Source organism: Acinetobacter shaoyimingii, from assembly GCF_011578045.1.
GTDB lineage: Bacteria > Pseudomonadota > Gammaproteobacteria > Pseudomonadales > Moraxellaceae > Acinetobacter > Acinetobacter shaoyimingii.
Window position 1 is genome coordinate 3,229,597 of record NZ_CP049801.1, and the last position, 115,343, is coordinate 3,344,939.

General features: G+C 39.3%; 99 protein-coding genes, 5 tRNA genes, 2 rRNA genes and 5 pseudogenes (2 of these 111 only partly in view). 43 read left to right on the forward strand and 68 right to left on the reverse strand.

The genetic code is table 11. The annotated features are described in order from the left end of the window. The 28 genes from rpoC to G8E00_RS14810 all read right to left on the reverse strand — a co-directional run. A protein-coding gene (gene rpoC / locus G8E00_RS14675; protein ID WP_166011304.1) for a DNA-directed RNA polymerase subunit beta' crosses the window boundary here: on the reverse strand, window positions 1–2,391 show its 5' portion. It extends 1,803 nt beyond the left edge of the window; 2,391 of the gene's 4,194 nt are visible here — the first part of the coding sequence; it begins with the start codon at window positions 2,389–2,391; the stop codon falls past the left edge of the window. Between the two features lie 145 nt (window positions 2,392–2,536). Beyond that, complete coding sequence (rpoB, locus tag G8E00_RS14680; protein WP_166011306.1) at window positions 2,537–6,625, reverse strand: DNA-directed RNA polymerase subunit beta; 4,089 nt, start codon at window positions 6,623–6,625, stop codon at window positions 2,537–2,539. Between the two features lie 305 nt (window positions 6,626–6,930). Then, entirely contained in the window at window positions 6,931–7,299 is a 369-nt protein-coding gene (gene rplL, locus G8E00_RS14685; protein WP_166225802.1) for a 50S ribosomal protein L7/L12, read from the reverse strand. 48 nt (window positions 7,300–7,347) lie between these two features. Beyond that, window positions 7,348–7,854: a 50S ribosomal protein L10 gene (rplJ, locus tag G8E00_RS14690; protein WP_166225805.1), complete on the reverse strand. Its 507-nt coding sequence runs from the start codon at window positions 7,852–7,854 to the stop codon at window positions 7,348–7,350. A 356-nt stretch (window positions 7,855–8,210) separates the two neighbouring features. Next, window positions 8,211–8,906 (reverse strand): 50S ribosomal protein L1, encoded by a 696-nt coding sequence (rplA, locus tag G8E00_RS14695; protein WP_166011310.1) that lies wholly within the window; start codon window positions 8,904–8,906, stop codon window positions 8,211–8,213. A 3-nt stretch (window positions 8,907–8,909) separates the two neighbouring features. Further along, the gene (gene rplK / locus G8E00_RS14700) at window positions 8,910–9,338 is read right to left on the reverse strand and encodes a 50S ribosomal protein L11 (RefSeq protein WP_004868049.1); all 429 of its coding nucleotides are present in this window, start codon (window positions 9,336–9,338) and stop codon (window positions 8,910–8,912) included. A 119-nt stretch (window positions 9,339–9,457) separates the two neighbouring features. Beyond that, complete coding sequence (nusG, locus tag G8E00_RS14705; protein ID WP_166011311.1) at window positions 9,458–9,991, reverse strand: transcription termination/antitermination protein NusG; 534 nt, start codon at window positions 9,989–9,991, stop codon at window positions 9,458–9,460. Window positions 9,992–9,998: 7 nt separating this feature from the next. After that, on the reverse strand, window positions 9,999–10,439 hold the full coding sequence (gene secE / locus G8E00_RS14710) for a preprotein translocase subunit SecE (RefSeq protein WP_166011313.1): 441 nt from the start codon (window positions 10,437–10,439) through the stop codon (window positions 9,999–10,001). Between the two features lie 76 nt (window positions 10,440–10,515). Then, window positions 10,516–10,591, reverse strand: a tRNA-Trp gene (locus tag G8E00_RS14715). A gap of 47 nt (window positions 10,592–10,638) precedes the next feature. Further along, window positions 10,639–11,829: an elongation factor Tu gene (gene tuf, locus G8E00_RS14720; RefSeq protein WP_166225808.1), complete on the reverse strand. Its 1,191-nt coding sequence runs from the start codon at window positions 11,827–11,829 to the stop codon at window positions 10,639–10,641. Window positions 11,830–11,978: 149 nt separating this feature from the next. Then, window positions 11,979–12,053 (reverse strand) — tRNA-Thr (locus tag G8E00_RS14725). Between the two features lie 14 nt (window positions 12,054–12,067). Further along, window positions 12,068–12,143 (reverse strand) — tRNA-Gly (locus G8E00_RS14730). A gap of 37 nt (window positions 12,144–12,180) precedes the next feature. Continuing rightward, a tRNA-Tyr gene (locus tag G8E00_RS14735) sits at window positions 12,181–12,264 on the reverse strand. A 52-nt stretch (window positions 12,265–12,316) separates the two neighbouring features. Continuing rightward, window positions 12,317–12,392, reverse strand: a tRNA-Thr gene (locus G8E00_RS14740). Between the two features lie 98 nt (window positions 12,393–12,490). Further along, the gene (gene trpE / locus G8E00_RS14745) at window positions 12,491–13,984 is read right to left on the reverse strand and encodes an anthranilate synthase component I (protein ID WP_166225811.1); all 1,494 of its coding nucleotides are present in this window, start codon (window positions 13,982–13,984) and stop codon (window positions 12,491–12,493) included. Between the two features lie 122 nt (window positions 13,985–14,106). Then, window positions 14,107–14,775: a phosphoglycolate phosphatase gene (locus tag G8E00_RS14750; protein WP_166012548.1), complete on the reverse strand. Its 669-nt coding sequence runs from the start codon at window positions 14,773–14,775 to the stop codon at window positions 14,107–14,109. Window positions 14,776–14,872: 97 nt separating this feature from the next. Beyond that, complete coding sequence (locus G8E00_RS14755) at window positions 14,873–15,586, reverse strand: FHA domain-containing protein (RefSeq protein WP_166225814.1); 714 nt, start codon at window positions 15,584–15,586, stop codon at window positions 14,873–14,875. A 67-nt stretch (window positions 15,587–15,653) separates the two neighbouring features. Further along, a complete protein-coding gene (gspD, locus tag G8E00_RS14760) occupies window positions 15,654–17,951 on the reverse strand; it encodes a type II secretion system secretin GspD (protein WP_166225817.1) in 2,298 nt (765 codons plus the stop codon). A gap of 40 nt (window positions 17,952–17,991) precedes the next feature. Beyond that, entirely contained in the window at window positions 17,992–18,843 is an 852-nt protein-coding gene (locus G8E00_RS14765) for a type II secretion system protein N (protein ID WP_166225820.1), read from the reverse strand. Beyond that, entirely contained in the window at window positions 18,843–19,586 is a 744-nt protein-coding gene (gene gspN, locus G8E00_RS14770) for a type II secretion system protein N (protein WP_166225823.1), read from the reverse strand. The genes G8E00_RS14765 and gspN overlap by 1 nt, the downstream gene beginning before the upstream one ends. Window positions 19,587–19,751: 165 nt before the next feature. Beyond that, window positions 19,752–20,075 carry an H-NS histone family protein gene (locus G8E00_RS14775; protein WP_166012553.1) on the reverse strand — a complete coding sequence of 108 codons (324 nt, stop codon included), beginning with the start codon at window positions 20,073–20,075 and terminating at the stop codon, window positions 19,752–19,754. A gap of 141 nt (window positions 20,076–20,216) precedes the next feature. After that, complete coding sequence (locus G8E00_RS14780; protein WP_166225826.1) at window positions 20,217–20,654, reverse strand: acyl-CoA thioesterase; 438 nt, start codon at window positions 20,652–20,654, stop codon at window positions 20,217–20,219. Between the two features lie 8 nt (window positions 20,655–20,662). Continuing rightward, a complete protein-coding gene (locus tag G8E00_RS14785) occupies window positions 20,663–21,856 on the reverse strand; it encodes a heme biosynthesis protein HemY (protein WP_166225829.1) in 1,194 nt (397 codons plus the stop codon). A gap of 4 nt (window positions 21,857–21,860) precedes the next feature. Continuing rightward, entirely contained in the window at window positions 21,861–22,700 is an 840-nt protein-coding gene (locus G8E00_RS14790) for a hypothetical protein (protein ID WP_166225832.1), read from the reverse strand. After that, on the reverse strand, window positions 22,697–23,479 hold the full coding sequence (locus G8E00_RS14795; protein ID WP_166225835.1) for a uroporphyrinogen-III synthase: 783 nt from the start codon (window positions 23,477–23,479) through the stop codon (window positions 22,697–22,699). Before G8E00_RS14795 ends, G8E00_RS14790 begins: the two co-directional genes overlap by 4 nt. 9 nt (window positions 23,480–23,488) lie before the next feature. Beyond that, window positions 23,489–24,409: a hydroxymethylbilane synthase gene (gene hemC, locus G8E00_RS14800; RefSeq protein WP_166226579.1), complete on the reverse strand. Its 921-nt coding sequence runs from the start codon at window positions 24,407–24,409 to the stop codon at window positions 23,489–23,491. Window positions 24,410–24,513: 104 nt separating this feature from the next. Then, complete coding sequence (locus G8E00_RS14805) at window positions 24,514–25,251, reverse strand: LytR/AlgR family response regulator transcription factor (protein ID WP_166012558.1); 738 nt, start codon at window positions 25,249–25,251, stop codon at window positions 24,514–24,516. A gap of 55 nt (window positions 25,252–25,306) precedes the next feature. Then, window positions 25,307–26,461: a sensor histidine kinase gene (locus G8E00_RS14810; RefSeq protein WP_166225838.1), complete on the reverse strand. Its 1,155-nt coding sequence runs from the start codon at window positions 26,459–26,461 to the stop codon at window positions 25,307–25,309. Here G8E00_RS14810 and argH point away from each other — a divergent pair. After that, window positions 26,452–27,882, forward strand: a complete 1,431-nt coding sequence (gene argH / locus G8E00_RS14815) for an argininosuccinate lyase (protein WP_171522903.1) — start codon at window positions 26,452–26,454, stop codon at window positions 27,880–27,882. The two genes, G8E00_RS14810 and argH, sit on opposite strands and share 10 nt — an antisense overlap. A gap of 11 nt (window positions 27,883–27,893) precedes the next feature. After that, entirely contained in the window at window positions 27,894–28,163 is a 270-nt protein-coding gene (locus tag G8E00_RS14820; protein ID WP_166225841.1) for an oxidative damage protection protein, read from the forward strand. A gap of 925 nt (window positions 28,164–29,088) precedes the next feature. On the opposite strand, the gene phoU is transcribed toward G8E00_RS14820, so the two are convergent. Next, window positions 29,089–29,817 (reverse strand): phosphate signaling complex protein PhoU, encoded by a 729-nt coding sequence (phoU, locus tag G8E00_RS14825; RefSeq protein WP_166012561.1) that lies wholly within the window; start codon window positions 29,815–29,817, stop codon window positions 29,089–29,091. Between the two features lie 112 nt (window positions 29,818–29,929). Then, the gene (abuO, locus tag G8E00_RS14830) at window positions 29,930–31,270 is read right to left on the reverse strand and encodes a multidrug efflux outer membrane protein AbuO (protein ID WP_166225844.1); all 1,341 of its coding nucleotides are present in this window, start codon (window positions 31,268–31,270) and stop codon (window positions 29,930–29,932) included. 454 nt (window positions 31,271–31,724) lie between these two features. On the opposite strand from abuO, the gene G8E00_RS14835 reads away from it, so the two are divergent. The 6 genes from G8E00_RS14835 (at window position 31,725) to G8E00_RS14860 (ending at window position 36,500) form a co-directional block, all read left to right on the forward strand. Then, window positions 31,725–32,717 carry a hypothetical protein gene (locus G8E00_RS14835; protein WP_166225847.1) on the forward strand — a complete coding sequence of 331 codons (993 nt, stop codon included), beginning with the start codon at window positions 31,725–31,727 and terminating at the stop codon, window positions 32,715–32,717. Between the two features lie 328 nt (window positions 32,718–33,045). After that, window positions 33,046–33,663, forward strand: coding sequence for an NUDIX domain-containing protein (locus G8E00_RS14840; protein ID WP_166225850.1), 618 nt, complete (start codon window positions 33,046–33,048; stop codon window positions 33,661–33,663). 11 nt (window positions 33,664–33,674) lie between these two features. Next, entirely contained in the window at window positions 33,675–34,484 is an 810-nt protein-coding gene (gene cpdA / locus G8E00_RS14845; RefSeq protein WP_166225854.1) for a 3',5'-cyclic-AMP phosphodiesterase, read from the forward strand. Window positions 34,485–34,690: 206 nt separating this feature from the next. Further along, complete coding sequence (gene dksA / locus G8E00_RS14850; protein ID WP_166012566.1) at window positions 34,691–35,218, forward strand: RNA polymerase-binding protein DksA; 528 nt, start codon at window positions 34,691–34,693, stop codon at window positions 35,216–35,218. Then, window positions 35,218–36,135: a tRNA glutamyl-Q(34) synthetase GluQRS gene (gene gluQRS, locus G8E00_RS14855; RefSeq protein ID WP_166226584.1), complete on the forward strand. Its 918-nt coding sequence runs from the start codon at window positions 35,218–35,220 to the stop codon at window positions 36,133–36,135. Before dksA ends, gluQRS begins: the two co-directional genes overlap by 1 nt. Before the next feature lie 137 nt (window positions 36,136–36,272). After that, complete coding sequence (locus G8E00_RS14860; protein WP_166225857.1) at window positions 36,273–36,500, forward strand: zinc-ribbon domain-containing protein; 228 nt, start codon at window positions 36,273–36,275, stop codon at window positions 36,498–36,500. A gap of 54 nt (window positions 36,501–36,554) precedes the next feature. Here the strand turns inward: G8E00_RS14860 and ftsW are convergent, their stop codons facing one another. Both ftsW and murD read right to left on the reverse strand, forming a co-directional pair. Then, on the reverse strand, window positions 36,555–37,751 hold the full coding sequence (gene ftsW, locus G8E00_RS14865) for a putative lipid II flippase FtsW (RefSeq protein WP_166012567.1): 1,197 nt from the start codon (window positions 37,749–37,751) through the stop codon (window positions 36,555–36,557). Between the two features lie 20 nt (window positions 37,752–37,771). Further along, window positions 37,772–39,118, reverse strand: a complete 1,347-nt coding sequence (murD, locus tag G8E00_RS14870) for a UDP-N-acetylmuramoyl-L-alanine--D-glutamate ligase (RefSeq protein ID WP_166225860.1) — start codon at window positions 39,116–39,118, stop codon at window positions 37,772–37,774. 361 nt (window positions 39,119–39,479) lie between these two features. On the opposite strand from murD, the gene G8E00_RS14875 reads away from it, so the two are divergent. Continuing rightward, a complete protein-coding gene (locus G8E00_RS14875) occupies window positions 39,480–39,905 on the forward strand; it encodes a hypothetical protein (protein ID WP_166225863.1) in 426 nt (141 codons plus the stop codon). A 66-nt stretch (window positions 39,906–39,971) separates the two neighbouring features. Here G8E00_RS14875 and G8E00_RS14880 read toward each other — a convergent pair whose 3' ends face one another. Genes G8E00_RS14880 through G8E00_RS14890 form a run of 3 tightly spaced genes read right to left on the reverse strand, consistent with a single transcriptional unit; the run spans window position 39,972 to window position 42,375 of the window. After that, window positions 39,972–40,223 carry a DUF6587 family protein gene (locus G8E00_RS14880; protein WP_166012570.1) on the reverse strand — a complete coding sequence of 84 codons (252 nt, stop codon included), beginning with the start codon at window positions 40,221–40,223 and terminating at the stop codon, window positions 39,972–39,974. A gap of 29 nt (window positions 40,224–40,252) precedes the next feature. Beyond that, on the reverse strand, window positions 40,253–42,115 hold the full coding sequence (gene feoB / locus G8E00_RS14885; protein WP_166225866.1) for a ferrous iron transporter B: 1,863 nt from the start codon (window positions 42,113–42,115) through the stop codon (window positions 40,253–40,255). Then, window positions 42,112–42,375 carry a FeoA family protein gene (locus G8E00_RS14890; protein ID WP_166012572.1) on the reverse strand — a complete coding sequence of 88 codons (264 nt, stop codon included), beginning with the start codon at window positions 42,373–42,375 and terminating at the stop codon, window positions 42,112–42,114. The genes feoB and G8E00_RS14890 overlap by 4 nt, the downstream gene beginning before the upstream one ends. A 172-nt stretch (window positions 42,376–42,547) precedes the next feature. Here G8E00_RS14890 and xerD point away from each other — a divergent pair, with 172 nt between their 5' ends. The 4 genes from xerD to thrC all read left to right on the forward strand — a co-directional run bounded on the left by xerD (window position 42,548) and on the right by thrC (window position 47,051). Continuing rightward, window positions 42,548–43,465: a site-specific tyrosine recombinase XerD gene (gene xerD, locus G8E00_RS14895; RefSeq protein ID WP_166012573.1), complete on the forward strand. Its 918-nt coding sequence runs from the start codon at window positions 42,548–42,550 to the stop codon at window positions 43,463–43,465. 141 nt (window positions 43,466–43,606) lie between these two features. Next, window positions 43,607–44,419, forward strand: a complete 813-nt coding sequence (locus tag G8E00_RS14900; RefSeq protein ID WP_166012574.1) for a DsbC family protein — start codon at window positions 43,607–43,609, stop codon at window positions 44,417–44,419. A 123-nt stretch (window positions 44,420–44,542) separates the two neighbouring features. After that, complete coding sequence (locus G8E00_RS14905) at window positions 44,543–45,847, forward strand: homoserine dehydrogenase (RefSeq protein WP_166012575.1); 1,305 nt, start codon at window positions 44,543–44,545, stop codon at window positions 45,845–45,847. A 58-nt stretch (window positions 45,848–45,905) separates the two neighbouring features. Next, window positions 45,906–47,051: a threonine synthase gene (gene thrC / locus G8E00_RS14910; protein WP_166012576.1), complete on the forward strand. Its 1,146-nt coding sequence runs from the start codon at window positions 45,906–45,908 to the stop codon at window positions 47,049–47,051. A gap of 108 nt (window positions 47,052–47,159) precedes the next feature. On the opposite strand, the gene G8E00_RS14915 is transcribed toward thrC, so the two are convergent. Beyond that, window positions 47,160–47,600: a pilin gene (locus G8E00_RS14915; RefSeq protein WP_166012577.1), complete on the reverse strand. Its 441-nt coding sequence runs from the start codon at window positions 47,598–47,600 to the stop codon at window positions 47,160–47,162. 266 nt (window positions 47,601–47,866) lie between these two features. Continuing rightward, window positions 47,867–48,928 (reverse strand): serine hydrolase, encoded by a 1,062-nt coding sequence (locus G8E00_RS14920; RefSeq protein WP_166012578.1) that lies wholly within the window; start codon window positions 48,926–48,928, stop codon window positions 47,867–47,869. A 222-nt stretch (window positions 48,929–49,150) separates the two neighbouring features. On the opposite strand from G8E00_RS14920, the gene gacA reads away from it, so the two are divergent. The 4 genes and pseudogenes from gacA to G8E00_RS16550 form a co-directional block, all read left to right on the forward strand. Further along, window positions 49,151–49,786: a response regulator transcription factor GacA gene (gacA, locus tag G8E00_RS14925; RefSeq protein WP_166012579.1), complete on the forward strand. Its 636-nt coding sequence runs from the start codon at window positions 49,151–49,153 to the stop codon at window positions 49,784–49,786. Window positions 49,787–49,823: 37 nt separating this feature from the next. Next, window positions 49,824–51,392: a sensor histidine kinase gene (locus G8E00_RS14930; RefSeq protein ID WP_166012580.1), complete on the forward strand. Its 1,569-nt coding sequence runs from the start codon at window positions 49,824–49,826 to the stop codon at window positions 51,390–51,392. A 77-nt stretch (window positions 51,393–51,469) separates the two neighbouring features. After that, a pseudogene (locus G8E00_RS14935) lies at window positions 51,470–52,571 on the forward strand (sigma-54-dependent transcriptional regulator); the annotation flags it as partial. A gap of 86 nt (window positions 52,572–52,657) precedes the next feature. Further along, window positions 52,658–52,837: pseudogene (locus G8E00_RS16550) on the forward strand (helix-turn-helix domain-containing protein); the annotation flags it as partial. Window positions 52,838–52,859: 22 nt separating this feature from the next. On the opposite strand, the gene G8E00_RS14940 reads toward G8E00_RS16550, so the two are convergent. The 4 genes from G8E00_RS14940 to lptF form a co-directional block, all read right to left on the reverse strand. Continuing rightward, complete coding sequence (locus tag G8E00_RS14940) at window positions 52,860–54,041, reverse strand: S41 family peptidase (protein ID WP_166225869.1); 1,182 nt, start codon at window positions 54,039–54,041, stop codon at window positions 52,860–52,862. 38 nt (window positions 54,042–54,079) lie between these two features. Then, a complete protein-coding gene (gpmI, locus tag G8E00_RS14945) occupies window positions 54,080–55,627 on the reverse strand; it encodes a 2,3-bisphosphoglycerate-independent phosphoglycerate mutase (RefSeq protein ID WP_166225872.1) in 1,548 nt (515 codons plus the stop codon). Window positions 55,628–55,870: 243 nt separating this feature from the next. After that, window positions 55,871–56,941, reverse strand: coding sequence for an LPS export ABC transporter permease LptG (gene lptG / locus G8E00_RS14950; RefSeq protein ID WP_166012583.1), 1,071 nt, complete (start codon window positions 56,939–56,941; stop codon window positions 55,871–55,873). Then, a complete protein-coding gene (lptF, locus tag G8E00_RS14955; RefSeq protein ID WP_166012584.1) occupies window positions 56,941–58,041 on the reverse strand; it encodes an LPS export ABC transporter permease LptF in 1,101 nt (366 codons plus the stop codon). Before lptF ends, lptG begins: the two co-directional genes overlap by 1 nt. A gap of 142 nt (window positions 58,042–58,183) precedes the next feature. Between lptF and G8E00_RS14960 the strand changes: the two genes are divergently transcribed. From G8E00_RS14960 to blhA, 3 genes are read left to right on the forward strand one after another with little or no spacing between them, the layout of a single operon-like run. Further along, window positions 58,184–59,632 carry a leucyl aminopeptidase gene (locus tag G8E00_RS14960; protein ID WP_166225875.1) on the forward strand — a complete coding sequence of 483 codons (1,449 nt, stop codon included), beginning with the start codon at window positions 58,184–58,186 and terminating at the stop codon, window positions 59,630–59,632. Then, entirely contained in the window at window positions 59,625–60,032 is a 408-nt protein-coding gene (locus G8E00_RS14965) for a DNA polymerase III subunit chi (RefSeq protein WP_166225878.1), read from the forward strand. The genes G8E00_RS14960 and G8E00_RS14965 overlap by 8 nt, the downstream gene beginning before the upstream one ends. A 48-nt stretch (window positions 60,033–60,080) precedes the next feature. Next, window positions 60,081–60,707, forward strand: a complete 627-nt coding sequence (gene blhA, locus G8E00_RS14970; RefSeq protein WP_166225881.1) for a cell division protein BlhA — start codon at window positions 60,081–60,083, stop codon at window positions 60,705–60,707. Between the two features lie 131 nt (window positions 60,708–60,838). On the opposite strand, the gene G8E00_RS14975 is transcribed toward blhA, so the two are convergent. The 7 genes from G8E00_RS14975 to glnK form a co-directional block, all read right to left on the reverse strand. Then, the gene (locus G8E00_RS14975; RefSeq protein WP_166012588.1) at window positions 60,839–61,384 is read right to left on the reverse strand and encodes a VTT domain-containing protein; all 546 of its coding nucleotides are present in this window, start codon (window positions 61,382–61,384) and stop codon (window positions 60,839–60,841) included. Between the two features lie 118 nt (window positions 61,385–61,502). Beyond that, window positions 61,503–62,162 (reverse strand): riboflavin synthase, encoded by a 660-nt coding sequence (locus G8E00_RS14980; protein WP_166225884.1) that lies wholly within the window; start codon window positions 62,160–62,162, stop codon window positions 61,503–61,505. Between the two features lie 64 nt (window positions 62,163–62,226). Further along, complete coding sequence (locus G8E00_RS14985) at window positions 62,227–63,522, reverse strand: DNA adenine methylase (protein ID WP_166225887.1); 1,296 nt, start codon at window positions 63,520–63,522, stop codon at window positions 62,227–62,229. Continuing rightward, window positions 63,519–64,616: a bifunctional diaminohydroxyphosphoribosylaminopyrimidine deaminase/5-amino-6-(5-phosphoribosylamino)uracil reductase RibD gene (gene ribD, locus G8E00_RS14990; protein WP_166225890.1), complete on the reverse strand. Its 1,098-nt coding sequence runs from the start codon at window positions 64,614–64,616 to the stop codon at window positions 63,519–63,521. The genes G8E00_RS14985 and ribD overlap by 4 nt, the downstream gene beginning before the upstream one ends. A gap of 43 nt (window positions 64,617–64,659) precedes the next feature. Then, window positions 64,660–65,124: a transcriptional regulator NrdR gene (gene nrdR / locus G8E00_RS14995; protein WP_166012592.1), complete on the reverse strand. Its 465-nt coding sequence runs from the start codon at window positions 65,122–65,124 to the stop codon at window positions 64,660–64,662. Between the two features lie 136 nt (window positions 65,125–65,260). Then, window positions 65,261–66,661 carry an ammonium transporter gene (locus G8E00_RS15000; protein ID WP_166225893.1) on the reverse strand — a complete coding sequence of 467 codons (1,401 nt, stop codon included), beginning with the start codon at window positions 66,659–66,661 and terminating at the stop codon, window positions 65,261–65,263. Window positions 66,662–66,727: 66 nt separating this feature from the next. Next, entirely contained in the window at window positions 66,728–67,066 is a 339-nt protein-coding gene (glnK, locus tag G8E00_RS15005) for a P-II family nitrogen regulator (RefSeq protein WP_005094485.1), read from the reverse strand. Window positions 67,067–67,347: 281 nt separating this feature from the next. On the opposite strand from glnK, the gene G8E00_RS15010 reads away from it, so the two are divergent. The 12 genes and pseudogenes from G8E00_RS15010 to G8E00_RS15065 all read left to right on the forward strand — a co-directional run bounded on the left by G8E00_RS15010 (window position 67,348) and on the right by G8E00_RS15065 (window position 78,466). Continuing rightward, window positions 67,348–67,572, forward strand: a complete 225-nt coding sequence (locus tag G8E00_RS15010) for an accessory factor UbiK family protein (RefSeq protein WP_166012594.1) — start codon at window positions 67,348–67,350, stop codon at window positions 67,570–67,572. Window positions 67,573–67,661: 89 nt separating this feature from the next. Continuing rightward, window positions 67,662–68,501, forward strand: a pseudogene (locus tag G8E00_RS15015) (YifB family Mg chelatase-like AAA ATPase); the annotation flags it as partial. 100 nt (window positions 68,502–68,601) lie between these two features. Beyond that, window positions 68,602–70,389 (forward strand): hypothetical protein, encoded by a 1,788-nt coding sequence (locus G8E00_RS15020; protein WP_166225899.1) that lies wholly within the window; start codon window positions 68,602–68,604, stop codon window positions 70,387–70,389. Window positions 70,390–70,695: 306 nt separating this feature from the next. Next, window positions 70,696–72,183 carry a SulP family inorganic anion transporter gene (locus G8E00_RS15025; protein WP_166225902.1) on the forward strand — a complete coding sequence of 496 codons (1,488 nt, stop codon included), beginning with the start codon at window positions 70,696–70,698 and terminating at the stop codon, window positions 72,181–72,183. 14 nt (window positions 72,184–72,197) lie between these two features. Further along, on the forward strand, window positions 72,198–73,049 hold the full coding sequence (locus tag G8E00_RS15030) for a universal stress protein (protein WP_166225905.1): 852 nt from the start codon (window positions 72,198–72,200) through the stop codon (window positions 73,047–73,049). A gap of 223 nt (window positions 73,050–73,272) precedes the next feature. Continuing rightward, on the forward strand, window positions 73,273–73,707 hold the full coding sequence (arsC, locus tag G8E00_RS15035) for an arsenate reductase (glutaredoxin) (protein WP_166225908.1): 435 nt from the start codon (window positions 73,273–73,275) through the stop codon (window positions 73,705–73,707). A 57-nt stretch (window positions 73,708–73,764) separates the two neighbouring features. After that, window positions 73,765–74,085 (forward strand): metalloregulator ArsR/SmtB family transcription factor, encoded by a 321-nt coding sequence (locus tag G8E00_RS15040; RefSeq protein ID WP_166225911.1) that lies wholly within the window; start codon window positions 73,765–73,767, stop codon window positions 74,083–74,085. 6 nt (window positions 74,086–74,091) lie between these two features. Continuing rightward, a complete protein-coding gene (locus tag G8E00_RS15045; protein ID WP_166225915.1) occupies window positions 74,092–74,565 on the forward strand; it encodes an arsenate reductase ArsC in 474 nt (157 codons plus the stop codon). A 7-nt stretch (window positions 74,566–74,572) separates the two neighbouring features. Beyond that, window positions 74,573–75,616, forward strand: coding sequence for an ACR3 family arsenite efflux transporter (gene arsB, locus G8E00_RS15050; RefSeq protein ID WP_166225918.1), 1,044 nt, complete (start codon window positions 74,573–74,575; stop codon window positions 75,614–75,616). A gap of 5 nt (window positions 75,617–75,621) precedes the next feature. Continuing rightward, window positions 75,622–76,326, forward strand: coding sequence for an arsenical resistance protein ArsH (arsH, locus tag G8E00_RS15055; RefSeq protein ID WP_000174605.1), 705 nt, complete (start codon window positions 75,622–75,624; stop codon window positions 76,324–76,326). A gap of 17 nt (window positions 76,327–76,343) precedes the next feature. After that, window positions 76,344–77,318, forward strand: a complete 975-nt coding sequence (gene trxB / locus G8E00_RS15060; protein ID WP_166225920.1) for a thioredoxin-disulfide reductase — start codon at window positions 76,344–76,346, stop codon at window positions 77,316–77,318. A gap of 80 nt (window positions 77,319–77,398) precedes the next feature. Then, window positions 77,399–78,466 (forward strand): ArsO family NAD(P)H-dependent flavin-containing monooxygenase, encoded by a 1,068-nt coding sequence (locus tag G8E00_RS15065; RefSeq protein WP_166225923.1) that lies wholly within the window; start codon window positions 77,399–77,401, stop codon window positions 78,464–78,466. A gap of 107 nt (window positions 78,467–78,573) precedes the next feature. On the opposite strand, the gene G8E00_RS15070 is transcribed toward G8E00_RS15065, so the two are convergent. Genes G8E00_RS15070 through G8E00_RS15090 form a run of 5 tightly spaced genes read right to left on the reverse strand, consistent with a single transcriptional unit; the run spans window position 78,574 to window position 84,704 of the window. After that, window positions 78,574–80,019: a transposase gene (locus G8E00_RS15070; RefSeq protein ID WP_166225926.1), complete on the reverse strand. Its 1,446-nt coding sequence runs from the start codon at window positions 80,017–80,019 to the stop codon at window positions 78,574–78,576. Continuing rightward, on the reverse strand, window positions 80,012–81,127 hold the full coding sequence (locus tag G8E00_RS15075) for a TniQ family protein (RefSeq protein ID WP_166225929.1): 1,116 nt from the start codon (window positions 81,125–81,127) through the stop codon (window positions 80,012–80,014). The genes G8E00_RS15070 and G8E00_RS15075 overlap by 8 nt, the downstream gene beginning before the upstream one ends. 29 nt (window positions 81,128–81,156) lie before the next feature. Further along, complete coding sequence (locus G8E00_RS15080) at window positions 81,157–82,077, reverse strand: TniB family NTP-binding protein (protein WP_000417085.1); 921 nt, start codon at window positions 82,075–82,077, stop codon at window positions 81,157–81,159. A 4-nt stretch (window positions 82,078–82,081) separates the two neighbouring features. Then, a complete protein-coding gene (locus tag G8E00_RS15085; RefSeq protein WP_166225932.1) occupies window positions 82,082–83,992 on the reverse strand; it encodes a Mu transposase C-terminal domain-containing protein in 1,911 nt (636 codons plus the stop codon). Window positions 83,993–84,014: 22 nt separating this feature from the next. Then, window positions 84,015–84,704, reverse strand: a complete 690-nt coding sequence (locus G8E00_RS15090) for a TnsA endonuclease N-terminal domain-containing protein (RefSeq protein ID WP_166225935.1) — start codon at window positions 84,702–84,704, stop codon at window positions 84,015–84,017. 156 nt (window positions 84,705–84,860) lie between these two features. Between G8E00_RS15090 and G8E00_RS15095 the strand changes: the two are divergent. Continuing rightward, window positions 84,861–85,511: pseudogene (locus G8E00_RS15095) on the forward strand (ATP-binding protein); the annotation flags it as partial. Between the two features lie 52 nt (window positions 85,512–85,563). On the opposite strand, the gene G8E00_RS15100 reads toward G8E00_RS15095, so the two are convergent. Further along, the gene (locus G8E00_RS15100; RefSeq protein ID WP_166226586.1) at window positions 85,564–86,298 is read right to left on the reverse strand and encodes a TorF family putative porin; all 735 of its coding nucleotides are present in this window, start codon (window positions 86,296–86,298) and stop codon (window positions 85,564–85,566) included. Window positions 86,299–86,666: 368 nt separating this feature from the next. After that, entirely contained in the window at window positions 86,667–87,434 is a 768-nt protein-coding gene (locus tag G8E00_RS15105; protein WP_166225941.1) for a TorF family putative porin, read from the reverse strand. A gap of 522 nt (window positions 87,435–87,956) precedes the next feature. Between G8E00_RS15105 and G8E00_RS15110 the strand changes: the two genes are divergently transcribed. After that, on the forward strand, window positions 87,957–89,270 hold the full coding sequence (locus tag G8E00_RS15110; protein WP_166225944.1) for an OprD family outer membrane porin: 1,314 nt from the start codon (window positions 87,957–87,959) through the stop codon (window positions 89,268–89,270). A gap of 97 nt (window positions 89,271–89,367) precedes the next feature. Here the strand turns inward: G8E00_RS15110 and ppa are convergent, their stop codons facing one another. Further along, on the reverse strand, window positions 89,368–89,904 hold the full coding sequence (gene ppa, locus G8E00_RS15115; protein ID WP_166012598.1) for an inorganic diphosphatase: 537 nt from the start codon (window positions 89,902–89,904) through the stop codon (window positions 89,368–89,370). A gap of 122 nt (window positions 89,905–90,026) precedes the next feature. After that, window positions 90,027–90,428, reverse strand: coding sequence for an MAPEG family protein (locus tag G8E00_RS15120; protein WP_166225947.1), 402 nt, complete (start codon window positions 90,426–90,428; stop codon window positions 90,027–90,029). A gap of 103 nt (window positions 90,429–90,531) precedes the next feature. Here G8E00_RS15120 and G8E00_RS15125 point away from each other — a divergent pair, with 103 nt between their 5' ends. Continuing rightward, a complete protein-coding gene (locus G8E00_RS15125) occupies window positions 90,532–90,912 on the forward strand; it encodes a hypothetical protein (RefSeq protein ID WP_166012600.1) in 381 nt (126 codons plus the stop codon). A 50-nt stretch (window positions 90,913–90,962) separates the two neighbouring features. Here the strand turns inward: G8E00_RS15125 and G8E00_RS15130 are convergent, their stop codons facing one another. The 6 genes from G8E00_RS15130 to G8E00_RS15155 form a co-directional block, all read right to left on the reverse strand. Beyond that, window positions 90,963–92,633 (reverse strand): AMP-binding protein, encoded by a 1,671-nt coding sequence (locus tag G8E00_RS15130; RefSeq protein WP_166012601.1) that lies wholly within the window; start codon window positions 92,631–92,633, stop codon window positions 90,963–90,965. A 152-nt stretch (window positions 92,634–92,785) separates the two neighbouring features. Next, entirely contained in the window at window positions 92,786–95,005 is a 2,220-nt protein-coding gene (parC, locus tag G8E00_RS15135; protein WP_166225950.1) for a DNA topoisomerase IV subunit A, read from the reverse strand. 192 nt (window positions 95,006–95,197) lie between these two features. Further along, window positions 95,198–96,517, reverse strand: a complete 1,320-nt coding sequence (niaP, locus tag G8E00_RS15140; protein ID WP_166225953.1) for a niacin transporter NiaP — start codon at window positions 96,515–96,517, stop codon at window positions 95,198–95,200. 179 nt (window positions 96,518–96,696) lie between these two features. Next, the gene (locus G8E00_RS15145; RefSeq protein ID WP_166012604.1) at window positions 96,697–97,341 is read right to left on the reverse strand and encodes a trimeric intracellular cation channel family protein; all 645 of its coding nucleotides are present in this window, start codon (window positions 97,339–97,341) and stop codon (window positions 96,697–96,699) included. Window positions 97,342–97,400: 59 nt separating this feature from the next. Further along, the gene (locus G8E00_RS15150) at window positions 97,401–97,868 is read right to left on the reverse strand and encodes a YchJ family protein (RefSeq protein ID WP_166225956.1); all 468 of its coding nucleotides are present in this window, start codon (window positions 97,866–97,868) and stop codon (window positions 97,401–97,403) included. A gap of 70 nt (window positions 97,869–97,938) precedes the next feature. Next, a complete protein-coding gene (locus G8E00_RS15155) occupies window positions 97,939–99,522 on the reverse strand; it encodes a TerC family protein (protein WP_166012606.1) in 1,584 nt (527 codons plus the stop codon). Window positions 99,523–99,861: 339 nt separating this feature from the next. Between G8E00_RS15155 and G8E00_RS15160 the strand changes: the two genes are divergently transcribed. From G8E00_RS15160 to G8E00_RS15190, 7 genes and pseudogenes are all read left to right on the forward strand, one after another. Next, on the forward strand, window positions 99,862–100,557 hold the full coding sequence (locus G8E00_RS15160; RefSeq protein ID WP_166225959.1) for an LOG family protein: 696 nt from the start codon (window positions 99,862–99,864) through the stop codon (window positions 100,555–100,557). 525 nt (window positions 100,558–101,082) lie between these two features. Next, a complete protein-coding gene (gene mdtD, locus G8E00_RS15165) occupies window positions 101,083–102,474 on the forward strand; it encodes a multidrug transporter subunit MdtD (RefSeq protein ID WP_166225962.1) in 1,392 nt (463 codons plus the stop codon). Window positions 102,475–102,560: 86 nt separating this feature from the next. Then, entirely contained in the window at window positions 102,561–103,328 is a 768-nt protein-coding gene (locus tag G8E00_RS15170; RefSeq protein ID WP_166225965.1) for a glycoside hydrolase family 25 protein, read from the forward strand. 109 nt (window positions 103,329–103,437) lie between these two features. Further along, a complete protein-coding gene (gene dinB, locus G8E00_RS15175; protein WP_166225968.1) occupies window positions 103,438–104,493 on the forward strand; it encodes a DNA polymerase IV in 1,056 nt (351 codons plus the stop codon). Window positions 104,494–104,826: 333 nt separating this feature from the next. Then, a complete protein-coding gene (gene shiA, locus G8E00_RS15180; protein WP_166225971.1) occupies window positions 104,827–106,149 on the forward strand; it encodes a shikimate transporter in 1,323 nt (440 codons plus the stop codon). A 98-nt stretch (window positions 106,150–106,247) separates the two neighbouring features. Further along, window positions 106,248–106,619, forward strand: a pseudogene (locus tag G8E00_RS15185) (response regulator); the annotation flags it as partial. 282 nt (window positions 106,620–106,901) lie between these two features. Continuing rightward, on the forward strand, window positions 106,902–107,255 hold the full coding sequence (locus G8E00_RS15190) for a RidA family protein (protein WP_166012616.1): 354 nt from the start codon (window positions 106,902–106,904) through the stop codon (window positions 107,253–107,255). A gap of 77 nt (window positions 107,256–107,332) precedes the next feature. Here the strand turns inward: G8E00_RS15190 and G8E00_RS15195 are convergent, their stop codons facing one another. Next, on the reverse strand, window positions 107,333–107,887 hold the full coding sequence (locus tag G8E00_RS15195) for a DUF2726 domain-containing protein (protein ID WP_166225974.1): 555 nt from the start codon (window positions 107,885–107,887) through the stop codon (window positions 107,333–107,335). A 563-nt stretch (window positions 107,888–108,450) separates the two neighbouring features. Next, on the reverse strand, window positions 108,451–110,862 hold the full coding sequence (locus G8E00_RS15200) for a YgiQ family radical SAM protein (RefSeq protein ID WP_166225977.1): 2,412 nt from the start codon (window positions 110,860–110,862) through the stop codon (window positions 108,451–108,453). Between the two features lie 340 nt (window positions 110,863–111,202). On the opposite strand from G8E00_RS15200, the gene G8E00_RS15205 reads away from it, so the two are divergent. After that, window positions 111,203–112,213 (forward strand): alpha/beta hydrolase, encoded by a 1,011-nt coding sequence (locus G8E00_RS15205; RefSeq protein ID WP_166225980.1) that lies wholly within the window; start codon window positions 111,203–111,205, stop codon window positions 112,211–112,213. Here G8E00_RS15205 and G8E00_RS15210 read toward each other — a convergent pair. The 3 genes from G8E00_RS15210 to G8E00_RS15220 form a co-directional block, all read right to left on the reverse strand. Further along, on the reverse strand, window positions 112,191–113,423 hold the full coding sequence (locus G8E00_RS15210) for an MFS transporter (RefSeq protein WP_166225983.1): 1,233 nt from the start codon (window positions 113,421–113,423) through the stop codon (window positions 112,191–112,193). The genes G8E00_RS15205 and G8E00_RS15210 overlap by 23 nt on opposite strands. Window positions 113,424–113,689: 266 nt before the next feature. Beyond that, window positions 113,690–113,804: ribosomal RNA gene (gene rrf, locus G8E00_RS15215) — 5S ribosomal RNA — on the reverse strand. Between the two features lie 212 nt (window positions 113,805–114,016). Beyond that, window positions 114,017–115,343 (reverse strand): 23S ribosomal RNA (locus G8E00_RS15220) (it continues 1,565 nt past the right edge of the window).

The following is a 115,343-nucleotide window of genomic DNA, read 5'->3' on the forward strand; positions in this document are numbered from 1 at the left end:
GTTCGCAGTTTTCAATGCTGTATCGGCCAAACCTTTACGCGCACCGTGTGTTGAGATGAAGTACTGAAGTACTGTCAAACCTTCACGGAAGTTTGCTTTAATTGGTGTTTCAATGATCGAGCCATCTGGCTTAGCCATCAAACCACGCATACCTGCAAGCTGACGAATCTGAGCTGCCGAACCACGGGCACCCGAGTCAGACATCATATAGATCGAGTTGAATGATTTTTGCTTCTCATCTTCACCCTGTTTGTTTTTAACAGTTGTGAAAGATAAGTTATCCATCATCGCTTTCGCTACTTGGTCGTTGGTACGCGCCCAAATATCGACAACTTTGTTATAACGTTCACCAGCAGTTACGAAACCTTGTTCGAATTGTTGTTCGATTTCACGAACTTCAACTTCTGCTTTTTCGATGATTGAGTATTTTGCAGGTGGAATAAGCATGTCTTCCATACCCACAGAAACACCTGAGCGAGTCGCTTGACGGAAGCCCAAATACATCAATTGGTCAGCAAAAATAACCGTATCTTTAAGACCTAACTTACGATAGCAAGAGTTGATGATCTTAGAGATGTTTTTCTTGGTCATTTCAACGTTAATTTGTTGGAAATCCATACCTTCAGGTACAACTTCCCAAAGCAAACAACGACCAGGAGTTGTGTCAACAATAATGGTTTGTTGTTCACGGTTACCGTTATCATCGATTACAGTTTGGTGTACACGTGCTTTTACGCGAGCGTGTAAGTCAACTTGACCTGTTGCAAGTGCACGGTTTACTTCATCAGTATCTGCGAACACCATGCCTTCACCTTTGGCATTGATCGCATCACGAGTGATGTAGTAAAGACCCAATACAACGTCTTGAGACGGTACGATGATTGGTTCACCGTTCGCTGGAGACAAGATGTTGTTTGTAGACATCATTAACGCACGAGCTTCTAATTGAGCTTCAAGTGTTAATGGTACGTGTACCGCCATTTGGTCACCATCGAAGTCGGCGTTGAACGCAGCACATACGAGTGGGTGAAGACGAATTGCTTTACCTTCAATTAAGGTCGGTTCAAATGCTTGAAGACCCAAACGGTGAAGTGTTGGTGCACGGTTCAACATCACTGGATGTTGACGAATCACAGATGCAAGAACGTCCCAAACTTCTGGTGTTTCACGCTCAACCATTTTCTTCGCAGCTTTAATGGTTGTTGCTTGACCAGATGCTTGTAGTTTCGCAAAGATAAACGGCTTGAATAATTCAAGTGCCATTTTCTTCGGAAGACCACATTGGTGAAGACGCAAAGTAGGACCTACAGTAATTACCGAACGACCAGAGTAGTCAACACGCTTACCAAGTAAGTTTTGACGGAAACGACCTTGTTTACCTTTGATCATGTCTGCCAAAGATTTAAGAGGACGTTTATTCGAACCTGTAATTGCACGACCACGACGACCGTTATCAAGCAATGCATCTACAGACTCTTGTAACATACGTTTTTCGTTACGTACGATGATGTCTGGAGCAGCAAGGTCAAGAAGACGTTTCAAACGATTGTTACGGTTGATCACACGACGGTAAAGGTCGTTCAAATCAGAAGTCGCGAAACGACCACCTTCAAGTGGTACAAGCGGACGAAGGTCTGGTGGAAGAACTGGAAGTACAGTTAACACCATCCATTCTGGTTTGTTGTTTGAATCGTTGAATGCTTCCATCAACTTCAAACGTTTAGATGCTTTTTTAAGCTTCGTTTCTGAAGTTGTTTGTGGAATTTCTTCACGAAGGCGTGCGATTTCAGCTTCAAGATCGATGTCTTTTAACAAGTCTTGAACTGCTTCTGCACCCATTTTCGCGCTGAATTCATCACCGTGTTCTTCTAACGCTGTGAAGTATTCTTCATCGTTAAGAAGTTGGTATTTCTCAAGCGGAGTCATACCTGGATCTGTTACAACGTAAGATTCGAAATACAATACACGTTCGATATCACGTAACGTCATGTCTAAAAGAAGACCGATACGAGATGGTAATGATTTTAAGAACCAAATATGTGCAACTGGCGAAGCCAATTCGATGTGACCCATACGCTCACGACGAACTTTCGCAGTTGTTACTTCAACGCCACATTTTTCACAAATGACGCCTTTGTATTTCATACGCTTGTATTTACCACACAAGCATTCGTAATCTTTTACTGGACCAAAGATTTTGGCACAGAAAAGACCGTCACGTTCTGGTTTGAACGTACGGTAGTTAATGGTTTCTGGCTTTTTAACTTCACCATGAGACCATGATTTGATCATTTCTGGTGACGCAAGACCAATACGGATACGATCAAATTCAACTGGTGCATGACCATCTGAATCCGTCTTTTTGCGCATGATATCGAGCAAATCTTTCAATTTTTTTCTCCGTGTGTTGTGGAGATTTTCACTTCACAACTGGGTCACAAATATTGTTTTTTAACTGAATTGGTAATCTCCCCTAACCCCTCTTTAAAAAAGAGGGGAAAGCCTCCCCCTTTATTAAAGGGGGATTGAGGGGGATTTAGTCACCATTTTTCAGTTCAATGTTGATACCTAAAGAACGGATCTCTTTAGTCAATACGTTGAACGATTCAGGCATACCCGGATCCATATAATGGTTACCATCTACAATGTTCTTGTAGATACGAGTACGGCCTTCAACGTCATCCGACTTAACAGTAAGCATCTCTTGAAGCGTGTAAGCTGCGCCATATGCTTCAAGTGCCCAGACCTCCATCTCACCGAAACGCTGACCACCGAATTGAGCTTTACCACCCAATGGCTGTTGCGTTACAAGAGAGTAAGAACCAGTAGAACGCGCATGCATCTTGTCATCAACCAAGTGGTTCAGTTTCAACATGTACATGTAACCTACAGTTACAGGACGGTCAAAACGTTCACCTGTACGACCGTCATACAATACTGTTTGACCCGTACGTGAGATGCCACCAAGTTCTAATAAATCTTTAATTTGTGATTCTTCAGCACCATCGAATACAGGTGTTGCTAGTGGAACACCCTTACGAAGATTACCTGAAAGTACCAAGATCTCTTCGTCAGTTAAGCTATCAAGATCTTCTTGCTCGCCACCAACTTTGTTGTAAATCTTGTCTAAGAATTCACGAAGCTCAAGTACAGTACGTTGCTCTTTCATCATCTTATCGATTTGATCGCCAAGACCTTTCGCAGCCATACCCAAGTGAGTTTCTAGAATCTGACCCACGTTCATACGTGAAGGTACACCCAATGGGTTCAATACGATATCAACAGGTACACCGTTTGCATCGTGCGGCATGTCTTCTACAGGTAAGATGTTTGATACAACACCTTTGTTACCGTGACGACCCGCCATCTTATCACCCGGTTGGATGCGACGTTTTACAGCCAAGTAAACTTTAACAACTTTCAATACGCCAGTTGTAAGCTCATCACCTGTAGAAAGTTTGCGTTTTTTCTCAGCAAATTTCTCATCAATTTCAAGGCTCTTCTCTTTCAAGAACACTTGAATTTGAGTCAAACGTTCAGCGATGCCTTCGTCAGATGGTTGAATATCTAACAAATCAACAAGTTCTAAACCAGACAACATATCTTCATTGAGTTTGTCGCCACGTTTAGTCGTACCGCCACCGTTCGATTCTTGACCTTTCAACAAGCGAACAATACGTTCACGCGCTGCTTCTTCAAAGATTTTGTATTCTTCTTTCAAGTCTTTACGGTAAGCATCAAGTTGAGCTTTCTCAATTGCTTGAGCACGTTCATCTTTTTCAATGCCGTCACGGGTAAATACTTGAACGTCAATTACAGTACCTTTTACAGATGAAGATACACGTAACGATGAGTCTTTCACGTCAGCCGCTTTTTCACCGAAGATTGCACGAAGCAATTTTTCTTCTGGTGTTAATTGCGTTTCACCTTTAGGGGTTACTTTACCAACAAGGATATCGCCCGCAGTAACTTCAGCACCGATATAAACGATACCTGATTCATCAAGTTTCGATAATGCTGCTTCACCTACGTTTGGAATATCTGCAGTGATTTCTTCAGGCCCAAGCTTCGTATCACGTGCTACACAAGAAAGTTCTTGAATATGAATAGACGTTAAACGATCTTCTTGAAGAACACGTTCAGAAAGTAAGATCGAGTCCTCATAGTTGTAACCGTTCCAAGTCATGAACGCTACACGCATGTTTTGACCCAGTGCCAATTCACCGCCATCAGTCGATGGACCATCAGCCAATACGTCACCACGACCTACTTTGTCGCCTAACTGTACAAGTACTTTTTGGTTGATACATGTGTTTTGGTTTGAACGTGTGTATTTGATCAAGTTGTAGATATCTACACCTGCTTCACCCGCGATCATTTCGTCTTCATTTACACGAATAACCACACGAGAAGCATCAACAAACTCAATACGTCCGCCACGTTTCGCGATCACACACACACCAGAGTCATGTGCTACGTTCGCTTCCATACCCGTACCAACAAGAGGCTTGTCAGCGATCAATGTAGGAACAGCCTGACGTTGCATGTTTGAACCCATCAATGCACGGTTGGCATCATCGTGTTCAAGGAATGGAATAAGTGATGCAGCAACAGATACAACCTGCTGAGCTGATACGTCCATATGCGTCACTTTTTCAGGAGGCATACGAACGAAGTCACCTTGATGACGTACTGATACGAATTCTTCAGTTAAGTTACCGTCTTTATCGATACCAGAATCGGCCTGTGCAATCACAGTACCAACTTCTTCAATCGCAGATAGGTATTCAACTTCATCTGTTACACGACCATCAACCACTTTACGGTATGGTGTTTCTAAGAAACCGAAGTTATTACACTTCGCGTAAACAGAAAGCGAGTTGATCAAACCAATGTTTGGACCTTCAGGCGTTTCAATTGGACATACACGACCGTAGTGAGTTTGATGTACGTCACGTACTTCGAAGCCCGCACGTTCACGTGTCAAACCACCAGGCCCAAGAGCTGATACACGACGTTTATGTGTAATTTCAGACAATGGGTTGTTTTGATCCATGAACTGTGACAACTGGCTTGAACCAAAGAATTCTTTGATTGCAGCAGCAACTGGTTTCGCATTGATTAAATCTTGCGGAGACAAGTTGTCAGTTTCAGCTTGGCTTAAACGTTCTTTAACAGCACGTTCAACACGAACAAGACCTACACGGAATTGGTTTTCAGTCATTTCACCAACTGAACGAACACGACGGTTACCCAAGTGATCGATATCATCGACTTCACCTTTACCGTTACGAATTTCCACCAATGTTTTAAGCACATCGATAATATCGTCGTTCGAAAGAATACCTTCAACTTCACGTGACTTCTGATCCGTACCCACTTCGTAAGGACGACCCAAACGACGGTTGAACTTCATACGACCTACTGGAGATAAGTCATAACGTTCTGGAGAGAAGAACAAGTTGTTGAATAAGTTTTCAGCAGCTTCTTTTGTTGGTGGCTCACCCGGACGCATTACTTTGTAGATTTCTACAAGCGCTTCTTCACGACCTGAAGTTGTGTCAGCACGTAGAGAATCAGCTACAAATGATCCGTGATCGATGTCATTGGTGTAAAGGATGTTAAATTCTTTAACTCCACCCTCAGCCAATTTCACCATGATTTCATGACTAAGCACTGTATTTGCTGGAATTACATCGCCATCACGTAAAGTAATGTCTTGTGCTGTAATACGCTCATACAAGTATTCATCAGGAACTGAAAGCTTAGTTAAGCCAGCAGCTTCCATTTGACGCACGTGACGTGCATTAATACGTTTGCCTTGTTCAACAATCGCTTTACCGTCAGCATCAAGAATATCAAATTGTGCCATTTCACCACGCAGGCGTTCAGGCACTAAGTCAATTTGATAACTACCCATGTCGAGGTATACAGGAACTTTCTCATAGAACATGTCTAAGATTTGTTCGTTACTGTAGCCTAACGCACGTAGTACAACAGTCGCTAATAATTTACGACGACGGTCAATACGAACATATACAAGGTCTTTTGCATCGAATTCGAAATCTAACCATGAACCACGGTAAGGAATGATACGTGCAGAATAAAGCACTTTACCGCTTGAGTGAGTTTTACCCTTATCATGGTCAAAGAACACACCTGGTGAACGGTGTAATTGAGATACAATTACACGCTCAGTACCGTTGATTACAAAGGTACCATTCTGTGTCATGAGTGGCATTTCACCCATATACACTTCTTGCTCACGTACGTCTTTGATTGTTTTCGTTTCACGATCTTTAATGATCAAACGAATTTTAACGCGCATTGGTGCAGCATAAGTTGATCCACGAAGAATACACTCACGTACATCAAACTCTGGCTTACCAAGGCTATACTCAACGAATTCTAAAGCAGCATTCCCAGAATAACTTTCGATAGGAAAAACTGAACGAAATGCAGCTTGGAGACCGATATCTTCGCGGTTTTTTGGTGTTTTGCCGTCTTGAAGGAACGTTCTGTACGAGTCGACTTGAATAGCGAGCAAGTACGGAGCGTCCATCACTTGGGGCAATTTACCAAAATTCTTACGGATCCGTTTCTTTTCGGTATATGAGTATGCCATCTGGAGTCCTCGGAAAGTAAACTAAACCCGCCTGCAGAACGGGTTCAGAAGGAATTACGCAGGTCGATATGACCACCACTTTGTTCAAATGCTGCAATTTTAAGTGGTATTAAAACGCTTAACAATATTTTCTAAATTTGAAAAATATTGGTAAGCATTTGATTTATAAATATATTTTTATAAAACGGTGATTTTTAAAGCAACTAATGCAAAATCGAGCCGATTATTGTAACGCAAAAAGGCTGATGACCCAAGAGCCATCAGCCAATTTTTGGAGTCAAATTAAAATTTGACTCCTACAGAAATTACTTAACAGTAACTGTAGCACCAGTTTCTTCAAGTTTTTTCTTAAGTTCTTCAGCTTCTTCTTTAGAAACGCCTTCTTTAAGAACTGAAGGAGCGCCTTCAACCATGTCTTTAGCTTCTTTCAAGCCAAGACCAGTGATTTCACGAACTGCTTTAATTACAGCTACTTTGTTAGCACCGAAAGAAGTCAACTCAACGTTGAATTCTGATTGCTCTTCAGCAGCAGCAGCAGCAGCTGGACCAGCAGCTACAGCTACAGCAGCAGCAGATACGTTGAATTTTTCTTCGAAAGCAGAAATAAGTTCAACAAGTTCAAGAACAGTTTTTTCAGCAACTGCGTTTAAAATTTCTTCGTTAGTTAAAGCCATGAGAGTAACTCCAAATGGGTATTGAATGGTGTGGAAATAAGTTTCTGCTTAAGCAGCTTCTGACTCGTTTTTCTCTTGAAGCGCTGTAAGTAAGCGACCCAATTTCGAAATAGGAGCTTGAAGAACGTTTGCAAGCATAGTAAGCGCTTTTTCTTGGTTCGGAAGATTCGCGATAACGCTAACTTCAGCACCTTGATAAACTTTGCCATCAAATGCAGCAGCTTTAAGTTCAAACGCTTTGTTAGTTTTAGCAAATTCTTCGAACAAACGAGCAGCAGCACCCATGTCGTCTTCAGAAGTTGAGAAAGCTAAGATTGTTGGGCCAACAAGGTTGTCGCTCAAGATATTGAATTGAGTATCTTGAAGAGCACGTTTAGCCAAAGTGTTACGTACAATACGTGTATGAACACCTAGTTTACGAGCTTCAACACGAAGAGCAGTTAACTGCTCAACTGTTAAACCTTGGTAGTCAGCAACAACAGCAGCAAACGCTGTAGAAGCAACTTCAGCTACTTCAGCAACGATTTGTTTTTTGCCTTCGATAAGAAGAGCCATTGTAAAACCTCCTAAAGGTGATTTATGCACTCAAAAATGAGCGCACTCCCAATTCGCAAGTCCATTTCTGAACTTACACGCGGAGGAGGAACAAATCACACCACCGCGTCTACTCGGACTGGACTTTTAAGAAGAAAATGTCGCAACACTTTCCTCGCCCGAGGTCTTTGACGCTGATAAACGAAAAATTTATCAATTCAAAGTTTGCCTGAGGGGCGATCAGCAAAGCATAGCTTTGCCGACACGCAAGACGAGAAGCTATGCTTCGAGTGAAGCCTATTTCCTATCTTGCGTAAAAATCAAAGCAGCGCTTTGATTTTTACTCAGGGCTTTAAAATTCTTTTTCTAAGTCAAACTTAGTTAGAAACGTTTGCTACATCAACAACAAGACCAGGGCCCATAGTAGAGCTCAAAGTGATCTTTTTGATATAAACACCTTTAGAAGTCGCAGGTTTTGCTTTCTTAAGGTCAGCTACAAGAGCTTCAACGTTTTGACGAACAGCTTCAGCAGAGAAACCTACTTGACCGATCGCAGCATGGATGATACCTGCTTTGTCTACACGGTAACGTGCTTGACCAGCTTTAGCGTTTTTAACAGCGCCAGCTACGTCAGGAGTTACAGTACCCACTTTAGGGTTTGGCATTAAGCCACGTGGACCAAGAATCGTACCTAATTTACCAACAACGCGCATTGCATCTGGAGCAGCAATTACCACGTCGAAGTCAAGGTTACCCGCTTGGATGCTTTCAGCAAGATCATCAAAACCAACGATGTCAGCGCCTTCAGCTTTAGCAGCTTCAGCAGCAGCACCTTGAGCAAACACAGCTACACGTACAGTTTTACCAGTACCTGCAGGAAGTGTAGTCGCGCCACGAACAACTTGGTCAGATTTACGAGGGTCAACACCTAGGTTTACTGCAACATCCAAAGATTCTTTGAATTTAGCAGCAGGAAGGCTTGTCAACACTTGTACAGCTTCTTCCAAAGTATAAACTTTGTTTGCTTCTACAGCGGCAGCAATCGCTTTTTGACGTTTAGTTAATTTAGCCATGTCTTAAAGCTCCACTTCCAAGCCCATAGAACGCGCAGAACCAGCAATGGTACGTACACGTGCGTCTAAATCAGCACCAGTCAAATCTGGTTCTTTAGTAGTCGCAATTTCTTCCAATTGAGCACGAGTCAACTTACCAACTTTAGTTTTGTTTGGTACAGCAGAACCCTTTTGGATACCAGCAGCTTTCTTAAGAAGAATCGCAGCAGGTGGAGTTTTCATGATGAATGTGAACGACTTGTCGTTGTACACAGTAATCACTACAGGAATTGGTAGACCAGCTTCAACTTTTTGTGTTGCAGCATTGAATTCTTTACAGAATGCCATGATGTTAACACCACGTTGACCTAGTGCAGGACCAATCGGTGGAGATGGATTTGCTTTACCAGCTGGAACTTGCAGCTTGATATAGCCGTCAATCTTCTTAGCCATTGTCTATTACCTCTGGGTACGAACGCCGCTAGGCTCCCCAACTATTTTAAGTAACGATAATACCGTTACAACAACAATGCCCGATCCATTACAAATCGGGCGTTTTGAACAAACTCAAATTACATTGATTTTTCGACTTGACGAAATTCCAATTCAACCTGAGTCGGTCTGTTAAATACATTGATTGTCAACGTTAAACGTGACTTCTCGTACTGAACCTCTTCCACAACACCCTTAAAGTCTGTGAATGGGCCATCAGTCACCAGTAATTCTTCGCCTGGTTCAAACATCGTCTTAGGACGTGGTGCTTCACCAGTATTGCGTACACGAGCAAGAATCGCATCAGCTTCTTTTTGCGTAATTGGGGCAGGCTTTTCTGCTGTACCACCAATAAAACCGAGTACTTTTGGACATTCTTTAACAATGTGCCAAGTATCGTCATTCATTTCCATTTCAACTAATACATAGCCTGGAAAGAATTTACGCTCTGACTTACGTTTCTTACCATCCTTCATTTCTACCACTTCTTCGGTAGGAACAAGAACTTCACCAAAGCTATCGGCAACAGCGCTACGCTGGATTCGATCATTAAGCGAACGCATCACTTGTTTTTCATAACCTGAGTAGGCATGAATAATGTACCAACGTTTCATAGCTCTTTTACCCGATAATAAACTTCATAAACCAACCAATAATATAGTCAAAACACCATAAGATAATGGCTGTGACTACAACAACAAGTAAAACTTGCCATGATGTGGTTACTGTTTCTTGCTTTGTCGGCCAAACAACTCGACGCAGTTCAACGCGTGAATCTTTCAACAAACGAACAAAGCCTTTGCCTTGATGGGTGGCGTATAATAAACCTAAAGCCACAACGATACAAGCCAAAATTACCCCGATACGAACCCAAATATTGTTCGCAGGAGGCCAATACGCTGGAAGATATTGATTTACCATGAGCGCACCAGCAAATAAAGCCAATGCAAAAATCCATAAAATCACGTCAACTGGTGAACCAGAATTGACAACTTCAGCAGAACTGTTTCTTTGGGGAATTGGCGCTTCGCTTAATACGTTACGCGGTTTATCATTCGACATTTTTGTACTCGTCGTAGCATTCGCGACTTATTATATGACCAGTTTAGCCAGCATCAAGCTTTTTATTAAAAAAATTTGGCAGGTCAGGAGGGACTCGAACCCCCAACATTCGGTTTTGGAGACCGACGCTCTACCAATTGAACTACTGACCTATAAACAAATTGAGAGCCGAAACCCTCAATTTGAATCGTATTATATATTATGCAGTTACTTTAGCAACTACACCAGCACCAACTGTACGACCACCTTCACGGATCGCAAAACGTAGACCTGGGTCCATTGCGATTGGGTGGATTAATTCTACTGACATTTCAACGTTGTCACCAGGCATAACCATTTCAACGCCTTCTTTCAATTGAATCGCGCCAGTTACATCAGTTGTACGGAAGTAGAACTGTGGACGGTAACCGTTAAGGAATGGAGTATGACGACCACCTTCTTCTTTAGAAAGTACGTATACTTCTGCATCGAATTTAGTGTGCGGGTTGATTGTACCTGGTTTAGCAAGTACTTGACCACGCTGTACGTCTTCACGCTTAGTACCACGTAGAAGAACACCACAGTTCTCGCCTGCACGACCTTCGTCAAGCAATTTACGGAACATTTCTACGCCAGTTACAGTTGTTTTAACTGTGTCTTTGATACCAACGATTTCAACTTCTTCGCCTACTTTCACGATACCTGATTCAACACGGCCAGTTACTACTGTACCACGACCAGAGATAGAGAATACGTCTTCGATTGGCATTAAGAATGCTTTGTCGATTGCACGCTCTGGTTCTGGAATGTAAGAATCAAGTGCAGAAACTAATTCGATTACTGCAGACTCGCCATATTGACCTTGGTCACCATTAAGCGCAGCTAAAGCTGAACCACGGATGATTGGAGTGTCATCACCAGGGAAGTCATAAGTAGAAAGAAGTTCACGAACTTCCATTTCTACCAATTCAAGAAGCTCTTCATCATCAACAAGGTCACACTTGTTAAGGAACACAAGGATGTATGGTACACCTACTTGGCGAGAAAGAAGGATGTGTTCACGAGTTTGTGGCATTGGACCATCAGTCGCAGCACATACAAGGATCGCACCATCCATCTGAGCAGCACCAGTGATCATGTTTTTAACATAATCGGCGTGTCCTGGGCAGTCTACGTGAGCGTAGTGACGAGTTGGAGAATCGTATTCTACGTGTGAAGTATTAATTGTAATACCACGCGCTTTTTCTTCTGGTGCAGAGTCGATTGCTGCGTAATCTTTCGCTTCACCGCCGTAAGTTTTTGCACAGATAGTTGCAATAGCAGCAGTTAAAGTTGTTTTACCATGGTCAACGTGACCAATTGTGCCCACGTTAACGTGTGGCTTATTACGTTCAAACTTAGCCTTAGCCATGAGAATATTCCTCGTTTACGTCGAACACGGTTTTATAATACAACGCAGTATCGACATGCTGTCAAAAAATCAAACACCAAATACTTGAAAAGCAGACTAAATAGCCTGCTTCTGAAAACTTTTGCGATAAAATCGCTAAACTGTATATCTGGAGCTCTTATCGAGATTTGAACTCGAGACCTCTCCCTTACCAAGGGAGTGCTCTACCACTGAGCTATAAGAGCATTAAATTCTTCGATGGAGCGGGAGACGAGGGTCGAACTCGCGACATGCAGCTTGGAAGGCTGCCGCTCTACCAACTGAGCTACTCCCGCATATTGGTACAACCACAAAACTATCGAAGTTTTAAATTGGTGGTGAGGGAAGGATTCGAACCTTCGAAACTTTCGTAGCGGAGTTACAGTCCGCCCCCTTTGACCGCTCGGGAACCTCACCAATACACTTACTTCAGTGTCGCTCTTTTACTCATGAACTCAAACCTCTAAGATGGTGCCGGCACACGGATTCGAACTGTGGACCTACTGATTACAAGTCAGTTGCTCTACCAACTGAGCTATGCCGGCGTTTCTTAGTGTTTCGTACGTTTCGTATCGGAACGGTGTGCAGTTTAGCAAAACTTTGAATCCGTGCAAGTGTTTTTTTAAAAAAAACTCTCAAAAACTCACAAAATCAATCCGTTTGACGATAATTCAACCGCTTTGATCACTGCGCGAGCTTTTATTTGGGTTTCATTCCACTCAGATTCAGGGTTTGAGTCCACAACCAAGCCCGCTCCAGCCTGCACAAACACTTGATTTTCACGGATGACGCAAGTTCGAATCGCAATAGACATGTCCATTTCGCCATGCCAGCCTAAATAACCAACAGCACCACCAAAAATTCCACGTTTTACAGGTTCAACTTCGTCAATAATTTCCATGGCACGGATTTTTGGCGCACCAGAAAGTGTACCCGCTGGAAAAGTTGCTTTAAAAACATCCAAAGCATCAACACCATCCAGCACTTCACCTTGCACATTGGACACAATATGCATGACATGCGAATAGCGTTCGATCACCATTTGATCAGTGACTTGAACTTTACCAATTTTAGACACACGCCCAACATCATTACGACCTAAATCAATCAACATGAGATGCTCTGCAATCTCTTTCTCATCAGAAAGCAGGTCTTTTTCGAGTGCCAAATCTTCTTCTTTGGTTTTACCACGCGGACGAGTGCCAGCAAGTGGACGCACAGTGGCAATGCCATTTTCCAAACGAGATAGAATTTCAGGTGAAGATCCCACAATATGAAACGGCGTACCATCTGACAGAGTTTGACCTTGCACTAAGAATAAGTAAGGTGATGGATTTAAATGACGCAATGCACGATAGACCTGCAATGGATCACCATCAAAATCAGAAACCATGCGATGCCCAGGTACAACCTGCATCACATCCCCTGCCCGAATGTATTCTTTGACCGTCTCAATTGACTCTAAGAACTTCTTTTTCCCTGTAAGCGATTTGAAATCAGGTGCAGTGTGTTTTTTTGCTTGCAAACTTACGGGTGTTGCCAATAACGCTTCGATATCATCTAACTGTGATTGTGCTTTTGCATAAGCATCTGAGTCTTGCGTATCAGCATGCACAATAATAAACAGTGTGTCTTTTAGATTATCAAAGACAATCACCGTTTTAGACAGCATAAGCCACAAATCTGGTAATCCCACAGGATCATCAGTCGGCACGTTCTTTAAACGTGGCTCTATATAACGAACAGAGTCATAACCCAGATACCCAACCAAACCACCTGTAAAACTTGGTAGGTCGGGTAGATCTTGCTTGGAAGGGACTTTGAACTGTGCCTGAAAATCACGAATATATTGAAATGGATCAGCGCATGCTTGTGTTGTGACCGTTCCATCAACTGTTTGTACAGTTAACTGTCCTGCATTACAGGAAAACACAGTCGACTCGCCTAATCCAATGATCGAATAACGCGCCCAATTTTCCCCACCTTCAACAGACTCAAATAAATAGGCTTGGCTGTGATCTTTTAAACGTGCAAAAACAGACAACGGTGTATCTGTATCTGCTAAACGCTGACGATATACAGGAATAAGGTTATAGCCTTGAGCTTGCAGCTGTTGAAATTGGTTTTCTGTCGTCATGAGGAATTCTCTTTTAATTTCCGATTGTGCTAAGTTTTAAAATAATGAATACAAACTTAGCGACGCCATCGAAAAACGCGTTGTCTATCCATCCCTCTTCCTTTCTTCAAATAAATGACATCTTAGTTGAGTAACACTATTAAATTATCAACCACTTGTTGTGGCTGACAGAGTTTGATGTCTTCGCCATGATTATAGCCATAGCTGACCACAATACAATCAATACCTGCACGGCGTGCAGCTTCAACATCATTACTAGAGTCACCCACCATGAGTGTTTGTTCGAGCGTTACCTTAAAATATTCAACACAATGCAAAAGTGGTTTTGGATCAGGTTTTCTGACTTCGAAACGATCCCCTCCAATGACATCTGCAAAATAATGTGACATGCCTAAAATCTCTAAAATTTTTCGGGCTGGTTGTTCTGGCTTATTGGTTACGCAAACCAACGTCTTTCCTTGCGCTTTACCCCAGTCTAAAAATTCGATAATGCCATCAAATGGTCGAGTATCTACACATGGATCTGCATTGTAAATGCGTAAAAAAGTATCGAGTAACAATTGATGCTGTGCAGGGTCAACTTGCCCAGTGATATGTTGCAAAACACTATGACAAAACAGTGATGTACCCTTCCCTATCCAAACTCGAACCTGCTCTTCAGTCACTAAAGGCAAATTTAACTCAGTCAGACTCAAATTCATTGCACGGTATAAATCAAATGCAGAATCAACCAAGGTTCCATCAAGATCAAATAAAATCAGCTGGCGTTGATCCAAATGTGCAATATTCATTTATTTTCCTTTTATCTACATCCAAAATCTACATATAAGTACATAAAAGGCATGCGATTGCATGCCTTGAAAATCAATTTAAAACATCAATCACAACTTATTTAAAAATAAGCCAAGCAATAATTGCCACAATAATTAAAGCAATCAATGAAAATAAGCCCACTGATGCATTCTTTTGTGTTTCAAGCTCTTTTTCTGCACATGTTGCTGGAATTTCAACTTCACACGATTCAGGTTGTTTCAATGCAGACTTCACATCTACACCTTCAGGGATGGGTGCTGGCTTTGGAATACCTACATTTTGTGGCATACCGTCTTTTGCCAATTGAACAGAACGATCACGCTCTTTTAAATCAGGCATCCCTTGCTCAAGCATTTTTTCAGCGACTGTTTTTTCTTGCACTGGCTCTTGAGCAGTTTCAGACACAGCAATTGCTTCAGAAGGCTGTTGAATAGGGTCAGAATCAATTGTTGAAACAGGGGGTATCGCAGTTGCTGCTTCAATTTCTTCAACTGTTTTAGCAGGCTGGAGTACTGAAAATTTTTGACCTGCAAATTGTAAAATATCACTATCCTTCAACAAGGTATCGTGCTCAATACGCACATCATTCACAAAAGTGCCGTTTGAAGACTTCAAATCTTGCACCCAAAGCCCTTGATCTTTTAACAATAATGCAGCATGGCGACGAGAAACATCAGCAAATGGCAATAAAATATCTGCATCTTGATGACGACCAATCAACATATCTCGATCAATACTGAATTCTTTGTCTGTCAATTCACCGTTAATTGATTGTATTTTCCAAGTCATGATGATCTACTCATTTTGATTTGGGATTTATATTACCATGTCAAAATGATTATGGCATGTCCAAGACTTAAGGTGATGTTTGGCGAATGGTCGTTGTTGTCACCGTATTTTTGGTTTTGTGCACATCTGTGCGCGGTTGAAAATTTGCTTGTGGTGCAGGTGGCTCTATTGCAACAGGTGTCTCAATTTGACGGTTCTGCTGCACAACAGGCTTTTCAGGCACTTTATACACTGTGGGTTGCTCAGGTGCTTTCAAAGATGAAGTGATTGGTAAGCGTGGTTGATACACATCTTCAACATCATGTGGCAGTTTTGCAAAGCTTCCGTCTTTATCCATCGCCAATTGCAAACTATACAGACGGTCATACTTCTGCTGCGCTAAACGACGTACATCTTTACTATCACCAACGATGGTCGGATGAATAAAGACCAAGAGATTTCGTTTTTCATTGGATTTGTTGTTTGACCTGAACAAGCGACCCAACCCAGGAATTGCACCTAAACCTGGTACAGATTCACGACTCATTGAACTGTTGTCTGAGATTAAACCGCCTAAAACTACGGTTTGCCCATGATCAGCCAATACAGATGTTTTAATGGCACGCTTACTGGTGACGAGATCCGATGCCTGACCTTTGTTCTCCTCAACTGCCGAAACTTCTTGCTCGACCTCTAAGCGAATCGTACCACCCTCACCCACATGCGGTATGACTTTTAACGTGACACCCACATCTTTACGCTCAACAGAGGTATAAGGGTTGTTATTCCCCCCTGCTGTCGAAAGTGAACCCGTTACAAAGGGTACGTTTTGACCGACCACAATATACGCTTCTTCATTATCTAAAGTGACAATAGAAGGCGTAGAAAGCAGATTAGATTTGGTGTTGCTCTTCAATGCTTGGATCAGTGCGCCATACACTTTACGTGAACCATTTGCCCCTTCTTTATAATCACCCAGCAATAACGATGAACCGACACCATTTTTACTGGATGCTAATGCGCCACCTAGGCCTGCGGTTCCTCCAGACAAGTAACCTGCTGCAAGATTGGCCAGCCCCGCGCCAACATTGGAAAAGTTCACCAATCCAATACCGCTTGATATATCACCTAATGCCCATTGCACACCCAATTGATCAGCATCATTTCCTGCCACTTCGATAATCGCAGCTTCAATTAATACTTGCTCTCGACGCACATCCAGTTGTTGAATTGCAGACTCAATTTCACGCATCAATTGTGGTTCTGCTTTGACCACCAGCGCATTTTGCGCATTGTCCGCAATAATACTGACACCATTTGCATTAAAGCTACTGATGTTATTCTGATTATTGCGATTTGAACCGCTTAAGTTAATCGCTGGTGTAGAAATACCTGAACCACTATTGCCAGAATTGTTGCTATTGTTTTGCGCAGCATTGATGTTCGAGCTATTAATAGCGTTATTATTTGAATTGTTGTCGTACTGATTATTGCCAGTATTCGAATTGACAGACTGGCCCGTCACTAAACCTTGCAAAATATCTGATAAATTTTTTGCACTGGCATATTTGAGTTTAAATACTTTCATCCCACCTAAACGCTCTGCAGAAGGCACATCCAGTGTTTCCACCATCTGGCGAATTCGTTTACGTGTATTGGGATCACCTTTAATCAGAATTCGATTGGTTCGAGCATCAGCAACAATACGCACCCGCGAACCTGTCATATCTTTTGATGAGCCTGTCGATGACATGGTTTCTAAGAGTGCGATCACCTCTTCAGCTTGGCTCGACTGTAACGAAACAGCTTCGATGTCATTTTGCCCAGTACCATCTAGATTACGAATAATGGTTTCAAGTTGATAAATATTGGTTGCACGGTCAGAAATAATCAGTGCATTCGTACCTTGTACTGCAGCCAAATGTGCAAATTGAGGCATCAGTGGGCGTAATGCTGGGATCAGATCATTAGGATTGGTATTTTCTAACCAAATGACACGTGTAACAACTTGATCACCTTGTGCTCTTCGTTTTGCGTCGTAAGGAACACCTGCATTTTTAACATTGCTGTCTGGAACTAGACGAATGGTGTTACCTGATGGAATGGCGACAACACCATTGACATTTAAGACGCCCAAAAATAAATCATATACTTCATTTTTATTGAGTGGTTTATTTGAAATTACAGTCACATTGCCACGCACCCGTGGATCGACAGCAAAATTTTTACCTGTTATATCTGCAACTTCATTAATAAAAGCGGTTAGATCAGCGTCACGTAAGTTAATTTTCCAAGTTTGAGCATAGGTCGAGCTACTCACCACAGCGAGAACTGGAGTCGCAATTGCTATAGCTAAAACCGAATGATTAAAATTTTTAAAATACATAACTTATTGTCTTTCCTAAATTTGTCTTATCTTTAGACACTTATAAATCTTGTTGAAAGGTCATCACCTGATCACCACGTTTTACTTCTATTTTGACTTTGCCTTCTTTTTTTACCTGTTCTAACAGCTGCGCTTCCGTTTGTCCTTGACCCACCGTTTGTCCATTTAATGAAAGAATGCGATCCCCCGCTCTAAGCCCCAATTTATTTCTTAACGCTACTGGAGTTTGATCAGAAACTTCATAGCCTTGCCCATTGGTTGCATTTACCCCCATATTTTTTAAATACTGTTCCCTATTTTCTTCAATCTGATTGATCGCATTGCCTAAAATATTTTGATTGCTATTATTTTGGTTTTGATTTATCTGTCCTGCAGGTGCATTGGGATTTACAGGAGATGCAGAACCTTTGTTTTGATCTAGCGTGATGGGCTGATCTAAGTTTTCAATGCCTTGAAATTTAATTTCTTTTATTGCACCACTGCTACTGGTCAATACAATATGATCCCAATATACCTCTGAAAGTTCATAAGCACTACCCTCAATTTTATCCCCAATCACATAACGGTCTGGCACATCATTGACCTTGATGACTGCTGAAGAAAGCGTTCGAGGAACACCTATCACCACCCCTTGTAACTGAAAATTTAAATTTTCATTGATCTGCGATTCTTCTTGAAATAAAGCAAAACTCGAAATATTGGGAATTTGAGCTTGCTGAGAACCTAAAACAACAGGTTCAGCTTGAATTACTTGAGGCGGAGCGATAATCCACCAAAACAATGATGCGAGTTTCCAGCACAGCATTAAAATTAGAACAAATAACACTAAGGGAGCGAGTACATCTATTTTTTGCCAGTTTAAATGCTCAAGACTGTTTTTTATTTTATTCATTAGAAGCCACCACGCATTAATGGCTGTCTAGAACTGACCACGTAGGTGTCTAGTCCTGCTTTACCTGTATAAGACGCCACATTTTGCAATAGTCTTTGTGTCAATTGCACATCTAGCATCATATTACTTTCCAAGCTCAGATTTGCCATCTTTTGGCCACGCTGATCCGTCAAAGCAATCAATAATTTACCATTATCATCACTGATATTTCCATCGAGCTGCGGAATATCCATGCGCTCTTGTCGTTGTGAAAATTCATAAATTAAAGGACCACCAGCCCATCGAATTTCACCTGAAGCGTCACTAAAACCCTTTTCACGATGTAAGCTAAACGATGTATTTGAAACTTGGATATTATTTGTGGGCCATTGCCAAGAGACTACTGATCTTAGACTTTCAGGGGCGATTTGACCTTGTATATCTTTAATGATGATTTTTTTGCCTAGGCTATAACCCGCAATACCATTGAGTTGTGTTTTACCACTATTAATATCGAGATGAGCGCCAATACGTAATAACAAAAGATCAAGTGGTCGTGTTTTCCAAGTGACTGAACCACGCAAATTACCTTGTTGCCAATCTGCTTGACCCTGCCAAATATTGCCACTGACATTCTTTAAAATTTGATTATTTTTATAAAATTTTGAAATCAACCACGATGCAGGAATCTGCAAAACAATAAACACCAGCAAAGCGACAATTGCCCCTCCCCACCACATCATTTGCTTTGATTTTACATTCATGTAGTTATTACCAATATTATTGTCATTTATTATCCGTAATAGATATCACCCTCATCTGTCACATTATGCACATATTTTATGCGCCGCCAATTCAATAAAACAAAAAAACCAAGCAAAAATGCTTGGTTTTTCAATTTTAAAACAATGAATGAATCATTGGTAAAATTAGATTACAAAATCTTCTAGTTTTGCACCTTTCTCTAACTCTGCAACCAACCAACGTGGTTGTTTACCACGACCAGTCCAAGTTTCAGCGCTGTTGTTTTTGTTACGATAACGTGGCTCTACAGCTTTACGTGTTGTTTTCTTACGCTTATGAGAACCGTATTCAATAAACTGTTCTAATGTATAACCTACAGATTCAGCAATTTTAACAATTTCATTATAAGCATCTTCAACAGCTTGACCTTTTTTAGATTCAATCAAAGCTTCAGCTTCAGCTGTTAATTTTTTCAATTCTTCAACTGAAAGATTGCTAATATCTGGCATTACTCTTACTCCATATATATATAAATAAACATAATTAATTATTAGAAATCAAAAATTCCTTGCATATAATATTTTTATAATTTTATTTTAGCAACCTTATAATGGAAAGCTAAACATAAAAAATACAAACATTAAATAAAATTAATTTTTAAATAAATCATTATTGACCGTTTTCTCTAAACGAATAATCTTATTTTTAATATATTCAGGAATTAATACTTTTGTCATTTCAAGTTTATCTACACAAACAACAACAGCCTCTCCCTCTGCCACGATACATTCTTGCTGATGACTGTATAGTTCATATTTCATTCTAAAGGCTGAATTTCTTATTTCCACAACCCCAGAGTAAATCGATAAATGGTCAGGATAAAATACAGGTTTAATATATTTACATTGACTAGAAGCGACAACTGTTCCCACTTCTGAATTTAAAATATCTAGTTTTGAAAAATAATCAATTCGAGCACTTTCCATATATCGATAATAGATCACATTGTTCACATGACCAAAGGCATCCATATCTCCCCAAGCAACCTTTTGCTCAGATTTTACAGGGTATTTTTCTGATAAATTCATTTCTACACTCAAATTTTAACAGGTATAAAATTCATATTTTTTTCAAAAACAGTATTCAGCTGCTGGATACGTTCTTCATCACCCATTAATGTCGATTTAATTCTTAAATAATTCATTAATGCATGATCTGGATATAATGTCAGCAATTCAGCAGCTTCATGCTCTCGCTGTGTCGCCTGATATATATGCCATTTTGTAAAACTAAATAGCGGCATACTAGGATATTTTTCTTCCAACCGGTTAATTTGCTTTTCAACTTCATAATAATCAGGTAATTGCTTGAGTAATTGTTGTTGAAACCAAAGGTAAAACACATCTTGATCAAAACGCTCATTGAGCAAATTTAATGACAAGATGCCTTGTTGCTCCGCCATCTCTGGCATACGGGCCAATACCTTCAACCAAAGCAGTTTGGTTTCGAATTCCAAATGATCCATCCGCTCTAATTGCTGTAAATATTTTTCTGACAATAACTGAATATCTTCAATCGTTGCAGAATCAAACTGACTTAATAACTGAGATAGCCATTTTTGTTTGGCTTTTTCATTTAAGTGCCCATATTCTGTGGCTTTTAAATACAACCAAGGATATTGGGTCGCCAACTTACCCCAAAGCTTTTCAATGCGCTGATCATACAAATCTCTCAGTGGTTCTAACCAAGGCGATAAAATATGTCCAGATAAGAACTCTAAATGTGTTAAGGCTTGATGTGGATCATTTTGTGCCAAATAAATTTCAACTCGTTGTATTTCTGCAAGTTCAAAAACCGAAGCTGGACTTTTTTGTAATTCATCCATCGCCTCAGCAAATTGTTCCTGTTTAAATAAAATTCGTGCTTGTATAATGTTTTTTAATAACACTGAAGATTCAAATACAGGTTGAATAATGTCTTTTTTTAAAGCCTCACCTTCTAATAACCATGCTACACCCAACTGTTCATAAGTATGCAACTCATTAAAACTAACCAATTCATATTGCTTTCTTTTATTTTGATTAATGGCACGTTTAATCAACACAAAACTGCTTTGCAAAATAAAACTAATAAAAATAATAACAAAGGCAACAAGCCAGACATTGGTTTGTATTTGAATCCCTCGCCATAAAACATAAACATAACCACTGCCCGAACCAAAACTTAAAATACTTAATATTGCGAAAATGACTAAAAAAAGTAATCCATAGGCCATTAATATTTTTTTCATCGTATTACCCCAAAATTGTAAAACTGATGAGTTTAGCTTCTGGAAGCATTTTGATTTGTTTTAGTTTTTGAACCTCTTTGACTATTTTTTTAGCGTTTTGATCAGGTAATTGTTTTAATTCACCAATTGCATGATCTAACATATTTTGATATTCAAGCACTTGTCCTTTTTCTAGGTTTTGTTTTGCCAATAAAACTCTAAGCTCTGCTTCTTTTAAAATCATGCGACGATGAACAATCTCAGGCGTATTTAAATCCACACGATCAACTTTAATCCATTGACTCCAAAACCCTGATTTCTCATTTTTGGGTGATTGAATATTCGGGTTGTTTTGTTCGCTTTTAAGCAATTGATCGATATGTGTTAACACCGCTTGTAACTGCTGAATTTGATTATTTTCAGCAAGTATAAATTGTTGTAGATTTTTTTTATCTTGTTGTAGGGCTGCATGCAAAGAATCTTGAATCGCTGCTGCCAAATTATAATGATCTAGAGATTGATCTAACAGATTGATTTTATCTAAGGCAAATATAAATTGACGCTGTTGAATCGCAAATTGAATCAATTCCAATTGCGACTTAACCATATTGGCTGGTTGTAAATGCGTTTGTGACAACTGTGGACTTTGACTCTGCGGTTTAACTTGTGAGGTCTGCTCATTTTCAGGTTTTTTTTGACGTTGCACCGCCACCAATTGATCATTCAAATTGGCATTTTTTTGCTCACTTTGACGCAGATCATTTTGCAAACTCAGCAAATCTTTAGATAAACCATAATCGTCATAGCTTAACTTTGCCAACCAAACCAAAATGATCAATACCAATAGTGAAAAAATTTTCTTCATATCTGCCTTTGCGCTAGCCCCATAATATGCAATATGGTTTGCGGATTTAAATCTTGGATTTGTATTACATCAAAATTGTATTTCAACTTATCTTTATCATTGATCAATACATTATACAAACGCTCTCCCAAAACTAAATAATGACAATGCTCAACAATATATTGCTGATTTTCAAATAATTTAAGCCAATTTTTCCAACTTGCCTCGCTACTAATACAGACCCAGCAAGGCACACATGACTGTTTTATTTTTAAAAGAATGTCAGGAACTTTAGCTTGACTTTCAACAGGGCACTCACGCTCATATAAAACAAAGTTCAACACTTCAACATTGTTTTGCAAGCATTGCTGCATCATAAATTGCCGACCGCCTTCTCCACGCCAAAATGCGATTTTTTTCAAATTTGCGATTGATTTGAAAATAGGCAGACTCAGCATCCCTTCAGACGTTTCAACGTCAGGCACATGTGCGCTAATACCTTGCTCAGCCAAATGCAAGGCTGTTGTTTTCCCAACAGCAAGCCATTGCACATGCGCAATGTGTTGAATGGTCAATCCAGCACGTTTTAAGTATTCCATCCCAATATCAACAGCAGTTGGACTGACAACGACAATCATCTGAGTACTCAGCAACTGTTGATAAAGCGTATGTAATTCCTGATCAAAAACCCGAGCCTTTAACACCAATAATGGCAAATCGATAACATCATAACCGTGTGCCATTAAGCTATGGGTCAGATTTCGAGCTCGATCTAAAGGTCGGGTATTGATAAAAAGCACGCGAACTTCCTATTGATAAAGTGCCTTCAATAACTCACCCGCACCTTGATCCAACAAAGCTTTTGCAAGTGATATGCCTAATTGTTCGGCATCTTCAGGTTGGCTGGTTTGAGTTGCTTTGAGTAGAGTTTTTCCATCAACACTACCTACACGTCCTTCAAGGGTTAATACACCTTGATTTAAGGTCGCAAAGCCTGCGATTGGCACTTGGCATCCACCTTCAAGATACGCATTAAATGCACGTTCAGCACGCACACAGACATTGGTCTCAGCATGCATTAACGGTTGGATCAAATCCAAGACATCTTGGTCATTCGATCTGCACTCAAGACCAAGCGCTCCTTGTCCTACAGCAGGAAGACTCAATTCAGGTGCTAAAGTATGTAATATACGAGAGGCAAGCCCTAAACGCTTTAAACCTGCACTCGCCAGAATAATGGCATCATATTGACCGTCATCAAGCTTGGACAAACGTGTGCCGACGTTTCCACGTAAATCAATCACATCTAGATCTGGTCGTTTTTTCAAAATTTGACATTTACGGCGTAAACTTGATGTGCCTAATTTTGCACCTTGAGGTAAGTCATCAAAAGTTTTGTAGTGATTTGACACAAAAGCATCGAAAGGATCTTCACGCTCACAAATCACTGCAAGCTCTAAACCCTCAGGAAGATGCATAGGAACATCTTTCATTGAATGTACAGCCAAATCTGCACGACCATCCATTAAAGCAGCTTCAAGCTCTTTAACAAACAAACCTTTACCGCCAATTTTTGCCAATGGTGTATCTAAGATTTTGTCACCTTGGGTAACAAAGGTCACCAATTCGACTTTTAAACCTTGATGCAAGGTTTCAAGACGATCACGAATATGTTCTGCCTGCCAAAGTGCAAGAGGACTCTGACGTGTTGCGATTTTTAAGGTCTTCATCATTTCAGCGCTGCCAAACTTTAAACACCCTAAAATTACCCTGCTATGTCAAAATTGCAAGTAAATTATTACTTCAACGTCATCTATGTCATTTTGAAATGAGATTAGAAGTTTTGCATCCGCTCTCTAAGAATAGGTAAATGACGACGGCTCACTGCAAGTTTTTCATCCAGATCACGACAACGAACTTGATATTGTCCTGTAGCCACCAACTCTAAACCATCTAAATAATCGAGAGAAATAAGAGCATTACGATGAATACGAATAAATTTATTGGTAAATTCTTGTTCTAAATCTTTTAAAGTCTCATCGATCAGAACGGTGCCATTTTTATGGCGCACAGTGACATATTTTTGATCCGCTAAAAAGTAATAAATATTTTCTGTAGGTATCAGTTCTAAACCGCGATAAGTTTTAGCAGCAATTTGCTGTCTTTGTATTTTTTCTTCCATGGCTTCTTTTTTTTCTATGTTAGATACTTGGGCTTGAGTTAAGCGTGTTAATGTTGTTAATACTTGTTCTAAATCATATTTTGCAATGGGTTTTAATAAATAGCCTTGTGCATGCGACTGAATCGCAGAGAGCGCATGCTCATCATAGGCCGTACAAAATACCACAGCAGGCATAGGGTCAAGTGCTCTTAAATGCTGAGCACAACTGATCCCATCCATTTCCGGCATCTGGATGTCGAGTAAAACCACATCAGGTTCATATTGCTTTACAAATTCAATGGCTTGTTTGCCATGTTCTGCTGTGGCTACAACATGATGACCTAACTGATTGACTAAACGGGATAAGCGCTCAACAGCAAGTGGCTCATCATCACAAATTAAGATGTCCATTATTCCTCCTTGCCTGAGTTAACGATGGTTATTGTAATAAGTTAACTCGACTCTTTTATTTATATTGGTATTGCACGACGGTTGTAAATATTCCATTGCCAGCATGACTTCTTAATTGTACCGAATGCCCGAAGTGTGCCTTCAACCGTTGCTTGACGTTATTCAAAGCAATACCATTTCCTTCTCTATGCATTATTTTATCTTTTATAAATGGGTTAGTAATGACTATACTGACTTGATTTTCCAATATTTCGACCAGTACGGCAATCTTTGCATTGATCATTTTTTGTTCCACACCATGAAAAATACTATTTTCTAGCAAAGGTTGCAAGGTTAACAATGGAATGGGAACTTTATGTAATTCATCACTTTTTTCAATATTCCACTCAATCTTCAAACGTTCCCCCAAGCGAATTTTCTCAATCGCCAAATATTGCTGACAGAGCTCAATTTCCTCTTTCAAGCTGACCACTCGTAATTCTTGAAAACTGGCCCGAAATAATTTGGAAAGATCAATCAGTACATGCTCTGCTTTATCAGGATCACTACCTATAAGACTGACCACGCTGTTTAAACTGTTGAATAAAAAATGTGGATGGATACGTGCTTGCATCACCTGAACTCGTGCATTTAATTCACTATTTTTCTGTTTGACCCATTCATCTCGCACATAAATATAGCGTAAGCAAAATGCACCCAAAAGCATGGCATAACTCATATGAAGAACTAAAAAATTCAACAAAATAGCCCAAGAAAAATTTTGTAAGGAAAAATGTGATCCCCAGTAAAACAACACATTTAAACTCGTTGTGGTTAATATCACAATCAGTTGTAATAAAAAAAATCCCACTATCGATGCCATTAAGGCACTGAGTTTATTAAATTGAACTTCAAATAATTCAATCACTGCAATAAATACTAAAATCACCCAATTGATATATAGAAAGTATTTCACAACCTCATTCAAAGTCAGCGCAGACCACGATTGTGCTTCAGCCAAGGTCAATAATAAGGTTAAAACAATACTGGCAATAAACAGCTCTAACCAATACTTCCAGTTGCCCTTTTGCCTAAAAAAGTGCGACTCAGCATTGCCCTGATGTTGTTTTAAGTAAGATTCCCTGTTCAAGCCTTCGGCAAGTGAATCTGAATTTGTTATACTCTTCCCCAAATCACTGCTTTTCATTTTATTGAGCCGATATGACCACATCTTCTAATTCCTCAAATCCGTCACAAGCCCAAACTTCGGGTATGTGGGGCGGTCGTTTCTCTGAAGCTACTGACGCATTTGTTGCTGAATTTACAGCATCTGTTCAATTTGACCAACGCTTTTATAAACAAGATATTGCAGGTTCTATTGCACATGCAACTATGCTTGCAAAAGTTGGCGTTTTAACTGAACAAGAGCGTGATGACATCATTGAAGGCTTGACTGCAATTAAAGCAGACATCGAGTCTGGAAATTTCGAATGGCGCATCGATTTAGAAGATGTACATATGAACATTGAGTCTCGTTTGACTCAACGTATTGGCATCACAGGTAAAAAACTACACACAGGTCGTAGCCGTAACGACCAAGTGGCAACTGACATTCGTTTATATGTACGTGATGAAATTGATGCCATTCTAGAATTATTGCAAAAATTACAAAAAGGCATTTTGGGCTTAGCTGCGAAAAACACCAACACCATCATGCCAGGTTTTACTCATCTGCAAACTGCACAGCCAGTGACTTTTGGTCATCATTTAATGGCGTGGTTCGAAATGTTAGTACGTGACTCTGAACGCCTGATTGACTGCCGTAAACGTACCAATCGTATGCCACTTGGTTCTGCTGCCCTTGCGGGTACGACTTATCCAATCGACCGTGCTTACACTGCAGAACTTTTAGGTTTTGAAGCGGTTGCTGAAAACTCACTTGATGCTGTTTCTGACCGTGATTTCGGTATTGAATTCAATGCCGCTGCGTCTTTGATTATGATGCATTTATCACGTATGTCTGAGGAAATGATTCTTTGGACTTCTGCTCAGTTCAAATTCGTAAATATTCCTGATCGTTTCTGTACTGGCTCTTCAATCATGCCACAAAAGAAAAACCCAGATGTACCTGAGCTGATTCGAGGTAAAACAGGTCGTGTCTATGGTGACTTAATGAGCCTATTAACACTCATGAAAGGTCAACCATTGGCATATAACAAAGACAACCAAGAAGACAAAGAGCCTTTGTTCGATGCCATTGATACCGTTCGTGGTTCACTCATGGCGTTTGCTGACATGATTCCTGCATTGGTTCCAAACATCGAAATCATGCGTGAAGCAGCGCTCCGTGGTTTCTCAACTGCAACTGATCTAGCAGATTACCTTGTAAAAAATGGTGTTGCTTTCCGTGATGCGCATGAAATTGTCGGTAAAGCAGTTGCACTTGGTGTTCAAGAAGGTAAAGATTTATCTGAATTAACACTTGAGCAACTTCAACAATTCTCTGATTTAATTCAAGCTGATGTATTTGAAAAAGCACTTACACTTGAAGCTTCTGTAAATGCACGTAACCATATTGGTGGTACAGCGCCTGCACAAGTAGAAGCAGCGATTGAACGTGCCCACGCTCGCTTAGAACAACTTTACGCTTAAGGAAAAACGATATGTCTCGACAAGTATTTTGCCGTAAATATCAACAAGAGATGGAAGGCTTAGATTTTGCCCCGTTCCCAGGTGCAAAAGGTCAAGAGTTCTTTGAAAACGTGTCTAAACAAGCTTGGGGTGAATGGCTTAAACACCAAACGACGTTGATCAATGAAAAGCGTTTAAATGTGTTTGAACCTGATGCGAAAAAGTTTCTTGAAGAACAACGTGAAAAATTTTTCAGCAATGACGAAAGCCTAGAAAAAGCCGAAGGCCTAAAGCCTGAGTGAGGATCAGTGGAGCACTGCTCCACCCGAACGCAAGGCAAAGGCTCTGCCTGAGCAGAAAAATAAAGCGCTGCTTTAAGTTTTACGCAAGACAAGGACGAAGTCCGCGTAGGCTTAAATTAAAAAAGAATCTCCATTATTTGGGGATTTTTTTTTAATGCTCTAAAAATTACACAAGACAAACACCGCAGGTGTGCGTAGGCTTTAATCGAAAAGAATCTTTTATGAGGCTCTTTTTTGTAAGAGCACCGCTCCACCCGAACGCAAGGCGAAGGTTCGGCCTGAGCAGAAAAATAAAGCGCTGCTTTAAATTTACGCAAGACGAGGACGAAGTCCGCGTAGGCTTTAATAGAAAAAGCTCCCACATGGGGGCTTTTCTTTTTTATGATTAGCGTCCTTTTATAGCTTGTAGCAAGCTACACTCTAAATTTCTGATCAACAAATCAACTTACAGCTAAGCATTAAGTATGCTTAAATTTTGTACTTAACACTTAAGTCTAGGTCTGGTTCAAATCAAAAAGATTTGGTTTTAAACTGAGAATAAAAGATGTCCTTAATTTTTATCTGCATGTATAAGATCAAATCTTAATCAGATTACAAAATTAAATTCTGGTTACATTTTGTACATATATCCTTACATTAATTCACATTAATGTGAGTGACACAAAACTTTTTTATAGTTATATTAAACACATCACAGAATATTAAGTTAAAGACAAAACGCTCTAACTTAAAAATACAGTGTTAAAAATATAATAATAACATCGTACTGATTACTCAGTTTTCCTTCCTAGATTTCCCCCAAAATCTAGGAATTTTTTTGTCTAATTTTTCTTCAAAAAAATTCAAATATTAAAAACAAACCTAAAAAAATAAGAGGCCAAGTGATGGAACTAGACCTCTATTTTAATCTCTACAATTTAGAAAATTAGCGAATACTGCCTTGCACCTTTTCTTCAATTTCTTCGACACTGGTATGACGAACATCGAATCCTTTGGCCATATAGATTACTTGTTCAGAAATATTTCGTGCATGATCACCAATCCGTTCGAGTGAGCGAAGCACCCACATAACATTGATCACTCTAGAAATATGACGAGGATCTTCCATCATATAAGTCATGAGCGTCCGGGTAGCCGATTGATATTCACGATCAATATCTGCATCTGCGAGCAGGACTTTAAGCGCTTGTTCTGCATCTACACGAGCGAAGGCATCTAAAGCATCATGAATCATCACACGCACCTGATTGCCAATATGACGTGTTTCCATATATCCACGTGGTGACTCACCATCTTCACACAAGTTCTGAGCAATACGGGCAATTTTAGCAGCCTCATCACCAATGCGTTCCAAATCTGTATTGGCTTTACTCATGGCAATCACCATACGCAAATCACTGGCTGCAGGATGACGTCGAACCAGGATCAAGGTTAAACCTTCATCAATTTCACGTTCATAACGATTGACGGTGTTGTCTTGGAACTGAACATCTATAGCCAAATTCACATCAGTATCAAGTAGTGCATGGACTGCATTTGCAACTTGTTGCTCAACCAGCCCACCCATGGTCATAAATTTGGTATGAACATCCTGTAAATCTTCATTAAATTGCGAAGAAATATGATGGCTTAAAACAGGATTCGTCGGGCTCAAATTCAGTTACTCCACATCGGGCTTGTTGATGATTTTTGACCATTTAAACATAAACATTATGAACATATGATGACAAAATCATCTGTTCATATTTTGACCCATAAAGCATATTCTATTTATAAGTCAACCATGCATTCATTTGTGCAAGTTCTTGTTCGTTGAGTTGTCCAATCGCAGCCTTCAACCGCAACACATTGAGTATGTAATCATATTGTGTATTCACATATTGTTGCTTGGCAGAGAATGCATTGCGCTGAGCAAGCAACACATCCACCATACTCTTTAGTCCCTCGTTATATTGTGCTTGAGATGCACTCGACACTAAAGCCGATGAATCCATCGCTGTTTTTCTTGCTTGTAAAGTCGATTGATCCGTTTCGACTTGCATATATGACTTTTTCACATCTGTGGTTGCTTTACGAATGATCGCACTCAATTGTGAATCGGTTTTCTTCACATTAAGTTTTGCTTTTTGTATGTTGGCCTTGGTTCTACCGCTGGTAAAAACATTCCAGTTCATTTCTACGCCAATCTGATTAAATTGACCATCATTGGAAATTAAGCTATTCGGAGATTGCGCAGTATATCCATATGAGCCAACTGCATCGATTGTTGGATATCGAGCAGCTTGTTCAATGCGACGCTGATCTTCCGCAACCTTGAGTTGTAACTTTCCTTGTAAGACTTCCAAATTATGTGTTTCAGCCAAATTGGCCCATTCATTCAAAGAAGCTGGAACTGGTTTTTGATACTGAAAATCATCACGTAAAACCGCTAATTTATCTTGATAAGTGCCTATCAGTTGCGCTAATTGTTCCTGTGCCAAAACCAATTGAACACCTGTAGCAATTCGGTTTGCTCGTGCATTCTGATATTGTGCATTGGCTTCCCCCACATCGCTACGTGAGACCAGGCCTTCTTTTTGGCGCGCATTCATAGCCCTTAATTGCTCATATAATGCTTTTTCTTCTTGCAAGTTTGTTGCTGTTAAAGCTTGTTGACGAAGCACATTAAAATAAGCTTCAGAGACATTAAGCAAATGCTTTTGGCGTTGTAACTTTAAGGTTACTTCGCTTAATTCCAATGACGTTTTAACCTGTTTATAGCCTTGCCAAGCTTCCAAACGGAATAAAGGCTGGCGCACAGAAATTGCCGCTTGCTTGGTTGTCGTTGTAGTCGGCATAAGATCCAGAGTATTCAGCACACGATTCCATGTATTTGAATCATCCAGTTCTTGATGTCTACGTGTGACACTACCACCAACGGTCACAGTCGGAAGTAAGTTTGCTTTTGCCACACCTAAATTTTGTTGTTCTGATTCATACTGATAAAGATTGGCTTGCCAATTTGGATCATTTCTTTTCGCAAGTTCATAAGCCTCTACCAAATCAAGGGCAAAACAAAATGGGCTGAATAAAATTAAACTTGTCGTGACCAATGTCTTTTTCATCATTTTCTTCTTATAACAATCTCAAACTTAAAGTATTTAAATTTAGATAAAAATATTATTTAGAATTCTGATATTAAAGATATCACAGCAATTATTCGTATGTTTTTTATTACTTTTAGTCAAAACATATTATGACAAATCGATATTTTATCCATAGTTTTGCATATGGTTACAATAAAAACACAGTACATGCCATAGCCCAGCCCATTCAACATCTTGTATTCATTTATACATGTCGGATTGCTAAAGTTTTCAAAAACAAAGTTTAATTCAGTCTAGGTTACAAATCATTTCATATTATTCAAACAAAATAAGTAAAAATAACCAGATTACATTCATGCATTTCCATAGCTATCTGACAATCTGACTGATGCATTTTTTGACTCGATTTCGAAGTATCCTGCTTATCGTGGTAATTTTGGGTGCGTGTTATTTTATTCCAACATGCAGTAGCCCTATGCCTGAGCTTCTACATTCATCCAATGACAATAAAAAAAATATAACGCAGGATCAACAAAATTTAACTTTTGACTGTCAAAAACTTCCTCAGGAAATGCAACAAATTTCACCACAAAGGACAACCTTCGCCTTAGAGCAGATCAATAAGTATTTAGGTATGTGTTTACCAGATATGACTTTGGCTCAGAAGAAAGACATCATGGTGAAGTCTGATCAAATGTATGCACAATTTTTAACGATTAATCGTACACCAGATCAGCAAAAAGCATTTGAGACTTATGTAGTCGATAAAGCGCAAATCCCCAATATTCAGCAGACCTTCTTTGAAAAATTGAATCAAAGAGATCAATATTTATTACGCCATCAGGGACAAGGTTATTTAGAAATTGTTGAAGCCAATGATGGACATTTAGTCTATCGACGTAGTCCACAATACTTAGCCAATATATTCGCTCCTTTTTTCCCGGAGGCTGAAAAAGTCTTTATGCAAGAGCTGGCACAACAAAATAAAGAACCATTACTCAGTAATAATAAATTCAAGATCTCAGCACAAGAAATTACGCGACGTGCATTATTTTGGGAAAACTATCTAAAACACTACCCCAATACAAGCTATCAAAAAGACGCTTCATATTTATTAAAATTTTATAGCACCTTGTTATTTATAGGAACTGAAATACAGCCTGTATCTACACGCTATGAAGATAACCTTGATATTCAAATTTCGAATTTAATGGAAATTGAAGCCTTAGCAAAACACAAAAATAGTCGTCTTGCTGATCAAGCACGCAAGTTTTTAACATTTATCGCAATGAACGAAGAACAGCGTGAAAAAGACATTCCTCTATCAGCAAAAGTCATGGATACAGCTTCACAATCAGAACATGATCTCGCTGTTGCCCAATTGGCACAATTCTTAGGCTTAACTCTTTTCCCGCTATCTGAAATCGAAAAGCGTAACTGCTTTAATGACGCCATCTGTCATGATTGATAATATTGTTAAAATTTTTAAGATAAAAATCGCTTCAAAAATATTTTAAAAAAATGCCTATCACTACCTATAAAACAGAATGACAACATCACATAAATAAGCTTTAGCAATGCATGATCAACAAAGCTAATCTTTTCTTTTACAATATATTTTATCGATTTAAAACACATTAAAATACACGAAATATCACGAATTGAGATTTCATGTGATTCTCAGCATTCCCGTAAAATATGAAATATTAAAGCAATACGCCTCAAAAAAATTAATTTGCCTTTGGCTATTTCTCAGTTAGGATGAATTCAATTGTTTTTTATTTTAAACCACACGAATGAAAATTCTTGAACAAGCCACTTATAACAAAAACGATTTTAAAATAGAGAATCGTCAATATATTTATAATGGATTCATTAAAGTTGAAAAAGTCAGCTTAAAACATCGTTTGTTTAATCAAGCAGAATATACACCTCCAATCAGTCGAGAACTTATTCGACGTAAAGAAGCTGCTGGTGTTTTAATTTATGATGATCAACAGCAACGCTTTGCTTTAATTGAACAATTTCGCGTCGGCGCAATTGATGATACGATATCACCATGGCAACTTGAAATCATTGCAGGTGTTTTGGATGGCGATGAAACCCCTGAAACTTGCGTACGCCGTGAAAGTTTAGAAGAGTCAGGATGTGAAATTACACATTTAGAACATCTTTTTACATTCTACCCTTCGGCTGGTGCATGTGATGAACGTTTTCATCTCTTTGTTGCAGAATCAACATTGCCAGAACATGGGGGAATTTACGGTATGCCAGATGAAGGTGAAAATATTCAATTACATATCATTCCGTATAAAGAATTAGATGCTTTATTTGGAAGCCAGCGATTATGCAATGCTCCCGTTATTATGGCTTTACAATGGCTTAAACAACATATTGTGACTTTAAAAGCCTAGGGGAAACAGCAATGGGCTCAGATGAAAAGCAATTAGAAGTAAAAGAAAAAATCATCATTCAAATTACAGATACGCATTTAATGGATGATCCAAATGCTGACTTTGTTCAAGTCAATCCTGAGCAAAGTTTTCATGCTGTCATTGAAGATATAGTAGCAAAATTTCCCCATATCGATGCCATTGTGCATACTGGGGATTTAGCACAAGTTGCAAAACCTGAGACTTATCAACGTTATCAGGCATTTATGACCAAACTCAATATTCCTTTTTATCAAGTTCCTGGCAATCACGACCACCCTGCTTTTTTCCCATTCTATCAACCAGAACCCAATGTAGGTGTACTCAGCTTTGGCAATTGGCGTATTTGTCTAATCAATACAGCAGTCCATGGAAAAATTGATGGTTGGATTCAGTCTGAACAACTGCAGCAATTGAAAATTATTCTACAAAATCAACAGAACACACATGTGATTTTGGCCTGTCATCATCATCCACTCGACATGCAATCGAAATGGATTGATCGACATAAATTAAAAAATACACATGAATTGCAACAGATATTGACGGAATTTGACAATATTAAGCTGGTCATTTGTGGTCATGTGCATCAAGATTCTTTGCATGCGTGGAAAACAATACAATTTTTTTCTACGCCTTCAACCTCAGTGCAGTTCAAGCCCTTGAGTGATGATTTTGCACTTGATAATATTGCACCGGGTTACCGAAGTTTGCACTTAAAAGAAAATGGCGAATTTACAACACAAGTACATCGTTTACAAAATTTCGTACAACATATAAATAAAGAAATTTCAGGCTATTAGCTTTCTTTTTATGTTTTTTTCGATTAAGTTATTCCTCCAAAAGGATTTACGCAAAGTCAAAACACGATATTCATGGCTTTCATCTTTGGTAAAAAATCTATATGATGACGCCCCCGATAGACTAATCTATCGGTAGAGATAAAAACACTTGCATATCACCATATTTTTTGCGTATTGATATACGTATATGATGAGGATAGCCCTTTATGGCGAATGACAACCAAGATCAAGTCTTGCAAGACAGTAACGTACTAGCTGACGATAAAGTCACTAAACGCGTTCGTAAGACCAAGCCAAAGACTGCTGAAGGTGGCACAACAGCGAGTCTATTTGGAATCGAGCCTTATCAGCCGAAGAAAAATGAAGAATACATGTCTGAAGGACAACTTGAGCATTTCCGCAAAATTTTATTGGCGTGGAAAGAAGAGCTTATGTCTGAAGTAGACCGCACCTTAAACACTATGCAAGATGAGAATACAGCTCTTCCTGACGTGAATGACCGTGCGACTCAAGAAGAAGAATTTGCGATTGAACTACGAACACGTGACCGCGAACGCAAATTAATTCGCAAGATCGAGCAATCATTAGATGCAATCAAGAATGATGACTACGGTTTCTGCGAAACTTGTGGTATCGAAATCGGTTTACGTCGTTTAGAAGCTCGTCCAACAGCAACGTTATGTATCGACTGCAAAACTTTGGCTGAGATCAAAGAGAAACAAAACAACGGTTAATCGTGACAGTTGACAACATTCTAGTCGAGCAGCAGCGAAACGATGTTTCGCTGAATCGCTACTCAGGTCGGTTTGCGCCATCGCCAACCGGCCCTTTGCATTTTGGGTCTTTAATCACTGCTGTAGCCAGTTATTGCGATGCAAAGTCGCATGATGGTCAATGGATTGTACGCATTGAAGATACCGACATCCCTCGTATTTATCCAGGCAGTGAAGATCATATTTTAAAATGCCTTGAAGCATTTGAATTTGAATCTGATGCAACAATCATCTTCCAAAAAGATCGTTTAGATATTTATGAATCGGTGCTTAAGGACTTGCACGATCAAGGGTTGGTCTATGCCTGTCAATGTACCCGAAAAATGCTTGGGTCAAATCATATTTACGCAGGTACTTGTCGAGAACTTCATCTTCCCCTTGAACATCAAGCCATTCGTGTAAAAGTTCATGATGAAAATATCTGTTTTGAGGATATTTTACAGGGTCAACATTGTTCGAACTTAGAATACGATCTAGGTGACTTCGTCCTTAAACGTCGTGATGGGATTATCAATTATCAATTGGCTGTCGTGGTCGATGACTACCTACAAGGGATCACGCATGTGGTTCGCGGAGCAGACCTGTTAGACAATACTGAACGCCAAATCTATTTAGCCCAAATTCTTGGCTATCCTCAACTTGAATATATGCATTTGCCTTTGGCCATGAATGAACATGGTACAAAGCTGTCCAAACAGAACCTTGCGCAAGCACTGGATACAGCCCAAGCACCTCAACTGTTAAGTCAGGCCATTCTGGCATTAGGTCAACTGCCTGTAGATCTTGATCGTCCATCTGTTATGCTTAAGCAAGCTGTTGCTCAATGGGATCGAAATAGTATTCCTAAAGGCACAGAAATTTCAGGTTTTTTTAAATAAATTAGATCTTTGAAAATAAAATACTGATTTTAATTCCTCCGCCTATACTTGAAATCACTACAACATTACCCTTGCATAAACCTATCGAATTTTGTTCAATCAAAATCAATCTAAACATGATTCGAATGAGCATCATTATGTTTTTTATTTTTGGTATTGGACCTAAAACCATCAAAACCGATTCAGGACAATTTCACTGCCCTGTCTGCAAGACATTCGCGACATATATTATTCAACAGCAACGCCAGTATTTTTCTCTGTTTTTCATTCGCTTAATTCCGTTGTCCAAACCCAAATACGGCCATGTAGAATGCCAAAATTGTGGCACAAAAATGCCGATGTCTGTGTTGCAAAATACAAGATGAAATATCTGTAGAATGCATCAGATCATCGGCTATTAAAAAATCAAAGCTCAAAAATTAGAAACTCGATTCCTCTTTAGAAGGATTCTTCACTTGCGTTGTTTCTTCAATTTTTAAAATGAGTGCAATCATCACTGCACACATAATCAATGATGAACCACCATAACTAATAAACGGTAAGGTTAAACCTTTGGTTGGTAGCATGCCCATATTCATGCCTGCATTTACCATGATTTGTAGCAAGAAGATGATACTGATGCCATAAGCCAAGTATCCTGCACGTAAGTAATGATGTTTCAATGCACGATGACCAATACGGATACAGCAAATCACCATCACGAATGATAGCGCCAGTACCGTAATAATCCCAAAGAAACCAAATTCTTCTGCAAAAATAGCCAACATAAAGTCAGTATGTGCTTCAGGCAAATACGACATTTTCTGGATACTGTGTCCTAACCCTTCACCAAACCAGCCACCACGGCCAAAGGCCATCAATGCATTGGTCAACTGATAACCTGAACCTAAAGGATCTGCCCATGGGTTGGTAAATGAAATCAAACGTTCAAAACGGTATGGCTCAAACAAGATTAAGAATACAAACGCACTTAAAATTGCACCGAGTGCTATACCAAATTGAATCAGTGGAGCCCCTGCTAAGAAGAACACGCCTAGCATGGTCAAGGCAATCACCACTGTTGCCCCTAAATCGGGTTCAGCAATGATCAAACCAACGGTAAGCAACATGATTACACCTAAGCGAACCAAGCCTTTGATGTTATTTCGTACTTCTTCGGCACGACGTACAACATAGTCCGCGGTAAAAATCGCCATCATCAATTTTGCAGCTTCAGTTGGCTGGAAGGTAAAACCTGCGATACGAATCCAACGTGTAGAACCATTGACCTCAGAGCCAATCACCAATACAGCGATCAATAAAATAATGGTGATGAGCCATAAAGGAAAGGTATTTTTAAACCACGTATTCAAGGATATTCGATACGCCAACACAGCAGCAACAAAGGCCACCACAATTGAGATTAAATGTCGAATCACGTAGTGAAATGGATCTTCATGTAAGCGCTCTGCATAAGGCATAGACGCAGAGCCGACCATCACCGTGCCAATACACAGCAAAGCAATTACACAGAAAATCAGAACATTTCTGGGTGTAATTTCGCTGGGCACTTTCGGCAACCAGCGATCATACACTTGTGTCAATTTATCTATCGTTGTCTGAGCTAACCCAGCCATAACTTATTCCTTATTATTGTTTAAGTCAGTTCGTTGACAATTGCGACAAACTGATGACCTCGTTCTGGATAACCCGAGAACATATCAAAACTTGCGCATGCTGGCGATAATAATACGACATCTTTACTGTGGCTATGCTGCTGACATAATTCCACTGCTTGCTTCAATGTTTCCGCATGAATAAGTTGAGTTGTCCCCTCAATGGCTTGTTCAATGACTGGGCGATCTTCACCAATCAGCACAGCCACTTTTGCGTATTTGGTGAGAGAGTCACGTAAAGCGGTAAAATCCTGACCTTTGCCTTGACCACCCAAAATAATCGCAACTTTTCCGCCTTGAGCTTCAATGGCAGCACCTAAACCATCTAGTGCAGCTAAAGTCGCGCCGATATTAGTACCCTTGGAATCGTTATAATAACGAACACCTTGAACTTCTTTCACAAATTCACAGCGATGTTCTAAGCCCTTAAACGTTTTTAAAGTTTCAAGCATCACATCCAAAGGTAAACCAATCGCTTCACCCAATGCTAAACACGCTAAAGCATTGGCAACATTGTGTGTACCTTGAATATACATCTCTGAGCTTTTTAATAAACGCTCACGACCACGCGCCAACCAAATCGTGCCATCCGTATCTCTAAGTACGCCATACTGATTCATGTCTGGTGCATTTAAACCAAAACTTTGCATTGGGGTTGCATCTGGAACCAACGGACGGGTTAATGAGTCATCACGGTTAAATACGACTTTTTTCACCCCTTGGAAAATGCGATGTTTAGCCGTGTGATACCCCATCATATCGCCGTGACGGTCTAGATGATCCTCACTCATATTCAGTACAACCGCAACTTCAGCTTCTAAGTTTGAAGTGGTCTCCAGCTGAAAACTCGATAGTTCCAAGATATAAAGTTCAGGATCATCTTTGGTTAAATCCAAAGCTGGACGACCTAAGTTACCTCCCACAGCAACTTTTTTACCTGCATCTTGCGCCATTACTCCCATCAGCGTGGTCACTGTGCTTTTAGCATTTGAGCCTGTAATCGCAACAATGGGTTTGTCTGTGGCACGGCGTAAAATTTGAATTTCGCTTACCACAGGAATGCCTTTGGCAATGGCTGCCTGAATTTCTGGAAGTTTAGGATCAAGCCCCGGGCTAATGATAATTTCTTCAGCACTGAGCAATAAGTCTTGATCGAATTGTCCGAAATAGGTTTGAACTTCACTTGGAATTTTGTCGTGACCTGGGGGTACAGCACGTGAATCTGTTACAGCAACACGATAACCATGATCATGTAAGAAATTTACTGCGGAAACACCTGAAATTCCGAGTCCAGCAACAACTTTTAATCCACCGCGTTGTATTAGCATTTTGCCCCACCAGCATTGATATTTTTAAATCTACAAAATGTTAGCACTTTGCCGTTTTGAATGCTTTTTTTGTTTTCAATTTATCTGATTTTTTTGTGTTGTTGCGTAAAAAAAACGATGATGGTTGAATCAGCGGTATTCTTTGGTTTCCTCAACAATTACATGAGTGTGGTTTTATTGAGATACAGCGCTAGTTTAGTTTAAATGCTGATGAAAATTAAATTTTTTCTCCCAAGACAAAAGACCAATAAAAGGAATTATGCAAGTCCTCTAATCTATGTTTTAATAGACTTTAATAATCGTGAATAAAATGAAAAATCGAATAAAAATGAAATATGCATTAATGATTATGGCGTGTTTAGTGAGCCAACCAATATGGGCTTCAAAATTAATCACGTTAAAAAAGACTGAATTCTCCAAATCCAAAAAATGCCAATTATTAAATGAAATTTCGCTCAGTGATAATTTGAGTGATTTAGAGAAAAGTAAAAAATTCTCTATGCGAGATGAAGACTTCTTAACCATTTCTTTGCTCAACAAAGCAAAGCAACCTTGCTTTACTTTTAAATATACACCCAAAATTTCGCCTTATTTAAATCTACAATTAAGCAATAAAGAAATCACCATTAAAGAAATTCATGGTTCGACACTCAGCGGAAACTGGTTAGAAAGAAAATATAGAATCGATTTGAAAAAACAAAAACTCTACCTCCTGTCAGGTTTTCATACCTCGTTTTCAGCCGATGCAGATGGCAATATTATGAAGACAGTCACACGCTGGCAATAAAAAAAGCCCTACATCAGATGTAAGGCTTTATGCGGTTTGTAATGCTTTACTATGTCTAATGTATTGTTATTTCCACTTTACCGCTTGAGTTTCAACTTTTTGGGTCGTTGTATCTTGAGTCGCTGAACAACCACAACTTCCACCACAGCCCGAAACCATAGTAGGCTTCAACCACTTGGCTAAAGCCATCCAACCGTGTTTCGCACAGAAATTTGATAAGCGTGTGAAGACTGAGTTTGATGTTTGTGGAAAAACCTTTTTAAACACCACAACAGCACTCCAAATGACCAACAAAGCAACCACTAGAATTTCAATCATCTCAGTCTCCTCTTGTATTTGAACTTGAATTAGCCCAAATAATGTGACGCAACTTGGTAGGTAATGAACGACATCAAATAAGCCAAACCAAACAAATAAATGGTCATAAAGCTTACTGTCTTCCAAGACCCAGTTTCGCGTCTTACCGTTGCAAGGGTTGCCAAACAATGTGGCGCATAGATAAACCACACCAACAATGACAGACCAGTTGCAACCGACCAACTTAAATCACCACCATTGCTGATGAGTGATGCTAAGCCTTCAGACATTGCATCGTCATCGACAGCAGACAGCGCATAGACAGTACCAAGTGCTGCCACCACAACTTCACGTGCTGCCATCGCTGGAATCAATGCGATACAGATTTGCCAGTTAAAACCAAGCGGCGCAAAGATCGGATGCATTAAGTGACCTAACATTCCCGCGAATGAATAATCAATTGCAGGCAAAGTCGCACCTTCTGGTGGTTGTGGGAAAGTACATAAGAACCAAAGTAAAATAGAAAGCGCGAAGATAATACCACCAACACGTTTCAAGAAAATCTTGGCACGGTCCAGCAATCCAATCCAAATACTTTTTACATCAGGCAAACGATAACTAGGTAATTCCATTAATAGCATATGCTGAGATTTATCTTTTTGGAAAAATTTCAACACAAAAGATACGATTAATGCACTAAAAATGCCGGCCATATATAAAGCAAATAACACCAGACCTTGCAGATTGAATAGGCCCCAAATCATGGTTTTTGGAATAAATGCAGCGATCAATAAAGCATAAACGGGTAAACGTGCTGAACAGGTCATCAATGGCGCAACAAAAATCGTGGTTAAACGATCTCTTGGATCACTGATGCTTCGTGTTGCCATAATCCCTGGAATTGCGCAGGCAAAACTTGAAAGTAAAGGAATAAAGGCACGACCACTTAAACCAGCTTTAAACATCAGTTTATCGAGCAAGAAAGCTGCACGTGGTAAATAGCCCGACTCTTCTAAAACCAGAATAAAGAAGAATAGGATTAAAATCTGAGGCAGGAAGACCACCACCCCACCAGCACCCGCAATAACACCATCCACCACTAAGCTATTGAGTAATGGATGTGAGATGTGTTGGCCAACAAATTCTCCAAACCACCCGAAGAATGATTCGATCCCATCCATAAAAGGTGCTGCCCAAGCAAATACCGCTTGGAACACAATAAACATCATCACAGCTAAACTGACTAAACCCCATACTGGATGTAAAAAGATTTTGTCTAGGAAATCTGTACGTTTGTCTTCGTGATCGATGTACTGAACAACGTCTTTTAAAAGCTGGTCAATTTTTTCATGATTGGCACCGCTGAGTTTCACATCACTGAGTTCTTGATGTGGCTTGGTAAATTTTTTATGTTCCAATGCATTCATCAAATTATCAATGCCTGCATTTCTCACAGCCACAGTTTCAATGATTGGCACACCTAAGCGCTGAGAAAGTTTTTGAACATTGATCTGCATGCCACGGCGACGTGCTTCATCCATCATATTCAATACAAGCAAGATCGGACGATCAAGCTCAATCATCTCAAGAACTAAACCCAAATGTAGCTTTAGGTTGGTCGCATCAACAATACATAAAAATGCATCTTGATCACCTTCTTCGGCAATTTTGCCTTGTACTACATCACGGGTAATGACTTCGTCAGGACTGGTTGCATTTAGACTATATGTACCTGGTAAATCTAAAACACGTACAGCTTGACCAGAAGCTAAAGTGAACTGCCCTACTTTACGTTCAACCGTCACCCCTGCATAGTTTGCGACCTTTTGACGAGTCCCTGTCAGATGATTAAATAAAGATGTTTTACCGCAGTTTGGGTTACCTACTAGGGCAATACGCAGCGCATCACTCATGCAGGTGCTCCGTCAAGATTAATTTCTATTTTTTCAGCTTCAACTTTTCGTAGTGCAAATCGGGTAAATCCAACTTGGATTAAAATCGGGTCACCACCAAAAATACCTTTAGTAATCACTTGCACTTGTGCGCCAGGTACAAAACCTAAAGTTTCTAAACGACTTGCAACAAGATCGTTCTGCCCTACGCTATCATCAGTATTACGAGTGACTTTACCAATGATAGCCGTCTGTTTCACTTTCAATTCTGACAAACGCACGATGAAAATTCCTAAAAAATTTTGAACAGTATACAAACAAATGAGAATAATTACCAAATCAAGATAGTTTCAATTCTCATCTATAGCTTAACATCGACAGACAGAAAAATTTGGTCTACATTGAAGCTCTTTGAGGAAATTCCCTTATTCATCGTCTATTTGTAGAAGATCCATGCTAAATAAAAAACCACGTATCCCCTCCTCAGTTGTGATTCCTGACCAACTGAGCTTTTTGCAAGGATTTCGTGACTATCTTATTGCTCAAACTGTCAGCCCACATACGCGAAATGCTTATTTATCTGATCTGATTCAATGCAGTGAATGCGTACCAAAGTCGATGTTAGATTGGACACATGATGATATTTCAGATGTACTGATTCAATTGACCAAACAGTCAAAAAGCCCACGCTCTATTGCACGTTGCTTATCTGCATTACGCTCTTTTTATAAATTTTTGCGTGAACAAAATATACGAACGGACAATCCAGTCGCATCCCATAAAACACCTAAACTTGGACGTGCACTCCCCAAAGATTTATCCGAAAAAGATGTAGAAGCATTACTTTATGCACCTGACACCACAACAGCACTGGGTCTTCGCGATCGTGCAATGCTAGAGGTACTTTATGCCTGTGGTTTACGGGTCACTGAGCTAATTAACCTACGAATTGATCTAATCAATTTGAATCAAGGCTTCTTACGCATTTTGGGTAAAGGCAATAAAGAACGTTTGGTACCATTAGGTGAAATGGCACGTGAATGGATTGAAAAATATATTCAAGATGCTCGACCACATTTGTATAAAACAGCGACTGATTATCTGTTTTTAACGCAACATGGTGGAATCATGAGTCGCCAAAACTTTTGGTATGCCATTAAGCGCTATGCCCTACAAGCCAATATACAAAGTGAATTGTCTCCACATACATTACGACATGCTTTTGCAACTCATCTACTCAATCACGGCGCAGATTTGCGTGTTGTACAAATGCTTTTAGGTCATAGTGATTTATCTACTACACAAATTTATACCCATGTTGCTCAAGTCAGAATGCAACAGTTGCATTCCACCTATCACCCCAGGGCTTAATCGATTTTTAAGCTTTATTTTTCTATGTATACAATGCATTCATCATAAAATTTACAAGCACGAACAAGATTTTATGAATCACGATCTTATTTTTGCTATGCTAAGACACAAAATAATGTCCAAATACTTAAAGGGTTGTTTATGCAATTTACCCGTTCAAAATTACTGACCATGTGCCTGCTTGCTTCAAGCTTAACTTTAACTGCTTGTTCAAAATCAGAGAATGCTCAAAAAGACGATACTTTAACAGCAACTGCCCCAGCCACTGGACAAGCCTCTAATATTACTGAACGTAATGCACAGCAACGCTTAATCAGTACTTTGGAAAAGAATTTAAAAGCCTCTAATATCAACGTTAAAATTTTAGATATTAAGACTACTGAAGTTCCGAATTTATATTGGGCGACACTTGAAGGTTTACCGCCTGTTTACGTCACCAACGATGGTAAATACATCATTCAAGGTGAAGTGATTCGTATTGGAGACAAAGAGCTTCACAACGTGAGCGAACCACTTCAAGCTGAGCTGAATAAAAAACATTTCAGTTCATTAAAGACTGAAGATCTGATTGTTTATCCGGCCAAAGGTAAAGCAAAACATGTGGTCTATGTCTTTACCGATGCAAGTTGTCCTTATTGCCATAAACTGCATGAGCAAATGGATGATATCAATGCCAAAGGAATTGAGGTTCGTTACATTGCTTGGCCACGTGGCGATCAATTTATGCCAACCATGGAAAGTATTTGGTGTAGTGCTGATCGCAAAACCGCATTTGATCAAGCCATTGCAGGTGTTCAACTTGCGCCAGCCAACTGTAAAAATCCAGTTAAACAGCAATATCAATTGGGTCAAACAATTGGGGTTAATGGTACGCCAGCGATCTACAATTCAAATGGCGTTTACTTAGGTGGATACTTATCTGCAAGTGAATTGGCGAGCCGTTTAAATAACTAATATTTATGCGTTAAATTACTCTAATTTATACGTATAGAATAAATGATATATAGGCTAGAGTCTGGCTTGTTTTTTAGCTATGATCTAGCCTCAACTAAGTAATCAATATCTTTGGAGTGTGACGTGAAACCAGTTCGTCTGGCTATACTCGGTCTAGGAACCGTAGGTGGTGGAGCCCTTAAACTATTACAAGAAAACGCTGCTGAAATTAGACGTCGCACCGATCGTGAAATTCAAATTACCCATGTCGGCACTCGCCGTCCCCGCCCAGATCTTAATCTTGCTGATTCAGTCAAACAAAGTGCTGACTTGATGGACATCGTCCGTCAACCGGATGTGGATATTGTGGTTGAAGTGATGGGAGGCATTCATCCAGCGTATGAACTCATCATGGAAGCGATGAAGCATGGCAAACATGTAGTGACTGCAAACAAAGCTTTGCTCGCTGAACATGGTACTGCGTTATTTAAAGCTGCTGATGAGTATAAAGTTCAAATTGCTTATGAAGCTGCCGTTGCTGGTGGTATTCCAATCATTAAAGTGATTCGTGAAGGTCTGGCTGCCAACCGTATTGATTGGTTAGCAGGGATTATCAATGGTACAGGCAACTTCATTCTTTCAGAAATGCGTGAAAAAGGTCGTGCTTTCCCAGACGTTTTAAAAGAAGCACAAGAACTTGGTTATGCAGAAGCAGATCCGACATTTGACGTTGAAGGCATTGATGCTGCACATAAACTGACATTGCTTGCTTCTATTGCTTTTGGTATTCCATTGCAATTTGACAAAGTATTTACGGAAGGCATCAGCAAAATTACTGCACAAGATGTGAAATATGCTGAAGAGCTTGGTTTCCGTATTAAGCATTTAGGTATTGCACGTCGTGCTGAAAAAGGCATTGAGCTTCGTGTTCACCCAACACTGATTCCTGCTGAAGAATTATTGGCAAATGTCAATGGTGTTAAAAATGCAGTATTGGTTCAATCAAATGCTGTAGGACCGACATTGTATTATGGCGCAGGTGCTGGTGCAGGACCAACAGCTTCTGCTGTCGTTGCAGATGTGGTCGATATTGTCCGTGACATTATCTATACCGAAGATGGTGCAGGTACGATTCCTCAATTGGCATTTGAAAACTTAACAGACTTGCCAATTTTAAGCCGTGAACAAATGACGACTGGACACTACATCCGTATTAATGCCGAAGATCAAACAGGTGTGTTAGCAGATGTAACAACAATTCTCAGCCGTGCAGGTATCAGTATTGATGCCATTATGCAACAACCACGCTTAAAAGATTTGATTCCTATTGTGATTTTGACTGATCCAATTGTGGAATCTGTCATGGATGAAGCTTTAGCACAAATTCAAGCATTGCCTGCTATTCATGGCGAAATTGTGCGAATTCGTTTAGAATCGCTTGATAATTAATCGGGTTGAGGGGATATTCGCCCCCTTGCCAAGCTCTACATACAATTGGATCATCATCATGTCTAATGCAAACCGTTATACTGGTTTAGTTGACCGCTATCGCGACCGTTTACCTGTATCTGCAACAACTCGTGCAATTTCTTTGGGTGAAGGTAATACACCACTGATTAAGCTTGAGAATATCCCAGGCATTATTGGTAAAGATGTTGAAATTTATGTGAAGTACGAGGGCTTAAACCCGACTGGTTCATTTAAAGACCGTGGTATGACCATGGCTGTTACAAAAGCAGTTGAAGAAGGTTCTAAAGCGATTATCTGTGCATCTACAGGTAATACTTCTGCTGCAGCTGCGGCTTATGCAGCTCGTGCAGGCATCAAAGCGTTCGTTTTAATCCCTGAAGGCAAAATTGCCATGGGTAAAATGGCTCAAGCGATGATGTACGGTGCGATCACGATGCAAATTCGTGGTAACTTCGATGACGGTATGCGTCTGGTTAAAGAAGTTGCAGATCAAGCACCTGTAACGATTGTAAACTCAATCAACCCATACCGTTTGCAAGGTCAAAAAACCATTGCTTACGAAATCGTTGAAGCTTTAGGTCGCGCACCTGATTACCACTGTCTACCAGTAGGTAATGCGGGCAACATCACTGCACACTGGATGGGTTATACCGAAGCAGTTGCTAATCAGCCGAAAGAACAGTTTGAGCAAGTGGTTTATGATGCTGCTACTGATCAATTTACAGGTCCTAAACCAGCTGGTTTACCGATCATGGCTGGTTATCAAGCGTCTGGTGCAGCTCCGTTCTTACGTGGTGGCCCAGTTGAGAACCCTGAAACAGTTGCAACGGCTATTCGTATTGGTAATCCACAAAGCTGGAACCATGCCAAAGCAGTGGTACGTGATTCAAATGGTTGGTTCGATGAACTGACTGATGCTGAAATTTTAGAAGCTCAACGTCTACTTTCAATGTACGAAGGTGTATTTGTAGAGCCTGCTTCTGCTGCTTCTGTCGGTGGTGCAATCCGTGACATTAAAGCGGGTAAAATCAAAGAAGGTTCAGTGATTGTTTGTACTGTGACTGGTAATGGTCTGAAAGATCCAGATACTGCAATCAAACAATGTTCAGATGCAGTAATGTTGTCAATTGATGCAACAATGGATCAAGTGAAAGATTCAATTCTTTCAAATATGACAAAATAATTTATCGCAAAAATAGTGATTAATATTTTGTTGAAAAGCCCTGCATCTGCAGGGCTTTTTATTGGATGTTATAGAATTAGCATTCAACTTGAATAAAATAGATAAGTTCTATGAACAGGATTCTGGTTTTAACTTTTCACTAATATCACTGTCAATTTTACAGTTCCATTGCCCAGCAGCCGTTCTTCCCAAATCTATACGAACGCCGTTGATTTTTGAAAATCCCTTTAAAACACATGATATTGCTTGCGGTTGTACACCAAAATTATTCGGCGGATTCACATGTATATCACAACGTGAAGTTGAAGCTTTTAATCCCAAATTATCGTGAGTAAAATCTTCAGGATTGTTATCTTTATTGATCAAAATTTCATATTGAGTTTTTGCAGAATAAACTTCTGCAAGCCCAGCGGCAATATATGTTCGCGCCATATAATTTTGATATTGCGGAATGGCAACTAAAGCTAAAATTCCAATAATTGCGATTACAATCATCAGTTCAACCAAAGTAAACCCTGTTATTTTTTTCGTTAATTTTATTGTTTTCATTATCGTATTTTTCTGAAATTTCCCAATAACAACAATACCATAACCAATTGAAAAGAAAAATAAAATGAGTCATTAGATTTAATTAATAAATTAAATTCAGCCAAATTAACAATCTTAAGCATTCGCAGGTGTGGATATCCTATGCACTTATGCACAATTCGAAATAATCATTCTATATCTCAATAAAAAATCCCCTATTTCCAAGGGGATTTTAATCATCATTCAGTCAAAAACTCGTCTAATGACTCACTGAAACTTCAAACCGATTAAATACGTTTTGGTAATTGACTCACCCAACTCATAAGACGCGTTGCATCGTTAGTTCGAGCTTGTGAAGTCGGCGCACCTAAAAGCACCACCACAGCAGGACGGTTATTTAATGTGGTATGCATCACCACACAACGACCTGCCTCATTGATATAACCTGTTTTAGAAATATTGATATTCCAGCCCCCGTTACGAACCAATGCATTGGTATTATTCGATTTTAATACACGATAACCTAAATTAAAATCATAGCTAGGTGTGGTTGAAAATTGACGAATTAAACTATATTGAGAAGCCGCACTGACTAAAATCCCTAGGTCACGTGCAGAAGATACATTTCGAGGGTGCAAACCTGTTGACTCAACATAATGTGTTGAATGCATACCTAATGACTTTGCCTTTGCATTCATAGCAGCGAAAAATGCAGTTCGACCACCTGGATAGGTTCGAGCTAGAGCTGATGCAGCAGGGTTTTCAGATTTCATTAAAGCAACCAATAACGCTTCAGCTCGATTCATCGAATCGCCTGCGCGAAGTGTTGAACTTGAACTCTTACAGCCTGAACAAGAAAAATCACTTTGTTGTAACGTGATTTCTTCAGACATATTTAAATTGGCATCTGCAATCACCACAGCAGTCATCAGCTTTGTGATCGATGCAATCGGCATAGCAGTATTGGTATTTTTGCTGTAAAGCACCTCACCTGTTTGCGCATCCATCACCAATGCTGCACGTGCATTGACTGAAGGTTGATTGCTATATTTGCTGGTATCAAAAATCTGAACCTTTTGAGGTTGTGGATTTGTATTGACGACCCCATTTGATTTACGGATAGTGGTAGAAATCGTCGTTGAACCTTGAATGGCAGGTTCATCATCAAAATCTATAACATTACTATCGGAGTTTAAAAGCTTACTTGCATCATCAGATGACCAATTAATAGATGCTTGACCCGATGATCCACCGGAGTGATTAACAAGTTCTGCAAAGCTCAATGAGCTTAGACTGAGTAGCACTGATGCTGACAGTACATTCATTAACGTTTTGGTCGACTTTTTCACGATAACTTACTCATCTCAAGGAGGTTTTTTTGCATAATTGCTAAACACCTCAAATATAACTTACATTTACACTTAAACGTGATTAATATTAAACCACGTAATTATGCATAATAATTTGGTTAAGATTAGGAATAGGATTGCTATTTTTGTTACTACAAAGCAAGCATTTTTTGCATCATGTAACAAAAATCTTGCTTTTTTAAATCATTTTAGGAGGTCTCTGTGGTCACAGTTTTAGTTGTGGACGACCATGAATTGGTACGTACTGGTATTTGCAGAATGTTAGAAGACCAGTCTGATATCCAAGTGATTGGACAAGCTGAATCTGGTGAAGAAGCGATTTCTTTAGTACGACAGCATCATCCTAATGTGGTTCTTTTAGATGTCAATATGCCAGGAATTGGCGGTGTTGAAACCACGCGTCGCTTGTTGCAGATTGCGCCAGACACAAAAGTACTTGCTGTGAGCGGACTCGCTGAAGAACCCTACCCTTCACTGTTATTGAAAGCAGGAGCTCGAGGCTATATCACCAAAGGTGCGCCCATTACTGAAATGGTCAGAGCAATCAATAAAGTGATGCAAGGTGGTAAATATTTTAGTGCCGATATTGCTGAACAGTTAGCAAGCTCTTATTTATCAGATACACAAACTTCACCATTCGATGCATTATCTGAACGTGAAATGCAAGTTGCAATGATGGTGGTCAACTGTATAAGTGCACAAGAGATTTCAGATAAACTTTTTGTGAGTGTAAAAACGGTCAATACTTATCGTTATCGTATTTTTGAAAAACTGGGGATCGATAGTGATGTCAAATTGACTCATCTTGCTATTCGTTATGGGCTCATTAAACCCTGATTTTTGATATGCTATATTTTAAAATGAGAGTAATGCTATGTCGCCTAAGGTCTCCGTACCTATATTTCAAACAATTTACCGTTTAGGCATTTCATATACCAACTATCGAGTCGTTTTGGCGTTTAGCTTAACCTTACTCTTTTTACTCACCATTAATATTCAAACCGATTATTACCAATATCCAAACTTATATTTTTATTCACTTATTGCATATATCGGTAGCAGTATTATACAAAATGTATTGCTCCGATATTTTCATCACGGCATTACCAAACAGTTTTTAGCCCTATTTTATATTGACCTCATTTTTTTGAGTTCATTGTCTTTTGCATTGGGTGGTCCCAATATTTCTATTGGTTTACTGTTTGTCATTGCTGTATTTGCAGCAAACTTTTTGCTCAGCAAAAATCAGGCATTGGTGATCACACTTATTGCTGTCATTAGTGTGATTTACCAACAACTGTTTGGAAATCTATTTTCAATTACCACGTTAAATAATATTGGTAACAGTGCGCTTTTAGGGGCTTTATTTTTTGTCTTTTATGGAATTGGACAAGTCTCCATTCAACGCTTTCAAGTTTTAGAATCATTGAATACACATCAATCCAATGAATTATTCAAACTTCAAAATATTAACCGTTATATTTTAGAACAAATTGAAGTGGGTTATTTGGTACTCGATGATCATTTTAAAATCATCGTGATCAATCCAGCTGCCTGTTCGTTATTGGGAATTTCAGCGCTGTATAGCCATCAACCGTTTCATCTGATGACTTTTCAATCTGACCTTTATAACATGTTGAATACAACGTTAATTTCTGATGGTCATCGCTTTCAGTTTAAGTCTTCTCAGTCATCTTATACTGTTGATGTTCGTGTACAAAAACTGATTGTGCCTCATCAGGCACTGACTTTACTGATTTTAGAAGATGCACAAAAACTCAATCAAAAGGTTCAACAATTAAAATTGGCTGCTTTAGGCCAACTCTCGGCCAGTATAGCCCATGAAATTCGCAATCCTCTTGCGGCGATCGTACAAGCCAATGAACTTAGCCAACAAAGCGATGTTGAACAACAACACATTTTAAGGGAAATGATCTCAAAACAAGCCAATCGTATTGATAATATTATTAAAGATACTTTAGATATGGCGAAGAACAGGAAAGTCTTTTCCACCAAAATTAATTTACATCTCTTTATGCATGAATTTCTTCAACAAGATGTTTATGACATTAAAGATAAAATTTTGCTGAATATTTCAGATCGTCCCAATATTGATTTTGATGAATCACAACTACGTCAAGTACTGATTAATTTAGTACGCAATGCCATTCGCCATAATGCAGCTGATGCCGAGCATATTGAGATTAATATCTATCCAAAACTCAACTTTATCTACATTGATGTGGTCGATTTTGGTCATGGTATAGATAAATCTGATCAATCAAAACTATTTCAGCCTTTTTTTAGTACCGAAATTAATGGAACTGGTTTAGGATTGTATTTATCTCATAGTATTTGTGAAGCAAATCAAGCGAAACTGATCTATGTAGAGCAAAAAAAACAAGGGGCATGTTTTAGAATAGAGTGCCCTATTAAAGATTAATTTAGGTATTATTTTTTGGGGTTAGGGTGAAACAGCAACCATTAGTGTTATTGGTCGATGATGAGCCAGATTTATGCATGCTGATGCAAATGACTTTGTCACGCATGGGTATTAAAACGCATATGGCGCATCATTTAAAACAAGCAAAGCACTTCTTTACTGAGTATAAATATGATGCATGTATTACAGATTTAAACCTACCCGATGGTAGTGGTTTAGACCTCGTCAAACATGTGGTACAGCATTATCCTAAAACCCCGATTGCTGTACTGACCGCTTATGGCAATATGGATATTGCGATTGCTGCCCTCAAAGCGGGTGCTTTCGATTTTATGAACAAACCCATTAACCAACAACATTTGCATCAGGTTTTACAAAAAGCCCTCCACGTTCCAGAAAGTGCATTAAATACAGCAGATTCACCAATAGAAGAGCGCGTCTTGATTGGTCATTCTGCGCCAATGAAAAAACTCAGATCGTCCATCCAAAAAATTGCACGTTCGCAAGCACCCGTATGTATCACTGGTGAATCAGGCACGGGCAAAGATGTGGTTGCCAATCTCATTCATTTATTGAGTAATCGTAGTGATGCACCTTTTGTCGTCATTAACTGTGGAGCCATCTCTGAAGAGCTACTTGAAAGTGAATTATTTGGCCATGTTAAAGGCTGTTTCTCTGGGGCCTTAGAAGACAAAGTTGGTCTGATTCAGTTGGCTGACGGCGGCAGTTTATTTTTAGATGAAATCGCTGAACTTTCATTGGCTATGCAAGCAAAGCTATTGCGTGCGGTGCAAGAGAAAAAAATACGGCCTTTGGGCAGTGACAAAGAAATTGATGTTGATTTTCGCATTATCAGTGCCAGTCATCAAAATCTTGAACATTTAGTCCAACAAGGCAAATTTCGACATGATCTATTTTTCCGTATTCATGTCATGGACATTACCATTCCCCCATTACGTGAACGTGGGCAAGACATTTTGCTCTTGGCAAATCATTTCATTGCTAAAATATGTTCCGAATGGGGAATCGAACTTAAGAAACTCAATGAGGATGCTGAAGCGTTTCTCATGAAGCAGTACTATTTAGGCAATGTCAGAGAACTGCAAAATATCATTGAAAGAGGTATCACCTTAAGTGATGATCAACTGATTGATATTGCCCATTTACAAACATCCACCATTCGCCCTATTCCTCAACCCGTTCCGATTGAACACACGCAATCTATCGAAATACAAGCATCACCTCAAACCACAATGATTGCAGATAACAAGTTGCCTGAAGAAGGTTTAGAGGAATACTTGGAAAAAGTGGAAAAAGAAGTGCTTATGAATGCCTTAAACTCAACGCATTGGAATCGAACTCTTGCAGCTAAAAAGCTTCGAATGTCGTTTAGATCCTTGCGTTATCGTTTAAAGAAATTTGGACTTGATACCGATGATGAATAAGGTTGAATACACCCATTTCATCTTAAATTTTAGATTTGAGTAATTGTTCTGCGGCATGATTCAGATAATTTTCTTCTTTCATTTCCGCAGTCAAAGGCAATTCAATATTCGGGCGAATCCCTTGACCATCAATCAAATTGCCTTTCGGTGTAAAGTAATGAGAGACCGTCATTTGTAATGCTGCGCCATCTGATAATGGGAACAACTTTTGTACAACCCCCTTACCATAACTCTTTTCACCAATAATCACCGCACGTTGATGTTCTTTCATTGCTGCTGTAAACACTTCAGCCGCTGATGCAGATCGTCCATTGATGAGTACACCGAGTTTTAATTGACTAAATTCATTGCCCGGTAAAGCTTGAAACTCTTGATCACCTTCTGAACGACTTTTTGTAGATACAATTAAGCCTTGGTTCAAAAATAAATCTGCTGACTCGACTGCAGAGGACAACAATCCACCTGGATTATTTCTTAAATCAAGTAAGACACCTTTAATTTTATTTGATTGATATTCATCAATAATTTTTTTCAATTGATTTGCTGTATCTTGCTGAAAAACTTTTACTTTAATGACTAAAATTTGGTTATTGAGCAGGATCGGTTGAATATCAGCAACATCTAACTTCTTATTACGCACTAAGGTAAATACACGACTAGAGGCTGTTTGCTGAACTTGAACCGTACTTCCGATAGAACCATCAAGTAAGTCTTTGACTTGATGCTGATTTAAATTTTTAATTTCTTGACTGTCAATTTTATAAATAGTTGAGCCATTTTTTAAACCCAATTTATATGAATCTGCATCTTCAGTTAAATTTCTGATGATCCATTGCGACTTCGTTGCATCAAAAAACACATTAAAATCAACAGTTGCTAAATCGCCTTCCGTGTATTGAATCAACTGGCGATATTCTTCTGGACTTAAATATCTTGAGTAGCGATCTAGACCACTGACCAAACCCTTTGTGGCTTGTAAAAATAACGCATCATCAGATTTTTCACTGACATAATTTTGTTTTACAACACCGTAAATTTGTACAAACTGCTGTATGGATTCAACAGGGACTTCAGCAACATCATCCACCCATTGATCATCCAAATTTGAGGCTACGGGAGCTTTTGCTTCCGCAGCCCAGACCAAATGACATCCACCCAAAAGTAAGCCTACAAATAAGGCACGATGTTTCCACGTCAATGTCATTCAGTTTTCCTATTGTTCTAATTGTCGTAATACATATTTTACGATTTTAAAGTCACCAAGTTACGGCCTTTCATTTCAGCAGGCACCGCAATGTTCATCAAGGTCAATAATGTTGGTGCAACATCTGCCAATACACCACCGTCTGCAATTTCTGCTGAAGTTGGACCGACATAAATAAAAGGAACATGTTCAGTCGTGTGCTGAGTATGCACTTGACCACTGACATAGTCCTGCATTTGTTCAACATTACCATGGTCAGCTGTAATCAGCATATGGCCTTTGTTCGCCATAACTGCATCATATACACGACCCAAACTTACATCGACTGCTTCAACGGCTTTCACAGCAGCATCAAACACACCTGTATGCCCAACCATATCACCATTGGCATAGTTCACAACCAGTAAATCAAACTCACCAGAGTTAATCGCAGCGACGAGTTCATCAGTCACTTCATAAGCACTCATCTCTGGTTTTAAATCATATGTTGCCACGTTTGGTGATGGGATCAAAATACGCTTTTCACCAGGGTATTCATCTTCACGACCACCACTGAAGAAGAAGGTCACATGAGCATATTTTTCAGTTTCAGCAATTCGTAATTGTGTCTTACCTAAGTTAGAAAGGTATTCACCAATTGAGTTCACTAAAGGTTCTGGCATATAAGCCACAGGTGCATCGATCGTCGCTTGATAACGCGTCAACATCACAAATTTTGCTAAGTTTGGAAAGACTTTACGTTCAAAACCTGCAAAGTCTTTTTCAACAAATGCTTTGGTAATCTCACGTGCACGGTCAGCACGGAAATTCATAAAGACAATACTATCGCCATCTTGGACTTTGGCAATATCACCAATACGCGTTGCTTTCACAAATTCATCGGATTCATCTGCAGCATAAGCCAATTCAAGACCTTCTACAGCTGTAGCAGCAGTACGTACTGCTTCACCTTCAGTCAATAAACGATATGCTTGTTCAACACGATCCCAACGGTTGTCGCGGTCCATTGCAAAGTAACGCCCAATCATGGTTGCAATACGACCTTGACCTGGGTATTGAGCAAATAGCGCATCTAATTTTTTCAGTGATGGTTCAGCACTTTTTGGTGGTGTATCACGACCATCCAAGAAAGCATGTAAATAAACTTTTGCACCACGTTTTAATGCAAGTTCAGCCATTGCCACAATGTGATCTTCATGTGAATGCACACCACCTTCTGACAATAATCCTAAAATATGCACGGCAGCATGATTGGCTTTTGCTTTTTCTACAGCGTCAACCAACACTTCATGTTCAAAAAAAGCACCTGTGCGAATATCCTTGGTGATACGAGTAAAGTCTTGATATAAAACACGACCCGCACCTAAGTTCATATGACCAACTTCTGAGTTACCCATTTGACCATCAGGCAGCCCCACATCTTCACCAGAACCTGAAATTAAGCCATGAGGATGATTTTGCTTCATCGCAGTTAAATTTGGCGTTTTCGCTGCAAGAAATGCATTGTCTTCGACCGCTTCACGATGCCCCACACCGTCCATAATGACCAATACGTGAGGGATTTTGCCAGCAGTTGCATCCGTCATGATTTACACTCTTTTTTGTTCACAAATTAATCGCTATATCTTACTCAATTTTTAAGTAAGACTCTATCTTAAGACGATGGCTTTGACTGATCAAAACCATCAATTTTTCAATTTAACGAAGGATTTAATACGGTTCAGTTACGCTTTAGATCAATTTAAAATCTACGTCATCTTCAACCGACTTTAATCTTCTAAAATTCAGAAAAGATTAAGGCTCAAATCACATTGATTTGAGCCTTAAATTTATTTAACGCGGTAGAGTAAATAACTACCCATAGTAAACATCAACGCAATTGGGAGGAATACGAACCACGCAGGTGATGGTGAATAGACCAAACTTGCATAACCCAAGAAATCTTGTATATAGAAGAAACCTAAGCCGACAAACAATGCGATAACTAATCGGAAGCCCATGGATTGTTGACGAAGTGGTCCAAAAATAAATGAGCAAGCAACAAGTACTAAAGCAAGTAATGCAAATGGTGAACCCACTTTTTGCCAAAATGCCAGAAGATAACTTTTCGGTACTTGACTATATTCCTGCATATATCCCATAAAACTAATCAACTGACTTGGTGATAGATCTTCGGGATCGATGGTCACCATATGCACATATTTAGGTTGCAATGCTAAAGCAACTTTTTGCTGAGAAGTTTGAATAAGTCGAGAATTTCCCTGCTCAAATACATCCAATTGACTGGCTTTGGTTAAATCCCATTGACCATTTTCGATAAATTGACCTTGCTCTGCATTGACCACAGATTTCATACGGTAATCATTATCAAAATCGACCATTTGCACATTTTTAAGCTGCCCTTGTGAGTTGGCATAATCGATATAAATATATCGTTGACCTTCACGTGTCCAATAACCTCGAACCTCGCCCAACTCAGCGACAGAACGATGACTCTTGACACTTTTCGCTTGTTCATTGGTATATGGAATCACCCATTGACTTAGAGCAAATGAAAGGATGACCAGTAATAATGCCGAGCGCATCACCCAACCGACAATTCGCCATAAGCTAATACCAGCAGCACGCATCACAATGAGTTCACTGTTAGATGCCAATGTACCCAAACCAAGTATAGAACCGATTAGGGCTGAAATTGGAAGAATTTCATACAGATAGTTTGGTGCTCCCCACAAGACATAAAGTAATGCATCCCAAGCACCATAGCCATCTTTGAGGCTCCCCAATTCACCCATATAGGTAAATAAGACCTGTAATGCCGATAAGATGGCAGTTGCACCCAACATGGCGAGCGCAGTGGTTTTTGTCACATGTTTGGCGACAATTCTACGTGCTAACATTAAGATTTCACCCGCTCAATTCGTTTCTTTAACTTCGGTGCCAATTTCTGTTTTCTTGAAAATGTTGCAGCTGCAATACCATAAACAATAAGAATGACAGGATACGCCCAAACTCCAATTTCATCTTTTGAAATACGGGTTTTTATCGCCATCAAAATAACAATTAAACTCGCAAAAATCATTAAAGCTGGAAAGAGTTTTAAATAACGCCCTTGTCTTGGTGTCACTTCAGATAAAGCAGTTGCGAGCATCAATGCCACAATGATAGAAAATGGCACAAAAATACGCCATCCTAATTCACTTGCAACAACAGGATCTTCATAAGTTCTCAAAAGCGTGCTCATTGGCAATGCTTTGACTTCACTACTCTCAAATTTAGCTTCTTTATCATTCTCTAGACGTAAACGATAAGACTCAAACTCTGTTTGTGTGTATTTCGGGCTATTTTCATGGATTTCATAACGGCGACCTTGGGTTAAATCAACCACACTTGCGCCTTTATCTTCTGTCTCTACACGTATAGCTTCTTTTGCCAAAATCATGACATCAGGTTTGCCTTCTTTTTCAGCGCGCTGATAGAAGAATACTTCTTTTAAATTTTGACGGTCATCCGACAAAGAACCAGCGTAAATCGTGTAGGGTCCCGAGGAAATAAACTCTCTCGGTCGAACCAAATCGAAGCCAGATCGTACAGCTTGTGTGGTCGTCAGTGTCTCGAATTCACGGTTCCCCCACGGAGACAACCAGATCATAAGTACAGCTTGAACAGCCAAAAATACAATCGTGAGTGGCAACAGCAGACGAGAAAGTTGTGTTTTACTTACCCCACTCCCATTTAATACTGCCATTTCATGATCTACATACAAACGACCAAACACCAACATTAAGCCAATAAAAAAGCCCAATGGTAGAATCAGCGTCAAAAACTCGGGTAGTCTGTATCCAATAATATTAAATAAAATGCCAACGTCTAAACGGCCTTGTGCTGCCACACCAAAGTATTTGATCAACCGCCCACCCATCATGATGAGTGTGAGTAGAGAAATGACAACGACAGAAGTCGATAACACTTGCTTGACGAGATAACGTCTTATAATCAAAGTAATCTTCCAAAACCTGTAAATTGGACAAGCACTAGTTTACCCTAATGTTAAAAATATAAAACCTCATTGAAATTCTATCATTGGTAGTGGTTCAATGGTTTAATGATTTAAAACGTCTCTATAGGCATATATAAAGCATATGAAACTTACCGTTAATTCATCTTCTTCTCAGAATACTGCGAACCAACGTTTATTTATTTTGGTGAGCTCAGATGATATTCATCGTCCAGAATCTACTTACCAGATCAATAACTTAAAAGCATCTATTGAAATTGCTCAATTTAAGGCAAGTTTAAATGAAAGCTTAACATTGATTGGTCAGGTTAATAATCACGCAAATACAGCGCTTATTGGTATCGATAAAGTCGCTGACTTAAAACCAGCAAAACTGGCTAAAATCGCACAAACAATCATCAAATCATCACAAAAAAAATTCAAACAAATCAGCATTGATATTTCCGCTTTACCTGCTGAGCTTCATTATCTTTTTGCATTAAGTCTGACTCAATCAGCATATACATATGATGATTACAAATCAAAAAAGAATGAATATGTATTGGAACAAATTGATTTTGTTGCATCACAATCGTCGTTAAATGATGCGCAGCTTGCTCTGATTGCTGCGGTTGAAAAAGGTCAAAGTACTGCTCGTAACTTAGGAAACTGCCCTCCAAATATCTGTTTCCCTGAATATTTAGCAGAACAAGCACTGGCACTTGCAGCTGAGTTTCCAGACTTGCTTAAAGTGACTGTTTTAGATGAACCTCAACTGACTGAGCTAGGTATGAATGCCTTCCTTGCAGTGAGCAAAGGTTCCGACCGCCCAGGTCGTGTAATCACACTTGAATATTTAGCAAATATTGAAGATGCACCTGTGGTCTTGGTTGGTAAAGGTGTTACTTTTGATACAGGTGGTATTTCATTAAAACCAGGTCTAGGCATGGATGAAATGAAATTCGATATGTGTGGTGCAGCCTCTGTACTAGGAACCATTCGCGCTTTATGTGAATCTAAACTTCCTATTCATGTGGTTGGTGCAATTGCTGCCGCGGAAAATATGCCATCGGGTCATGCGACTCGTCCGGGCGACATTGTGACTACGATGAGTGGCCAAACGGTTGAAATTTTAAATACCGATGCTGAAGGTCGTTTGGTTCTATGTGACACCTTGACCTATATCAAACGTTTTAACCCTGCTGTGGTCATTGATATTGCAACATTAACAGGCGCATGTGTAGTGGCATTAGGTTCAGTTCTATCAGGTCTATTTAGTCCAGATGATGAACTTGCCAATGAAATTCAAACAGCAGGCGAGCAATCTTTTGACCGTGTATGGCGCATGCCTGTGATTGATGATTATCAAGAGCAGTTAGATTCTCCATTTGCAGACATTGGCAACATTGGTGGTCCAAAAGCTGGTGCGGTGACTGCTGCTTGCTTCCTGCAACGTTTCACACGTGAATACCGTTGGGCGCATTTAGATATTGCGGGTACTGCTTGGAACTCAGGTGCAAACAAAGGTGCAACGGGTCGTCCAGTGCCATTATTGGTTCAATTCTTGGCAAATCGTGCGAACGTGAATGGCTAAAATTAGCTTTTATCTTTTTGAAAAAAGTCCAGAACGGCAAGTGGAAAGCACTTGCCGTTTATGTCGAAAGATTCTGCGTCAATCGGCTAAAATTTGGATTCATTGTCCTGATCAAGAAATTCAACACGATTTAGATGATCGCTTATGGAGTTTTGATCCAAGCAGCTTTTTAGCGCACGGTATAGATCAACCAGAAGCACCGATCTGCATTTCTGCACATTTACCTATGGATCAGGAATGGATTGTGTTTAATTTTAACAATCATGCCCTTGAACAAGCAGAACAATTTAGTCACATTATCGAAATTGTAGAAAATAACGAACCTGCTAAACAAATTGGGCGGGAAAAATTTAAAACTTATCGTCGTTTAGGCATAACACCTCAGACACATAAGTTATAATTTCAACATGTTGTATCATAAGTTTACAGTTCAATAAGGAGATGTGCGGTGGCACTGAATGTCGGTCAAAATTTTAAACAGCGATGGCTCAGTGCTCCTGAGGCTGTACGCCAAGCATTTTTGGACGACTTAAACCGTGTTAGTGAACTGCTACAACCTGAGTCCAATATTCAACAATGGCTTGAAAATGACCAGCGAGCAATGCAAATTGCTCAGTTGAAAGTTGAGGAAGCTTATGCTGAAGAAAAAGCGCGTCTCATTGAGGCTGCCAGAGTACGTAAACAACTGGCCTTAGAGAAATCTTTAGCAGAAAAACGCCATCTAGAGCAGGTCAAAACACAGCAACTTCTCCAAGATGAAGTGCAACAATACCAGCATCAAACAGAAAAACTTCAGCATCTTCGTCATGATATCGATGCTGAGATAGCTGAATATAGCCAACGTTATAGCAAAAACCCAGATCAACCCGCAGTTGATTATTCACGTGGGCATTTTTTAGTGACTGATACTGAAATACATACTGAACTGGACAGCATTCGCTTACGACTTGAGTTGGAAGCTGAAACTCAGATTGAGGAAGCTGTAACAGCATTTAGAAATAAATTGATTCAATCTGCTAAGGAAGAAATTGATTATATTTTAAAAAATTCAGATTTGGTTGCTTCCACAAAATAGTCAATATGATTTAAATCAATCGATTCAAAAAACCCCAACATGGGGTTTTTATCATTGATGTATAGAAATAAAGTTTATTCTATTGAGTATTCAGAATACATAGATTGAATCTAAAGAAATTTCAAAAAAACTCAGAAGAAATCTATAATGGATGACACCAAATTACCCGTTCCATAACCAATTGCAAGTAGAAGTGTTATCCAAATCCAGCCACCTAAGACGTTATACAACATAAAACTGGCATAACTCATATAGCCAGAACCAGCTGCAAATGGTGCAATTGAGCGCATAAAAGGAATAAACCGAGCCATCATAATCGTCTTACCACCATGCTTTTCAAAATATGCTGTGGTTTTATCAATATATTCGGGTTTAAACCATCGAGGATGCCTTCTAAAGAATTTAAGCCCCAGCACACGCCCAGTATGATAATTAATGGTATAACCTAGCACGGCGGCAATAAACAACAGCACACCCATATAATGCAAATGGATCAATGCTGTGGTTGAACACAAAGCACCAATGGCTATGAGCAAGCTATCGCCAGGAAGAAAAAATAGAAAGACTGAGCCGGTTTCACCCAGAATGATTAAAAACAGAATGGCGTAAATCCAAAGACCATAAGTTTCTAAGAGAGTCGGTAAAAGCTGTTCCAAATGCAGCAAAAAATCAATCATTACCACGTATCCGCTGCATGTTGTTTCTCCTACATCTTGCTTTCATCAGTTAAAACGCAACATTTCGCCAAAATAAAACAGCCTAATAAATTAGGCTGCGCGCTATTCTAGACCCTTTTTACCGCAAAAATCCATTCGCAGCTAAAAATTCCATGCTCAGTTTAGATTCTGGTTTCTGTTCGGCGGCTTTATCACCTAACAACAATCGCTCGATATATCGTGCTAAAACATCAACTTCTAGGTTAACTTGCGTCCCCGTTTTCCATGTGCCAATGTTGGTTCTTTCCGCTGTATGAGGAATCAGATTTAAGCTTAAAATATTTCCACGCAAGTGGTTAATGGTCAAACTAATACCATCTACAGTGACCGAACCTTTTTCAGCAAGGTATTTTGCAATTTCTACAGGTGCAGTCACTTCAAAATATAAAGACCGTGCATCTTGGCGAACCACAGTAATTTCACCCACTGCATCCACATGTCCACTGACAATATGACCGCCAAAGCGAGTAGTCGGCAACATGGCTTTCTCGACATTCACGGGCTGACCAACTTTCCATTGGCCCAATGTCGTACGTTTTAAACTTTCACGAGACACATCTGCTGCATACCAGTTGTCGCCCCAATCGATTACAGTAAGACAGATACCATTGGTGGCAATGGAGTCACCTAAGTGAACATCAGACATATCTAAGTCAGTTTGAATGCGTAAGCGAACATCTCCACCCACATTTTGCAAACTTTCAACCTTGCCTAAACTTTCAATAATACCTGTGAACATAACTGTGTCTCAAAATGCAATTTAGGAGCCATTCAAGCATGGCTTTTATACTTGAGGCATCTTTTTACCACAAATCTAATTGTGTAGCGACACCTGTTGTATCTACACCACCCAACTCAGCATAGTGATGTAATTGACCTAATAACTGGCGAATCGGAGGTCCAGATTTGGCGTGTGTGTCGGTAATTACAATAAACTCAAGTACACGCGCGCGTTCAGACTGGCGTTGCTTGCTGACACGATAACGCGGTACATCTTGGGTCAATAAGGTGACGCGTCCACGTTCCAAATTGGCTTTCAGCAAATCACCTGCTTCAATATTTCCATCCGTTGAATAACTGGTCAAAATATACCGAGCATTAATGGTTTGTAATAACTTTTCATAGGCTTCTTTGGCATGTTTTGAAGAGTTATAAGGACTTGGACGCTCTTTACGCCATGCACGGTCAATCCCGCTCTTATAGCCTTTGGTATCTGGCGTCGGTAAATCAACTTGATCCCAAAGCGTTAAAGCATTCAGTACATGATAATTACTGCTATAGGCATGCTGATTATAAGGCGGATCTAAATAGGCAATATCCACCTCAAATCCACTCATTTGACTCGCTAAGTGTTGTGCATCGACACACCACATTTCTGCCATAGGTACTTTAGGGTCACCGATCTCACAAAAACGGCTCGGAGTTAACCACAACAGAGACTCAATTCGTTCTAATGCTGTTTGCGTTTTACCGCCCCAACCATGGTGGAAACTTTTAAATACACCACTGGTATTACTGACAAAACTGGCTGAATATAAAAGTGGTGATAACAAAGCACTCATTTCAACATCATCAATTGCACCCTGAGCTTGCCAAGCTGCAATTTGTTGACGAATGGCATCTATGCGCATTCCATTACGGCGCTTAAAGAATAATCGATCACGCGTCGGATCATAAATTTCATCATTACGCGGACATAAATTATGTGTCACCCACCCTTTCACTTCAGGTAAACGGTTCAAATAATCAATGGCTTTTTGATACCCACCCAACTCTTTAAATGCTGGTGCGTCAGTACACGATAAAATCGCATTGTTGAGTGCATGACTATAAGGTTCCCAGTCATTGGCAATCACACGATAGCCATTTTGACGAGCCAGTCGTGAAACGACACCACTACCTGCAAAGAAATCAGCAAATATCGGTGCTCGTCCCTTTCCAGTATTGTTGAGTGTCCCCGTACTCTCTAATGCTTCTAAAATCAAATGCAACAAACGGCGTTTATTGCCTAAATAGGGTACCAATTGATTAAATAAGTACTCATCTGTGGTGCGTGCTGCATGACGACGTTTATGGTAAACCGTAGACTCTGAATTCATACTGACTCTTGAGAAGGGATAAGCTTCAAGCGAATATCATCTCCGATTTGAGTGACTTCTTTTAACTTGAACCGAAGTTGTTCTGTCATACTGACAAAGTCAGCATTGAACATGGCACGTGCGGATTGACCAAGGAATGTTGGTGCAACATAACTGATGAGTTCATCGACTAAATTTTCTTTTAAAAATGCAGTAGACAATGTTGCTCCCGCTTCGATCAATACATCATAAATTTGAAAATCTTTAAGCGTTTTCAACACATCTTTTAAAGATTGGACATCCAACTGAACCACACCCAATCTAGCAAGTTCTGAACGGAAAGGACCCATCACCATCACGGTTTCAGGATTCTGTAAAATTTTTGCCGTTAGAGGTAGTCGACCTTGGCGATCTAAAATAACACGTTTAGGTTGCACAATTTGTTCTAGATTTGCATGTTGTAGTTCACGGACATTCAATAGGCAATCGTCTGCTAGAACTGTTTCAATCCCTGTAATGACTGCGCCAGATATAGCACGCCAATGCTGTACATCACGTCTAGCTTCTGGTCCTGTAATCCATTTTGATTCACCTGATGCCATTGCAGTTCGACCATCGAGGCTTGAAGCAACTTTTAAACGAACATAAGGTAAACCTGTCGACATGGCTTTTAAAAAACCTAAATTCAGTTGCTTCGCTTCTTCTTCACAAACACCCACGATCACATCAATGCCTGCTTGCTTTAGAATTTCGACGCCTTTCCCTGCAACCAAAGGATTAGGGTCTGAACACGCCACCACAACTTTTGCCACACCAGCTTCAACTAAACCTTTGGCACAAGGCGGCGTACGTCCATAATGCGCACAAGGTTCAAGTGTTACATAGGCTGTAGCACCTTGAGCTAAATCACCGGCTTGACGCAGTGCAAATACTTCAGCATGTGGTTGACCTGCTTGAGGATGAAAACCTTCACCCACCACTTGACCGTCTTTAACGATCACACAACCCACATTGGGATTTGGACGAGTTGAATATTGTCCCTGCTGAGCCAATACAATCGCACGTTGCATCCAAACTTGATGTTCTTGGATGAGCTGTTGATTTAACTCAGACATATATTTCTCAAGTAAAAACCTTAAAAAGAAAAAGCAGAATTAATTAGTAATCCTGACCACGATGTTGCATTTGTTCAATCTGACGTCGAAATGCTTCAACATCTTGGAAGTCTTGATAAACCGAGGCAAAGCGAACATAGGCAACATGATCTAAAGCAAACAGTGCTTGCATCACGATTTCACCAATCGTACGAGAACGAACATCACGTTCACCGAGTCGGCGTATTTGCAGTTGAATATCACTCACGACAGCTTCAATTTGTTCTTGAGTCACTGGTCTCTTTTGTAGCGCATGCATAAGCGAACGACGCAATTTTGCTTCGTCATAAGGTTCATTTTTACCATCTGACTTCGTGACACGAGGCATCACCACTTCAAAACTTTCAAAGGTGGTAAACCGCTCATTACAACTAATACATTCACGACGACGACGTATTTGACAACCTTCAGCAGCGAGCCGCGAGTCGATGACTTTACTATCAGGGGCATTGCAAAATGGACAGTGCATAGCAGTTTAATTGAACAATTTGTGTATTCCTTAGTGTAGCAAAAATATATTCGATTGTTGAGCATTACGCAATATATAGAAAAAAAACAGCCCATATGGGCTGTTTTATACAATATATTGATTTCGTTTTTGGATATTACTCGATACGTTCGCCATGTTGACTTAAATCAAGACCCATCCGTTCATCGTCAGATTCAACACGGATACCAATCACAAGATCAATCACTTTAAGAATAATGAAAGTGAGGACTGCAGAGTATGCAATTGTTGCCAATACACCTTCTACTTGTACCCATAATTGTTTCATGACATCAGCCGGTGCAGCGTCGCCCATAATGAAAGGGCTTGCAAAGAAAGCTGTGAGGATTGCACCCACAATACCACCGACACCATGTAGACCGAATGCATCTAAAGAATCGTCTGCTTTTAAAGCACGTTTCAAAGCAGTAATACCCCAGAAACATACAACGCCACCAATTAGACCCATCGCTAAAGCGCCGCCTACAGTGACATAACCAGCAGCAGGTGTAATCACCACTAAACCAGCAACCGCACCAGAAGCACCGCCTAAGATAGAAGCTTTACCACGTACGATTTTCTCAGTAATTAACCATGCAATCGCTGCCGCAGCTGCTGCAACTTGAGTGACGACAAGCGCATAACCCGCAGAGCCATTCGCACCAAGGGCAGAACCGCCGTTGAAGCCAAACCAACCAACCCAAACTAAACTTGCACCGACAACGGTCAATGTTAAGTTATGTGGCGCCATGGATTCTTTGCCGAGTCCCATACGTTTGCCCAGCATATACGCCGCAACAAGACCTGCAACACCAGAGTTAATATGAACGACTGTACCACCTGCGAAATCGAGTGCACCATCGTTACCTAACCAACCACCACCCCATACCCAATGTGTAATTGGAGCATAAACGATAATTGACCAAACGGTAATGAAAGCGACAAATGCACCAAACTTCATACGTTCAGCAATAGAACCTGTGATGATGGCAACGGTAATAATCGCAAAAGTCATTTGGAAAATAACAAATAGAATTTCTGGAATACTTCCAGACAAGGCATCAGTGGTAATCCCTGAGAGCATGAATTTATCTAAACCACCGATAAATGAATTACCTTCACCAAATGCTAAGGTATAACCCAATGCAACCCATGTAATACTCACGACAGCAGCTGCAACGAAGCTATGTGCCATTGTACTGAGGACGTTTTTCTTACGAACCATACCGCCGTAAAATAATGCGAGACCTGGAATAGTCATCAGAAGCACTAATGCAGTTGATACCAAGATCCAAGCTGTATCACCTGTATCTAATTTTGCTTCTTCTTCAGCAGGTGCTGTTGTTTCAGCTGGAGCAGGTGCCGCAGCTTCTGTAGAATTTGGTGAAGATGCTTCTGCGGCACTTGCCACAACCACATCTTCTGTAGGAGTTGGTTCTGATACCGCGCTTTCTGCCCAAGCAACAGAACCACCTAAAAGTGCGCCAGATAGACTCAGCGCAAGTAGCATTTTTTTCATTCGTATCCCCCAACCTATTTTTTTGCGAGTTATGCGCTACTCAGCAAACTTCATGCCAATTAAAAATTAGACAGCGTCTGCACCAGTTTCACCAGTACGGATACGGATGACTTGTTCTAAGTTAGTCACGAAAATTTTTCCGTCACCGATTTTGCCTGTACTTGCAACACGGGTAATTGACTCAATGACTGAATCAACCATGTCATCACTGATTGCGATTTCAATTTTTACTTTAGGTAAAAAATCAACGACATATTCAGCGCCACGATATAATTCCGTGTGTCCTTTTTGACGACCAAAGCCTTTCACTTCAGTTACGGTAATGCCTTGAACGCCAATTTCAGATAATGCTTCACGAACATCATCTAACTTGAATGGTTTTACAATTGCTGTTACGAGTTTCATGTTGTTTTCCTTCGGCTTTTTTCACCAGTAAGGTTTTATGTTCAAATTTCATGCCAAAACTTCATAATGGTTGGGGACGATTAATCCGTTCAGGCATGATTTATATTTATACCCTATTTTATAAGGGATAATTAGACTAAGTTCTAAAAAATCGTACAATTTTTTCATGGAAATTTCTGGGGCATTGATCGAATTTATCTATGTTATTGAATGAATGCTATGGACAGTAGACGGGTGATGCTCCACAATTTAGACGTTATTTATCGATATTCGGATTTTTTATGATTGAGACACTTTTACAAGCGATCATGGAGCAACTAGATCAACCCAAAAAAGATCTAGAACATAACCTTCGCGCACTGTTAATGGAAACAGTCACCAAGATGGATTTAGTGTCTAAAGACGAACTTGATCGTCAAAAGATTGCTTTAGACAATGCCAATGAACGTTTAATCGAACTTCAAAATCAAATTAAAAGTTTAGAGGCACTGATTCAGCAAAAATGAGCTAAATTGCATCATTTTTGTGCAACAACATTCCAATAATGATTAAAAATAAAGCATTTTTATAAATAAAAAGAAAAGTGGTACAAAAAATGTCATTTGCAAAAATTTATACGCGTGGTCTGCTCGGACTTCACGCACCTCTTATTGAAGTAGAAGTTCATGTAAGCCAAGGTTTACCCTCACTCACTATTGTTGGGTTACCTGAAGCAGCAGTTAGAGAAAGTAAAGATCGTGTGCGTTCCGCCATCATTAATAGCGGTTTTCAATTTCCAACCAAGCGTCTCACCATCAATTTAGCACCAGCAGATTTACCCAAAGATGGATCTAGACTTGATCTTCCCATTGCACTCGGGATTCTAATTGCATCAGGTCAACTCCCCGAAAATACAACAGATGATTTTGAATTTATAGGTGAATTGGCTTTGGATGGACATCTTCGACCAGCCAGCGGAACACTTACCATTGCCATGGCTTGTCAAATGGCTGGTCACAATCTGATGTTACCGAGTGAAAATGCAGATGAGGCGAGCCAGCTGCCCAATATCAAAGTATTTAGTGCTGGTCATCTTAAAGCCGTTTGTGATCATTTTCTGGATCTGCACAAAATATGTGCAACAAAATCTTTAGAAAAATCATTTGAAAATCAATACAAAAATGATCTAGTCGACGTTAAGGGTCAACTTAGACCTAGACGAGCACTCGAAATTGCAGCGGCTGGTGGTCACTCTTTATTGTTTAAAGGGCCTCCAGGCACAGGTAAAACGCTTTTGGCTTCACGCCTATCGAGTATTCTTCCACCGCTGAGTGCTCAAGAAAATTTAGAAGTTGCCAGTATTTATTCTATTTCGAATACTCGACATAGCTTTGGACAACGTCCTTTTCGTGCCCCGCATCATACCGCTTCGGCAGTCGCATTGGTGGGTGGTGGCTGTCGGTTCCACAAATAAATCAGAGTTTACACAAATAAACTAGAGCAAGAATAAAAAGTATATTATCTATAAGCTTTAATTTTTCATTTTGTAAAAATATATGCCTATTAATAATGACAAAATAACGACTATTGATTGCTTCCCAAATGATAATATTAGTCGAGTGGTTTATAGATATGGTGGACTTGTTCGAAATGAAGATAACGACTCAACTAATCCTTTTGTCGAAGTGTTATTAATTGAGATTAGAAAAAGTGATCAATGGTTATTTTTAGATAAGTGCTCAACATTCCTTGTTCCCGTACTTGATCTTGATGCTGTTCAACATGGCAGTATTTGGGATGGAAATGTTTTAACCGATCAATCCTATCGATTTTCAGGCAAACTCATTACAAAACGATTTTCTTTCGACTTCACCAATAATAAACCTAAGAATATAAAACTTACTGACAGAATCCCCAATACTTCTGAATACTACATTCCTTTAAAAAACTATTTCCTCCCAAATAAAGTTGATTATGTTCTTCAAGGCTATCCATTTACCAAATACACCAATGATTCATATCGTAAAGTGAATCACTGCTTAATGCATTCTAATGATGGAACTCAAGTCATCACTTCCTCAATTCATGTTTTACATAGCTTATTCGTCAATCGTAAAGATATTCGCGGACTCTTATTAGGAACTTCAAGCCAATCCATCATTAATCGCTTTTTAGAATCTTATACAACAGAATTTGAGGATGATAATATTGAATATAAAATAAAAATCAGAAAGCCCTATGAAGATATTGGCGAGACTGCAATTATTTTTCTTGCCAATCTAGCCTTAAATCAGCATGTTCAGACGATAGTTGATAAAATCCAAAGAAGTATGGAGATTACTGAGTTTAATCATCTTCAGCATGGCACAGGCACACGATATCCAATTGTATTTCCGCCACACCCTACAAAGCTTATTCTTGAAGCAGAAGGAATTTGGCTAGATGACAATAAGATACGCTTTTTTATTACTAGAGTGAAAAAATTTGATCCTATTAACGATCACATGATTGATGTCAATAAAGACCTTACTAATACTATTTCAAAACCTGATGAGAAAAACCCTCGACCTCGTGAAAAAACTCAAAATAAAAATGAGCATATCAATACACAAAAACCACCATCAAGAACAAGCGGTGAATACCGTAAGCGATCTGATGTGGAAACTGGAAATACACAAGATATTTTGAAGTATTCTTTTAATGAACCAACCAATGATCCAATTGAAGTTGGCACACCCAATCATCCATATTCAGATAAATCAAAAGATGTCGAAACATCATCTGATGAACCATATGGCAATAAAAATACTAAGATCAAAAAATCTGAAACTACAGATACACCACCTAGTAGGGATGAGCGCTTTGATATTCAATATATTATTCAATCTCTCCAAGAACTTTCTTCAGAAATGGACTCTCCTCTAGAACACCTGTCTGCAATTAATGAACATGGAGAAGTGATAGCGAGTATTAATTTACTTCAAATCAAAAAACTTGTGCCTGAACCCAAACATCCTTCATGGATTGATTATGATAAAGGGCGAAAATTATTATTCTTAAAATTAGACTTAAAAGATCAAAAAGATTTTTCCTATCTCATCGATATACATAAAAATAAAAATCATGAAGCATTTTGTGCTTTTCTTATCTTTACACAGCAGAAGTTAACAAGCGCACAAATTAAAAAAATCTGCATTGAGCTAGAAAGTGCCAAAGGAATCAAAAAATGGGCACTCTATTGTGATAGTTTTATTCATAAAATGATTGCAATAAAACATTTATACGCAACACCAAATGAATGGAAAAATCGCTTTAAAAACTTATTCATAAGTCTACAGAAGTAGATGGTTTTTTAAATTAAAGAGTATTTTTTACACAACCTTATGTATATGAAATCATTTGGTATTTCATATTTTCTATATAATTGCGAAATAGAAAAGAGTGAAATTGTAGTCCATTTCGCCTATACTACCTATTCAATTTACATTCTATTCGTATTCACACACTAATGATTTTGACTCCACCCTAAGTTTATTTACCCATCTTTTTGTAAATAACTCATCACTGTCTAGTGATGTGGTGTAGTCGCTTGTGTGTTGTATATATCACATCACTAGCCTTATCTAAAACTATATAAATAGGCTATTTCTATGTTTTCCAATGTACGAGAGCAATGGTTCTCGAATATCCGTGGTGATGTACTTTCGGGTATTGTCGTTGCTTTAGCACTTATTCCAGAGGCAATTGCATTTTCTATTATTGCAGGTGTCGATCCCAAAGTCGGGCTATATGCTTCATTCTGTATTGCAGTCGTGATCTCCTTTGTTGGTGGAAGACCAGGGATGATTTCCGCAGCAACAGGTGCTATGGCTTTGCTCATGGTTACATTAGTTAAAGAGCACGGACTTGAGTATCTACTTGCAGCAACGATTCTGACTGGGGTTATTCAAATTGTCGCAGGCTACATCAAATTAGGTGCTTTAATGCGATTTGTGTCTAAATCAGTGGTAATCGGATTTGTGAATGCGCTTGCAATTCTCATTTTCATGGCTCAACTACCCGAATTAACCAATGTAACTTGGCATGTATATGCAATGACTGCTGTTGGTTTGGGTATCATTTATTTATTCCCATTAATACCTAAAATTGGTTCTTTAATCCCTTCACCTTTAGTGACCATCGTAGTCTTAACCATTGCAGCAATAACATTGGGATTAGACATTCGTACTGTGGGAGATATGGGACAATTGCCTGACACACTTCCAGTCTTTTTACTACCTGATATTCCATTAAACCTCGAAACCTTAACAATTATCTTTCCTTATGCAGCAGCTTTAGCGGCTGTTGGTTTGCTTGAATCAATGATGACAGCAACGATTGTCGATGATTTAACTGATACATCGAGTGATAAAAATCGTGAGTGTAAAGGTCAAGGGGTTGCCAATATTGCATCAGGATTCATGGGCGGTATGGCTGGTTGCGCCATGATTGGTCAATCAATTATCAATGTGAAATCAGGTGGTCGTACCCGATTATCATCCTTCTTTGCAGGTATTTTCTTGCTCATCATGGTGGTTTTTATCAGTGATTGGTTAAAAATTATTCCGATGGCTGCATTGGTCGCAGTAATGATCATGGTATCAATTGGTACATTTAACTGGGATTCACTCAGAAATATTCGCCAGTATCCTCTCTCAAGTAATATCGTAATGATCGCTACAGTGGTTGTTGTCGTTGCGACACATAACTTAGCTTACGGTGTCTTGATTGGTGTATTGCTTTCGGCTCTATTCTTCGCAAACAAAATCGAACGTTATATGGCGGTTCAATCTGTATTGGATGATGCTGAAAGTACTAGAACTTACATTGTTAAGGGCCAAGTCTTCTTCAGCTCTGCCGATAAATTTACAGCAGCATTTGACTTTAAAGAAGCCATCTCAAAAGTCGTGATTGATGTGAGTCAAGCACACTTTTGGGATGTTTCGGCTGTAGCAGCAGTAGACAAAGTGGTCATTAAGTTTAAACGAGAAGGTACAGAAGTTGAATTGATTGGTATGAATAAAGCAAGTCAAACAATGGTTGAAAAGTTTGGTATTCACGATAAACCAGATGCATTAGATCGCTTGAGTAATCACTAAAAGGAGTTAGAACAATGTCAAAAATAATTGCATGTATAGATGGCTCACTCGGTACAAATACCGTATGTGATTATGCAGCTTGGTTTAGCCAAAAACTCAACGCACCTCTTGAACTTTTACACGTAATCGATACACCCAAAGCTCAAGCACCTCAAGATTTGAGTGGCGCAATTGGCTTGGGTAGCCGTGAAACACTTTTGCAAGAGTTGGTTGAGCTTGAAGAACGCAAGGGCAAGATTGAGCTTGAACATGGAAAAGTTTTGCTAAGAGAAGTAAAAAAATATGTACTCGAAAAGTTCAGTTTGGATGCTCATAGTTTCCAAAGACATGGGAGTTTATTGGAAACTGTTGTTGGATTGGAAGAAGACATTCGTGTGTTGATTATGGGCAAACACGGCACTCAGACTGAATACCGTTCTGACAAAATTGGTTCGCAGATCGAAAGTATTGTACGTGCTATTCATAAACCCGTATTGATTGCATCCTCTCCATTCCAAAAGCCACATTCATTTTTAGTTGCTTTTGATGGTAGTCCAACTGCAAGAAAATGTGTTGAACGCATTGCGTCAAGCCCATTACTTAAAGGTCTTGCAGTACATTTGGTTTATGTAGGAAATCCGAATAGTGAAATGCAAAATCAGCTCTCTTGGGCAAAAGAGCAACTTGAATCACAAGGTTTTAATATCACCTTGAATACGTTGGATGGTGAAGTTGATAAGGCAATTATCAATTACGCTGAACAGCATCAAATCGATTTGATTGTGGTTGGGGCTTATGGTCATTCAAAGATACGTCAATTTTTTATTGGTAGTACCACCACTAAAGTGATCACAAGCGCTAATAAACCAGTGCTGTTACTACGATAATTTCATGAAGAGGTAGATTTTTGGTCTACCTCTTTATTTTTAATAAGTTATAAAGCGATAAAATAACTCATAATTGGAAAATAGAGCTATAGCCATAAAACTGAGAAGACATCATAAATATAATAATGCCAGATCAAGATTTTATAAAATATAATATATGTATTTGCATATATATGTTTATTCGTATATAAATATATTCAAAGATTCAATTGAGTTTGAGCAAATGTCTGCTACTCCAAAAGTGAAGATTTATCACAACCCTGAATGTGGAACATCACGCAACACATTGGCCTTAATTCGTAATGCCAACATTGAACCTGAAGTGATTGAGTATCTAGTTACACCACCATCGAAAAATGAACTGATTCAAATGATCGTAAATGCGGGTTTAACCGTGCGAGAGGCAATTCGTAAAAATGTTGTGCCGTATTCTGAGCTAGAACTAGAACGTGATGATTGGACGGATGAACAGCTTTTAGATTTTATGCTTCAGTATCCAATTTTGATTAACCGTCCATTCGTGGTGACTGAAATAGGAACTCGTTTAAGTCGTCCGTCAGAACTAGTATTAGAAATTTTACCACTCCCACAAAAGGGTGCTTTCACTAAAGAAGATGGTGAACAAGTGATTGATGCAAATGGGCAGCGATTGAAATAAAAATTTCATGGATATATGTGAATATTGATATATCCATATATTTGAGTGAGTAAAAATATGGATCAAATCAATTTCTTTAAATGTTTAGCTGATGAAACACGATTCAATATCGTCATGTTAGTTCTTGGAAATAATGAACAGTGTGTTTGCGACTTGACTGAAAAACTAGAGTTGAGCCAGCCTAAGATTTCACGGCACTTAGCCTTACTGCGTTCTTCTGGTCTTTTACAAGATCGACGCCAAGGACAATGGGTTTACTACAGTCTCAATCCCAATTTACCCATTTGGTGTATAGACATACTTAACACCCTTAAAAAGGCTGATTTACAGCCAAAAGTTACTCCATCATTTCAACAAATCAATAGTTATTGCGAGTAGAACAATATGAAATTCCTTTTTTTGTGTACTGGAAATAGTTGCCGTAGCATCCTGTCAGAAGTGCTGTTTAATAGTCGTGCCCCAGAGGGTTGGAAAGCATACAGTGCAGGTAGTAAACCATCAGGGCAAGTACATCCATTGACCATAGAAACATTAGAAATTTTAGGTCTTTCAACAGATGGTTTGTGGAGTAAAACCATTGATGATTGTGAACAATATCAACCTGACGTAGTGATTACGGTTTGTGATTCGGCAGCGCAAGAAGCGTGTCCACTGTATTTAGGTGGAGCAATCAAGGCACATTGGGGCTTGGCTGACCCTTCACATTTAGACTTGCCGAAAGAAGAAAAATTACAGGCATTCCAAGTGACTGTAGACCATATCAATCGTCGTTTAGATGCACTATTTGCACTGGATACAGCGCACATGTCTCGTCCTGAATTGATTGCTTCAATCAATCACATCTCAGATATTGAATGAGAACATCATGGCTCAACAAAGATTATCCTTTTTAGATCGTAACCTCACGCTATGGATTTTCATTGCGATGGGGTTGGGAATAGCGATCGGTGTGTTCCTTCCACAAGCGTCAGTGGCATTGGATAAAATGAGTGTGGATTCCGTCAATATTCCAATTGCGATTGGTTTGATTCTGATGATGTATCCACCATTAGCAAAAGTAGACTATGCTGCGCTACCACAGGTGTTTAAAGACAAAAAAACCTTAACTCTGTCTTTGATACAGAACTGGGTGATAGCACCAGTATTGATGTTTGCCTTAGCCATTGTTTTTCTACATAGCTATCCAGAGTATATGACAGGCTTAATCCTGATAGGACTGGCTCGTTGTATTGCGATGGTCTTGGTGTGGAACGGTTTGGCCTGTGGGGATAACCAATATGTTGCTGCATTGGTGGCTTTTAACAGTATCTTCCAAATTTTATTTTTCAGTACCTATGCTTGGTTGTTCTTGACCTTCTTACCACCTTATTTTGGTGTTGCAGGGCAAGTGATCAATGTGGATTTCTGGACGATTACTCATGCGGTATTCGTGTATTTAGGGATTCCGTTCTTCCTTGGCTTTATGACACGATTTATTCTGGTTCGAGCGAAAGGTTTGGATTGGTATCAAAATGTCTTCTTACCAAAAATTAGCCCACTGAGTTTGCTTGCTTTGTTGTTCACGATTGTGGCGATGTTTAGCCTCAAAGGAAATGATGTGGTGAGTTTACCACTGGATGTTTTACGTATTGCCATTCCATTGACCATTTACTTTATCGTGATGTTCTTCATCAGCTTCTTTATGAGCAAATGGATGGGCAATGATTACCCTAAAACTACAGCAATTTCCTTTACTGCTGCGGGGAATAACTTTGAATTGGCGCTGGCTGTAGCGATTGCAACTTTTGGTTTAGCTTCACCTGTGGCGTTTACTACTGTAATTGGTCCACTGGTTGAAGTACCAGTGTTGATTGCTTTAGTCAGTGTGTCTTTGTGGCTCAGAAAAAAGTTTTTTAAAGCAGAGGTGTAATTTCTATGACTCTCCCAAATGTAGATATGAATCTTCTCGATCAACCTACTTTAGAAAAAGTACAAGCTAAAGAGCTGGATCATCCACCGCGTATTTTGCTGCTGTATGGTTCAAACCGTGAGCGCTCATACAGCCGATTGGCGGTGATGGAAGCAGGACGTATTTTGGAGCAGTTTGGCGCTGAAGTAAAAATCTTTCATCCAAAAGGCCTACCCTTACCCGAAGATGCAGACACAGAACATCCAAAGGTGAAAGAGTTGCATGATTTACTCGCTTGGGCTGAAGGAATGGTATGGTGCTCACCTGAACGTCATGGCTCCATGAGTTCAATTTTCAAATCACAAATTGACTGGATACCATTGGCAGGCGGTGCAATTCGAGCAACGCAAGGAAAAACTTTGGCATTGATGCAGGTTAGTGGCGGTTCGCAGTCCTTTAACAGCTTAAACCAGATGCGTATTTTAGGCCGTTGGATGCGCATGATCACCATTCCAAATCAATCATCTATTCCAAAAGCTTTTTTAGAGTTTGAAGAAGATGGACGGATGAAACCTTCATCCTTCTATGATCGAATTGTCGATGTAATGGAAGAACTATATAAGTTCACCTTGCTCACTCGTGGACAAAGTCAGTACCTCACAGATCGTTATTCAGAGCGAAAAGAGTCGGCAGAAGAATTATCTAAGCGGGTCAATCAACGTAGCTTATAAACTTTAGGTGATTAGAAATGCAAAAGAGACATTCTAAATTAGTGATCTTAGGTTCAGGACCTGCGGGTTATAGTGCTGCTGTATATGCAGCACGCGCAAACTTAAAACCCACATTAATTGCGGGTATACAACTTGGTGGTCAATTAACAACGACCACTGAGGTAGATAACTGGCCGGGTGACTCAGAAGGTTTAACTGGTCCTGTACTTATGGAGCGGATGCAAGTCCATGCTGAACGCTTTGGCACAGAGATTGTGTATGACCACATCAATGAAGTTGATTTAAATGTCCGTCCATTTGTACTAAAAGGCGACATGGAAGAATTCACTTGTGATGCACTAATTATTGCAACAGGTGCGACAGCACAATACTTGGGTCTTGAATCTGAAGCTAAATTCATGGGTCAAGGTGTCAGCGCATGTGCAACTTGTGATGGTTTCTTTTATAAGAACCAAAAAGTTATGGTCGTGGGTGGTGGTAACACAGCAGTTGAAGAAGCCCTTTATCTTTCTAATATTGCTGAACATGTCACCTTAGTTCACCGTAGAGACAGTTTACGTTCAGAGAAAATTCTACAAGATCATCTTTTTGCCAAAGAAAAAGAAGGCAAAATTAGTATTCTTTGGAATAATCAAGTTGATGAAGTCTTAGGTGATAATACTGGTGTTACTTCAGTTCGCTTGAAGTCAACTTTGGACGAAAGTATACAAGATGTTGAAGTTCAGGGCTTATTTGTTGCTATTGGTCACAAACCGAATACAGGTATGTTTGACGGTCAACTCAACCTACGTGATGGCTACATTCAAGTACAAAGTGGTACTTCAGGTAATGCAACAGCAACTTCTGTGGCAGGGGTATTTGCTGCGGGTGACGTTGCTGACAGCATTTATCGCCAAGCAATTACTTCGGCAGGCTCAGGCTGTATGGCAGCTTTGGATGCTGAAAAGTATCTTGATCAATTGAGCAATTTAAAGGCTCATTTAAACGCTTGAAAATTGTATAAAATACGCCCAGTCTGTTGAGCAGTTTGGGTGTATTTTTGATTATGACAATAAAGAATTGGAGAGAAGCTTTGACTCAATTACAAGCTGAAGTGGATGTAGTTATTATTGGTGGTGGTCAGGCAGCCCTTGCTACAGCTTATTTCCTCAAACGTAAGAAAATTCCATTTATTATTTTAGATGATCAAATTCAGGCGGGCGGTGCATGGTCACATGCTTGGGAATCTATTCGTCTTTTTTCTCCAAATACTTGGAGTTCGTTGTCGGGTTGGATGATGCCAACGACAGAACAAACCTACCCAACGCGAAATGAAGTGATCGAATACTTATCTGCATATGAGCAACGCTATCAATTTCCAATTATTCGCCCTGTACATGTCGATCATATCGAACAAAATGATGGTTATTTAGATGTGTATGCTGGCGATCAATATTGGCGAGCTAAAGCGGTGGTCAGTGCTACAGGGACATGGAGTCAGCCTTATATTCCGTATTATGAAGGACATGAACGATTTGAAGGATTACAAACACATTCAGCACATTATGTAAATCCAGAGCCTTTTATCAATAAACAAGTGATCGTTGTTGGTGGTGGTAACTCAGGCGCACAAATTCTTGCTGAAGTCTCAAAAGTTGCTGATACCACTTGGGTCACAGTAACACCCCCTCAATTTTTATCGGATGATGTTGATGGGCGTGTTTTATTTCTTAGGGCAACTGAACGTTTAAAAGCCCAACAGGAAGGTCGTGTGATTGACCAACCCGTTGGTGGGCTGGGTGATATTGTCATGATAGACAGTGTCAAAGAGGCCCGCGAACGTGGCGTATTACATAGCCGAGAATCTTTTACTGCATTTGAAGAGCATTCAGTTGTGTGGGCTGATGGTTCAACACAAGCTGTAGATGCTGTGATTTGGTGTACAGGGTTCAAAGCTTCATTGAATCACTTAAGAAGTCTTGATGTGGTAGAACCTGATCAGAAAGTTGCTGTTAATGATGGGCGCTCAGTAAAAGTAAATAACCTTTGGTTGGTTGGCTATGGGGAATGGACAGGCATGGCATCCGCAACACTCATTGGGGTTTCTAGAACAGCAAGATCAACGGTAGATCAAATAGCTGCTTATTTGGTTAATTTATAAGTTAAACAGGGTTATTAAAGTATTTTTAAAGTGCTATTCATACTCTCCCCCTACTAAGTTTAAGAAGGATATTTGCTAAAAATTTTACTGATAAAACAAATGGCTAGTTATTTTTTTTGATACTCTATGGGTTTTGGTAACCAATATGAATGCCCATTAAATCTTACATCATAACCATCTACTATTTCTGTAATCATTTCTGTTTTAATCTTTAAGGCATCAATGTAATGAAGTTGGTGAAAATATCTAAGTCCATTTCTGACCCAACTTAGAATAAGTTCACTGTCACTTAAATCAGTTTGGGTAAGTGCAACAAGTTCCATTTCTAGTTTTTTCTTTTGTTTAGTCTTTAAAAAATCGGATTTTTTCAATTTTAAATAATCAATGGAAGTACCGTAATTTTCATTTAAAAAGTTAATGAATCCAGTGAGTGCAGCAGCTTGACCCGAATAATCAGCCAAATACGCTTTGACATGCTCCAAATTTGGTAACTGATTACTTTCTCCCTCCATTGACAACATCAACGCCACAGCAGGCTTTACAGCCAACCTCGCTGAGCGTATTGAAGTTTCACCTCGTTTGATTTTTTCTTCTAATTTATTCTTGTATTCCAGTACAACATCATAAGCCAAAGATGGTTGAAAAATACGTTGCACAAGTTTTTCCATCTGATCTCGTTCTGAACAACTTTTTCTGTTATCCATATCTATTCGAATGTCATGCACCTCTTCAAGCCATTGCATCACCAATTCAAATTTTCTAAGCCCACTACTTCGTAACCTTGCTAATAACCGCTTTGTTGTAGGCACAGATTGATTCCAATCTATTTCGGTTTTCATAAAGAAATGGGTATGTTTATTTATATATAATGCGGCTTTATGTGATCCCACTTTCTTTTCTAACCAGCCTGTATAGTTTTCATACTGATGCTTTAAGTAGCTAGACTCAAATACTTTCTGATTTTGATCAAATTTATTCCATAAATTTTGATGCCAATAACAATCATCGCATAAATCAGCACAACCTGCTGCAATCATACAATGACATGCTTTACAGGATTTCTGAGGCTTATCTCTACATTTTTTACACGTTCTTTGTCCTGATGCATCAGACTTCAATAAGCGATGTTTCTGGCACGATGGACATGTCTCATAATCTCGTGTCGCACATTTTGGGCATACCCGTAGATCATCATTAAATCGTGAAATTCGGGTCAATTTTTGTGATGGCGTACCACATCGTTCACAAGGCTCAATGGGTCTAAAATACACGGAACAACTATTACACACCACACCATATTCGGTCAGCTTACCTATTGGTTTATTTGTCTGATTACATCGAATACAGGGTTGTTTCTTAATACATTCATTACAAATGGCTTGTTCATCATCTCTAGGGAGTCGGGCAAAGTCACCACAACTTGGGCATAATCGTTTTTTAAAGATACGGGCATAACAAGTCGAACAATATTTCTTGCCTTTATATCGTTTTTTTATGAAAGAAACAGACTGATTGCATCCATGACAGTCATGTTCAATAACATTTTCAGTCAATATGCCTCGCTCCACTATTATTGCTTCTTCTTAATAAATTTAACCATTGACGTTGTACACTTGCTTTAGATTTTGGCTTAGTAACAGTTATTGCTGCACGAGAGACAGGATAATGTCTTGTAGGCTTAATCATTAAATCTTTCATCTGTTGGAGCTGAACAGGAAGTTTCTTACGCTTATCCCAAAAGTTTGCATGACTAATTCCGTATTCCTTTGAACGCTGTATTAGTAAATTACATGGAATATCCATAATCTGATCCAATATTGAAAGCAAAACTATTCGCTCCTGAGTATTCAGATATTCAAATGCCAAAGGAGTTATTGGATTTGGAAGATGTAAATTTACGTCAAAACTTTCAAATAATTGAATCACATTTTTATTGGGCGTATTGATCAAAAATCTGATCTCACTAAGCCATGCACGAGCAATTTCAAACCATACTTGAGAAGTCACTGGGGATTGATTATAAAAACCAAATTTTTGTTTTAAGACTTGCTCTGCTTTATTTTGGAAGTTTAAAGCATTTAAATTGATGTTTTTGCTTTCCTCACAATGCCTTAAATCAAAACCACATGTCGTACAGATCGCTAAACAACCATGTTCCATATCGGCTTTAAATGGTTGGATCGTCACACCACATTCAGGGCAATGGTCAATTAAACTTACCTGATGCTCAACACAACTACAATGCCACCCCATACGCCACATTAAACGCAAATAAGGCGGATTTTCACGACTTTTCAAGCATTCAACACACACTTGCCGACCTGATGTATTTGAGCGGTTTCGTGTGCCCAAGGATAAAACCCAAGGGATATTTTGATTTGGATCATAATTTGGCTGTATCTTAGAAACGACGCTACTCAACATCGATTGCTGTATATTCTGTTTTGACTCCATACTATGAGATAACAGAGCATCGAACCTTTCTGCATCTACTCCTTTGTCTAAATCAATCGTTAAAGCTCTCCATTTCCCCCATAAAGCCTCAATGAGAACCATAGGTGAGCAACCTACATCTAAGGCGGAACGAATCAACCACGATGAAAATATTTCCCCTTGCTGAATGGGAGTTCTGATATACCAACATTGTTCAGGTTGACTCATCTCTACCTCCCTATAATGATTTAGCAAAATTAACTCAGGCTGAGATTTATATTTCTAATATTTCTTAAACCCTCCGTAGGTTTAAGCCATTTAAACTTATGTACAATGTCATAGGTAATTTCTTCATCACCTTGTAAAATGGCTTCTTTAGCACACTCCACCAGTAATCGATTTAAATCCCCCAAATTTCCACCTGACACTTCAAAAATCAACGTAGCAATCTCTTTGGATGCAAGGTTAGACTGTTTTTTTAACGGCAATAGTCGAACATAGCTCACTAATAATCTTAAAAAATCTTGATTGAGTTCCCATTTTGGTAAATTCACCACATCAAAACGACTGGCATATTGCGGATCAGTATGCAGTATGGTGATTGCTTCACGAGTACCGACACCTACGATATTCAGACTCAATTCATTGCTGAGATTCTTGAGCGTATTCATGACTTCGGGAAGCAATTTGGCTGAACCTGTCAGACAATTATGAATTTCATCGATAATCAACATTTTTGTTTCATACTTACGCATCAAGTGTACTGCTTGATTTCGTAATTTGGCTTCAGGATCACTTGCCCGAAATGGCACAAAGAAGTGATTTAAAATATTAATATAGAGTTCTTTAACATTGGCTTTTGCTGGAGCAAGTATCGGCAAAACAGGCTTGGTCACGGACAACAAATCCATGTCGGCATCACTTACGGTTTTTGTATAATACTGTCTAGCAAACTCATGAATGATGGTTGTTTTGCCCATGTTGGAGTCGCCAACAATCAACAAACATTCTGGTCTTAGTTTCCTAGGGCGATTCAGAATATCAGTCAATGTATTCATGATGGTAATAGCTTTCTTATAGCCAATCCATCGATCAGTAAATAATGTCTCAATTCGTTCACTATCGCTTAATTGCATGATTTCAAGTACATGCTCTGCAAGATGTTCATATTTTTCCATTGCATCACCTTAAATCATCAAATGCAGTTAAAGGGGTACTCCACAAATCATCACTTGTCTGAATGCTTTCAGAAACTACAGCCTTTTTAGACTGATTCTGTTCGGAAAGCTGAGTGATGGCTTTTTCATTTTCCTTTTTTCTTTGGTTTGAGCGACGTTGCTTTCGAGTCAAGCTTCGAGCCTGATTAAGCTGTTCACGTAGATGTAAAATCGCCTTGTAAATCTCATCTTGATTCTGAACATCCTGACGCTCACTTTTGAGATAGTTCTGAACCTGCTTATATTCAAATAAGCTAATCGGTGGTATCTCTCGCTTTGCAGTAGGTACTTTAAAATAGGTATTAGAAAATGGCTCATAAAACCAAATCTGTGAAATATCCCTTGGATCACGCTTAAACAAGAATTTTCTTTTGCGCTTTCGATTATTGTCGTCTGGATCAATAGAATTAACCCATTGCCTTAAACAGTCTGCAAAATAGAATAAGTTATCTTTTTGCACCCCTGTACGCTGAATGGTCGCTTCAAATTCAGGTAGAAAATCAATAAACAAGGTATCTTCATCTGATACACGTTCTTTCAAACCCGTTCCTGCTGTCGTCTTCGTTCCCCAAACACCTTCTTCCCATTTAACACTAGGTGATGTTCCTAAAGCTGAATGCTTCTTTTGATGATAAACTTTAGTAATCCAATAAACGATATAATATTCAAGTTCCTTTAATGTCATACAGGCTTGTTTAGCGGAATCATAAGTTCCTCGCTGCTGCACATTTGAAAAAGTTGTACCATCCAGTACATGCATTTCAAGATTGACAATACCAAGCATACGTTCAATATGGCCGCCAAATCTCGCCCCACCAATTGGTCTATATTCCCAATGAATCCCATATTTTAGACAAGCTTTACTGATGTGATTGGTTCTAAAGTCGGGTCCATTATCTGTATGCACCGAGTCCATGATCCCTTCGACCTGCCATTCAGCATCAATATCCAGTTCGATCAATTTGCGCTTTTTTGACAAAATACAAGATGCTATACACATCGCCACTGAGGTCGTACTTGGTGCTTCTAGTGATAAGTAATACCCTACGATCATCCGACTGAAAACATCGATTGCCAAGGTTAAGTGAGGTTTTCCAATCGCTTCTCTAAACTCATCATCCACGATTTCAATATCTAGAGGAGTATGATCAATCTGCACATACGCCAAAGGATAATCAGCATTTGGAAATGAACCCGCAGCAGCTTTAAATTTATCTATTGCAGCTTTTGATCCAAGACGTGCTTTTGTTACTTGGTAATCATTTAAAGCCTCGATTCTTCTACGAATAGAGTTTTCATGCGGTGCTTCAAGCTGAAGCCGAGAACACTCTGCTTTTACGATTTCAATCGTTTTGGAAATACTTGGTTTCTTCGCATTCAAATATTCATCATTGATGGCTTGTTTAATGATATTGCTCACTTGAGGTGATAATCTTGATTTCTCAGTTGTCCAACCTCGTTTTTTGGGAATCAACGCCATTAGAGAGTTATTTTCTCGATAATCTTTAAGCCATTTCCACAATGTTGAACGATTCACTTCATATTCACTCGCCCTGTTTTCGACCAGTTCAGTCGTTGAATACTCAATCAGTGGTTGAATAATTTCATAACGCTGTAAGGCAATCTGCCAAGCTTCATTACTTATATCCTGATCACCCTTATTCAGATTCTCAGTTTGCGTATTCTCCCCATCAAAAACGGTCAAACTTTTAGCATTAACCTGTAAGCTACGAACGGAATCCAGACTAGATATGATAATGTCATTGGCATTCAGAACATTCACAATTTTATAGGGATGCCCCTCATAACTGACAACAACATTGGGTTTTAGAATGATACGACTACGATCGATACTGACAGCATTAGATTCAATCATTTAGATACTCCTCGCACATGCATCAATTTTGGTTCACCCATATCACTGTTTCAGCCGTTAAAGGGCAATACAAATCACAAGTAACGATTCTCTTTGCTACTAGTGCCCAAACTTGGTGAATCCCTTTTAAAACATTGGTTTTATCTTTAAAAATATGGGCAGGTAATTGATTAATTGTTGATTGACCTAATTTTTGCAGAGTATCGAGTAATAATTGTTGATCAACAGCATCGATATGAGAGCGTCTAAATTTTTTTAAGAAATTAATATTTTCCCAATACTGATCATATAATCTTGTTTCACTGATAATTTTGAACTTCCATCCTTTATCAGCAGCAAAACGATGAGCTGCTCTAAATTTTGGTTTTAACTTATCCCAGTCCTCAACAAGCTTTTTCTTAGGCTTAATTTCGATGAGCATTGGTACTGGAAAATCCTCAAAATCTTCACAATTCGAGCTTGAAAACTGCACTAAAAAGTCAGGGGTGTAGGTTGATTGATTACCCAATTCAGTGATGTAGGGGATAACTACAGGTTGACCTATAACATCAATCACATTGTTATTAAATTCTTGCTTAAGTATGAAATCTCTCTCGAGTGTGGATTCAAACCAAATAGTTTTTTCACCTCTAAAGGCATAATTTCCAGAAATACTCCCATAAACAGTTTGAGCTTTTCTAACAGGTAAGTATTCGTCACTCAATTTTTTCATAAAAATTCACCATTCAGGCACTCGTGCCTATTAATGTAATTTCTTAAGTCACTCTTATCTATTTATGTAAATAATCTAATTTAATTGTGTGGAATTAGAGTGACAACCTATTGATTATCTATAATGCCACTCTATTCTATTGCTGTAAACGACAGTGGCTCAAATCCTAAACCAGGTGAAATTACTTTAGCCCATTTAGGCGTTTTATTTTTAGATGAATTGCCTGAGTTCGATCGTAAAGTCTTAGAAGTCCTGAGACAGCCGCTTGAATCAAAAGAGATTGTGATTTCTCGTGCTTCGAGGCAAATTACCTTCCCTGCCAATTTTCAATTTGTTGCAGCAATGAATCCTTGCCCATGTGGTTATGCATTTAATCAAGACAGTCGTTGTCAATGTTCAGCAGATGCGATTAAACGCTATCAAAATCGAATTTCAGGTCCACTCATGGATCGTATAGATTTGCATATTGATGTTCCTCCGTTAAAACCGCAAGATTTACAAGACACAACACCTGTTGAAAACTCTGCGACAGTGCGTGAACGAGTCATCAAAGCATATGATCTTCAAATGCAAAGACAAGGTTTTTTAAATCATGCTTTATCGCCAAAACAATTAGAACAATATGCAGGTTTGGATGATGCTTCGCAAAAGATTATGGCTGTTGCTCAACAAAGACTAAATTTATCTGCGCGTGCTTATCACCGAATTATGCGAGTTGCTCGGACGATTGCGGATTTAGATGTGCAGAATCAGATTCAAACACACCATGTTTCAGAAGCATTATCTTATCGATCACAAAATCAATGAAAGTAATAATTGAAAAAGCGACTCAATAGAGTCGCTTTTTGATTTGATCTGATTAGAAGCTATAACCTACACCAAACACAACTTTGTTCTTGTGTTTATTGTCAAAACGATCATAACCACCAATAATATAATTCATGTTTGCTGTTATGCCTGTATCACCTAATGGTTTACTCAAACCAATATCAAAGTGACGGAAACCAAAAGTCTCTGTTGAAGTATTAAATTTGCCATTTTCTTTATAATAGTACAGACCAAGCGCTGTATCTAAACTGAAATCTTTTGGCAATGGATAGCTATAACTTGCTTTTAAATATGTATCGCCACTATTTCCCCAAAGTGTATCTTTTAACAAAGTTTGAGCGGTTACAGCTACATCTTTATAGTTTAAGCCCAATAGCAGTTCAAGGCCATTATTATCACTTGTACCGACATCATAGTAGTAATAGTACGTACCACCAATGGTATAACCTAAATCATCACTAATTTTTCCGTTATAACCTGCATAGAAATTGTTTTCCATCGGGTTACTAGTACCATAAACATCTGTACCCAGTGTAGAAGTCCACCAACCTGCATATAAGCCAGACGCATGGCTATAATCTAAACCACCTTGAAGAGTTGCGTCAGTATTTTCAGGACTTGTTGTATTACCACGTAAAATATAACTAGAAAGTACGCTAATATTCCCAGAAAAGCTGTGTGTAGGTGTTGCTTCTTCAGCCGCAAAAGTAGCGGTTGATGCAGAAGCAATGACTGCTAGCGAAAGTGCTTTTAATGTAGATTTGATCATGTAATTCCCCCACCTTGTGTTCGACGTTTTTATGGTTAATTTGATAAACTCGATAGAGGTTTTGCAATTGCTATGCCAAGAATAAAAATTATTTTTTTTGAATTTTATTTTTACATTATAAATAATTGATATTTATAAATTAAATTATATTTTTTAAGATTAAAAAACCATACAAGAACGCACACTATAAAGATTTATAGATCGATAAAACGTGACACGCTTATCTATTTTCAAAATACAATTTTGCTTACAAAATGCGCTATTTTGAGTCTATTTTTTAAACATATGTCTGTTTGTTGATCTAAATAGGTGCGTGCTTTTTATTCAAAATAGACTCAAAACTTTTACGTTTCTATACAGTTCGCTTAGAAACTGTAATTCATCCCAAAGACCGTATAATTATCGAAGTTATCACCCGTTCTGGTTTTTCCACCCCAAATATAATCTAGCGTAAATTGTAAACCTGTCTCAGCAAAATCTTTACTCACCCCTAAACGAGCTTCTGTAAACGTTGTCGTTTTAGATGTGGTTAAAACAGCATCATCACGTCGGTCATTGTTAAAAGAAAAGCCAACTGAGCTATTGAGACTAAAATCATAAGGTAAGGCATAACTATGTGCAGCACTGACATATACATCTCCTGCATTTGCATAAGATGCATCAGCAAGCATGACACTTGCCCCCAAGGTCAACTCTTTATACGTCATAGTATTAATCAGTTCATAACCATTGGTGCTGCGTTTATCTCGATCTTCATAGACATTGCCTGCATTGGAATACACATAGACAGTTAACTGAGAACGGAAACTTAAGTCTTCAGTCACTTCTTTTTGGTAACCCATATATAAATCGTTTTCAATACCCGAGCTTTTATCTGAAATTGCAGGGTTATAGTTTAAGTTTGAGCCCCAATAACCTATAAATAATCCACTCTGATGTGCATATTCAAAGCCAATTTGCAGGCTGACATCATCATTTTCTTCGCTACCACGGTAAATATACTTATTTAACAGTGCAACATTACCTGTTAATTCACCCTTTGATTTGCTCTTCGGTTCTACTTCTGCAAATGTAGTGACCGAAGTTAAAGTTAATAATCCAGTAAGGGTGATTTTAGGTAAGGATGGTTGCATTGAATTCTCTTCAGACAGAAAAAATAATATAAGGATGAAAAATTAAGTGCGGATTTTAAGAGCACATCTAAAACGATTGCAATTATTTTGTTTATTTTTCAACTAATTCAACATAAGAATAGATATTATTTGTTAAGTGCTTAGTTTTTCTAAATATTTTTTGAATTCAGGTTTCAGTAATACATCACTATTTCATTAATTTTTCATTTATTATATGAATAACTTATAAATAAAAAATCACTTTAAATGATTTTATTGCTTGGTTTTTTGCTATTTTTTTAAACATATTGATCTACAATTGATAATTAAACCGATAATGCATTCTCATTTAAAGATTAAAAAATCGCCACATAAAATATTTTCATTTAATATCAATGTATTATATTTACCAAAAAATTGAATTTGAACTTTAGTTTAAAAAATATAAAATTGTGATACTTTTTTGTAGAATACTTATACAATCCACACCCCCACAGACATTTTTATTTTTATTTTTTCCTTTTGTATGAGGCGAGCCCCCCAATGCAGATAACACAAAAATTAATTTTAGCGTTAATCATTCAAGCCACTTTTTTAACTACAACAAATGCAAGTGAGCAAAGTGAATCAAAAGGTTTTATTGAGGATGCCGAGGGATCAGTTCTATTCCGCACGGGTTATGTCACTCGTGATCGAGATCCAAGTGCTGATTTAAGCTCAGCAGGTCAAGCTGCTATTGTTGAACTCAAATCGGGTTTTACCAAAGGTACCATCGGTTTTGGTCTTGATATTATTGGTGATGCTGGCTTTAAATTAGGTGAAAACGCACATAATGGTAATGGTATGCTGGTGAAACGTGATGATGGCTCAGCATATGACCATTGGATGCGTGGAGGCGGTGTCGTAAAAGCTCGTTTCTCAAATACAACAGTGACTTATGGTACTCACGTCCTTGATATTCCTGTACTAGCAAGTAATACCGCACGTATTGTTCCAGAATATTTCACAGGTTTCTTAGTGAAAAGTCATGAGATTAAAGATCTTGAATTGGTGGCTGGTAAATTTACTAAAGACCAATATTCAGATCGTTTGTCATCAGATGGTAATCATTTAGATCGTGCTGTCATTTGGGGTGCGGTTTATAAGTTTAATGATCGTATGAATGGTTCTTATTATGGTCTTGATGAACAAGACTTGATTGACCGTCATTATATTAATTTGAACTATACGCAACCTTTAGCTGATGATAGCTCTATTAATTATGATTTCAGTGGTTACTACACCAAATTTAGTAAAAATGCCTCAACTTACTCAGCAACCGGTTATGTTCAACCTGGATATAACATTTCAGGCAATGCAAATGCAGGATTTGCAGGTGTAGAAAAGTCCAATAGTATCTGGAGCCTTTCAGCAGACTATAAAAAAGGACCTCACAGTGTTTTACTGGGTTACCAACAGAATACTGGTAACGTAGGTTATGACTATGGAGGTAATGCCGATGGTTATCAAAGTATTTATGTGTCGAACTCATATTTATCTGACTTTGTCGGAAACCATGAAAAATCTTTACAGCTTCGTTATAACTACAACTTCAAAAATTGGAGTTTACCTGGTTTAACTTGGACATCTGCCTTTGTTTATGGTTGGGATATCGATGTCCTAAACTCGGATAAAGAAGGGAAAGAACATGAATTCTTTAACCAAGTCAAATACACCGTTCAAGATGGTTTTGCTAAAGGCGCAAGTTTACGTTTACGTAATTCAATGTTACGTGCAAATGCAGCGTACACCCCTGTATATATGGGGAACGTCAATGAATGGCGTATCTTCTTAGATATTCCTGTGAAATTGTTTTAATTTAATTAAAACATAGAACTGAATAAAAAAACCGGCATCTAAAATGCCGGTTTTTTATGACCCTGTTTTCATCAAACAAGATCAAATTCACTGAGGATTATTTGTTTGCAGCTTTGTACGCTTCGATTGAGCTCAATACTTCTTGTTTTGCAACATCAGCACCTTCCCAACCACTTAATTTCACCCATTTTCCAGCTTCTAAATCTTTATAGTGAGCAAAGAAGTGTTCAACTTGTTTGATCAATAATTCTGGAAGATCAGTATATTCTTGAACATTTTTATACAAAGGTGTCAATTTTTCATGTGGAACAGCGATCAATTTCGCATCAACACCACCGTCATCTTCCATGTTCAATTTACCAACTGGACGGCAACGAATCACTGAACCTGGTTCAACTGGATATGGGGTAACCACTAATACATCTAATGGATCGCCATCAAGTGACAATGTATTTGGAACATAACCATAGTTTGCTGGGTAGAACATTGCAGTACCCATGAAACGGTCTACAAATAACGCATCAGAATCTTTATCGATTTCGTATTTAATTGGCGCTGCATTTGCAGGGATTTCAATAATAACGTAGATATCGTTTGGTGCGTCTTTACCCGCAGGGATGTTACTGTAGCTCATAAGAAACTCTTTGACAGTGAAGTATTCAGTAAATAGTGTCGATTATAACGCTTTAACACGCAATCATTCATCGATTATACAATTTTGATCGGCTTTTTGGGTATGGCTATTGATCAGTTTTTTTAAGAAACCAATTTAATCACAATCAAGAGTAATGCAATGGGGCAAGCCATTGATAAAAACCAAATAATTGATCTTAATGTTGCCCAGTTAGCCATATAACAAATGCCATACAATACACGTAAAACTAAATATGCAGTGCCCAAAAGCATAATAAAGAACTGTGGAACCACCATATATTCCGCCATCAAAATTGCGGAAATGAAAAGCGGTAAACTTTCAAAACTGTTTTGCTGTGCTGCATTGGCACGTGCTGCCAGACCTGTTGTTTTTGCCAGAAATTCTCTTGGATTCTGGTTATCTTGGGCTTTGAAACCTGCTGCCATTTTCGCAACAATGGTAAAAAAATAAGGCATTAAACAGGCAATTAAAATTAAATATATGATGCCATCAATCCCATGCATGAATTTTCTATCCAATAAATTGTTTTAAGTTCTATCATAACACGGTGTTTGTGAGATAATTTTTGTTTAATTATTGCGTTTTGCTAAAATCATTGGAGCTGAAATGGTAAATCCCGACCAAAAAGAGCTGTTTGATGTCTTAAATCAGCAAACCGAGCATCAAAAACGCGTGGATCGTGTTTTGTATTTTGTTCTCCCAATCACTGCTTTTTTACTGAGTGTCATTTGTGCAAACTTAAATTGGCAGTCCACCTTAGGTACTTTTGTTGTTCTTGTTGTAGCATTTATTGCAGTCGGTATCAAACGACAGAATTTAAAAGTTTGGTTGCTTTTAGTTGCCATTTATAGCTTGATTGATGTGTATCTGAGTAGCAAATATTCGTTTCCGATACAAGCTGTGGGTCGCCATACAGGGACAATGCTGACCTTCACAGGTATTGTTGGTATTGCTCGACCTTATATCGATCGTTGGATGTTAAAGTAAAATTGCATTAAAAAAAGCGCCATGAAGGCGCTTTTTTATGAAGTTCTGAATTACTTACGTAAATCTTTACGTAGAATTTTACCTACATTTGATTTTGGTAATTCATCCATAAATTCAACATAACGAGGGCGTTTATAACCTGTTAAGTTTTCTTTAGCAAATGCCAAGACTTCTTCTGTGGTCAAAGACGGATCTTTTTTCACAACAAAGAGTTTAGGCACTTCACCAGATTTTTCATCAGCGACACCAATTGCAGCCACTTCAAGCACTTTCGGATGTTGTGCAATCACTTCTTCGATTTCAGAAGGATAAACGTTGAAACCAGAAACCAAGATCATGTCTTTTTTACGGTCTACGATTTTCACATAACCACGTGAATCCATCACACCGATATCACCAGTACGGAAGAAACCGTTGGTCATCACTTTTTCTGTTTCATCAGGACGATTCCAGTACCCTTTCATGACTTGAGGACCGCGAATCGAGATTTCACCTTGTTCACCCAAAGCGACGTTATTACCATCATCATCCAAAATCGCAACTTCAGTTAATGGCAATGGAATACCAATCGTGCCACTGAATTCCATCGATTGTGGTGGATTTGCAGTTGCAACAGGTGAGGTTTCAGATAAACCATAACCTTCAATGATGTTGGTGCCTGTAATTTTTTTCCAAGCTGCAGCCGTCGAAGGCAATACTGCCATACCACCGCCCATAGCCATTTTTAATTTGCTATGGTCAAGCTGTTGGAATTCTTCATTATGCACTAACGCATTGAACAAGGTATTTACCGCTGGGAAGAAACCAGGTTGATATTTACGAAGTTCCTTAATCACAGCAGGCAAATCACGAGGGTTTGGAATCAAGACGTTCGCTTGACCTTTATACATCCCGTAAAGTGCACACACCATGAATGCAAAAATATGGTAAAGCGGTAAAGCACAGAAGATACGATCATCTTTGTCACCGTCTTGTTTACCAAATTTACTTTGGAAAATACCATCACACTGAAGCATATTCGCTACAAGGTTACGATGCGTAAGTTCAGCACCCTTAGATACGCCTGTTGTTCCGCCCGTATATTGAAGGACAGCAGTATCGCTCAGTGATAAGCTTGGACGCTTGTAGTTCGACGGATTAACCTTAGACATTGCTGCATTAAATTTAACGTGTCCAGGAATGCTCCAAGCAGGAATTTGCTTACGTACTTTACGTAAAACAAAGTTCACTAATGTACCTTTTAAAGCACCGAGCATATCACCAACAGATGCAACAACAACGTGTTTCACAGGTGTTTTACCAATAATGGATTGGTAAACAGATGCAAAGTTCTCAACAATCACAAGTGCTTCAGCACCAGAGTCATTTAACTGATGCTCAAGTTCACGTGCTGTATATAACGGATTGACATTGACCAACACTAGACCAGCGCGGAACACACCTAATGCAACCACAGGGTATTGCAGAACGTTCGGCATCATCACAGCAACACGCGAACCTTTTGCTAAACCTAAGCTTTGCAAATAAGTTGCGAATTTACGGCTGGCAACATCAAGTTCATTGAACGTCAATACTTTATCCATGAAGATAAAAGCATCTCTTGAACCAAATTTCTGGAAATTACGCTCAAAAATATCAATAAGCGAAGTACTTTCCGGTGGCAATTCTACAGTTTCTGGAATCCCAGTCTTTTGGTATTCAGCGAACCAAATCTTTTCCATAATGCCATATTCTCCAATTAATAATCCTTGGTTTTAAACTGTTCTTTTCAACTGAGCATTTTATTTAACTTGTTTGTGCTGACGCTCAGTATTCCATCCATTTTCACAAATACGGTTCATATATAACGTAAATTGCTCAATGGATGCTAGCTTTATCTTTGAATGAACAGTTTATTTGCTTTTTGATATCCTCGTGGTAAGAGTTGACCCTTGGTCGCCCGTTTCCCCACATATTTCTGAAGATCATCACCTTTTAGTTTTAATTGTTGCTGTCCCGCAACCACATGAATTATTTCATTTAAATTTAAAATAGTCATGGATAAAATCTGATCACTTGTATCAAGTTGTATCAACTTGTTTCCTTTACCTTTGTTTAACATTGGTAATTCTGCCAAATCGACAATCAATAAACGACCAGAAGTACTTAAAATTGCTACATGGGTATTGTCTTGAACCGTTTGCAATGCCATCACTTCAGCACTATCAGATAAACTAATAAACGCTTTACCTGCCTTGGCATTGGTATCCAATTGTTTTGCCTGTGTCCTAAAGCCATAACCTTTCGAACTGACAGCTAAAATTTCTGCCTCATCATCCGCTATAAAGATTTGCTTAAAGCCAACACCATTTGCAGGAGCAAGTTTAGAACTTAAGGGTTCACCCAACCCACGTGCCGACGGTAAGGTATTAATGGCTAGAGCATAACTTCGCCCCGACTCATCCAGTACATAAACTTTCTGATTTGACTTGCCTTGAGCATGACTTAAATACTGATCCCCTGCGCGGAAATTCGCATTGCTTGCATCCACATCATGCCCTTTAGCACAACGAATCCAACCTGCTTCAGATAAAATTACTGTCACAGGATCTGCTGGCATCAAATCTTGTTCACTAATTGCAGCCGCTTCTGCACGCTGTACAATTGGAGAACGACGATCATCGCCAAATTTTTTTGCATCCTCTTTGAGTTCAGAGATAATCAGGTTTTTCAATGATTCTGGATTTGCTAATTGCTCACGAATGATTGCCGCTTTCGCTTCTAACTCTTCTTGCTCCCGGCGAATTTCAACTTCTTCAAGTTTAGCCAAATGACGTAACTTGAGTTCTAAAATTGCTTCGGCTTGAATTTCATCAATACCAAAATGCGCCATTAACTCATCTTTAGGATGATCTTCTTCACGAATAATACGAATCACGGTGTCAATATCGAGATACGCAATCAAAAGACCTGCCAAAATGTGCAAACGTTTTTCAATTTTATTTAAATGATATTGCAAACGGCGTGTCACCGTATTTTTACGAATCTCAATCCATTCCAGCAAAATACGACGAATCGATTTCACTTGAGGACGACCATCTGCACCAATCATATTCATATTGACACGATAACTTGATTCCAAGTCTGTCGTTGCAAATAAGTGACTCATCACGCCAGCTGCATCAATACGGTTTGAACGTAATACAATCACCAAACGAGTTGGGTTTTGATGATCGGACTCGTCACGCACATCACTGACCAATGGCAATTTCTTTGCCGTCATTTGATCTGCAATTTGACCAATAATTTTTGACCCTGAAACCTGATAAGGCAATTCAGTAATCACAATTTCATTTTTTTCAATGGTATAAACCGCACGCATACGGTAACTACCACGACCTGTGCTTTGAATTTTTAACAGTTCTTCAGGCGCAGTAATGATTTCCGCTTTGGTCGGTAAATCCGGTGCAGGAATATATTCTGCAATTTTTTCATCGGTTAAATTTGGATTACGAATCAGTGCAATCGTACCTTTCACCACTTCACGTAAATTGTGTGGCGGAATGTCCGTTGCCATCCCCACCGCAATTCCTGTCGTACCATTGAGTAAAATATTCGGCACACGCGCAGGTAAAGTTACGGGTTCTTTCATTGAACCATCAAAGTTATCTTGCCAATCACACGTGCCCTGGCCTAACTCAGATAAAAGTACTTCACTATATTGTGAAAGCTTGGCTTCGGTATAACGCATTGCTGCAAATGACTTTGGATCATCAGGTGAACCCCAGTTACCTTGCCCTTCAATAAAGGGATAACGATAACTAAAGGGTTGAGCCATCAGTACCATGGCTTCATAACAAGCAGAATCACCATGTGGATGATACTTACCAAGCACATCACCTACAGTACGCGCTGACTTCTTAGGCTTACCACTATGCTTTAAGCCCAATTCACTCATGGCATAAACAATACGTCGCTGAACTGGCTTTAAACCATCACTAATATGTGGCAAAGCACGATCCATAATCACGTACATTGCGTAATTGAGATAAGCTTGTTCGGTAAATTCGGCAACAGAACGATTTTCTGTTGCTTGATGCGCAAGGCTTGTCATATAAACCTTTCGTCCTTTTCAAATATTTCTTGTGTCTAGGTTGTTATGCTAAGTCGCAGGATGCTACTACACAAGCATCTGCTACTACACAGTGCGACATTTTGTGTCTTCTGGCCTAAAAGTATCCACTTTTATGAATATGATCAATAAGAAATTTAAATATTCATTGCCAAACTGACATCAATACTCAAGTTATAAACCAATCGACTCCAAAGTTTTTCCTTTGGTTTCTTCGCCTAAAATGACTATCACGGCCGCAACGGCCAATAACACCGCTGTAAACATAATAAAGACATGGCTAAAGCCATTTTCTGCAATCATCATCTGTGTCACCACCAATGGGGCAACAATACCACCAATTCGTCCAATCGCAGCGGCCCAACCTGAACCAAAGGCACGAATATTTGCAGGATATTGTTCAGGTGTATAGGTATACAGTACGCCCCAAGCCCCAAGGTTAAAGAAAGACATGAGACAGCCCCAGAACATAATGAGTCCAACACTGTTGGCCTGTCCAAAGAAATAAGCCGATACAGCACACATGCCAATAAAACCCGCTAAGGTGAATTTTCGCCCTAACTTTTCAACCAACCATGCTGCCACAACATAACCCGGTAATTGCGCCAAAATCATCACCAGCACATATTCAAATGACTGCACGATGGTATAGCCTTCCTTAACCAATAAACTTGGCAACCACGTAAAAATGCCATAGTAAGAATAAACAATCCCAAACCAAATCAGCCACAGCATTAGGCTACGTTTAGCAAAACCACCTGACCACAATTGACGAAATGAAATATTCGACTGCTTTGCGACAGGCTTCACTTCGATGACATCAATCACTTCGACATTGCATTGTTTTTCTAATTTTTGAACCAGAGCATGTGCTTCCTCCAGTCGACCACGATTCACAAGATAAGGAATAGATTCAGGCACTTTTTTTAGTACCACAAACACATACAGTGCAGGTAATCCACCCATTAAAAAAGCGACATGCCAGTCAAATTTTGGAATCACAAAATAAGCCACTAAGGCTGCAATCAGCCAACCTAGCCCCCAGAAGCTCTCCAACAATACGGTAAAACGTCCACGGACATGCGCAGGAATATATTCACTGACTAAGGTGACGGCAACAGGCAATTGACCGCCTAAACCTAGACCAACAATAAAACGAAAAACCAATAACCAAGTGAGATTAGGCGCAAAAGCACATAAGGCGGTGGCAATACTATAAATCACTAGAGTCGATGCAAAGACAGCTTTACGACCAATTCGATCCGCAAGCCCTCCTGAGAAAACTGCGCCTATGGCCATACCGACAAAACCAATCGACACGACCCAACCTTTTTCAGCTGGCGTCATGGACCAATCTTCTGCCATTTTTGCCAAAATAAATGAAATTAATCCCGTGTCCATGGCATCGAACATCCACCCAAGGCCAATGACCCACAATAAGGTGTAATGAAATTTACCAATAGGAAGGCGTTGTACACGTGAAATTAAATCCATAGTCAGATCTCTAAACAATGACTGATTTGAGTGAAAGATAAAAAGACTGTTTTCACAACAAGACTTCAATAATACAGTTAGAATTGTTAAGGCATTGTGCGAGGGATTATAGGGAATAACCACATAAAAAGGCAGTAATCCCATTTTTCTATTTTTTTATTTAAATCAATTTCATTCAATTAAGAAGCATCTTTTGAAGAAGCTGAATGCTCATCATCATCTTTATAAATAAATTTTGGCATCTCTAGACCGAAGTAAATAGCGATACAACGTAAAGAGAATCCAAAAATTAAAGTTGAAACAATCGTGATGTCTTGCGAGAAACCGAGCTTGATACACGCCCAATAGAAAATCACCGCGACAAAAGCAATGCTGGCGTAGAGCTCACGGCGGAATACCAAGGGTACATCATTACATAGAATGTCGCGCAGAATACCACCAGAGACGCCTGTCAATACACCTGCTACTGCTGATACAACAAAACCTTGTCCCATTTGCATCGCAATTTGACAACCAATAATGGTAAAACCAATTAAGCCCAGCGCATCAAGAAGTAAGAAGATAGAACGTAAATGACGCATCCACTTGGCAATAAAAATGGTAAATAATGCCGCACAGCAGGTTAAAACCAAATATTCAGGATGCTTAACCCAAGTCAGAGGATAATGCCCCAAAAGCACATCACGAACAGATCCACCACCGAGTGCCGTCACACAGGCAATAATAATCACACCAAACCAATCCATACTACGCCGACCTGCGGACAAAGCCCCTGTCATGGCTTCAGCCGTAATCGCAATAATATAAATAACGGTAAGTAACATCGCCCTTCTTCCACTGAGGGTAATTGGTGGCTTTATTCTATGTGAATTCTAAAAAAATTCTACAAATATTGAGCACAACATTGCTTAAATTTTTTACCAGAACCGCAAATACAAGGTTGTTTCATGGTGATCTGTTGATCTGTGGTTGGATCGAGAAAATACCAAGTATCAGCAACCTGAACAAAATAAGATAATTCATGATGAATTTGTGTCTTTTCTCCATCATGGTAATGTGCTTTAAACTCCACTAAAGCATGATTTTTATCAACTTTATCATTGCTTTTGATGACTTCTAATTTCAACCACTGATTGGCTTTTGCCCAGTCTGCAATGGCTGACTCATCTAAAGCTTTTTGTTGACCGAGTGCTGTTGTTTTCACGATATAGTCAATTTCATGTTTTGCAAATGCACTATAACGTGAGCGCATTAGCTGTTCAGCCCTCTTCGCTTTATCTTGACCCAAATGCAAAGGTTGGCAACATTCTGCATATAGACCTAAACCACATGGACACGTGAATTCAGACATTCATTTTTCCAAAAAAATAGCACTCAATTGAGTGCTATTTTAACGACATTTTAGGATTTAAATTGGAGTTTCATTCATCCTTTTCTTCAATAGGGACAATATGCACTTTCTCAATTTTATGCCCTTCCATCGTCATGACTTCAAAGATATATCCTTCTGCTTCAAACTTTTCACCATTTTCAGGCAAATGTCCTAAATGGAATAAGATATAACCTGAAAGCGTTGAGTATTCTTCAGATTCATCGACCAAATCACGATCGAGCAATAATGAAATATGGCGAATATCGGTTGAACCTTCCAAAATGAGTGAACCATCTTCTAAACTTTCAGCAGCAGCATCCAGCTCAGTTTCATTTGGAAATTCTCCAGCAATCGCTTCTAAGATATCAATAGGCGTTGCAATACCTTCTATTGAACCATATTCATTAAGTACAATTGCCATCTGTAATGGTGCTTGACGGAGTTGTTCCATCACCATCAATACTTGTGCACTTTCATGCACAATTACGGGTTCACGCAGATGCTTTTCAAAGTTGAACTGACCATATTCAATATAATCATTCAGTACATTGTGCGTGAGCACCACACCAGCAATATTATCCAATTCACCGCGAGCCACAATCAAGCGTGAGTGTTTCATCGATAACAACTGAGATTTGACTGTTTCTAAGTCATCATCAAGATCGATCCATTCCAACTCTGGTCGCGGCGTCATCACCGATTTTACAGGACGTTCTGAAAGTCCTAAAACGCCTTGCACCATGACACTTTGATATGCACCATTTTCGGTATCAAAGATTTCATCTGCCAGAGCTTGCGTTGCGAGCACATCTTCAGATTGGTTGTTTTGACCTTCATTTGAAGCGCTATTTTTACCCCCCAACATTCGCATGACTGCAGATGCTGTACGGTATCGCAAATCATTGGTCGTGACCGTTTTTTCTTGATTACGGCGCATCAATTGATTTAAGAACTCAATCATCACTGAGAAACCAATCGCCGCGTACAAGTAGCTCTTCGGAATATGGAAACCTAAGCCTTCAACAATGAGTGAGAAACCAATCATCATTAAGAAACATAAACACAATATGACGACTGTCGGGTGTTTGCTGACAAATTCCATCAATGCTTTAGATGCCCAAAGCATGATACCAACAGCAATCACAACAGCGATCATCATCACGGACAATTCTTTGACCATGCCGACTGCAGTGATCACGCTGTCCAATGAGAACACCGCATCTAGCACCACAATCTGAACAATCACCATCCAGAACGCAGCATGTACACCATTGTCCTCTTTGACCATGGGCTTACTTTCAAGGCGTTCATGGAGTTCCATGGTGCCTTTCATCAGCAAGAACACACCACCAACAATCAAGATGAGATCTCGAACAGAGAAAGGATGATCGAAAACAGAAAATATCGGTTGAGTCAGTGTGACGATCCACGCAATGGATGCCAACAGAATCAAACGCATGCCTAATGCAAGCAACAGACCGACCACTCGTGCTTTACTGCGTTGTTCAGGTGGAAGTTTTTCTGCCAGAATTGCAATAAAAACGAGGTTATCAATACCTAAGACAATTTCGAGAACAATGAGCGTAGCCAAACCCACCCAAGCTGATGGGTCAGACATCCATTCAAGAATCATGCGTTTTGCTCCGGAAGATCAACACTCACCGTCTGAGCATTACTACAATACGTATTGGAGTTATTATTAAAAGCTGTTATTTCAAAAGAGTATAAATTGGGGGGCTGACTCTCACTACTCATATAGGTTCATTTGTTGTCAAACATAGCTCCAGTATAGGTAAGAATTTGGACAAATTCACTCTTTTTTTAATTGCAAAAAGATGATTTTTTTCAATATAGTTAGCTTTAAATCAACCTGTATTTCTGTATTTTTTTAATTTTTACATACAGTTGTCATTATTCTTGCTTAGATTAAAGGTATACAATGAAAGGTAAATATGCAGGTAAAGAATAATTTATGAATAATGAAATTTCAGATCTAATCCACACCAATCAATCTTCCAACACAACGACAAAACATCATCCAGATTCAGTCACGATTAAAAATACACAAACAACGCAATCGTCAAATCAAGTACACAAAGCCACACAAACCTTAGTTGCGCTGTATTGTGGCTCTCGACCTGGGAATAATCCCATTTATAAAGAAAAAGCCATTCAGTTGGCGAAAGGAATTGCTCATCGTGGTTTTGGCATCGTGTATGGAGGAGCCAGTATCGGACTGATGGGGCAAGTTGCAGATACAGTGATTCAAACAGGTGGTGAAGTTGTAGGTGTCATCCCTGAATTTATGCTGGATTATGAAATTGCACATAGCACGCTCACTGAGTTACATGTGGTTGAAACCATGCATCAACGTAAAGCGATGATGGCAGATCGTGCCAGTGCTTTTGTTGCATTACCCGGTGGTTTAGGGACTTTTGAAGAAATTCTTGAAATTGCCACGTGGGGACAACTGAATCAGCATCAAAAACCGATGATTATTTATAATGTAAATGGCTTTTATAATGCGCTCATCGCTCAACTTGATCATGCTGTTGCAGAAGGTTTCTTGCCCCCTCAACATCGTGCAAAATTAATTATTTGTGATCAAGCTGACCAAATTTACAGTGTGATTCACAATTTAAAACACCCGAAAAATATGGTGGTTTAATCCATTTATATCCCACCATATAAATACACTTAAGAAGGTCTATACGTTTATGTCTAGATCTTCTTTTTTTACGTTAAGACAGATAAATCATTAAAAGTAAAATGACAAAGACAATGAGTAAAAAATAAAAAATAAAGAATCACAAAACTTTCGCTTTTTGTAGCTGAACATGATTTCGTGCCTCTGTTCCAAATATAATGCGATATTTTTTTCCAGTTCTTTCTTCCATAAATATAAGTATTAAAATCAAGGTGATTTTGACCATTTTTTATTCACCAGATCTTGATAAAAATAATAATTGACCAAGCTAAAACAGATCTGGCTGAGCAGTATACATCCGAACATCACCATAAAATTGACGCTCTCCAAGTCCAAATCATCTTCCTGATCTGGTTGTTGCCCAGAAAACCATCAAATTCTTTTTATACATTGAAATCAAAATTTATTTTCAAAACTTTGTTACAACCTTTTTTAGAATCATCCTTTAAACTATAGATAAATCAAGTAGAAGCTTTCCAGACTGCAATGAACGAAACCCCGACCCATCAGCCCTTACAACCTCAATTCCGTTTGTTGGTGTTTTTGGTATCCATTGGTTTTTTCATGCAAGGTTTAGACACCACCATTATCAACACTGCTTTACCTGCGATTGCACATAGTTTAAATGAAGACCCACTAAATATGCACAGCGTGGTCGTCGCCTATGTACTCTCAGTAGCAGCTTGTATTCCCTTAAGTGGCTGGCTTGCAGATCGGTTTGGGGTGAGAAATACATTTTTTTCAGCCATCGTTATTTTTACCATCGCTTCATTAGGCTGTGCTTTTTCAGGAAGCTTAAATCAGCTTTTATTTTTCCGAGTTATTCAAGGCATTGGTGGAGCGTTGCTCCTTCCTGTCGGTCGTTTGGCCATGTTGAAAATTATTCCACGGACACAGTTTTTAGCAGCCATGAGTTTAATGAGTCTGGCAGGTCTAATTGGGCCATTGATCGGTCCGACTTTAGGTGGATGGCTGGTCACCTATATGAGTTGGCACTGGATTTTTTTAATCAATCTGCCGATGGGAATTTTGGGCGTTTTGGTCACTCTAAAAGCCATGCAAAATGTGAAAGAAATAGATGTCAAAAAATTTGATCTTTCAGGTTTTATATTACTGGTGGTGTCGATGGTGGGGCTGTCTTTAGGCATCGAAAACTTTTCAAATCCACAACATCCAACATGGTTCAGTATTGCACTTATGGGGACAGGTATAATCACCGCAATTATCTATGCCTTTCATGCTCATACCCATCAAAATGCCTTATTTCGCAGTAAATTATTTAAAAACAAAATTTATAGCATCGGGATTATTGGTAATTTTTTTGCCCGTCTAGGCGGTAATGCTCTACCATTTCTGATTCCACTGATGCTGCAAGTGGCATTTCATTTCGACCCATTCGTTGCAGGATTACTCATGATTCCGACGGTTTTGGGTTCACTTGCTTCTAAACCCCTTGTACGTCCAATCATTCAGAAATTTGGTTATCGTCAAGTCTTGTTAGTGAATAGCTTATTGGTTGGGGTTTGTATTGCCAGTTTTGCGCTCACTTCGGCGGACACACCCATTTGGGCGCGCGCAATTCACTTCTTTATCTTCGGGGTTTTAAACTCGATGCAATTTGTATCGATGAATACGCTAACGCTGAAAGACCTTCCTCAACAAGATGCCAGCAGTGGTAACAGTTTCTTGTCGATGATCATGATGCTATCCATGAGTATAGGTGTAGCTTTGGCAGGTACGCTGGTCAATCTATTCACCTCATACTTTGGTGAAGCTCAAATCAGTTCGGCATTTCATCTGACCTTATTATGTCTAGGCAGCATTAACATTATTACTGCTTTTATTTTTTGGCAAATTCCGAAAAACACTGCGGTCTAAGGGGTAACGTTTGTTTACGAGTCATCCGTGGTTTGCACTGTTAAATCACGTTATGATGAAGCAAGTCCAAGCGTTTCATTTTACTTATGTCTTCTAAATCACAGCGTCGGCATCGAAAGTATTTAGCGATATGCCTTGGCATTGCGTGTATATCTGCTGTGATGATTGGTCTATTTCTTTTTGCCCATCCCTTTGCCAGAGCTAAAACCTACCCAATTCAGGGTTTTGATGCATCACACCATCAACACAATATTCAATGGAAAAAGATTTCGCCAAAACAATACAAATTTGTGTATTTAAAAGCGACCGAAGGTGGTGATTATCAGGATGATAAATTTCAGGATTATTGGTTAGAAGCACGCGAACAAGGCTTTTTAGTGGGTGCTTATCACTTTTATCGTTTATGCCGTGAAGGTGAAATCCAAGCGCAAAACTTTATTCAAACCGTTCCCAATAAAGCAGATGCTCTACCACCAGTGATCGATCTGGAATATGACAGTAAATGCATTAATCATTTCACCAAAGAACGACTTTTGAAGGAAATTCAAATCGTGCATGATCGCCTACATCAGCATTATGGCAAACAACCGATTTTTTATATTTCCAAATCTTTTTATAACATTGTATTGGCTGGGCAATTCGAAAATACCCCGCTTTGGGTACGTGAGTATCACGGCGAGCCTAAACTCAAGAACAATCCGAAATGGTTATTCTGGCAACAGACCAATCAAGGTAAAATTAAAGGAATTTCAACCACTGTCGATTTAAATGTTTTTAACGGTAATGAAGAAGATTGGCAAAACTTTTTAAAGCAAAATCACATTTCCAATCTCGCTCAAGCATCAACAAAATAGTGTGTCATCACATGACGTTAATCTTATGCAGAAAAGTCTGAACAGATTTGAAATTGAAAAAAATCATTTACACTATAAAACACTAGAAAATGACCTGTAGTTCTAAGCTATGAGAAAAATCATACATATTGATATGGATGCTTTTTATGCATCGGTGGAACTACTTGAGCGTCCTGAACTCAAACATTTACCTGTAGTGATCTCTTCACACCATCCTCGTGCTGTGATTGCTGCTGCCTCCTACCCTGCTCGTGCCTTTGGTTTACGCTCTGCAATGTCCATGTCACAAGCCAAGAAACTCTGCCCACAAGTGGTGGTGATCGAACCTAATTTTGTCAAATACCAAGAAGTGTCCGCACAGATTCACGAAATTTTTCAGCAATATACCACCATTATAGAGCCACTATCCTTAGATGAAGCTTATTTGGATGTGACTGAAAATTTAAAGCATTTACCCAGTGCAACTGACGTTGCTATGCATATCCGTGAAGATATTTTCCAAGCCACAGGTATCACTGCTTCGGCAGGTGTGGCACCAAATAAATTTTTAGCCAAAATTGCTTCTGACTGGAACAAGCCCAATGGCATATGTGTCGTCAAACCCCATCAAGTACACAGCTTTATTCAAGATTTAGAACTCAAAAAAATTCCAGGTGTCGGCAAAGTCACACAAGAAAAACTCAAAGCCTTGCAATTGAACACTTTAGGAGATTTACAACAGATTGAAGAAGCTGTGCTGATTCATCATTTTGGCAAATATGGCAAACAACTTTTTTTATATGCTCAAGGCATTGACGAAAGACCTGTACAATCAGAACGGCAACGCCAGCAAATTTCAAAAGAAACCACTTTTGACCAAGACTTTACTTTGCTGGAGTGTGAAAGCTATTGGGCAAATCTCATTGAACGGGTTTGGGCTAATTTGACCCGAAAACAATTGCAAGCTCGGGGTGTCACGGTCAAATTAAAATTGAAAAACTTTCAGGTATTACAGCACAGCAAAAGCTTTAAAAATCCATTGAAATCTGAACATGAAATTCAACAGGTTTTACAATTGCTGCTCTCTGAAATGCAAGTTCCATCGCATTATGAATTTCGTTTGATTGGGATTGGTGTGTATCAGTTGTCAGAAGCTGAAGATGAATCACAACTTTCACTTTGGTAAATGGCCTTAACTCTATTCTTTTAGCTCAATTCTTTTAGCTCAATTCTTATAGCCCAATCTTTTTATAGACAGTCTTTAAGCTCAGTCTAAGAATCGATGTTAAAGATAGAATCGATAGAAGAGATTATTTTTTAATCAAAAGGATAATACCTTAAGAAAAAATACACCATTTCCAACACAATTTAGAGTAATCTAATCCGCGCTGTACATTACCCTTGTACGAGCTGAGATGTGGAAAGCGACCTGCTTTTGACATAACCGTCCTGTAATTGGCGTGACGATCCAATCCGAATATTACAGGGCCCTCTGATCGATATCTCGGGCGAATCAAGTATGCATAGCGCATCTGCAACATCAAAAAATCAAGAACAACAGTACATTCAACGTGCACGAAAAGCAGCACTCAGTAGCTTCATTGGCGCTGTTGTCGATTGGTACGATTTCCTGCTGTATGGCATTGTTGCCGCACTCATCTTTAAAGATCAATTTTTCCCAAGCATTGCCCCCAGTATGGGAACCTTAGCTGCACTCGCAACTTTTGGTGTCGGATTCTTATTTCGTCCACTTGGCGGTGTCGTCTTTGGTCATTTTGGCGATCGCATTGGTCGTAAAAAGATGCTGGTTCTAACCGTCCTGTTAATGGGAATTGCCACAGTCGGTATTGGACTGTTACCTAATTTTTCGTCCATAGGATGGTGGGCACCTGTGTTATTGGTCACTTTAAGAGCCATTCAAGGTTTCGCTGTAGGCGGTGAATGGGGTGGCGCAGCATTAATGGCCGTTGAAAACGCACCACAAGGCAAAAAAGCCCTTTATAGCAGTGGCGTACAAATCGGTTACGGTGTCGGACTAGTGCTTGCGACTGGTGCTGTATCATTAGTGCTGATGATATTTGGTGAAAGTGCTTTTGCAGAATGGGCATGGCGCATTCCTTTTATTGCCAGTGCAATTTTACTCTTCACTGCCTTTTGGATTCGTCGTGGACAAGAGGAATCACAAGAGTTTATTGAACAAGTGGTTGAAGCGAAAGATCAACCGAAAAAACTCCCCATTTTGCAAGCCATTTCAGAACATCCAAAAGCCTTCTTATACATTATTGCATTACGTCTCACTGAACTATTGACCATGTATTTGGTCACCAACTTTGCGCTGAATTATTCCACCAATAACTTGTGTATGGATAAACAGTTTTTCCTTAATATTGCCCTGATGGTTGGTGCAATCAGCTGTTTCAGTATTCCATTTTTTGCATGGATTTCTGACAAAATCACCCATAAAAGCATGTGTGTAGTCGGTGGTCTGATTGGCGCAATGTCTGCCTTTCCATTCTTTATGGCAATGGATGCACAAAATACATGGCTCATTATTCTCTTTGCCATTTTGCTGGCCAATGTCGCACACGATATGGTAGTCAGTGTGCATCAACCGATTTTTTCTTCCCTGTTTGGTACATCATATCGCTATAGTGGTGCGGGTGTAGGCTATCAGGTTGCCAGTATTGTCGGGGGTGGTTTCACACCTATGATTGCCGCAGCATTGGTGATATGGGGCAATGGATCTTGGCAATATGTCGCGCTTTATCTGGTTGTGGGCTGTTTTATCACGGCGCTGGTAGCCGCAATCATGCCGAATACTACACAAGAAAAAACAATTTAAACCTGCAAACTAGCTGCCATATAAGCAAGTGATTTTTCGTTCGCTTGCTTTTTTTATTTCATTTAGAATGATGCTCATAACATCAATAGAACTGTGTGATGAATAATAAGAAACAGATTTTATGCGTTGAAGATGATGCTGCGATTCTCATGCCTTTACACTATGCCTTGGAACGTGAAGATTGGCAAGTCACGTGGGCAAATACGGGAACGCAAGCCATTCGACTGGCTTTAGAACAAGAATTTGATTTTATTATTTTAGATGTCGGACTCCCTGACATCAATGGTTTTGATGTCTGCAAAAAATCCGTCAAGTGAAGCACACGCCCCTGTTATTTCTAACTGCCCGAGATGATGAAATCGATCGCATCATTGGCTTAGAAATTGGCGCAGATGATTATTGTCCAAAACCCTTTAGTTCACGTGAAATTGTGTCTCGGATTAAAGCCATTTGGCGACGCATGGAACGACATTCATTAGGTCATGATGTTTCAGTTGATACATCATCACAAGTCAAAAATTCTGTTGCATCGCCATCTGTTTGGCATTGTGTCTAAACCAATTGCGAAACTTACATATCCATTTTTTAAATTTAGGTAATTTAATTGTTTGCCCTGAACAACGTTGTTTTTTTATTTTTCGACATAAACGTCTGATTCGAATTGAAAACTACAAATGATCATCATCAAGTACATTTGCACAGTCACAATCTTCACGTAAACTCAAATCATCTAAAAAATGAAGAGAAATGACATGGCTGTACAACGCCTTCACGTATCCAAACGCTTTTCAGAAATTGCAATTTCAGGAAATTTGGTTCATCTGGCAGGTCAATTGGCTTCAGATACAAGTCTAGATATCAAAGGTCAAACACAACAAACTTTCGATATTATTGATCAATTTCTTGCAGATGCTGGAACTGATAAAAGTCATATTATGTCTGTGACCATTTATTTAAAAGACATTGAAAAAGATTATGCTGCTTTTAATGAAGTGTGGGATGCATGGGTTTCAGACATTGAAGCACTGCCTAGAACCTGCGTTGAAGCGAAACTCTATGACCCAAGTGTGTTGGTTGAACTCACTGTCGTGGCCATCAAACCATAATGACATTGAATAAAAAATTAAATTGAGTCAAAAAAATGGGCATATTTAAATGCCCATTTTATTTTAGCCAGATGTCATTAATGAAAAAAAGAATAACTCGCCCGCTTCAAATGTCCATGATCTGAAGAAGGCTGTTCAAACTTCCCCAATTGACTCTCCTTAAACTTGATCAGTGTATGTATATCTGAAGTATTAACTTCAAAATCATCTCTCAATTTTTGATATTCAGGGACAACTTTATAGCGAAAAACTTTATATCCAGCAGCTTCAAGTAAAGTATCTTGATCATTCGCAGCTTTCCATTTTTTCAATGAATTTAGCTCTCCCACTGCAACGATGGCAATCACGCGACATTCTTTATCCAAAACCACAAAATCAGCAAACATCTTTTCGTATTTGCGTCGAGTATGTGGAAATTTTGTGGTCATTAAGGCATCAAAAGACACATGCGCCAAAATATTCGCTTCAGGCATAATCTCTTTCAATCGTTTGAATGTCGTCTGTTCATGGGCATTGAAGACTGCTCGCTGTCTTAATGCACTGTCTGATTGTGGCTTATTTATCCTTGTTCTATAAGCAACAATCAAAATGATTACGAATATGGCGATACTCGTAAAAATAATGATGTTCATTGTTTAGTCCCTTATTTTTTATAATTCGTTTATACAAGCCGTAAACCCTTACAGCTGTTATTATTCGACGTCCTTCGCTTGTCAAAATTGAGAATAGGTATATGCGATGCATTCCTACACATAGCCAATATATGAAGTGAATTTAACTTAACCATTCACATATCTATACCCGCCTCACTCTGCAATTTATCCAATATAAGAACGCATCTCAAAGCTTAATTTTTAAATCTTCTGAAGTACTACTTAAACTTCAAGCGCTTTCATTCCAACATAAAATGATGAAAATAAAATTACTTGAAATAGACGCCAAACCTTCTTATTTATCATTTTTATACAATTTGTTGCTTTAGATCAAATAGTATCAATTATATGTTTTGAATTCATGACACTTATCCTGATGTAGTTTATATCTATATGGCTTATTAAAAACACTTTTTTCCGATAAATGAAATTGTAACAATTCTAAAATTACTTTCCTTTTACACTAATTTTTATTGAAAATTCTCAAAATAACCAGCATAGAATTGATTCGAAAAAAGGATGCCGAAGCATCCTTTTGTTCTTTAAGCACGAGATTTTGGCTTAGATTTACCTTTCGATTTGGGTCCAGAGAATGGTTTTTTCGCATCCCCTGTTTCACGTGGAGGCAAGCCTGTATGTTGTGTCAAAATTTGACCACGTTCAGGACGCTTTTTGGTATTAGAAGGTCGAGATTGATTACGATTGTCTGAACTACGCGAGTCCTGATTACGTTTCTTCGAATCTCCATCAACTGTCGAATTTTTCTTACGTGCAGATTGATATTGACCTTCTGTGCCTTGTGGCTGATAGGTTGGAATCAAATGTTGTTTCGAATTACCAATCAAATCCTGACGGCCCATTTCTTTCAACGCTTCACGTAATAAAGGCCAGTTATTTGGATCATGATAACGTAAGAATGCTTTATGCAAACGACGACGTTTTTCACCTTTCACGATGTCCACATTTTCAGTATAACGTGCCACTTTCGCCAGTGGGTTTTTACCGGTGTAGTACATTGTGGTTGCTGTTGCCATTGGTGATGGATAGAAGGTCTGTACCTGATCGGCACGGAAACCATTCTTTTTCAACCAAACAGCAAGGTTCATCATGTCATAATCTGTTGTACCCGGATGTGCAGCAATGAAGTAAGGTATTAAATACTGTTCCTTACCTGCTTCCTTACTGAAACGATCAAACATTTGCTTGAAGCGATCATAAGTCCCAATACCTGGTTTCATCATCTTCGACAATGGACCTTTTTCGGTATGCTCAGGCGCAATTTTAAGATAACCACCCACGTGATGCTGAACCAGTTCTTTCACATATTCTGGGTTTAAAACAGCCAAGTCATAACGTAAACCTGAACCAATTAAAATCTTTTTAATGCCCGGTAAAGTACGCGCTTTACGGTATAACTGAGTCAATGGTGCATGGTCGGTATGTAAGTTTTGACATACGCCCGGATAGACACAAGATGGCTTACGGCAGTTCTTTTCAATCTCTGGATCTTTACACTGCAAACGGTACATATTTGCTGTTGGACCACCCAAGTCTGAGATAATGCCGGTAAAGCCCGGTGCAGTATCACGAATCTTTTCAACTTCACGTAAAATTGATTCTTCAGAACGGTTTTGAATAATACGACCTTCATGTTCAGTAATCGAACAGAAAGTACAACCACCAAAACAACCACGCATAATGTTCACAGAGAACTTAATCATGTCAAAGGCTGGGAAACGTGCTTCACCATAAGCAGGATGTGGAAGACGTGCATAAGGCAGGTCAAACACGTAATCCATTTCTTCAGTGGTCAATGGAATCGGTGGTGGGTTTAACCACACATCACGTTCGCCATGCTTTTGTACCATTGCACGTGCATTACCCGGATTGGTTTCCAAATGCAAAATACGGTTGGCATGTGCGTAAAGTACAGGATCATTCGCCACTTCTTCAAATGCAGGTAAGCGAATCACGGCCAATTCACGTGGAGGTAATTTGTGTTTAATCGCTTTAGAGACTGGCTGTAACTGCACAATTTGCGTATCTGGGTCTAGATTATCCCCTTCACGTACGATTGGATTCGCAACTGGTTCTTTTTGGAAACCTTGATACTGTGCTAAAGAATTGCCTTTATCTTTTTCAATTTCACAGCCATCTAGATCTTCAGTCATCACATAAGGGTTGATGATTGGATCTACACGACCAATTGCATCCACATCGTTCGATGCAATTTCAACAAATTTCGCTTTCGATGCACGATTATGTTTATTGACAATAAATGCAGTACCACGAACATTGGTAATTTCGTGGATTTTCTCACCACGTGCGAGACGATGCATCACCTCTGTAATTGAACGCTCACCATTACCGTACATCAACAAGTCAGCTTTTGAGTCCATCAAGACCGAACGACGAACTTTATCTGACCAGTAGTCATAATGCGCAATACGACGTAGCGATGCTTCAATACCACCTAACAATACAGGGACATCTGGATAAGCTTCACGCACACGTTGGCAATATACGGTTGCAGCACGATCTGGACGTTTGTTGGGCTGATTGTCTGGAGAGTAAGCATCATCCGAACGGATCTTACGGTCAGCCGTATAACGGTTGATCATGGAATCCATGTTGCCCGCTGTGACACCCCAAGCGATATTTGGCTTGCCTAAAACGCGAAAAGCATCAACATTAGTCCAATCGGGTTGTGCAATGATTCCGACACGGAAACCTTGTGCTTCCAAAGTACGACCAATAATGCCTGAACAGAAAGATGGATGATCGATATACGCATCACCACAGACCAAAATAAAGTCACAACTGTCCCAACCGAGTAAATCCATTTCCTCGCGTGACATCGGCAAAAATGGCGCTGGTTCAAAGCATGACGCCCAATATTTGTCGTAATCAAACAACGCAGTCGGCGCTGTCTGAGCAGTATAAGCTGTAGACATGGTTTATATTCTCGATTGGCAGTTGGCGATCGGGAGAGATCTAAGATGAAAGCCGATCATTTTACCATGAATTACATTCATCTTGCTTGATTAAAAAACAATCAAAAAGAGTTACTTAATTTTTTTGTTTTGATTTGTATCCTTTCTACAAGCACCCTTTTGATGAAAATACATGCACATATCAAGGTCTTTTATAAGATAACTACAGATCAATTCTCTTCCTAATCGCTACTTTCATCATGCAATTGACTTTAAAAACTCCGCTTATATGATTGCAGATATGTTGTAAATATAAGAAGCCATTTATGTTTAATCCAAAAACAAATGGAACTTTATGATCATGAAAAGAGGTTTTTTAGTCACCATATTGCTTATTGTCCAATCATTTGCTTATGGTCATCCGCCAAAAGAAAAGAGTTATAACGAACAACAAGCATGGAAAGATTTACAACAGTTTTTGCCTGAACATTATCGTATTCATGAGAACAATCAACCTCAAGAAGCCTTTTGGTCATGGAAAAATAATCAGGTACATCTGGATTACTACCCTCGCCCAAATTCTACAGCCAAAGTCATTTTATTGCATGGTGTTGGAACCAATGGTCGGCAAATGAGTCTCATCTTAGGACAACCCTTGGCTGCAGCTGGTTATGAAACCATTGCACTTGATTTACCGGGCTATGGCTTAACCCAATATCCAAATAAAAAAGACATCCGTTACGAAGACTGGGTACAACTGGTCAGTGACTTTGTTGATGCTGAAGCGCAAAAAGATGCTCGCCCTATATTTTTATATGGACTATCCGCAGGCGGTATGCTCACGTTGCATGTGGCAATGCAAAATCAAAATGTAAAAGGCATTATTGGTATGACTTTCTTAGATCAACGTGATCCATTGGTCAAGTCTCAGACCATGCGATTTAGCAGTCTAAAACCTGTGCTTTTACCAGGAATGAAAGTGACCTCTAAAACAGTGTTTGGCAATATTGCAATTCCCATGTCTTGGGTTTCTAAAATGAATACGCTCACCAACAACCCTGATGCTCTAAACGTGATGTTGAAAGATAAAACATCTGCAGGGAATTCAATGAGCATTCGTTTCTTAAATAGTTATATGAACTATCAGCCAAAAATGGAAATATCAGCATATAAACAAGCACCTGTACTCCTCACACAACCCGCTGAAGATCGTTGGACACCTCTGGATTTAAGCGAACCAGTGCTTGAACAACTGAAAGTACCGACTCAAGTCGTCATGTTGCCCAAGGGAAGTCATTATCCAACTGAAGCCGAGGCACTCGAGCAGTTAAGACAAAGCAGCATTCAGTTTATTCAGAAGAATTTGAATTAAGCTTTTCAGCTTCAATTTTTCTCTGTAATTGAACTGCAACCATAACACCCATCATTAACACACATGTGATGGTGAGGCTTAAGCCGAGCCATCCATATTTTTCCCAAACTAAGCCATTACTACTTCCGAGTACACTTGAACCTAGGTAATAAAAAAATAAATACAGCGCAGAACCTACGGCACGATACTGCAAAGATTGAATAGAAACCCAACTGCTCGACGTTGAATGTGCTGCAAAAAAAGAAAAAGTGAAAATGAGCAATCCAAGCAAAATAAAAGGCAGTATCGGGATCAGCATGATCCATAATCCTAAAATCATCGTCATGAGCATCGCCACCAAAACTTTTCCACGACTATATTTTTGACTCCATGCAGCCGCGCGAGGTGAACTATAAATCCCTGATAAATAGACAATAGACAACAGTCCAATTAAAGTTTGAGAAATCTGAAATGGTTTTTCAAGTAAATGATAGCTGATGTAATTGAATACACTGACAAAACTTCCCATTAAAATAAAACCTTCAGCAAATAAAAGTCTTAAGGTTGAATCTTGGAAATTTTTAACAAATGATGCTTTGAAACGTGAGAATCGAATGGGAAAAGCGGTGAAATGTTTTGATGCTGGTAAAGCGAGATAGAAAATAACGGCTATCGCTAAATTTAGCAGTCCAATAATAAACATTGCCATTTGCCAAGGGATAAAATCAATCAATACACCTGCAATTAATCGTCCTCCCATTCCTCCAATAGCAGTCCCAGAGATATATAAACCCATCGCCAGACCAATATCTTCACGCGCAATCTCCTCCCCAATATAAGTCATCGCTACCGATGCGACACCACTCACAGCAAAACCAATCAAAATGCGGGTGACTAAAAAGATCTCCCAGATTGGAAGCTGTGAACTCATGAGCAGAAGTATCGATGTCGAAAATAATGAAAAGACCATCACTGACTTACGCCCAAATCGGTCTGAAATCAGACCCGCAAATAACAATCCAACTGCGAGAGATATGGTCGAGAAAGATAAAGGAAAACTGCTATGTGTGGGTGTGATGTGAAAAAAATCTGCAAAAATTGGCATCATCGGCTGAACACAATACACAGAAGAAAATATTGAAAATCCAGCTAAGAATAGACATAGCAAAATGGCATAAAACTGTGTGGTACCAGAGCTAATGTAACTAGATGAGGGCGTAGATTCAGACATAGATAACTCCTTTCACGAAAGAATTATACGCCTATTGAGATGCATCGTAATATTGAATCGGCTGAAGTGTTTTTGTTATATGAAATATCAAAGATAAGTCAGAGATAGTTATTCAGTTTTAATGCAAACAGATATGACGTAGGCTGAAAGCTTCATTCTTTATTTGCACATATACAATAAACTTTCAGCGATAACTTTGCCCGCACATAAACCCCACGCATAAAAAAATCCCCCTGTCCTTATGGTCAGGGGGATTTCGAATAATGAGCTGGCGATGACTTACTCTCACATGGCAAACGCCACACTACCATCAGCGCGAAGAGGTTTCACTTCTGAGTTCGGGAAGGGATCAGGTGGTTCACTCTTGCTATTGTCGCCAGCACAACTGTTGTGACTTTGCTTGGGTCTTATATCGAAATCATCTCTCTTGCGAAACGATGTTTCTCATTGCCTTTGCTTGGTCAAAGAAGTTATTAACAGAAATACTTGAGTTTCTTTAATTCGTTCAGTTTAGCGGTTTATTTAACTAAATCAAGTTTGATCGTTTGATTTCGAATCAATCGAGCTTTATACAACAACTGTTTGGGTGTTGTATAGTCAAGCCTCACGAGTAATTAGTATTGGTCAGCTTCACATATCACTATGCTTCCACATCCAACCTATCAACGTTGTAGTCTTCAACGGCTCTTTAGAGGACATATAGTCCTTGGGAAATCTTATCTTGAGGTAGGCTTCCCGCTTAGATGCTTTCAGCGGTTATCCCTTCCGAACATAGCTACCCGGCGATGCGACTGGCGTCACAACCGGTACACCAGAGGTTCGTCCACTCTGGTCCTCTCGTACTAGGAGCAGATCCTCTCAAATTTCCAACGCCCACGGTAGATAGGGACCGAACTGTCTCACGACGTTCTAAACCCAGCTCGCGTACCTCTTTAAATGGCGAACAGCCATACCCTTGGGACCTGCTTCAGCCCCAGGATGAGATGAGCCGACATCGAGGTGCCAAACACCGCCGTCGATATGAACTCTTGGGCGGTATCAGCCTGTTATCCCCAGAGTACCTTTTATCCGTTGAGCGATGGCCCTTCCATACAGAACCACCGGATCACTAAGACCTACTTTCGTACCTGCTCGACTTGTGGGTCTCGCAGTTAAGCGCGCTTTTGCCTTTATACTCTACGCGTGATTTCCGACCACGCTGAGCGCACCTTCGTACTCCTCCGTTACTCTTTAGGAGGAGACCGCCCCAGTCAAACTACCCACCAGACATGGTCCTCGCTCCAGATTATGGAGCAGAGTTAGAACCTCAATATTACCAGGGTGGTATTTCAAGATTGGCTCCATCGCAACTAGCGTCGCGACTTCAAAGCCTCCCACCTATCCTACACAAGTAAGATCAAAGTTCAATGTCAAGCTGCAGTAAAGGTTCACGGGGTCTTTCCGTCTAGCCGCGGGTACACCGCATCTTCACGGCGAATTCGATTTCACTGAGTCTCTGCTGGAGACAGCGCCCCCATCATTATGCCATTCGTGCAGGTCGGAACTTACCCGACAAGGAATTTCGCTACCTTAGGACCGTTATAGTTACGGCCGCCGTTTACTGGGGCTTCGATCAAGAGCTTCGCTTACGCTAACCCCATCAATTAACCTTCCAGCACCGGGCAGGCATCACACCCTATACGTCCACTTTCGTGTTTGCAGAGTGCTATGTTTTTAATAAACAGTTGCAGGGGCCTGGTTTCTGTGGCTGTCAATAGCTCATCCCGCAAGGGGAATCACCGTCGACAGCGTACCTTCTCCCGAAGTTACGGTACCATTTTGCCTAGTTCCTTCAGCAGAGTTCTCTCAAGCGCTTTGGTCTACTCGACCTGACCACCTGTGTCGGTTTCGGGTACGATTCCTGTGTAACTGAAGCTTAGA

What these genes read in the sequence shown, in the direction of transcription:
- rpoB (WP_166011306.1), bottom strand. Translation starts at nt 6,625, where the DNA reads ATGGCATACTCATATACCGAAAAGAAACGGATCCGTAAGAATTTTGGT.
- rplL (WP_166225802.1), bottom strand. Translation starts at nt 7,299, where the DNA reads ATGGCTTTAACTAACGAAGAAATTTTAAACGCAGTTGCTGAAAAAACT.
- rplJ (WP_166225805.1), bottom strand. Translation starts at nt 7,854, where the DNA reads ATGGCTCTTCTTATCGAAGGCAAAAAACAAATCGTTGCTGAAGTAGCT.
- rplA (WP_166011310.1), bottom strand. Translation starts at nt 8,906, where the DNA reads ATGGCTAAATTAACTAAACGTCAAAAAGCGATTGCTGCCGCTGTAGAA.
- rplK (WP_004868049.1), bottom strand. Translation starts at nt 9,338, where the DNA reads ATGGCTAAGAAGATTGACGGCTATATCAAGCTGCAAGTTCCAGCTGGT.
- nusG (WP_166011311.1), bottom strand. Translation starts at nt 9,991, where the DNA reads ATGAAACGTTGGTACATTATTCATGCCTACTCAGGTTATGAAAAACAA.
- secE (WP_166011313.1), bottom strand. Translation starts at nt 10,439, where the DNA reads ATGTCGAATGATAAACCGCGTAACGTATTAAGCGAAGCGCCAATTCCC.
- tuf (WP_166225808.1), bottom strand. Translation starts at nt 11,829, where the DNA reads ATGGCTAAGGCTAAGTTTGAACGTAATAAGCCACACGTTAACGTGGGC.
- trpE (WP_166225811.1), bottom strand. Translation starts at nt 13,984, where the DNA reads ATGACGACAGAAAACCAATTTCAACAGCTGCAAGCTCAAGGCTATAAC.
- G8E00_RS14750 (WP_166012548.1), bottom strand. Translation starts at nt 14,775, where the DNA reads ATGAATATTGCACATTTGGATCAACGCCAGCTGATTTTATTTGATCTT.
- G8E00_RS14755 (WP_166225814.1), bottom strand. Translation starts at nt 15,586, where the DNA reads ATGACTTGGAAAATACAATCAATTAACGGTGAATTGACAGACAAAGAA.
- gspD (WP_166225817.1), bottom strand. Translation starts at nt 17,951, where the DNA reads ATGTATTTTAAAAATTTTAATCATTCGGTTTTAGCTATAGCAATTGCG.
- G8E00_RS14765 (WP_166225820.1), bottom strand. Translation starts at nt 18,843, where the DNA reads ATGAATAAAATAAAAAACAGTCTTGAGCATTTAAACTGGCAAAAAATA.
- gspN (WP_166225823.1), bottom strand. Translation starts at nt 19,586, where the DNA reads ATGAATGTAAAATCAAAGCAAATGATGTGGTGGGGAGGGGCAATTGTC.
- G8E00_RS14775 (WP_166012553.1), bottom strand. Translation starts at nt 20,075, where the DNA reads ATGCCAGATATTAGCAATCTTTCAGTTGAAGAATTGAAAAAATTAACA.
- G8E00_RS14780 (WP_166225826.1), bottom strand. Translation starts at nt 20,654, where the DNA reads ATGAATTTATCAGAAAAATACCCTGTAAAATCTGAGCAAAAGGTTGCT.
- G8E00_RS14785 (WP_166225829.1), bottom strand. Translation starts at nt 21,856, where the DNA reads ATGAAAAAAATATTAATGGCCTATGGATTACTTTTTTTAGTCATTTTC.
- G8E00_RS14790 (WP_166225832.1), bottom strand. Translation starts at nt 22,700, where the DNA reads ATGAAGAAAATTTTTTCACTATTGGTATTGATCATTTTGGTTTGGTTG.
- hemC (WP_166226579.1), bottom strand. Translation starts at nt 24,409, where the DNA reads ATGAAGACCTTAAAAATCGCAACACGTCAGAGTCCTCTTGCACTTTGG.
- G8E00_RS14805 (WP_166012558.1), bottom strand. Translation starts at nt 25,251, where the DNA reads ATGGACATCTTAATTTGTGATGATGAGCCACTTGCTGTTGAGCGCTTA.
- argH (WP_171522903.1), top strand. Translation starts at nt 26,452, where the DNA reads ATGACCACATCTTCTAATTCCTCAAATCCGTCACAAGCCCAAACTTCG.
- G8E00_RS14810 (WP_166225838.1), bottom strand. Translation starts at nt 26,461, where the DNA reads ATGTGGTCATATCGGCTCAATAAAATGAAAAGCAGTGATTTGGGGAAG.
- G8E00_RS14820 (WP_166225841.1), top strand. Translation starts at nt 27,894, where the DNA reads ATGTCTCGACAAGTATTTTGCCGTAAATATCAACAAGAGATGGAAGGC.
- abuO (WP_166225844.1), bottom strand. Translation starts at nt 31,270, where the DNA reads ATGATGAAAAAGACATTGGTCACGACAAGTTTAATTTTATTCAGCCCA.
- G8E00_RS14835 (WP_166225847.1), top strand. Translation starts at nt 31,725, where the DNA reads ATGCCTGAGCTTCTACATTCATCCAATGACAATAAAAAAAATATAACG.
- G8E00_RS14840 (WP_166225850.1), top strand. Translation starts at nt 33,046, where the DNA reads ATGAAAATTCTTGAACAAGCCACTTATAACAAAAACGATTTTAAAATA.
- cpdA (WP_166225854.1), top strand. Translation starts at nt 33,675, where the DNA reads ATGGGCTCAGATGAAAAGCAATTAGAAGTAAAAGAAAAAATCATCATT.
- dksA (WP_166012566.1), top strand. Translation starts at nt 34,691, where the DNA reads ATGGCGAATGACAACCAAGATCAAGTCTTGCAAGACAGTAACGTACTA.
- G8E00_RS14860 (WP_166225857.1), top strand. Translation starts at nt 36,273, where the DNA reads ATGTTTTTTATTTTTGGTATTGGACCTAAAACCATCAAAACCGATTCA.
- ftsW (WP_166012567.1), bottom strand. Translation starts at nt 37,751, where the DNA reads ATGGCTGGGTTAGCTCAGACAACGATAGATAAATTGACACAAGTGTAT.
- murD (WP_166225860.1), bottom strand. Translation starts at nt 39,118, where the DNA reads ATGCTAATACAACGCGGTGGATTAAAAGTTGTTGCTGGACTCGGAATT.
- G8E00_RS14880 (WP_166012570.1), bottom strand. Translation starts at nt 40,223, where the DNA reads ATGATTGAAATTCTAGTGGTTGCTTTGTTGGTCATTTGGAGTGCTGTT.
- feoB (WP_166225866.1), bottom strand. Translation starts at nt 42,115, where the DNA reads ATGAGTGATGCGCTGCGTATTGCCCTAGTAGGTAACCCAAACTGCGGT.
- xerD (WP_166012573.1), top strand. Translation starts at nt 42,548, where the DNA reads ATGCTAAATAAAAAACCACGTATCCCCTCCTCAGTTGTGATTCCTGAC.
- G8E00_RS14900 (WP_166012574.1), top strand. Translation starts at nt 43,607, where the DNA reads ATGCAATTTACCCGTTCAAAATTACTGACCATGTGCCTGCTTGCTTCA.
- thrC (WP_166012576.1), top strand. Translation starts at nt 45,906, where the DNA reads ATGTCTAATGCAAACCGTTATACTGGTTTAGTTGACCGCTATCGCGAC.
- G8E00_RS14915 (WP_166012577.1), bottom strand. Translation starts at nt 47,600, where the DNA reads ATGAAAACAATAAAATTAACGAAAAAAATAACAGGGTTTACTTTGGTT.
- G8E00_RS14930 (WP_166012580.1), top strand. Translation starts at nt 49,824, where the DNA reads ATGTCGCCTAAGGTCTCCGTACCTATATTTCAAACAATTTACCGTTTA.
- G8E00_RS14940 (WP_166225869.1), bottom strand. Translation starts at nt 54,041, where the DNA reads ATGACATTGACGTGGAAACATCGTGCCTTATTTGTAGGCTTACTTTTG.
- gpmI (WP_166225872.1), bottom strand. Translation starts at nt 55,627, where the DNA reads ATGACGGATGCAACTGCTGGCAAAATCCCTCACGTATTGGTCATTATG.
- lptG (WP_166012583.1), bottom strand. Translation starts at nt 56,941, where the DNA reads ATGTTAGCACGTAGAATTGTCGCCAAACATGTGACAAAAACCACTGCG.
- G8E00_RS14960 (WP_166225875.1), top strand. Translation starts at nt 58,184, where the DNA reads ATGAAACTTACCGTTAATTCATCTTCTTCTCAGAATACTGCGAACCAA.
- G8E00_RS14965 (WP_166225878.1), top strand. Translation starts at nt 59,625, where the DNA reads ATGGCTAAAATTAGCTTTTATCTTTTTGAAAAAAGTCCAGAACGGCAA.
- G8E00_RS14975 (WP_166012588.1), bottom strand. Translation starts at nt 61,384, where the DNA reads ATGATTGATTTTTTGCTGCATTTGGAACAGCTTTTACCGACTCTCTTA.
- G8E00_RS14980 (WP_166225884.1), bottom strand. Translation starts at nt 62,162, where the DNA reads ATGTTCACAGGTATTATTGAAAGTTTAGGCAAGGTTGAAAGTTTGCAA.
- G8E00_RS14985 (WP_166225887.1), bottom strand. Translation starts at nt 63,522, where the DNA reads ATGAATTCAGAGTCTACGGTTTACCATAAACGTCGTCATGCAGCACGC.
- ribD (WP_166225890.1), bottom strand. Translation starts at nt 64,616, where the DNA reads ATGTCTGAGTTAAATCAACAGCTCATCCAAGAACATCAAGTTTGGATG.
- nrdR (WP_166012592.1), bottom strand. Translation starts at nt 65,124, where the DNA reads ATGCACTGTCCATTTTGCAATGCCCCTGATAGTAAAGTCATCGACTCG.
- G8E00_RS15000 (WP_166225893.1), bottom strand. Translation starts at nt 66,661, where the DNA reads ATGAAAAAAATGCTACTTGCGCTGAGTCTATCTGGCGCACTTTTAGGT.
- glnK (WP_005094485.1), bottom strand. Translation starts at nt 67,066, where the DNA reads ATGAAACTCGTAACAGCAATTGTAAAACCATTCAAGTTAGATGATGTT.
- G8E00_RS15010 (WP_166012594.1), top strand. Translation starts at nt 67,348, where the DNA reads ATGATTGAGACACTTTTACAAGCGATCATGGAGCAACTAGATCAACCC.
- G8E00_RS15020 (WP_166225899.1), top strand. Translation starts at nt 68,602, where the DNA reads ATGCCTATTAATAATGACAAAATAACGACTATTGATTGCTTCCCAAAT.
- G8E00_RS15025 (WP_166225902.1), top strand. Translation starts at nt 70,696, where the DNA reads ATGTTTTCCAATGTACGAGAGCAATGGTTCTCGAATATCCGTGGTGAT.
- G8E00_RS15030 (WP_166225905.1), top strand. Translation starts at nt 72,198, where the DNA reads ATGTCAAAAATAATTGCATGTATAGATGGCTCACTCGGTACAAATACC.
- arsC (WP_166225908.1), top strand. Translation starts at nt 73,273, where the DNA reads ATGTCTGCTACTCCAAAAGTGAAGATTTATCACAACCCTGAATGTGGA.
- G8E00_RS15040 (WP_166225911.1), top strand. Translation starts at nt 73,765, where the DNA reads ATGGATCAAATCAATTTCTTTAAATGTTTAGCTGATGAAACACGATTC.
- G8E00_RS15045 (WP_166225915.1), top strand. Translation starts at nt 74,092, where the DNA reads ATGAAATTCCTTTTTTTGTGTACTGGAAATAGTTGCCGTAGCATCCTG.
- arsB (WP_166225918.1), top strand. Translation starts at nt 74,573, where the DNA reads ATGGCTCAACAAAGATTATCCTTTTTAGATCGTAACCTCACGCTATGG.
- arsH (WP_000174605.1), top strand. Translation starts at nt 75,622, where the DNA reads ATGACTCTCCCAAATGTAGATATGAATCTTCTCGATCAACCTACTTTA.
- trxB (WP_166225920.1), top strand. Translation starts at nt 76,344, where the DNA reads ATGCAAAAGAGACATTCTAAATTAGTGATCTTAGGTTCAGGACCTGCG.
- G8E00_RS15075 (WP_166225929.1), bottom strand. Translation starts at nt 81,127, where the DNA reads ATGAGTCAACCTGAACAATGTTGGTATATCAGAACTCCCATTCAGCAA.
- G8E00_RS15080 (WP_000417085.1), bottom strand. Translation starts at nt 82,077, where the DNA reads ATGGAAAAATATGAACATCTTGCAGAGCATGTACTTGAAATCATGCAA.
- G8E00_RS15085 (WP_166225932.1), bottom strand. Translation starts at nt 83,992, where the DNA reads ATGATTGAATCTAATGCTGTCAGTATCGATCGTAGTCGTATCATTCTA.
- G8E00_RS15090 (WP_166225935.1), bottom strand. Translation starts at nt 84,704, where the DNA reads ATGAAAAAATTGAGTGACGAATACTTACCTGTTAGAAAAGCTCAAACT.
- G8E00_RS15105 (WP_166225941.1), bottom strand. Translation starts at nt 87,434, where the DNA reads ATGCAACCATCCTTACCTAAAATCACCCTTACTGGATTATTAACTTTA.
- G8E00_RS15110 (WP_166225944.1), top strand. Translation starts at nt 87,957, where the DNA reads ATGCAGATAACACAAAAATTAATTTTAGCGTTAATCATTCAAGCCACT.
- ppa (WP_166012598.1), bottom strand. Translation starts at nt 89,904, where the DNA reads ATGAGCTACAGTAACATCCCTGCGGGTAAAGACGCACCAAACGATATC.
- G8E00_RS15120 (WP_166225947.1), bottom strand. Translation starts at nt 90,428, where the DNA reads ATGCATGGGATTGATGGCATCATATATTTAATTTTAATTGCCTGTTTA.
- G8E00_RS15125 (WP_166012600.1), top strand. Translation starts at nt 90,532, where the DNA reads ATGGTAAATCCCGACCAAAAAGAGCTGTTTGATGTCTTAAATCAGCAA.
- G8E00_RS15130 (WP_166012601.1), bottom strand. Translation starts at nt 92,633, where the DNA reads ATGGAAAAGATTTGGTTCGCTGAATACCAAAAGACTGGGATTCCAGAA.
- parC (WP_166225950.1), bottom strand. Translation starts at nt 95,005, where the DNA reads ATGACAAGCCTTGCGCATCAAGCAACAGAAAATCGTTCTGTTGCCGAA.
- niaP (WP_166225953.1), bottom strand. Translation starts at nt 96,517, where the DNA reads ATGGATTTAATTTCACGTGTACAACGCCTTCCTATTGGTAAATTTCAT.
- G8E00_RS15145 (WP_166012604.1), bottom strand. Translation starts at nt 97,341, where the DNA reads ATGTTACTTACCGTTATTTATATTATTGCGATTACGGCTGAAGCCATG.
- G8E00_RS15150 (WP_166225956.1), bottom strand. Translation starts at nt 97,868, where the DNA reads ATGTCTGAATTCACGTGTCCATGTGGTTTAGGTCTATATGCAGAATGT.
- G8E00_RS15155 (WP_166012606.1), bottom strand. Translation starts at nt 99,522, where the DNA reads ATGATTCTTGAATGGATGTCTGACCCATCAGCTTGGGTGGGTTTGGCT.
- G8E00_RS15160 (WP_166225959.1), top strand. Translation starts at nt 99,862, where the DNA reads ATGAATAATGAAATTTCAGATCTAATCCACACCAATCAATCTTCCAAC.
- mdtD (WP_166225962.1), top strand. Translation starts at nt 101,083, where the DNA reads ATGAACGAAACCCCGACCCATCAGCCCTTACAACCTCAATTCCGTTTG.
- G8E00_RS15170 (WP_166225965.1), top strand. Translation starts at nt 102,561, where the DNA reads ATGTCTTCTAAATCACAGCGTCGGCATCGAAAGTATTTAGCGATATGC.
- dinB (WP_166225968.1), top strand. Translation starts at nt 103,438, where the DNA reads ATGAGAAAAATCATACATATTGATATGGATGCTTTTTATGCATCGGTG.
- shiA (WP_166225971.1), top strand. Translation starts at nt 104,827, where the DNA reads ATGCATAGCGCATCTGCAACATCAAAAAATCAAGAACAACAGTACATT.
- G8E00_RS15190 (WP_166012616.1), top strand. Translation starts at nt 106,902, where the DNA reads ATGGCTGTACAACGCCTTCACGTATCCAAACGCTTTTCAGAAATTGCA.
- G8E00_RS15195 (WP_166225974.1), bottom strand. Translation starts at nt 107,887, where the DNA reads ATGAACATCATTATTTTTACGAGTATCGCCATATTCGTAATCATTTTG.
- G8E00_RS15200 (WP_166225977.1), bottom strand. Translation starts at nt 110,862, where the DNA reads ATGTCTACAGCTTATACTGCTCAGACAGCGCCGACTGCGTTGTTTGAT.
- G8E00_RS15205 (WP_166225980.1), top strand. Translation starts at nt 111,203, where the DNA reads ATGAAAAGAGGTTTTTTAGTCACCATATTGCTTATTGTCCAATCATTT.
- G8E00_RS15210 (WP_166225983.1), bottom strand. Translation starts at nt 113,423, where the DNA reads ATGTCTGAATCTACGCCCTCATCTAGTTACATTAGCTCTGGTACCACA.